The sequence below is a fragment of the Streptomyces meridianus genome, from assembly GCF_023703325.1.
GTDB lineage: Bacteria > Actinomycetota > Actinomycetes > Streptomycetales > Streptomycetaceae > Streptomyces > Streptomyces meridianus.
In genome coordinates this window covers 57,672-169,778 of sequence record NZ_JAMQGM010000001.1, presented here as the reverse complement: position 1 = coordinate 169,778, position 112,107 = coordinate 57,672, and the positions used below count along the sequence as shown (strand labels likewise).

Annotated in this window: 108 protein-coding genes and 4 tRNA genes (1 of these 112 cut by a window edge); 54 read left to right on the top strand and 58 right to left on the bottom strand. The window is 70.7% G+C overall.

Annotated elements, in window-relative coordinates; translation table 11 throughout:
• A protein-coding gene (locus M1E25_RS00750) for a VOC family protein (protein WP_251407732.1) crosses the window boundary here: on the bottom strand, positions 1-225 show its 5' portion. The gene continues 159 nt to the left of window position 1, outside the view; the window shows 225 of its 384 coding nt (coding positions 1-225); it begins with the start codon at positions 223-225; its stop codon lies beyond the left edge, outside the window.
• Between the two features lie 176 nt (positions 226-401).
• Complete coding sequence (locus tag M1E25_RS00745) at positions 402-1,001, bottom strand: histidine phosphatase family protein (RefSeq protein WP_251407729.1); 600 nt, start codon at positions 999-1,001, stop codon at positions 402-404.
• Positions 1,002-1,242: 241 nt separating this feature from the next.
• Here M1E25_RS00745 and M1E25_RS00740 point away from each other — a divergent pair, with 241 nt between their 5' ends.
• Genes M1E25_RS00740 through M1E25_RS00730 form a run of 3 tightly spaced genes read left to right on the top strand, consistent with a single transcriptional unit; the run spans position 1,243 to position 5,419 of the window.
• On the top strand, positions 1,243-2,481 hold the full coding sequence (locus M1E25_RS00740; protein WP_251407726.1) for a hypothetical protein: 1,239 nt from the start codon (positions 1,243-1,245) through the stop codon (positions 2,479-2,481).
• Complete coding sequence (locus M1E25_RS00735) at positions 2,472-4,046, top strand: hypothetical protein (protein WP_251407723.1); 1,575 nt, start codon at positions 2,472-2,474, stop codon at positions 4,044-4,046. Before M1E25_RS00740 ends, M1E25_RS00735 begins: the two co-directional genes overlap by 10 nt.
• Positions 4,047-4,063: 17 nt before the next feature.
• On the top strand, positions 4,064-5,419 hold the full coding sequence (locus tag M1E25_RS00730; RefSeq protein ID WP_251407720.1) for an AAA domain-containing protein: 1,356 nt from the start codon (positions 4,064-4,066) through the stop codon (positions 5,417-5,419).
• Positions 5,420-5,473: 54 nt separating this feature from the next.
• Here M1E25_RS00730 and M1E25_RS00725 read toward each other — a convergent pair whose 3' ends face one another.
• Entirely contained in the window at positions 5,474-6,280 is an 807-nt protein-coding gene (locus M1E25_RS00725) for an MBL fold metallo-hydrolase (protein ID WP_251407716.1), read from the bottom strand.
• A 315-nt stretch (positions 6,281-6,595) separates the two neighbouring features.
• Here M1E25_RS00725 and M1E25_RS00720 point away from each other — a divergent pair, with 315 nt between their 5' ends.
• From M1E25_RS00720 to M1E25_RS00710, 3 genes are all read left to right on the top strand, one after another.
• On the top strand, positions 6,596-6,964 hold the full coding sequence (locus M1E25_RS00720) for a DUF8844 domain-containing protein (RefSeq protein ID WP_251407713.1): 369 nt from the start codon (positions 6,596-6,598) through the stop codon (positions 6,962-6,964).
• A 188-nt stretch (positions 6,965-7,152) separates the two neighbouring features.
• Positions 7,153-7,875, top strand: a complete 723-nt coding sequence (locus tag M1E25_RS00715) for a bifunctional DNA primase/polymerase (RefSeq protein ID WP_251407710.1) — start codon at positions 7,153-7,155, stop codon at positions 7,873-7,875.
• A 60-nt stretch (positions 7,876-7,935) separates the two neighbouring features.
• Positions 7,936-8,009, top strand: a tRNA-Lys gene (locus M1E25_RS00710).
• A gap of 120 nt (positions 8,010-8,129) precedes the next feature.
• Here the strand turns inward: M1E25_RS00710 and M1E25_RS00705 are convergent.
• On the bottom strand, positions 8,130-9,371 hold the full coding sequence (locus M1E25_RS00705; protein WP_251407707.1) for a M6 family metalloprotease domain-containing protein: 1,242 nt from the start codon (positions 9,369-9,371) through the stop codon (positions 8,130-8,132).
• 346 nt (positions 9,372-9,717) lie between these two features.
• On the opposite strand from M1E25_RS00705, the gene M1E25_RS00700 reads away from it, so the two are divergent.
• A complete protein-coding gene (locus M1E25_RS00700; protein WP_251407704.1) occupies positions 9,718-11,556 on the top strand; it encodes a putative bifunctional diguanylate cyclase/phosphodiesterase in 1,839 nt (612 codons plus the stop codon).
• A gap of 43 nt (positions 11,557-11,599) precedes the next feature.
• Here the strand turns inward: M1E25_RS00700 and M1E25_RS00695 are convergent, their stop codons facing one another.
• A complete protein-coding gene (locus tag M1E25_RS00695; protein ID WP_505016597.1) occupies positions 11,600-12,331 on the bottom strand; it encodes a maleate cis-trans isomerase family protein in 732 nt (243 codons plus the stop codon).
• 101 nt (positions 12,332-12,432) lie between these two features.
• The gene (locus M1E25_RS00690) at positions 12,433-13,359 is read right to left on the bottom strand and encodes a maleate cis-trans isomerase family protein (RefSeq protein ID WP_251407698.1); all 927 of its coding nucleotides are present in this window, start codon (positions 13,357-13,359) and stop codon (positions 12,433-12,435) included.
• Between the two features lie 243 nt (positions 13,360-13,602).
• On the opposite strand from M1E25_RS00690, the gene M1E25_RS00685 reads away from it, so the two are divergent.
• Both M1E25_RS00685 and M1E25_RS00680 read left to right on the top strand, forming a co-directional pair.
• Positions 13,603-14,577 carry a D-2-hydroxyacid dehydrogenase gene (locus M1E25_RS00685; protein WP_251407695.1) on the top strand — a complete coding sequence of 325 codons (975 nt, stop codon included), beginning with the start codon at positions 13,603-13,605 and terminating at the stop codon, positions 14,575-14,577.
• Positions 14,578-14,689: 112 nt separating this feature from the next.
• Positions 14,690-16,093: an amidase gene (locus M1E25_RS00680; RefSeq protein ID WP_251407692.1), complete on the top strand. Its 1,404-nt coding sequence runs from the start codon at positions 14,690-14,692 to the stop codon at positions 16,091-16,093.
• Here the strand turns inward: M1E25_RS00680 and M1E25_RS00675 are convergent.
• Positions 16,071-16,574, bottom strand: coding sequence for a DUF3830 family protein (locus M1E25_RS00675; RefSeq protein ID WP_251407689.1), 504 nt, complete (start codon positions 16,572-16,574; stop codon positions 16,071-16,073). The genes M1E25_RS00680 and M1E25_RS00675 overlap by 23 nt on opposite strands.
• A gap of 144 nt (positions 16,575-16,718) precedes the next feature.
• Between M1E25_RS00675 and ehuB the strand changes: the two genes are divergently transcribed.
• From ehuB to M1E25_RS00635, 8 genes are all read left to right on the top strand, one after another.
• On the top strand, positions 16,719-17,597 hold the full coding sequence (gene ehuB, locus M1E25_RS00670; RefSeq protein WP_251407686.1) for an ectoine/hydroxyectoine ABC transporter substrate-binding protein EhuB: 879 nt from the start codon (positions 16,719-16,721) through the stop codon (positions 17,595-17,597).
• A complete protein-coding gene (ehuC, locus tag M1E25_RS00665; RefSeq protein WP_251407683.1) occupies positions 17,597-18,325 on the top strand; it encodes an ectoine/hydroxyectoine ABC transporter permease subunit EhuC in 729 nt (242 codons plus the stop codon). Before ehuB ends, ehuC begins: the two co-directional genes overlap by 1 nt.
• Before the next feature lie 32 nt (positions 18,326-18,357).
• The gene (gene ehuD, locus M1E25_RS00660; RefSeq protein ID WP_251408228.1) at positions 18,358-18,972 is read left to right on the top strand and encodes an ectoine/hydroxyectoine ABC transporter permease subunit EhuD; all 615 of its coding nucleotides are present in this window, start codon (positions 18,358-18,360) and stop codon (positions 18,970-18,972) included.
• Complete coding sequence (gene ehuA, locus M1E25_RS00655) at positions 18,962-19,768, top strand: ectoine/hydroxyectoine ABC transporter ATP-binding protein EhuA (protein WP_285830178.1); 807 nt, start codon at positions 18,962-18,964, stop codon at positions 19,766-19,768. The genes ehuD and ehuA overlap by 11 nt, the downstream gene beginning before the upstream one ends.
• A gap of 176 nt (positions 19,769-19,944) precedes the next feature.
• Positions 19,945-20,703, top strand: coding sequence for an IclR family transcriptional regulator (locus tag M1E25_RS00650; protein ID WP_251407680.1), 759 nt, complete (start codon positions 19,945-19,947; stop codon positions 20,701-20,703).
• 50 nt (positions 20,704-20,753) lie between these two features.
• A tRNA-Lys gene (locus M1E25_RS00645) sits at positions 20,754-20,827 on the top strand.
• Between the two features lie 92 nt (positions 20,828-20,919).
• A complete protein-coding gene (locus tag M1E25_RS00640) occupies positions 20,920-21,390 on the top strand; it encodes a hypothetical protein (protein ID WP_251407678.1) in 471 nt (156 codons plus the stop codon).
• A gap of 75 nt (positions 21,391-21,465) precedes the next feature.
• Positions 21,466-21,539: transfer RNA gene (locus M1E25_RS00635), tRNA-Lys, on the top strand.
• A 79-nt stretch (positions 21,540-21,618) separates the two neighbouring features.
• Here the strand turns inward: M1E25_RS00635 and M1E25_RS00630 are convergent.
• The 4 genes from M1E25_RS00630 to M1E25_RS00615 all read right to left on the bottom strand — a co-directional run bounded on the left by M1E25_RS00630 (position 21,619) and on the right by M1E25_RS00615 (position 25,008).
• Entirely contained in the window at positions 21,619-22,308 is a 690-nt protein-coding gene (locus M1E25_RS00630) for a class F sortase (RefSeq protein WP_251407676.1), read from the bottom strand.
• An 11-nt stretch (positions 22,309-22,319) separates the two neighbouring features.
• Positions 22,320-23,006: a hypothetical protein gene (locus tag M1E25_RS00625; protein ID WP_251407673.1), complete on the bottom strand. Its 687-nt coding sequence runs from the start codon at positions 23,004-23,006 to the stop codon at positions 22,320-22,322.
• 118 nt (positions 23,007-23,124) lie between these two features.
• Complete coding sequence (locus M1E25_RS00620) at positions 23,125-23,907, bottom strand: HAD-IIA family hydrolase (RefSeq protein ID WP_251407671.1); 783 nt, start codon at positions 23,905-23,907, stop codon at positions 23,125-23,127.
• A gap of 69 nt (positions 23,908-23,976) precedes the next feature.
• Positions 23,977-25,008 (bottom strand): peptidase, encoded by a 1,032-nt coding sequence (locus M1E25_RS00615; protein WP_251407668.1) that lies wholly within the window; start codon positions 25,006-25,008, stop codon positions 23,977-23,979.
• A 226-nt stretch (positions 25,009-25,234) separates the two neighbouring features.
• Here M1E25_RS00615 and M1E25_RS00610 point away from each other — a divergent pair, with 226 nt between their 5' ends.
• From M1E25_RS00610 to M1E25_RS00555, 12 genes are all read left to right on the top strand, one after another.
• Positions 25,235-26,344, top strand: a complete 1,110-nt coding sequence (locus M1E25_RS00610) for a Gfo/Idh/MocA family protein (protein WP_251407665.1) — start codon at positions 25,235-25,237, stop codon at positions 26,342-26,344.
• A 217-nt stretch (positions 26,345-26,561) separates the two neighbouring features.
• A complete protein-coding gene (locus M1E25_RS00605) occupies positions 26,562-27,035 on the top strand; it encodes a heme-degrading domain-containing protein (protein WP_251408221.1) in 474 nt (157 codons plus the stop codon).
• Positions 27,036-27,233: 198 nt separating this feature from the next.
• Positions 27,234-28,025 (top strand): ion channel, encoded by a 792-nt coding sequence (locus M1E25_RS00600; protein WP_251407662.1) that lies wholly within the window; start codon positions 27,234-27,236, stop codon positions 28,023-28,025.
• A 137-nt stretch (positions 28,026-28,162) separates the two neighbouring features.
• Complete coding sequence (locus M1E25_RS00595; protein WP_251408218.1) at positions 28,163-28,993, top strand: alpha/beta hydrolase; 831 nt, start codon at positions 28,163-28,165, stop codon at positions 28,991-28,993.
• Between the two features lie 22 nt (positions 28,994-29,015).
• Entirely contained in the window at positions 29,016-29,840 is an 825-nt protein-coding gene (locus M1E25_RS00590; RefSeq protein WP_251407659.1) for an alpha/beta fold hydrolase, read from the top strand.
• Positions 29,841-30,076: 236 nt separating this feature from the next.
• Positions 30,077-30,526 (top strand): VOC family protein, encoded by a 450-nt coding sequence (locus M1E25_RS00585; RefSeq protein ID WP_251407656.1) that lies wholly within the window; start codon positions 30,077-30,079, stop codon positions 30,524-30,526.
• 140 nt (positions 30,527-30,666) lie between these two features.
• Positions 30,667-31,062 (top strand): very short patch repair endonuclease, encoded by a 396-nt coding sequence (locus M1E25_RS00580; RefSeq protein WP_251408215.1) that lies wholly within the window; start codon positions 30,667-30,669, stop codon positions 31,060-31,062.
• Positions 31,063-31,171: 109 nt separating this feature from the next.
• Positions 31,172-32,704 (top strand): ATP-binding protein, encoded by a 1,533-nt coding sequence (locus M1E25_RS00575; protein WP_251407653.1) that lies wholly within the window; start codon positions 31,172-31,174, stop codon positions 32,702-32,704.
• Positions 32,694-33,683, top strand: a complete 990-nt coding sequence (locus tag M1E25_RS00570; RefSeq protein ID WP_251407650.1) for a PD-(D/E)XK motif protein — start codon at positions 32,694-32,696, stop codon at positions 33,681-33,683. The genes M1E25_RS00575 and M1E25_RS00570 overlap by 11 nt, the downstream gene beginning before the upstream one ends.
• A gap of 27 nt (positions 33,684-33,710) precedes the next feature.
• Positions 33,711-36,668 (top strand): Z1 domain-containing protein, encoded by a 2,958-nt coding sequence (locus M1E25_RS00565; RefSeq protein ID WP_251407648.1) that lies wholly within the window; start codon positions 33,711-33,713, stop codon positions 36,666-36,668.
• Between the two features lie 84 nt (positions 36,669-36,752).
• Positions 36,753-37,736 carry a DNA cytosine methyltransferase gene (locus M1E25_RS00560; protein WP_251407645.1) on the top strand — a complete coding sequence of 328 codons (984 nt, stop codon included), beginning with the start codon at positions 36,753-36,755 and terminating at the stop codon, positions 37,734-37,736.
• 36 nt (positions 37,737-37,772) lie between these two features.
• Positions 37,773-39,110, top strand: coding sequence for a DNA cytosine methyltransferase (locus M1E25_RS00555; RefSeq protein ID WP_251407642.1), 1,338 nt, complete (start codon positions 37,773-37,775; stop codon positions 39,108-39,110).
• Here M1E25_RS00555 and M1E25_RS00550 read toward each other — a convergent pair.
• The 4 genes from M1E25_RS00550 to M1E25_RS00535 form a co-directional block, all read right to left on the bottom strand.
• Positions 39,074-40,030 carry a DUF6339 family protein gene (locus M1E25_RS00550; RefSeq protein ID WP_251407639.1) on the bottom strand — a complete coding sequence of 319 codons (957 nt, stop codon included), beginning with the start codon at positions 40,028-40,030 and terminating at the stop codon, positions 39,074-39,076. The genes M1E25_RS00555 and M1E25_RS00550 overlap by 37 nt on opposite strands.
• Positions 40,027-41,004 (bottom strand): hypothetical protein, encoded by a 978-nt coding sequence (locus tag M1E25_RS00545; protein WP_251407636.1) that lies wholly within the window; start codon positions 41,002-41,004, stop codon positions 40,027-40,029. Before M1E25_RS00545 ends, M1E25_RS00550 begins: the two co-directional genes overlap by 4 nt.
• Complete coding sequence (locus tag M1E25_RS00540; protein WP_251407633.1) at positions 41,001-43,055, bottom strand: helix-turn-helix domain-containing protein; 2,055 nt, start codon at positions 43,053-43,055, stop codon at positions 41,001-41,003. The genes M1E25_RS00545 and M1E25_RS00540 overlap by 4 nt, the downstream gene beginning before the upstream one ends.
• A 210-nt stretch (positions 43,056-43,265) precedes the next feature.
• Positions 43,266-43,703 (bottom strand): ATP-binding protein, encoded by a 438-nt coding sequence (locus tag M1E25_RS00535; RefSeq protein ID WP_251407630.1) that lies wholly within the window; start codon positions 43,701-43,703, stop codon positions 43,266-43,268.
• Between the two features lie 196 nt (positions 43,704-43,899).
• Here M1E25_RS00535 and M1E25_RS00530 point away from each other — a divergent pair, with 196 nt between their 5' ends.
• Together M1E25_RS00530 and M1E25_RS00525 are read left to right on the top strand one after the other, a co-directional pair.
• Entirely contained in the window at positions 43,900-44,745 is an 846-nt protein-coding gene (locus M1E25_RS00530) for a helix-turn-helix domain-containing protein (RefSeq protein ID WP_251407627.1), read from the top strand.
• Complete coding sequence (locus M1E25_RS00525) at positions 44,745-44,948, top strand: DUF397 domain-containing protein (RefSeq protein ID WP_251407624.1); 204 nt, start codon at positions 44,745-44,747, stop codon at positions 44,946-44,948. Before M1E25_RS00530 ends, M1E25_RS00525 begins: the two co-directional genes overlap by 1 nt.
• A gap of 58 nt (positions 44,949-45,006) precedes the next feature.
• On the opposite strand, the gene M1E25_RS00520 is transcribed toward M1E25_RS00525, so the two are convergent.
• Together M1E25_RS00520 and M1E25_RS00515 are read right to left on the bottom strand one after the other, a co-directional pair.
• Positions 45,007-45,534, bottom strand: coding sequence for an SMI1/KNR4 family protein (locus M1E25_RS00520; RefSeq protein WP_251407621.1), 528 nt, complete (start codon positions 45,532-45,534; stop codon positions 45,007-45,009).
• A gap of 49 nt (positions 45,535-45,583) precedes the next feature.
• Positions 45,584-45,979, bottom strand: a complete 396-nt coding sequence (locus tag M1E25_RS00515; protein ID WP_251407618.1) for a nuclear transport factor 2 family protein — start codon at positions 45,977-45,979, stop codon at positions 45,584-45,586.
• A gap of 452 nt (positions 45,980-46,431) precedes the next feature.
• Between M1E25_RS00515 and M1E25_RS00510 the strand changes: the two genes are divergently transcribed.
• Positions 46,432-47,625, top strand: coding sequence for a translation initiation factor IF-2 (locus M1E25_RS00510; RefSeq protein ID WP_251407615.1), 1,194 nt, complete (start codon positions 46,432-46,434; stop codon positions 47,623-47,625).
• 4 nt (positions 47,626-47,629) lie between these two features.
• Here M1E25_RS00510 and M1E25_RS00505 read toward each other — a convergent pair whose 3' ends face one another.
• Positions 47,630-48,370, bottom strand: coding sequence for a class I SAM-dependent methyltransferase (locus M1E25_RS00505; RefSeq protein WP_251407612.1), 741 nt, complete (start codon positions 48,368-48,370; stop codon positions 47,630-47,632).
• 210 nt (positions 48,371-48,580) lie between these two features.
• On the opposite strand from M1E25_RS00505, the gene M1E25_RS00500 reads away from it, so the two are divergent.
• The 4 genes from M1E25_RS00500 to M1E25_RS00485 all read left to right on the top strand — a co-directional run bounded on the left by M1E25_RS00500 (position 48,581) and on the right by M1E25_RS00485 (position 51,056).
• A complete protein-coding gene (locus M1E25_RS00500) occupies positions 48,581-48,787 on the top strand; it encodes a hypothetical protein (RefSeq protein ID WP_251407609.1) in 207 nt (68 codons plus the stop codon).
• Positions 48,788-49,151: 364 nt separating this feature from the next.
• Positions 49,152-49,562, top strand: coding sequence for a hypothetical protein (locus M1E25_RS00495; protein WP_251407606.1), 411 nt, complete (start codon positions 49,152-49,154; stop codon positions 49,560-49,562).
• Positions 49,563-49,614: 52 nt separating this feature from the next.
• The gene (locus M1E25_RS00490) at positions 49,615-50,748 is read left to right on the top strand and encodes a WXG100 family type VII secretion target (RefSeq protein WP_251407603.1); all 1,134 of its coding nucleotides are present in this window, start codon (positions 49,615-49,617) and stop codon (positions 50,746-50,748) included.
• 20 nt (positions 50,749-50,768) lie between these two features.
• Positions 50,769-51,056: a hypothetical protein gene (locus tag M1E25_RS00485; RefSeq protein ID WP_251407600.1), complete on the top strand. Its 288-nt coding sequence runs from the start codon at positions 50,769-50,771 to the stop codon at positions 51,054-51,056.
• Positions 51,057-51,183: 127 nt separating this feature from the next.
• Here the strand turns inward: M1E25_RS00485 and M1E25_RS00480 are convergent, their stop codons facing one another.
• Complete coding sequence (locus tag M1E25_RS00480) at positions 51,184-52,491, bottom strand: DUF445 domain-containing protein (RefSeq protein WP_251408212.1); 1,308 nt, start codon at positions 52,489-52,491, stop codon at positions 51,184-51,186.
• A 318-nt stretch (positions 52,492-52,809) separates the two neighbouring features.
• Between M1E25_RS00480 and M1E25_RS00475 the strand changes: the two genes are divergently transcribed.
• Positions 52,810-54,138: an SGNH/GDSL hydrolase family protein gene (locus M1E25_RS00475; RefSeq protein WP_251407597.1), complete on the top strand. Its 1,329-nt coding sequence runs from the start codon at positions 52,810-52,812 to the stop codon at positions 54,136-54,138.
• Positions 54,139-54,338: 200 nt separating this feature from the next.
• Here the strand turns inward: M1E25_RS00475 and M1E25_RS00470 are convergent, their stop codons facing one another.
• The 3 genes from M1E25_RS00470 to M1E25_RS00460 are packed head-to-tail and all read right to left on the bottom strand — an operon-like array spanning position 54,339 to position 56,941.
• Positions 54,339-55,325, bottom strand: a complete 987-nt coding sequence (locus M1E25_RS00470) for an ABC transporter ATP-binding protein (RefSeq protein WP_251407594.1) — start codon at positions 55,323-55,325, stop codon at positions 54,339-54,341.
• Between the two features lie 4 nt (positions 55,326-55,329).
• The gene (locus M1E25_RS00465) at positions 55,330-56,094 is read right to left on the bottom strand and encodes an ABC transporter permease (protein ID WP_251408208.1); all 765 of its coding nucleotides are present in this window, start codon (positions 56,092-56,094) and stop codon (positions 55,330-55,332) included.
• Positions 56,095-56,140: 46 nt separating this feature from the next.
• Positions 56,141-56,941: an ABC transporter permease gene (locus tag M1E25_RS00460; RefSeq protein WP_251407591.1), complete on the bottom strand. Its 801-nt coding sequence runs from the start codon at positions 56,939-56,941 to the stop codon at positions 56,141-56,143.
• Between the two features lie 350 nt (positions 56,942-57,291).
• On the opposite strand from M1E25_RS00460, the gene M1E25_RS00455 reads away from it, so the two are divergent.
• Positions 57,292-59,604, top strand: coding sequence for a transglycosylase domain-containing protein (locus M1E25_RS00455; RefSeq protein WP_251407588.1), 2,313 nt, complete (start codon positions 57,292-57,294; stop codon positions 59,602-59,604).
• 8 nt (positions 59,605-59,612) lie between these two features.
• Here M1E25_RS00455 and M1E25_RS00450 read toward each other — a convergent pair whose 3' ends face one another.
• Together M1E25_RS00450 and M1E25_RS00445 are read right to left on the bottom strand one after the other, a co-directional pair.
• Complete coding sequence (locus M1E25_RS00450; RefSeq protein ID WP_051886695.1) at positions 59,613-59,915, bottom strand: GroES family chaperonin; 303 nt, start codon at positions 59,913-59,915, stop codon at positions 59,613-59,615.
• A 130-nt stretch (positions 59,916-60,045) separates the two neighbouring features.
• Positions 60,046-60,366, bottom strand: a complete 321-nt coding sequence (locus M1E25_RS00445; protein ID WP_251407585.1) for a DUF3618 domain-containing protein — start codon at positions 60,364-60,366, stop codon at positions 60,046-60,048.
• Between the two features lie 224 nt (positions 60,367-60,590).
• On the opposite strand from M1E25_RS00445, the gene bcp reads away from it, so the two are divergent.
• The 4 genes from bcp to M1E25_RS00425 all read left to right on the top strand — a co-directional run bounded on the left by bcp (position 60,591) and on the right by M1E25_RS00425 (position 63,656).
• Positions 60,591-61,058 carry a thioredoxin-dependent thiol peroxidase gene (bcp, locus tag M1E25_RS00440; protein ID WP_251407582.1) on the top strand — a complete coding sequence of 156 codons (468 nt, stop codon included), beginning with the start codon at positions 60,591-60,593 and terminating at the stop codon, positions 61,056-61,058.
• A gap of 186 nt (positions 61,059-61,244) precedes the next feature.
• Positions 61,245-62,771: a glycine betaine/L-proline transporter ProP gene (proP, locus tag M1E25_RS00435; RefSeq protein WP_251407579.1), complete on the top strand. Its 1,527-nt coding sequence runs from the start codon at positions 61,245-61,247 to the stop codon at positions 62,769-62,771.
• Positions 62,772-62,871: 100 nt separating this feature from the next.
• Complete coding sequence (locus M1E25_RS00430; protein WP_251407575.1) at positions 62,872-63,531, top strand: HNH endonuclease signature motif containing protein; 660 nt, start codon at positions 62,872-62,874, stop codon at positions 63,529-63,531.
• Positions 63,532-63,582: 51 nt separating this feature from the next.
• A tRNA-Leu gene (locus tag M1E25_RS00425) sits at positions 63,583-63,656 on the top strand.
• A gap of 54 nt (positions 63,657-63,710) precedes the next feature.
• Here M1E25_RS00425 and rdgB read toward each other — a convergent pair.
• The 4 genes from rdgB to M1E25_RS00405 all read right to left on the bottom strand — a co-directional run bounded on the left by rdgB (position 63,711) and on the right by M1E25_RS00405 (position 65,975).
• Positions 63,711-64,313 (bottom strand): RdgB/HAM1 family non-canonical purine NTP pyrophosphatase, encoded by a 603-nt coding sequence (gene rdgB / locus M1E25_RS00420; protein WP_251407572.1) that lies wholly within the window; start codon positions 64,311-64,313, stop codon positions 63,711-63,713.
• Between the two features lie 8 nt (positions 64,314-64,321).
• A complete protein-coding gene (locus tag M1E25_RS00415) occupies positions 64,322-64,711 on the bottom strand; it encodes a hypothetical protein (protein WP_251407569.1) in 390 nt (129 codons plus the stop codon).
• Positions 64,712-64,907: 196 nt separating this feature from the next.
• A complete protein-coding gene (gene rph / locus M1E25_RS00410) occupies positions 64,908-65,639 on the bottom strand; it encodes a ribonuclease PH (RefSeq protein ID WP_251407566.1) in 732 nt (243 codons plus the stop codon).
• A gap of 102 nt (positions 65,640-65,741) precedes the next feature.
• Positions 65,742-65,975, bottom strand: a complete 234-nt coding sequence (locus tag M1E25_RS00405; protein WP_251407563.1) for a PTS sugar transporter subunit IIB — start codon at positions 65,973-65,975, stop codon at positions 65,742-65,744.
• A gap of 314 nt (positions 65,976-66,289) precedes the next feature.
• Here M1E25_RS00405 and M1E25_RS00400 point away from each other — a divergent pair, with 314 nt between their 5' ends.
• Both M1E25_RS00400 and M1E25_RS00395 read left to right on the top strand, forming a co-directional pair.
• Positions 66,290-67,594 carry a PTS transporter subunit EIIC gene (locus M1E25_RS00400; RefSeq protein ID WP_251407560.1) on the top strand — a complete coding sequence of 435 codons (1,305 nt, stop codon included), beginning with the start codon at positions 66,290-66,292 and terminating at the stop codon, positions 67,592-67,594.
• Between the two features lie 193 nt (positions 67,595-67,787).
• Entirely contained in the window at positions 67,788-68,573 is a 786-nt protein-coding gene (locus M1E25_RS00395; protein ID WP_251407557.1) for a hypothetical protein, read from the top strand.
• 6 nt (positions 68,574-68,579) lie between these two features.
• On the opposite strand, the gene M1E25_RS00390 is transcribed toward M1E25_RS00395, so the two are convergent.
• The 9 genes from M1E25_RS00390 to clpS form a co-directional block, all read right to left on the bottom strand.
• Positions 68,580-69,332, bottom strand: coding sequence for an MBL fold metallo-hydrolase (locus tag M1E25_RS00390; RefSeq protein WP_251407554.1), 753 nt, complete (start codon positions 69,330-69,332; stop codon positions 68,580-68,582).
• A 244-nt stretch (positions 69,333-69,576) separates the two neighbouring features.
• Complete coding sequence (locus tag M1E25_RS00385) at positions 69,577-70,527, bottom strand: PLP-dependent cysteine synthase family protein (RefSeq protein WP_251407552.1); 951 nt, start codon at positions 70,525-70,527, stop codon at positions 69,577-69,579.
• Positions 70,527-70,832: a MoaD/ThiS family protein gene (locus M1E25_RS00380; protein WP_251407549.1), complete on the bottom strand. Its 306-nt coding sequence runs from the start codon at positions 70,830-70,832 to the stop codon at positions 70,527-70,529. Before M1E25_RS00380 ends, M1E25_RS00385 begins: the two co-directional genes overlap by 1 nt.
• Before the next feature lie 157 nt (positions 70,833-70,989).
• Positions 70,990-71,091, bottom strand: a complete 102-nt coding sequence (locus tag M1E25_RS25855; RefSeq protein ID WP_372500481.1) for a putative leader peptide — start codon at positions 71,089-71,091, stop codon at positions 70,990-70,992.
• An 86-nt stretch (positions 71,092-71,177) separates the two neighbouring features.
• On the bottom strand, positions 71,178-71,603 hold the full coding sequence (locus M1E25_RS00375; RefSeq protein ID WP_251407546.1) for a M67 family metallopeptidase: 426 nt from the start codon (positions 71,601-71,603) through the stop codon (positions 71,178-71,180).
• Positions 71,604-71,767: 164 nt separating this feature from the next.
• Positions 71,768-73,225 (bottom strand): amino acid permease, encoded by a 1,458-nt coding sequence (locus M1E25_RS00370; protein ID WP_251407544.1) that lies wholly within the window; start codon positions 73,223-73,225, stop codon positions 71,768-71,770.
• Between the two features lie 334 nt (positions 73,226-73,559).
• Positions 73,560-75,104 carry an alanine/glycine:cation symporter family protein gene (locus M1E25_RS00365; protein WP_251407542.1) on the bottom strand — a complete coding sequence of 515 codons (1,545 nt, stop codon included), beginning with the start codon at positions 75,102-75,104 and terminating at the stop codon, positions 73,560-73,562.
• A 306-nt stretch (positions 75,105-75,410) separates the two neighbouring features.
• Positions 75,411-75,998, bottom strand: coding sequence for a DUF2017 domain-containing protein (locus tag M1E25_RS00360; RefSeq protein ID WP_251407539.1), 588 nt, complete (start codon positions 75,996-75,998; stop codon positions 75,411-75,413).
• The gene (clpS, locus tag M1E25_RS00355) at positions 75,998-76,309 is read right to left on the bottom strand and encodes an ATP-dependent Clp protease adapter ClpS (protein ID WP_251407537.1); all 312 of its coding nucleotides are present in this window, start codon (positions 76,307-76,309) and stop codon (positions 75,998-76,000) included. Before clpS ends, M1E25_RS00360 begins: the two co-directional genes overlap by 1 nt.
• A gap of 79 nt (positions 76,310-76,388) precedes the next feature.
• Here clpS and M1E25_RS00350 point away from each other — a divergent pair, with 79 nt between their 5' ends.
• Entirely contained in the window at positions 76,389-77,717 is a 1,329-nt protein-coding gene (locus M1E25_RS00350) for a nicotinate phosphoribosyltransferase (RefSeq protein WP_251407534.1), read from the top strand.
• 158 nt (positions 77,718-77,875) lie between these two features.
• Positions 77,876-78,460, top strand: a complete 585-nt coding sequence (locus M1E25_RS00345) for an isochorismatase family protein (RefSeq protein WP_251407531.1) — start codon at positions 77,876-77,878, stop codon at positions 78,458-78,460.
• A gap of 49 nt (positions 78,461-78,509) precedes the next feature.
• Here the strand turns inward: M1E25_RS00345 and M1E25_RS00340 are convergent, their stop codons facing one another.
• Complete coding sequence (locus M1E25_RS00340; protein WP_251407528.1) at positions 78,510-78,827, bottom strand: hypothetical protein; 318 nt, start codon at positions 78,825-78,827, stop codon at positions 78,510-78,512.
• Between the two features lie 119 nt (positions 78,828-78,946).
• On the bottom strand, positions 78,947-81,316 hold the full coding sequence (locus M1E25_RS00335) for an immune inhibitor A domain-containing protein (RefSeq protein ID WP_285830177.1): 2,370 nt from the start codon (positions 81,314-81,316) through the stop codon (positions 78,947-78,949).
• Between the two features lie 411 nt (positions 81,317-81,727).
• On the opposite strand from M1E25_RS00335, the gene M1E25_RS00330 reads away from it, so the two are divergent.
• Positions 81,728-82,045, top strand: coding sequence for a hypothetical protein (locus M1E25_RS00330; RefSeq protein ID WP_251407522.1), 318 nt, complete (start codon positions 81,728-81,730; stop codon positions 82,043-82,045).
• A 34-nt stretch (positions 82,046-82,079) separates the two neighbouring features.
• Here the strand turns inward: M1E25_RS00330 and M1E25_RS00325 are convergent, their stop codons facing one another.
• From M1E25_RS00325 to M1E25_RS00305, 5 genes are all read right to left on the bottom strand, one after another.
• Entirely contained in the window at positions 82,080-82,745 is a 666-nt protein-coding gene (locus M1E25_RS00325) for an RDD family protein (RefSeq protein WP_251407520.1), read from the bottom strand.
• A 101-nt stretch (positions 82,746-82,846) separates the two neighbouring features.
• Entirely contained in the window at positions 82,847-84,100 is a 1,254-nt protein-coding gene (locus M1E25_RS00320; protein WP_372500480.1) for an acyltransferase family protein, read from the bottom strand.
• Positions 84,097-86,229, bottom strand: coding sequence for a bifunctional polysaccharide deacetylase/glycosyltransferase family 2 protein (locus M1E25_RS00315; protein WP_251408202.1), 2,133 nt, complete (start codon positions 86,227-86,229; stop codon positions 84,097-84,099). Before M1E25_RS00315 ends, M1E25_RS00320 begins: the two co-directional genes overlap by 4 nt.
• 38 nt (positions 86,230-86,267) lie before the next feature.
• On the bottom strand, positions 86,268-87,050 hold the full coding sequence (locus tag M1E25_RS00310) for a hypothetical protein (protein WP_251407515.1): 783 nt from the start codon (positions 87,048-87,050) through the stop codon (positions 86,268-86,270).
• Positions 87,051-87,493: 443 nt separating this feature from the next.
• The gene (locus M1E25_RS00305; protein ID WP_251407513.1) at positions 87,494-89,095 is read right to left on the bottom strand and encodes an RDD family protein; all 1,602 of its coding nucleotides are present in this window, start codon (positions 89,093-89,095) and stop codon (positions 87,494-87,496) included.
• A 311-nt stretch (positions 89,096-89,406) separates the two neighbouring features.
• Between M1E25_RS00305 and M1E25_RS00300 the strand changes: the two genes are divergently transcribed.
• Complete coding sequence (locus M1E25_RS00300; RefSeq protein ID WP_251407511.1) at positions 89,407-89,877, top strand: SsgA family sporulation/cell division regulator; 471 nt, start codon at positions 89,407-89,409, stop codon at positions 89,875-89,877.
• An 84-nt stretch (positions 89,878-89,961) separates the two neighbouring features.
• Here M1E25_RS00300 and M1E25_RS00295 read toward each other — a convergent pair whose 3' ends face one another.
• The 3 genes from M1E25_RS00295 to hppD all read right to left on the bottom strand — a co-directional run bounded on the left by M1E25_RS00295 (position 89,962) and on the right by hppD (position 93,778).
• Positions 89,962-91,329, bottom strand: coding sequence for an FAD-binding oxidoreductase (locus M1E25_RS00295; protein ID WP_251407509.1), 1,368 nt, complete (start codon positions 91,327-91,329; stop codon positions 89,962-89,964).
• Positions 91,330-91,376: 47 nt separating this feature from the next.
• A complete protein-coding gene (locus M1E25_RS00290) occupies positions 91,377-92,459 on the bottom strand; it encodes a phage baseplate protein (RefSeq protein WP_251407507.1) in 1,083 nt (360 codons plus the stop codon).
• Positions 92,460-92,635: 176 nt separating this feature from the next.
• Complete coding sequence (hppD, locus tag M1E25_RS00285; RefSeq protein WP_251407504.1) at positions 92,636-93,778, bottom strand: 4-hydroxyphenylpyruvate dioxygenase; 1,143 nt, start codon at positions 93,776-93,778, stop codon at positions 92,636-92,638.
• Between the two features lie 133 nt (positions 93,779-93,911).
• Between hppD and M1E25_RS00280 the strand changes: the two genes are divergently transcribed.
• From M1E25_RS00280 to M1E25_RS00260, 5 genes are read left to right on the top strand one after another with little or no spacing between them, the layout of a single operon-like run.
• Complete coding sequence (locus tag M1E25_RS00280; protein WP_251407501.1) at positions 93,912-94,385, top strand: Lrp/AsnC family transcriptional regulator; 474 nt, start codon at positions 93,912-93,914, stop codon at positions 94,383-94,385.
• 53 nt (positions 94,386-94,438) lie between these two features.
• On the top strand, positions 94,439-95,086 hold the full coding sequence (locus M1E25_RS00275) for an ABC transporter permease (RefSeq protein WP_251407498.1): 648 nt from the start codon (positions 94,439-94,441) through the stop codon (positions 95,084-95,086).
• A complete protein-coding gene (locus M1E25_RS00270) occupies positions 95,079-96,410 on the top strand; it encodes a betaine/proline/choline family ABC transporter ATP-binding protein (RefSeq protein WP_308290374.1) in 1,332 nt (443 codons plus the stop codon). The genes M1E25_RS00275 and M1E25_RS00270 overlap by 8 nt, the downstream gene beginning before the upstream one ends.
• Positions 96,407-97,231, top strand: a complete 825-nt coding sequence (locus tag M1E25_RS00265) for an ABC transporter permease (RefSeq protein WP_372500478.1) — start codon at positions 96,407-96,409, stop codon at positions 97,229-97,231. Before M1E25_RS00270 ends, M1E25_RS00265 begins: the two co-directional genes overlap by 4 nt.
• Positions 97,232-97,235: 4 nt before the next feature.
• Entirely contained in the window at positions 97,236-98,219 is a 984-nt protein-coding gene (locus tag M1E25_RS00260; protein ID WP_372500477.1) for a glycine betaine ABC transporter substrate-binding protein, read from the top strand.
• Between the two features lie 51 nt (positions 98,220-98,270).
• Here the strand turns inward: M1E25_RS00260 and M1E25_RS00255 are convergent, their stop codons facing one another.
• From M1E25_RS00255 to M1E25_RS00230, 6 genes are all read right to left on the bottom strand, one after another.
• Positions 98,271-99,110 (bottom strand): YlbL family protein, encoded by an 840-nt coding sequence (locus M1E25_RS00255; RefSeq protein WP_251407495.1) that lies wholly within the window; start codon positions 99,108-99,110, stop codon positions 98,271-98,273.
• 79 nt (positions 99,111-99,189) lie between these two features.
• Entirely contained in the window at positions 99,190-99,831 is a 642-nt protein-coding gene (locus M1E25_RS00250; protein WP_251407492.1) for an IclR family transcriptional regulator, read from the bottom strand.
• A gap of 247 nt (positions 99,832-100,078) precedes the next feature.
• Positions 100,079-101,866 carry a DEAD/DEAH box helicase gene (locus M1E25_RS00245; RefSeq protein ID WP_251407489.1) on the bottom strand — a complete coding sequence of 596 codons (1,788 nt, stop codon included), beginning with the start codon at positions 101,864-101,866 and terminating at the stop codon, positions 100,079-100,081.
• Between the two features lie 131 nt (positions 101,867-101,997).
• Entirely contained in the window at positions 101,998-102,366 is a 369-nt protein-coding gene (locus tag M1E25_RS00240; RefSeq protein WP_251407485.1) for a type II toxin-antitoxin system death-on-curing family toxin, read from the bottom strand.
• A complete protein-coding gene (locus M1E25_RS00235; RefSeq protein ID WP_251407482.1) occupies positions 102,366-102,563 on the bottom strand; it encodes an Arc family DNA-binding protein in 198 nt (65 codons plus the stop codon). Before M1E25_RS00235 ends, M1E25_RS00240 begins: the two co-directional genes overlap by 1 nt.
• A 42-nt stretch (positions 102,564-102,605) precedes the next feature.
• Positions 102,606-104,168: an MFS transporter gene (locus M1E25_RS00230; protein WP_251407479.1), complete on the bottom strand. Its 1,563-nt coding sequence runs from the start codon at positions 104,166-104,168 to the stop codon at positions 102,606-102,608.
• A 139-nt stretch (positions 104,169-104,307) separates the two neighbouring features.
• Between M1E25_RS00230 and M1E25_RS00225 the strand changes: the two genes are divergently transcribed.
• A complete protein-coding gene (locus M1E25_RS00225) occupies positions 104,308-105,177 on the top strand; it encodes an alpha/beta fold hydrolase (RefSeq protein ID WP_251407477.1) in 870 nt (289 codons plus the stop codon).
• A gap of 322 nt (positions 105,178-105,499) precedes the next feature.
• On the opposite strand, the gene M1E25_RS00220 is transcribed toward M1E25_RS00225, so the two are convergent.
• From M1E25_RS00220 to M1E25_RS00200, 5 genes are all read right to left on the bottom strand, one after another.
• A complete protein-coding gene (locus M1E25_RS00220; RefSeq protein WP_251407475.1) occupies positions 105,500-107,824 on the bottom strand; it encodes a xanthine dehydrogenase family protein molybdopterin-binding subunit in 2,325 nt (774 codons plus the stop codon).
• A complete protein-coding gene (locus M1E25_RS00215; RefSeq protein ID WP_251407473.1) occupies positions 107,821-109,635 on the bottom strand; it encodes a 2Fe-2S iron-sulfur cluster-binding protein in 1,815 nt (604 codons plus the stop codon). Before M1E25_RS00215 ends, M1E25_RS00220 begins: the two co-directional genes overlap by 4 nt.
• Positions 109,632-110,528, bottom strand: a complete 897-nt coding sequence (locus tag M1E25_RS00210) for an FAD binding domain-containing protein (RefSeq protein ID WP_251407471.1) — start codon at positions 110,526-110,528, stop codon at positions 109,632-109,634. Before M1E25_RS00210 ends, M1E25_RS00215 begins: the two co-directional genes overlap by 4 nt.
• Positions 110,529-110,951: 423 nt before the next feature.
• On the bottom strand, positions 110,952-111,251 hold the full coding sequence (locus M1E25_RS00205; protein WP_251407470.1) for a DUF3039 domain-containing protein: 300 nt from the start codon (positions 111,249-111,251) through the stop codon (positions 110,952-110,954).
• Positions 111,252-111,432: 181 nt separating this feature from the next.
• Positions 111,433-112,011 carry a YqgE/AlgH family protein gene (locus M1E25_RS00200; protein WP_251407468.1) on the bottom strand — a complete coding sequence of 193 codons (579 nt, stop codon included), beginning with the start codon at positions 112,009-112,011 and terminating at the stop codon, positions 111,433-111,435.
• Between the last annotated feature and the right edge of the window lie 96 nt (positions 112,012-112,107).

The window sequence follows — 112,107 nt, the reverse complement described above, 5'->3', positions numbered from 1 at the left end:
CGAGGTCTCAGGGCGCACACACAGATGGATCCGGTTCTTGATCGTCTTCGCCTCGGGCACCTGGTTGAAGTGCAGCACCGGACCCTCCGCCGGCAGCACCTGAGTCTCCGGGTCGCCCGGCCCGTCCTCCGGATGCAGCGGACAACCGGTCACGCCGCTCCAGAACCGGGCCAGCTCATAGGCATCCACACAGTCGATCGCCACGTTCTGCAATACCGAGACCATGCACGCGAGCCTTCCCGATCTCCACGCCGAACGCCACCGAGTTGCCCTCGTTCTTCGCGGACCCGGATCAGGCTCACCGGCAGTACTTTCGCCGCCGGCCTCGGTGGGGGTTACAAGCAGCTCCGTCCGCCCGGAGGGCGTGGCCGGCGGCCGGGCGGGACCTTCGCCAGCGTTGCCTAACGTGCCGTCAGATGACTGCTGTCGTTCCAGAAATCGATCGCGGGCATCCCGTAGGCCCAGCCCAGGACCGACAGCGAGGTGGGGCGCAGCCCGATCCGGGCCCCGAACGAGACGTCCTCACCCAGCCAACGGGCGCCGAGCGCCCGCAGGATGTGGCCGTGGGCGAAGACCAGGACGTCCCGGTCGGCGGAGCGGGCCCACTCCACGATCCGGTCGGCGCGGGCGGCGAGTCCCTCCAGGGGCTCCCCCTCGGGCACCCCGTCCCGCCAGATCACCCAGCCCGGTCGGTCGGCCCGGATCTCGTCGGAGGTGCGGCCCTCGTAGGCGCCGTAGTCCATCTCCCGGAGCGCGTCCCACGGTTCGGCGCGGTCGCCGAACCCGGCCAGTTCGCAGGTCTCGGCCGCCCGCACCAGGGGGCTGGTGCGGACCTCGGCGTCCTCGAGACCGTCGAAAGGCGGACGCTGCAGCCGTTCCCCGACGATCTTGGCGCCCCGGCGGCCCTCGTCCAGCAGCGGGATGTCGGTGAGGCCCGTGTGCCGTCCCGAGCGGGACCATTCCGTCTGCCCGTGGCGGACGATCAGGATGCGCGGAGCCATGGCGTGCCTTTCACCGGTCGGGCGTGAACCGGGCAGGTGATCGCTGCCCGTTCCATCATCGCCGATCGGTCCTGAGCCCACCTGCCCGGTGCCCTGCCCGACGGCAGCGGTCCGGCGCCCGGTCCCCACCGGTCGTGCGAGCGTTCCGGCGCCGCTCCGAGCGGGGCCACCGCCCGCCCCGCCCGGCCGGATCCGGCCGGGCGGACCCGCGTTGTCGGCGACGGATGCGAAACTTCGACCGATGAACGCATCCCTCGACAGCAGGACCCCGGCGCCCGCTCCGCAAGCGGCTCCGGAAGCGGCCCTGCCACGGCAGACGGAGGCGCTGCGGCTGCGGCTCGCAGAGCTGCGCGGCCCGGAGACGGCGCCGTACCCGCTCGACGCCCGAGCACTGGCCGCGCTGGCGGCGAACCCCGGCTGCCGTCGAAGAGCCCTGCTGGACGGCGCCGGAGTCGACAAGGCCGCGCTCGCCCGGGCCATCGGTTCCCCGGCCACCTTCGGCCAGTCGCAGTTCGCGTTCGTCCGGGGCAACGCCTTCGAGGCCCGGGTGGGCGCCGACGCAGGCGCCGAACTCGTGCGCCTGCTGGTCGAGACGCACCGGGACGTTGCCGCTCCCGGCCCGGAGGGGGTGTCCGTTCCCGATCTGACGGCGACCGGGCAGGCCGCCCGGGCGGCCCGTACCCGGTTGGCGCTGACGGAAGCGTTCACGGCGGACCGCTGGTCGCTGCTGTTCCACCCGATGGTCACGCTCGACGTGGCCGGGGCGCCCGCCCATCTGGAGCCCGACGTGGTCGCGGTCGGCCCCGACGGACACTGCACGGTGGTGGAGATCAAGTCCTTCCCGGTCGTGGACGGTTCGGCGGACGCGGCGAAGGTGGGCGCGGCCGCCCGCCAGGCGGCGGTGTACGCGCTGGCCCTGGGCCGTCTCGCAGAGCGGATCGACGGACCGGAGCCATCGCACAGGGGCGCTCCCCGCGGCACCGACCGCATCCGCCCCACGGCGCTGCTCGTCTGCCCCCGGGACTTCTCCAACCTGCCCACCGGCGAACCCGTCGACATCCGCAAGCAGCTGGCCGTCACCCGGCGGCAGCTGGCGCGGCTCACCCGGATCGAGGAGATCGCGGCCTCGCTGCCGGAGGGCACCACGTTCGACCTGCGCCCGGCGGCGGACGGCACTGCGACCCGTCCCGTGGACGAGCTGGTGCACGCCGTGGAGTCGGTCGGCGCGAGCTACTCCCCCGAGTGCCTGGCGGCCTGCGAGCTGGCCATCCACTGCCGGAGCCGGTCCCGCGGGAGCGGCGCAGTGGAGGCCCTGGGGCGCTCGGTCCGCGGCGAGCTCGGCGGGCTGACGACCGTCGAGTCCGTACTCCTGGCCGCCGCGGGAACCCAGGGCGACGAGACGGATCCGGCCGTCTCGTCGCTGCGCCGGGCGGCCGCGCTGCGGGCCGAGGCCCTGGCCGGGGAGACACCGTGTCACTGATGACGACCCTGGCCCGGATGGAGGCCGTGGCTGCGGGCCGCGCGCAGCCGGCCGCGACCGTCCGGCACCGGCACCTGTCCGCACGGCCGATGGCCCTCGTGCCGCTGACGACCGCGGGCGAGGCGGGCGCACCGCTGGGCGCGCTGGTCGGCACCGACCGGGACGCGCCGCGGCTGCTCGTCGTTCCCCAGCCGCGCGACCGTGATCTGCGCTTCGCGTTCCTCGCCGGGCTGGCCGACGCCGTGCTCCCGTACCTGGAGGGGTACGCCGACGGGGTCGAGACGGAGGAACGCAAGGAGACCGATCCGGAGACCGGGAAGAAGGTCCCGGTCGAGGTGGAACTCTGCGCCGACGCACCGCAGTTGCTGGTGCCGGGCGCGGGCGGCGTGGAGTTCGTGCGGCTGTTGGGACGGTCGATGCGGTTCCGGCGCACCGCCGAGCAGGACCCCCAGGCTCCCTACCCGGCACCGCCGCACGTCCCATTGCTGGGCCGCTGGCTGACGCACTGTGCGGAGCGGGCCCGGGTCCCCGGGTCCTCGATGCTGCTGTCCATGACCGATCTCCTCGCCCGGCACTGGGCGACGGGGCAGAGCGGGCTCGAGGACCAGCACCTGGGCGCGTTGCTGGCCTGGATCGACCCGCCCGTCGGTGAGTCGGGCGCGGATGCGGCGCTGCGCGTCGAACTGGAGCGCTTCCCGGACGCGGCGTCCTCCGGAGAGCAGGCCGGGCTGCTGCGGCATCCGCCCTCGGGCCCGGCCACCGATCCGGTGTTCGACAACAGGCTGCTCGCACCGGCGATGGCCCGGTTCGACGCAGCCCGGTCCGCCGTCGAGCGGCGGGATGCGGAGCGGCGCATCCGGGAGCTGGTCGCCTCCCAGCTGGAGCCGGCCTGGCAGTTGCTGTGGCGGGGCGTCGACCTGCTCCGGAAGCTGCCGGAGGGCGGGCATGTCGCGGATCGCTGGAAGCGGGACCGCTGGTCGTACACCGGGCACCGGGACCGGGTTCGGGCCGGGGAGCCGCCGCAGCCGAAGCGGGACGACGCCGTGACCGCGGCCCAGAAGCTGGCCTCGCGGGAGACGGCGCAGGCCCGGCTCGAGGCACAGGAGGCCCTGGACGATCCCCTGGTCATGGCCGCCCGACGGCTGGCCGGGGAGGCGTTCGCGGGCGAGGTCACCGAGGTGGTGATGGCCCGCTCGGAGGGCAGGCGGCCGATGCCGCGGCCGTTGGTGACGGTGCGCACCGACGACCGTCCGCACGTGAACGACGGCGTCCGGGTGTTCCGGGTGCTCGGCGACAAGGTGCAGTCCGCCGAGTTCGTGGCGTACGAGCCCGACGGGATCGTGCTGCGACTGACCGGCGGCATGGGGCAGGGCAAGGAGCCCAAGCCCGGGTCGGTTCCGGAGGAGGGCGACCGGCTGTGCTGGACGCTGTTCGAGCACGCTCCGCGCGGCGGGCCGGCGCTGCCCGATCCGGAGGCCACCCCGTGGACGCACGGCGGGCCCCCGCCGGAAGGCACCCTCGTGGCCGACGCACCCGATCCGCCGACCGACGAGGACCTGCTGTGAACCGGGGAGGGACGGCAGTGAACGGTTCGTTCGAGCCGGAGGACGCGGCGCTCGACCCGGGCACCGCTGCGGCCCGTGCCACCGAGGCGATCCTGCACAGCACGCTGCACGGGACGGAGCGGGGTGTCGTGGTCGACTCCCCTCCGGGCGCGGGCAAGTCGACGCTCGTGGTCCGCGCGGCGCGCGAACTGGCCGCGGCGGGGCGGCCGTTGATGGTCGTGGCGCAGACGAACGCGCAGGTGGACGATCTGGTGGACCGGCTGGCGACCGCGGATCCGGACCTTCCGGTGGGCCGTCTGCACAGCAGCGAGGCCAACCCGTACGACACAGTGCTGGACCGCCACCCGTCGGTGCGCACGTCGGCCAAGGCCGCCGATCTGGCCGGTCTCGACGTGGTGATCTCGACGGCTGCGAAGTGGGCGTACGTCTCGAACGTGGAGCCGTGGCAGCACGCGATCGTCGACGAGGCCTATCAGATGCGTTCGGATGCGCTGCTGGCCGTGGCCGGGTTGTTCGAGCGTGCCCTGTTCGTCGGCGATCCGGGCCAGCTGGACCCGTTCAGCGTGGTCGGTGCGGAGCAGTGGGCGGGGCTGAGCCACGATCCGTCGGCGAGTGCGGTCAGCACCCTGCTGGCCCACAACCCCGAGCTGCCCCAGCACCGGCTGCCGGTGTCGTGGCGGCTGCCCGCGTCGGCGGCTCCGCTGGTGTCGGACGCCTTCTACCCGTTCACGCCGTTCCGCAGCGGCACCGGTCCCGGGGACCGGCGGCTGGCCTTCGCCGTCGCGTCGGACGGCTCGGCCCCGGACCGGGTGCTGGACGAGGCCGCAGAGGCGGGCTGGGGGCTGCTGGAACTCCCGGCCCGGAACACTCCGCGTACGGATCCGGAGGCGGTGCGGGCGGTCGCCGCCGTGGTGCGCCGGCTGCTGGACCGGGGTACCACGGCGGCGAGCGAGCGGTCGGAGGAACCGGTTCCGGTGACGGCCGACCGGATCGCCGTGGGCACGGCCCACCGGGACCAGGCCGCGGCCGTGCGGACCGCCCTGGCGGAGCTCGGGGTGCCGGGGGTGGCCGTGGACACCGCCAACCGGCTCCAGGGCCGGGAGTTCGACGTCACCGTGGTGCTGCACCCGCTGTCGGGGCGACCCGACGCGTCGGCGTTCCATCTGGAGACGGGGCGGCTGTGCGTTCTGGCCTCCCGGCACCGGCACGCCTGCATCGTGGTCTGCCGCGCGGGCGTGGCGGAGCTGCTGGACGAGCACCCGTCGACGGAACCTGTGCAGCTGGGGGCGACGGTGAAGTTCCCGGACGGCTGGGAGGCGATGTTCTCCACCTGGGAGTTCTGGTCCCGGCACCGGGTGCCGTGGCAGCCGTAGGGAACGCCCCGGCCCCGCCCGCGTACGCGCAGGGCCGGGCTGCCGGGCGACGTCTCAGCCCCCGGCCGGCTCGAACCCGGCGAGCATCCGTTCGAGTGCCTGCTGGTCGGGGCCGATGAAGGGAGCGGTACCCGCTGCGGAGCCCAGCGTCCCCACCATGCGGCCGGTGATCCCGGGGGCCGGCGGCAGGTGCGAGGAGAGGACGAGGGGCGGTTCGCGGTCCCGCAGCTGTCCGAACGTCGCGAGATAGTGCCGTGTGTCCACGTTCTGCACCCACGGGCTGTCCACGGTCGCCCACAGCAGCTGGGCGGTGCGCAGCTCGTCGGCGCCGATCTCACGGACGTCGGGCGCTTCGGCGAGGCCGGCGCTGTCCATCGGCCCGCCGAAGCAGTCGGAGCTGAAGCACACCCCGGACAGGTCATCGAAGAAGCCGATGGTCGAGGGGTTGTCGTAGAGCGGCGGCCGGAAAGCCGTCAGCGTCCGGTCGCCGACGTCGAGCGACTGCCCGGGATTGAGCAGGTACAGCCGGTCCATCGGCAGGGGGCGCTCGCAGGACATGATCCCGACGGACAGGAAGGTGGTCACGACCCTGGCCTTCGGCGCAGCCTCCAGCAGGTCGAAGATCCCGCCGGTGTGGTCGCGGTCGGGGTGGGTGAGCCAGATCCATCGCACGTCGGCGGGGTCCAGTGCTTCGTCCAGGGTGCGGAGGAAGTCGCGGTCGGGCAGACCGAGTCCGGTGTCGACGACGACGGGCTGGGCAGCGTGCAGGACGAAGGCGTTGACGGGCAGGTGTCCGATGCCGGGCACCTCGAGACTGTCGCTGAGGACGGTCACGTCGGGTCGGATCTGATGAACGGGCATGACGCCTCCCGGGCCCCCCGGGTCGGGCAACCGTCCGCGGCCTCCCCTCCAGCGTGGTCCATGGCCGGGCGGGCTGCCACCGAGGGGGCCCGGCGGTCGCCGACGCGGCAGGTTCCCGGCGGCGGCTGCGGGTGCCGGCACCGGGCCGGCGGGCGTCTCCCCACGTGGGGTGGGCTTGCCAGACGCGGGACAATGGTTCCGGGGTACGGGCCGGGAGCGGACGCCGCCGGGTGGCCGCACATCCGCAGAACGTCGCGCCGGCTCCACCACGGCACGACCCGCACGACCGCACGAGATCAGCCGGGAGGCACGTACATGTCCGAGCCGCATTCGGCTCCCCGACCGCACGCGGGCGCAGGGCGGCGCATCAGGCCGGCGCAGTTGCTCTTCGAGCCGCCGACGGCCGTCGCGGATCCCGAGCACTTCTTCGACCTGGAGTCGATCGAGGATCCCCGCGAGCTGTTGAGCCGGGCCACGGAGCTGACGCTGGCCTTCCGGGCAGCTGCCGATCGTGCGACGGAGTTCCAGGCGGTCGCGGCCGCACAGCTGGCCGATCCGAAACGCTTCGACCGGCTTCCGGTGGCGGTCATCGCCGAACAGGCCGACTGGAGCGAGGACTACACGACGCGGATGATCGAGTTCGGTCGGGAACTGCTGCGGGACGGCGCCTCGCCCGCGGGCTGACGCCCGCCCGGATCGGCGCCGACCGGGGCGGTTGTGCCCGGGTAGGGCTCCGGTACATGCCGTGCGCGCCGGTACTCGATCATGCGTGCTTGGCATATTCGCGCGGAAGATACTCCTCATGACCGCCGCTGTCCCGGTTTCCGCCAATACCCGGCACTCGGCACCTCTCGCCCGGTACATGTCGTGTCATGAGCGATCGGCAACGCAATCCCGGATTTCTCGAACGGCACGCCCGGTTCGACCGGTTCGACGTCCTGAGCGTCCTCGACGGCGGGGCCGGGAACACCGCCACGCTGGTCACGCGGGCCGGAGCGGCATGGCTTGCCTCCGCGAGCAGTTGTCCGCAGAGCACGGCGGTCCTGTGGTCCGCGCATCCCGGCGAGCCGGCGGTTCTGCCCTGCGGCAGGGTGTTCGACGTGGTGAACGTGCCGGCCGTGTTCGGCCGCCGGATGCTGGACCGCCTCTGGGCCGAGGGCCCCGGGTCCGGCCCGGTGGCACTGCACCGCGGGCGGATGCTGCTGTTCGCGGCGCCGGGCACGGCACAGCGGCTGCCGTCGCTCCTGGAGTGGCTGGGGGATCCGCCGACGCGGCCGGGTGCGGGTCGGGGCCCGACGGGGGTCCCGCCGGTTCTGTGCCACGGCGCCGGGGACGCGGTCACCGTCCCCGCCACGCGGCCGTCCGCCCGGGACGGGGCCTCGGATCGCCCCATGGGGCCCGCGCCGTCGCCGCCCGGGGGCCGGATCCACCCCGAGCCGGCGCCGGCCTCGCGCTGGGTGGTGGCTCCCGACACCCGCCACCCCTGGCTGCCCGGGGCGGACGAGCTGTTGTGGGCCTGCCGGCGGGCGGCCCGGACATCCGCGGCGACGCGGGCTCCCGGGTCGCGGCGGGCGCGGCAGCCGGCGTGCGGCTGAGGGCCCGCCGACAGTGATTTTTGCTCCCCCGGACGCGGATGCTACTGTCTTCCACGTCAAGCGCCGTTAGCTCAGTTGGTTAGAGCAGCTGACTCTTAATCAGCGGGTCCGGGGTTCGAGTCCCTGACGGCGTACTCACGGTGAAACCGTTGACCAGGGCTTCTCTGCACAGCAGGGAAGCCCTTCGTCATGTCCGGAACTCCTGCGGCCAGGCCCTCGCCGGGGCCGGGGTGGCGGCGCCCGGCCGGGGCGGTTCACGGCCGGGTGACCCGGACCGTCCAGTGTCCGCTGGCGTCCGTCCCCACCACCTCGACCCCCACCCCGGTGTCGGGATCGGTCAGCTTCTCCCCCACGCCGAGCGGTGCGTCGGCGAGCGGCGGGTACACCGACTCGTCCCAGCATGCCTCGGTGCGGGGGTGCCCGTCGAGGACCTGGATGGGGCCGCCTCCGGAGGCGACGTCGCTGTTCACCCGGTAGACGAGAACGCCCTTGGTGCAGACGGAGGCGTCGTTCCCGTAGGCTCCGCGGGCCTCGACGGCGAGCGCCCCGGTCAGCCCGGTGCGGACGACGAGCAGCCGGGTCCCGCCGGTGGTGCCGGGCAGCACCGGCGCGGCGAGGGCGTCCAGCCGGTGAACGCTCGCCCCCCGCTCGCGGACGCAGCGGACCTGCCGCTGACCGAGCCAGCCCAGCTTCCACTTGTGCCAGCCGAACGGCTCCGGGGCCAGCCCGAACTGGCTGCCCATGAGGTCCCAGTCGCCGACGTAGGTGTCCCAGTCGCCCTTGCCGTCCGTCGGACGGTGGTAGAGGTCGGGGAGGTCGAAGACGTGGCCGGTCTCGTGGGCCAGGACGTTGTGGTCGGGCGGGTGCTGCTCGAAGACGGTGACGAGCCGACGGATGGCGGTCCCGTCGACGCGCAGCGGTTCGTTGAAGTTGACGACCTTGGTGGCATCGGAGTCGACGCCGGGCGCGTCGGGGTCGGCGACGAGGTAGACGACGTCGTACTTGCCGAAGTCGATCCAGCGGTCTGCGGCGGCCACGGCGTCGCGGAGGTACCGGGCGCGCTCGTCCGCGCCCCAGTCGCGCCGTATGCCGTAGGACGTCGAAGGGGAGGGCATCCCGACCCAGCGGCGCACCGGATGCGCCCGGAGGGTGAACTTCCCGTAGGAGGCGCGGGTGAAGAAGCGCGAGGTGACGGGGAAATGATCGGCGGCCAGTTCGCCCGGGTCCGCCATGGGCTGGGAATCGGGGAACGAGAGGAAGAGCATCGCGGCGTCGAGGGAGCGCACCGGCCGGGGGTAGGAGCCGTTCCAGGTGTCGAGGCCCTCGGAGTGGTGGGCGGAGGTGCGCGTCAGGGCGCAGGGCCCTCCGGCGGGCAGGGCGGACGCCGGGCCGGTGACGAGGGACGTGGCGATGACCGCCGTGAGGGCCGTCAGCACGGCCGCGGGCCTGCGGAGCCGCGGAAGCGCCGGCTCCTCGGGCCGTTGGGGACGCGGCACGGCGACCTCCCGGGGCGGAATCGGAACATCGCAACAACCTTGTGCGGGTTTATTGGAGTGTGTCCTGTTCCGGTGACCCACTCGGGTGACGAAGATCCTGCACAGTCGGTAACCGACACGCCGCAGCCGATCGAAACTGATCGACCTTCATGCAAGGCGGCCCAAATCTGCAAGGAAAGAGATCGAGGCGCTCACCCGAGGCCATGGGTCAGCGTCGGCTTACTGGATCGGGCCTCGCACGAACCTCTATGATCGGCACATTTCCAGCACGGATTCCCCACGGCGGCCCTACCGTCGCAGCCATTCCGCCCCACGGATCAGAACGAGTGCCCTGCAGGAGCGAGCGGTGAGCGCACACCCCGACGGACCGGGAAGCGTCGGCTCCACCCTGGAGCTGATCACCGAGAGTGACGGTGCGACCGGCCACCCGGCGCCGTCGCCGTCCGACTCGCCCGGTGCCGATCTCCGTGACACCCACGCGGCCTTCAACGCTTCCCGGCTCGCCATGGCCGTCATCGACCGCCGCGGGCTCGTCGTCACCGCCAACCGCGCACTCGGCTCCCTGCTCGGCACCGAACCGGAGAAGCTCATCTGCGAGCCGGCCTCGGAGCTCGTCGGCCTGGGCCACGACTGCCACACCCGGGACGCCTTCGGCGAAGTGCTCAAGGGCCGGGACGTTCCGCTGCGCTGCACCCGCCGGCTCTGCCACCCCGACGGACACTCGGTGTGGACGGAGATCACCGTCGCGCCCGTCCCCGTCCCCGGCGACCGCCGGCTGCTCCTGTCGGTGACCGACATCAGCGAACGCCGCAACCTGCAGTCCCGACTGAGACACCTCCAGATGCACGACCCGGTGACCCGGCTGCCCAACCGCACGCTCTTCTTCGAGCGTCTTGCCGCCGCCCTCGACACCGCCTCGGGCCGTGCCCCCGCATCGGCCGGTCCCCGACAGGACCGCCGGCGGGTCGGCCTGTGCTACCTCGATCTCGACGGCTTCAAAGCGGTCAACGACACCTTGGGGCACCGGATCGGCGACCGGCTGCTGGCCGCCGTCGCCCAGCGGCTGACCCACTGTGCGGAGCGGGTGGCCGGGTACCCCGACGCGCCGCCACTCGTGGCGCGGCTCGGCGGCGACGAGTTCGCGCTGCTGGTCGAGGACTCCGAGGGGACGGAACAGCTCTGCGAGCTGGCCGCGTCGGTGCTGGCGGTCCTTCAGCAGCCCTTCGATCTGGGCGGCCAGCGGCTCTCGGTATCGGCCAGCATCGGAGTGGTCGAGCGCCCGGCCGCCGGAACGAGCACGATGGCGCTGATGCAGGCCGCCGACACGACCCTGTACTGGGCGAAGGCCGACGGCAAGGGCCGGTGGGCGCTGTTCGACCCCGAGCGCAACGCGCACCGGGTGACCCGGCAGGCGCTGTCGAGCACGCTGCGCCCGGCGATCGACCGCGGGGAGTTCCTGCTCGAGTACCAGCCGCTCGTCGGACTGGACGACGGCACGGTGAGCGGCGTCGAGGCCCTGGTGCGGTGGCAGCACCCGGAGTTCGGAGTACTGGGGCCCAACCGGTTCATCGGCCTGGCCGAGGAGAACGGGGCGATCGTCCAGCTCGGCCGGTGGGTGCTGGAGACCGCGTGCCGCCAGGCCCGGCGCTGGCAGCTCGACCGCCCCGACGCCCCGATCACGGTGAGCGTGAACGTGGCCGTGCGCCAGGTCTGGGACTCCGATCTGGTGGCCGACGTCGCCGCGATCCTGGAGCGCACCGGGCTGCCGCCCGAGCTGCTCCAGCTCGAGCTGACCGAGTCGGCCGTCATGGGTTCCGCCGGCCGGCCGCTGCAGGCCCTGCAGTCACTGAGCGAGATGGGCGTCGGCATCGCCATCGACGACTTCGGTACCGGGTACTCGAACCTCGCCTACCTCAGCCGACTGCCCGTCTCGGTGCTGAAGCTCGACGGGTCGTTCGTCCGCGGATTCAGCTCCGCGGAACATCCCAACCCGGCCGACGAGATGATCGTCGAGGCTCTGGTCGAACTCGCCCACCGGCTGGGCCTGACCGTCACCGCCGAGTGCGTGGAGAGCGCGGAGCAGGCCACCCGGCTGCGGCGGATCGGCTGCGACACCGGCCAGGGCTGGTTCTACTCCCGGCCGGTGCCGCCCGAGCGGATCCCGGCGCTGCTCACCGGCGCCTGACGGCTGGTCCGCGGCCGGACGCCGGTGACCGCTCCCGGTCGGGTTACCGGACGGTCCCGCCGGTGAAGAGGGTGCCGAGGCGGGGGCACCGCACGGAGCGCTCGAGCAGCCGCAGGCCCTCCCAGGCCGTGACCTGGTTGGCGGTGAGCACCGGCTTGCCCAGCTCGGCCTCGAGTTCCTCGATGTGGGCGGCCGTGTGGAGCGCGGTGTCGGGGAGCAGGACGGCCTGGGCGTCGGGGTGGTCACCCGCGCGGGCCAGCTCCAGGACCTCCTCGCGGCCCCAGGTTCCGACCTCTGCCGCGGTGATGATGCCGCTGCCGCGCATCGCCACGACATCGGCGCCGGCGGCCTTGAGGAAGCCGCGGAAGAGCTCGGCGACGTCCTCGGGGTAGGTCGCCGCGATGGCGACGCGGTCGGCCCGGAGGGCCTGGACGGCATGGGCGAAGGCGAACGACGTGCTCGACGCGGGGATCCCGGCCGTGCTGCCCAGCTCGCGGACCTGCTCCCGGGCTCCGTCCCAGCCGAAGACGAAGCTGGCACTGGTGCAGGCCCAGACGACCGCCTGCGCACCCTGCTGCTTCACCTCGGCGACCTTGGCGGCCAGCCGGGCCGCGGACCCCATCTCCAGGAGCGCGTCCGCGCGGTGGGCGTCCTCCCCGATGTCGGTGTGCACCAGCGGCAGCCGGACGTCCGTCTCCAGCATCTTCTCGAGCCGGGGGTAGTCGTCCTCGGCGGAGTATCCCGGGTACAGGAACCCGACCGCCGTCCTCGCCATCGCCTCTGCCATGTCCACCTCGCTTTCCCGACCGTCTCCCAACGGCCTTGTGTGTCCTGTGATGTGACTTCCGGTCCGGCCGCCGGGCGGCGGCCGGAGGATCAGACGAGGCCCGGTCCGCCCGGCTCCTCGGGAAACGCGGGCAGGTCCCCCGCCTCCGCCGCCTCGATCTCGGGCGGTGCGGGCGGCCCCGCATAGGCGGCCTCCGGCTCACCGCGCAGGTCGCCGTACGCCTGCAGCGACGGCGCCGGCCCCAGTCCGGGGTCCTGCTTCATCGCGGCCGGGCCCCGACGGGCAACCGGGTCGAGCAGGGCCTGGTACGGGCCGACGGCCTGAATGCCGATCTCCCGGAGCGCGGCCCACATGGTGACCTGGTTGGCCGACAGCACCGGCATCCTCAGCTCCGCCTCGAGCTGGGGGATGACGTCGTAGGTCGGCAGGTTGGTGCAGCTGATGAACAGCGCGTCCGCCGCGCCCACCACGGCCTGCCGGGCCATGTCGACGACGTCGCGGTACGGCACCTTCCAGATGTGCCGGGTCAGCCCGAGATAGGCGCGCCCGGTGACGGTGACGCCGCCTTCGGCGAGGTAGTCCTCGAGGGCGGAGGTGACCGACAGCGTGTACGGCGTGACGAGCGCGATGCGCCGTGCACCGAGCTCCTCGAGCGCGGCGAGCAGCGCCCCCGACGTGGTCAGGCTCGGCGTCTCACCGGACTGTGCCATCGCTTCGCACATCGCGCGCTCGCCGGCGATACCGCCGACGAAGCTGCCGGAGGTGCAGGCGTACGCCGTGACGCCGGGCGACACTGCGGAGAGCGCTTGGACCGCCTCGCGCAGGGTCTCGTGCTCACTGACCATCCGGGCCAGGTCGAGGCTCACCTCGACCGGCACGAACGGTGTTCGGGTCAGGTGGAGTGACACCTCGTCCGGTACCCACCGCCACAGTTCACGGTCGAGCGCGAAGTCGAATGGTGCTACGACGCCCACGCCGCGCTGCGGCCGTGGGCCTCCCAGGAAGGAGACGTCCATGGGTTGCCCCTATGAGGAATAAGAGGGGTCGGCTGGCCGAGGGCAGCCGCAAGGAGGGAAGATCCGGTGAACACCGGGACGCCGGGACAGAACCTTTGAAGAAGTCCGTTGGCGGGCCCAGAGCGGGCCCGTGTTGACGACGGTAGTTTCACCTGCCTAGCGTGGTCAATCACACCTTGAGGCGAATTTTTTCTGGTGCACCGAGAGCCAAGCGAACCTACGTTTCGGAACGGTTTCCCGCCCATGTCGAAGAACACCCTTCTCGTCTTCGGAACCGACCCCGCACCTCGCCTCGACCGGATCTCCGGCAAGGCGAACCTGGTGTTCGCCGACGAGGAGACCCTGCCCGATCTGCTCCCCACGGCAGACGCACTGCTCGTCTGGGACTTCCTCTCGGACGCCGTCCGCAACGCCTGGCCGGGCTCCGGCCCGCGGCCCCGCTGGGTGCACACCGCGAGCGCCGGCGTCGACCGGCTGATGTGCCCGGAGCTCATCGCCTCCGACACCGTGGTGACCAACGCCCGGGGGGTTTTCGACCAGCCGATCGCCGAGTACGTCGCCGGGTTGGTGATCTCCTTGGCCAAGGACTTCCCCGGCAGTTGGGAGCTCCAGAGGCAGCGCCGCTGGCAGCACCGCGAGACCCGCCGCGTCGCCGGGACGCGCGCGGTGGTCGTCGGCTCCGGCCCGATCGGCCGGGCGGTCGCCCGCACCCTGGCCGCGCTCGGGGTGAAGGTCGACCTGGTCGGCCGTACGACTCGCGAGGGGGATCCCGAGTTCGGCCGGGTGCACGGCAGCTCGGCCCTGTGGGAGCCCGACGGCCTGCTCGGTGTCGCCGACTGGGTGGTCTGCGTCGCGCCGCTGACCGACGCCACCCGCGGCATGTTCGATGCCCGGGCGTTCGGCCGGATGAAGCCGGACGCGTACTTCATCAACGTCGGGCGCGGGCAGCTCGTGGTGCAGAAGGACCTCACCGACGCCCTCATCGACCGGGCCATCGCCGGCGCGGCCCTCGACGTCTTCGAGGAGGAGCCGCTGCCCGAGGAGAGCCCGGTGTGGGACGTCCCCAACCTGCTCGTCTCCCCGCACATGAGCGGCGACACCATCGGCTGGCGCGACGCGCTCGCCGAGCAGTTCATGGACAACTTCGAGCGCTGGGCGGCCGGGGAGCCGCTGCTCAACCTCGTCGACAAGCGCCTCGGGTACGTGCCCGTCGGCTGATCCACCCCGGCACCGGTGTTGCCCGGCGCCCGCCGGCACCGCACTCCCCGCCTCGTCGCCCCGGGTCCGCCCGGGTCTCCGCCCCTTGCAACCTGAGCTTTCGGAGGACTGGATGACGGACCTGAGCGATCTCACGGCGCACCGGCTGCTGGCGGGTTACGCCTCCGGGGACATCTCCCCGGTCGAGGCGACCCGCGCCGCGCTGGACCGCGCCGCCCGGATGGATCCGGGCATCAACGCCTTCGTCCGGGTGGATTCCGAGGCGGCGATCGCTCAGGCCGAGCAGTCGGAGGCCCGGTGGCAGCGGGGCGAGCCGCAGGGGCTGCTCGACGGTGTGCCCGTCACGGTCAAGGACATCCTGCTGCAGCGCGGTGGCCCCACCTACCGCGGCTCGTGGACGGTCCCCGACGACGGGCCGTGGGACGAGGACGCGCCGTCGGTGGCCCGGCTGCGCGAGCACGGGGCCGTCTTCCTGGGCAAGACGACGACACCGGAGTTCGGCTGGAAGGGCGTCACCGACAGCCCGCGGCACGGGGTGACGGGCAACCCGTACGACCCGCGGCTGACGGCCGGCGGTTCCAGCGGCGGCAGTTCGGCGGCGGTCGCCCTGGGTGCGGGCCCGCTGAGCCTGGGGACGGACGGCGGCGGCTCGGTGCGCATCCCGGCGTCGTTCTGCGGCATCTTCGCACTCAAGCCCACCTACGGGCGGGTTCCGCTCTACCCCGCGAGCGCTTTCGGCACCCTCGCGCACGTCGGCCCGATGACACGGGACGCCCGGGACGCGGCGCTGATGATGGACGTGATCAGCGGCGCGGATGCCCGCGACTGGTCCCAGCTCGGCCCGGTCGACGAGGGGTTCCGCAACGGCCTCGACAGCGGGGTGGCCGGGCTGCGCATCGCCTACTCCCCCGACTTCGGCGGCCGGGTCCCGGTCGATCCGGAGGTCGCCGGGGCCGTCCGGCGGGCGGTGGACCGGCTCGCCGACCTCGGCGCGCGGGTCGAGGAGGCCGACCCCGGGTTCGCGGACCCCGTCGAGGCGTTCCACGTGCTGTGGTTCAGCGGCTCGGCCCGCGTCACCCAGCACCTGGACGGCAAGCAGCGGGAGATGCTCGACCCGGGCCTGCGGGAGATCTGCGAGGAGGGCGCGCGCTGCAGCGCGCTGGACTACCTGGCGGCGGTGGACGTGCGGATGGCGCTCGGCAGGGCCATGGGGATCTTCCACGAGACGTACGACCTGCTGGTCACGCCCACCATGCCGATCACGGCCTTCGAGGCGGGCGTCGAGGTGCCGAAGGGTTCCGGCCACACCCGCTGGACGGGCTGGACGCCGTTCACCTACCCGTTCAACCTCACCCAGCAGCCCGCCGCCAGCGTGCCCTGCGGGCTCACCGGTGACGGGCTGCCGGTCGGGGTTCAGCTGGTGGGGGCGCGCCACGCGGACCGTACGGTGCTGCGCGCGGCGCATGCCCTCTACACCAGCGGGGCCGCCGAGATCACTCCACCCGGCGGAAGTTGAGCGTCTCGCCGATGGCTCCCGCCCGCCACAGGTCCTGGCAGGCGGCGGCCATCTCGTCCAGCCCCTCGACGATGGATCCCCAGACGATGCCCGGGACCCATCCCGCGTCGCCGTTGATGAGGAGGTTGTTGCGCTCGTAGAAGAGCGCGAGGTCGACGACCTGGGCCCGGCCCTGGTGCTTGGCCTCCGTCTCGTACCCGTAGGACTTGGTGGCCAGCTGGGTGTCGGTGAAGGAGAAGTAGCACAGGTCCCCGGGGATCGGGGTGATCGTCGGGTTCTCCAGGGGCGGCTCTTCGGGGGCGAACGTGGGGATCAGGGTGTAGATCTCGTTGCGCGCGTACTTGGCGTGGTAGACGTCGCCGCCGAGGGGCAGCGCGTTCCAGACCGCGTCGCAGGTGACGGGCGCTCGGTCGTCGAGGAGCTTTGCCTTACAGGTGACGCCGCGCTTGTCCAGCGAGACTTCGATGAATCGGTCTGCCATCGTAAGTCCTCTCGATCGGTTCCTTGATCGATTGTGCCCCCGGAGTCAAGGGCGCAACGGCCGGATAAACGTCCGAAAACGATCCGCATGTTCCCCCCACAGGCTGGGTAGACGCGCGCCCATGGCTCACCATAGGGGAACGACATGATCGAAAGAACTGTCGGCCGCCGCTCTCTGCTGACCGGAGCGGCTGCGCTCGGCGCGATGGGGATGATCGGCTGCAGCCGAGCGCCGGACGCCGGCGAAGTCGAGGGCGGGGATCTCCTCCGGCGACTGCGCGATCGCGGCACCGTCAAGGTGGGGATCGCCAGCGAGCCCCCCTTCGGATACATCGACAAGGACGGCACTGCGACCGGGGAGGCCCCCGAGATCGCCCGGGTGGTCTTCAAGCGGATGGGCATACCGGAGATCGAGGCCGTGCCCGTCGAGTTCGGCGCCCTCATCCCGGGCCTGAAGGCCCAGCAGTTCGACGTGGTCTCGGCCGGCATGTACATCCAGCCGGACCGCTGCGCCCAGGTGCTGTTCTCCGACCCCGACTACCTGATGCTCGACTCCTTCATCGTGCCGAAGGGCAACCCGAAGAAGATCAAGGGGTACAAGGACTTCGCCGACGGCAAGCTGAAGCTCGCCACCGGCACGGCCTACGCGGAGATCGACTACGCCGTGGCCGCCGGGGTCAAGCGCGGCGACATCCTCATCCTCCCCGACCAGGTGGCCGGCCTCGACGCCGTGACGCAGGGACGGGTCGACGCCTTTGCCGGCACCAACATCACCGTCAAGGGCGTCGTGAAGGGATCCAAGCGGGCCGAGGCGACCGAGGCGTTCCAGCCGGTGGTCGACGGAAAGCCGGCCTACGGCGCCGGCGGCTTCGCGTTCCGCCTCTCGGAGAAGAACCTCCGGGACGCGTTCAACAAGGAGCTGCACAAGCTCAAGGACAGCGGGGAGCTGCTGCGCATCGTCCGGCCCTTCGGTTTCACCGAGACGGAGATGACCGATCTGACCGCCAAGGAGCTCTGCGGCTGATGATGACATCGGAATTCTTCGAGAGCTGGTTCCTCCCCGGCATCTGGATCACCATCCAGGTCACGGTCTACAGCGCCGTTCTCGCGGCCGTGGTCTCGTTCACCGTCGGCACGCTGCGCACGTCGCAGTTCTGGATCGTGCGGTTCCTGGCCGGCATCTACTTCGAGATCTTCCGCGGCACGTCCGCCCTGGTCTTCATGTTCTGGATGGCCTTCGCCGTGCCGCTGCTCTTCGGGGTGCAGTTCCTGCCCATGGGCGCGGGCGTCCTGGCGCTGGGCCTCACCTACGGGGCGTACGGGTCCGAGATCGTCCGCGGCGCGCTGGCGGCGGTCGCGCCGGCCCAGCGCGAGGCGGGCATCGCGCTGAACTTCACGCGCATGCAGCGGCTGCGCCGCATCGAGCTGCCGCAGGCGTGGCCCGAGATGGTGCCGCCGTTCAACAACCTGCTGATCGAGCTGCTCAAGGGAACCGCGCTGGTGTCGGTGATCACCGTGGCCGACATGACCTTCTCGGGGAACCTGCTCCGGCTGGCGACCAACGCGAGCGCGCCGATCTACACGCTGCTGCTGGTCCTGTACTTCGTCCTGGCCTTCGTCCTGACGCGCGGCATGCGGGTGCTGGAGCGGCAGGCCAAGGCGGGCATCGGCCAGACGCCGCCCTCATCGGGTCTTTTCAGCGGACTCCGCAGCAAGTCCACTGACACTGCGGTCACCGGAGGTGTCAAGTGAACAGCTGGTCCTGGAGTGTCGTCCAAGAGTTCATGCCGCGGTTCTGGGACGGGGTGATCATCACCCTGGAGGCCCTGGCCCTGGGCACGCTCATCGCGTTCACGCTGGGCCTGTTCTGGGCTCTGGCGCAGCGCTCGTCCGTGAGGTGGATCCGGGTCCCGGTGGTGGCGTTCACGGAGTTCGTCCGGAACACCCCGCTGCTCGTCCAGCTCTTCTTCCTCTTCTACGTGGTCCCGGAGTGGGGCCCCTCGATGTCGGCGCTCACGACCGGCATCGTGGGCCTCGGCCTGCACTACTCGACCTACACGGCCGAGGTCTACCGGGCGGGCATCGACGGTGTCCCGGCCGGCCAGTGGGAGGCGGCGACGGCACTCAACCTGCCGCGGGTCCACACCTGGCGTGCGGTGATCCTGCCGCAGGCCATCCGCCGCGTCGTTCCGGCGCTGGGCAACTACGTCGTGGCCATGCTCAAGGACTCCCCGATGATCGCGGTCATCGGCGCCCTCGACATGCTCGGCGAAGCCCGGGCGTTCAGCAACGAGACCTTCACCAGTGAGGCACTGACCGTGGTCGGTGTCGCCTTCATCCTGATCGCCTACCCGGCTTCCCTTCTCATGCGATACCTGGAGCGTCGTCTTGTCCACTGACCAGAACCCGTCCGTCCCGGGCAGCAAGGACGGCACCGAGCTCATCCGGTTCGACCGCGTCACCAAGCGGTTCGGCTCCAACACCGTGCTGGACAACCTGGACTTCACGGTCGCCCCCGGCAAGCACGTCACACTGATCGGCCCCTCCGGCTCCGGCAAGACCACGATCCTGCGTCTGCTGATGACGCTGATCAGACCGGACGAGGGCACGATCAGGGTCGACGGGGACTGCCTCACGCACGAGGACAAGGGCGGCGTGCTGCACCCGGCCGGTGAGAAGCACATCCGCGAGGTGCGCAAGAAGATCGGCATGGTCTTCCAGCAGTTCAACCTCTTCCCCAACATGAAGGTGCTGCGGAACATCACCGAGGCGCCGGTCCACGTGCTGGGGATGAGCAAGGACGAGGCCGAGGAGCGGGCGCGCGAGCTGCTCGAGCTGGTCGGCCTGACCGAGCACATCGACAAGTACCCGACGCAGCTGTCCGGCGGTCAGCAGCAGCGGGTGGCGATCGCCCGGGCGCTGGCCATGCGCCCGCAGGTGCTGCTGCTCGACGAGGTGACCTCGGCGCTGGACCCGGAGCTGGTGGCCGGCGTGCTGGACGTGCTGCGTGACATTGCGCACTCGACCGACATCACCATGCTCTGCGTCACGCACGAGATGAACTTCGCGCGGGACATCTCGGACGACGTGCTGATGTTCGACCAGGGCAAGGTGATCGAGTCCGGTTCACCGGAAAAGATCTTCAACGACCCGGAGAACGAGCGTACGCGCGAGTTCCTGAGCGCCATCCTCTAGAGGAACCTGATCAGCAGCCCGACCAGTGCCGCTGACATATGCCAAGGCGACGCGTTCCTGCACACAGCAGCAGGAACGCGTCGCCGAAGCTGTTCAACGCCCCCTCCATTCCGGCGTCTTGACCGGTATCGTGTGGGAGAGGACAAACAAGCGGTCACACCTGCTAGGGGGACACCGTGGCGCAGCAGCCGGAGCCACCCGCGCCCTTCCACTCGGTCCAGCACGCCCTCCGCATCCTCGACACGGTCGTCAAGCACAACGCGGGCGTGACCGACACGGAGATCGCCCGCGACACCGGCCTGCCGACCACCCATCTGTCCCGCATGCTGCTGATGCTCCGCCGCGAGGGGTACGTCGAACAGCTCTCGGACGGTGCGTACGTCATCGGCGACTCGCTGCTGATGCTGGGGTCGGCCGGCGACCGCCGCCGCGCCCTCTCCGAGAAGCTCCAGTCGACGCTCGGCGAGCTGCGCGACACCGTCGGGGCGGCGGTCTACATCAGCCGCTACATCGACGGCGAGGTCAAAATCACCCAGTATGCGGACGGGCCGCGCGCGCCCAAGGTCAACGAGTGGGTCGACTTCCGTTCCGCCGCGCACGCCAGCGCCGTCGGCAAGTGCCTGCTCACCCAGCTCGACCACAACGGCCGGCGCGACCACCTGTCCCGGCACAAGATCGCCCGGCTGACCTCCCGGACGATCACGAACGAGAAGGTGCTGTTCACCAAGCTGGACAACCAGCCGCCCACGGTCCCGGTACTGGACCTGCAGGAGTACGCGGTGGGCACGGTCTGCGCGGCGGTCCCGATCACGGCCGGCCAGTCCGTCGGCTGCCTCGCGCTCTCACTGCCGCTCGAGCACGCGCACCGCCTGCGCCGGGCCGCCGACACCCTCAACCGCAGGGCCGCGCCGGTGCTGCTGTCGCTCACGATCTGACCCGGTCGGGAGCACCCTCCCGGACCAGGTAGTATTTTCTCCGCCAGCAGGCGCCGTTAGCTCAGTTGGTTAGAGCAGCTGACTCTTAATCAGCGGGTCCGGGGTTCGAGTCCCTGACGGCGCACCTGTCCAGGCCCCCTTCGTGATCACGGAGGGGGCCTGAGCTTTTCCCCGGAAGGGTTTTCGCGCCTTCGTGCACGCCGCTACGCTCCCCCCGTGGGGACGACCGACGGCTGCACCGACGGCACGGAGACCCGGGACGGGCTGCCGTTCGTCGACGAGCACACGGTCCTGGTCCCCGCGCCGCGGCCTCGGGTGTGGGCCGCACTGGAGAGCCCTCGCGTCACCTCCTTGCGCCTCACCGAGGGCGGCCTGCCGGCGAGGATGCTCGGGACGTCCCCGCCCGCCGGCTTCGAGGTGGCACAGAGCTCCCCGCCCGAGCGGCTGGCGCTGGCCGGCCGCCACCGCTTCTCCCGGTATCTGCTCGTCTTCGAGCTCGCGGACACGGGGGACGGCGGCACCCGGCTTGCCGCCCGGACCTTCGCGGCGTTCCCCGGTGCCCGCGGCCGCCTCTACCGCGTGCTGGTGATCGGCACCCGCATCCACGTGCTCGCCACGCGCCGCATCCTGCGGTCGGTCCGTCGTCTCAGCGTCGAGCCGACCGCTCCGGGGGACCCGGCCGCGTGATCACCCGGCCCCGGGCCCTCCCCCACCCGGTACGGAGCACTCCCCGAGGTCGGGTAGGATCTCTACTGTCAGCAGGCGCCGTTAGCTCAGTTGGTTAGAGCAGCTGACTCTTAATCAGCGGGTCCGGGGTTCGAGTCCCTGACGGCGTACGGACAGTCCGCCCCTTCGCAGCGCGAAGGGGCGGATTTCTTTTTCCCCGGCCGGCGGCTCACCCCGCGCTGCGGCCCGTCACCGCGCGGCTCCCGGCGATGCCGCCTCCACGGCGCCCGTCAGATAGGCCGAGACCACGACGTTCGCCTCGTACGTGTGCCGCTCCCGGTCGTACGCTCCCCCGCAGGTGATCAGACGCAGCTCGGCCCGTCCGCGTTTCCGCACCCCGTAGGCGCGGTCCGGGTCGAACCGCTTCCGCGGGACCACGTCGACGCTCTCCACGGTGAAGTTCGCCACCGAACCGTCGGAGCGTGACACCCGCACCTGGTCGCCGGCCGTCACACGGCGCAGGGCGTGGAAGACCGCCGGCTGCGACGAGGTGTCGACATGACCGACGAGGACGGCCGCCCCGGCCGAGCCCGGCGCGGCGCCGCCCTTGTACCAGCCGACCACGTCGGGGGTGGTGAAGGGCGGCGGGTCCACGGCCCCGTTGCCGTCGAGGCCGCGGGCGACAACGGGCGCGTGGACCCCCACGGACCGGATGTCGAGCCACTTCGGGGCGACCGCCGGCATCGGCTCCCGGGCCGGCACCAGCGGCTCCGCGGCCGGCCTGCCCTTCGCCGCCGCCCCGGCGGCGGGCGTGGCAACGCCCTGCCCTTCGCTGATCCCCCGCCCCCACAGGAACAGCCCGCTGAGCACGGCGAGCCAGGTCAGGAGGATCAGCAGCCGCCCGGCCCCGGTGCGGACCGGGCTGCGGTCCTCGTACACCTCCGGCGCCGTCAGTGGGAGGAGGCGCGGGAGCGGCGACGGCGTACCGCGGTGCCGCCGACGGCGACGGCCGCGCCGCCCGCCAGGGCCAGCCCGAAGGCGACCTCGGCGACGCCGGGCCCGTTCGGGTCGGCCTCCGCTGCGGTTCCGCCGCCACCGGCGCGCACGGGCGCGGTGGGCCGGATCTCCTCGGTGGACGCCGATGCCGACGCAGAGGCGGTGACGGTGAAGCTGCCCTCGGCGTTGCAGTCCCTGTGGTGGATCCGGTAAGTGCCGGGGGCGGTCGTGGAGCGGACGGTCGCCTCGGCGGACAGCACGTCGTCGCCGTCGTCCGAGGCCGCGACGTGAGCGTCGGCGACGAACGCCTCGGACGTGGCCACGCCCTTCTTCTCCGTACAGCCCTCGATCCGGATCACGACGTCCGCGCCGGCGGTGACCACGGCAGGGGTGACGATGATCGTCGCGGTGGCGGAGGCGGTGCTTCCGCTGGGGTCGGCCGTGACGGACGTGTCATCCGGTTCATCGGACTCGTCCAGGTCGGGCAGGGTTTCGGGTTCGGTTCCGGTGTCGAGACTCGTCGTGTCGTCGATGCCCGGGTCGTCGACCGCGTGGGCGGGCAGCACCACGGCGGTCAGCAGTGCGGTGGTGGCGGCTGCGACGGCGGCGGAACGGGTGATTCGTCCAGTGACAGAGCGCATCGTGAAACCTCCCGGTGTATCCGAGGTTCACGGCAGGCCCGTCCGTCCGCATCCGCTGCGTGGCCGCGCTACTCCATTCGGCGGTGGTTTCCCGTTCGACGGCGTATGCGTGGCCGGTTCAGATGCGTTCGACGAGGTCCGCGATGGAGTCGACGACCGTGGAGGGCCGGAACGGGTGCCGCTCGATCTCCTCGTTGCTGGCCGTCAGCCCCGTGAGCACCAGGAACGTCTCCATGCCCGCCTCGAGTCCGGCCAGCACGTCGGTGTCCATCCGGTCACCGATCATGGCGGACGTCTCCGAGTGAGCCCCGATGGCGTTGAGCCCGGCCCGCATCATCAGCGGGTTGGGCTTGCCGACGAAGTAGGGGTCCTGGCCGGTCGCCTTGGTGATCAGCGCGGCGACGGATCCGGTGGCGGGCAGCGCTCCCTCGGCGGAGGGGCCGGTCTCGTCCGGGTTGGTGGCGATGAACCGGGCTCCGCGGTTGATCAGGCGGATCGCCTTGGTGAGCGCCTCGAAGCTGTAGGTCCGGGTCTCGCCGAGCACGACGTAGTCCGGCTCGACGTCGGTGAGGACGTAGCCGATGTCGTGCAGGGCGGTCGTCAGGCCGGCTTCGCCGATGACGTAGGCGGTGCCGCCGGGCCGCTGGTCGTCGAGGAACTGCGCGGTGGCCAGGGCCGAGGTCCAGATGTTGCCGACGGGAACGTCCAGGCCCATCCGGGAGAGCCGGGCGTGGAGGTCGCGCGGGGTGTAGATGGAGTTGTTGGTCAGTACCAGGAACGGCTTGCCGGAGTCGCGGAGACGCTTGATGAAGGCGTCGGCGCCGGGGATCGGTATTCCTTCATGGATGAGGACGCCGTCCATGTCGGTCAGCCAGGACTCGATCGGCTTGCGTTCTGCCATGGCAGCTCTCCCTGTCGCCGGCCTGCGGTGATCCGTGGTGCGGTGGTCACCAGCGTATCGGTCGGCGATTCAGCGGCCGAGGCGGCGGCTGCGGCGCACCAGGAGGCCGCCGAGGCCGACGAGAGCGGCGGCGGTCGAGAGTCCGGCGGCGGCGGTGGCGGGGTTCGGTCCGGTCTCCGCGAGCTCGGGTGGACGGGAGGCGCGGGGTGGCGCGGCGGGGTCGGCCGTCCCGTCCTTCGACGGGCCGGTCCCGTCCGACGGCCGGCGGCTCTCGGCGGCGCCGCCGGTCCGGGGCGGCTGCGGTTCGCCGGTCCGGGACGCCCCGGGGTCGGCGCCGGGGCTCCGGGACGCTCCGGTGCGAGGTCCGGTCCCGGTCCTGGCGGGCGCGGGCTCGTCACCGGTTGCGGCCCCCGCCGACGGCTCGTCCGCGGGCTCGGCCCGCCCTCCCGTGCCGATCCGGAAGCTGTATCCGTTTGACCGGCCGACCCAGTCACCGTCGTCGTCACGGCGCTGCACGGCGGCCACCTTCAGCTCGACCCGGTTGTCGGCCGCGTCGGGGGCGAACCGCATCCGCACCCGCAGCGTCAGCGTGCGGCCGCGGCCCACGGCGAAGCCCTGCCGGTCGGCGGTGTCGAAGACGCCGACGGTCTCGTCGTGTTCGGTCCGCTCGAGCTCGACGGGATGCCAGCCGCGTCGGCCGGGGGCGGCGTACTCGAGGCGGACCTGTCCTGGCTTGAGCTTGCGCTCCCGGTCGACCAGGACCGCGACCGGGTGGATGCTGCGGCAGGCGGCCTTCGTGGTGTTGCGCAGGTCGAGCTTCCAGGTGTGCCCGCCGCCTCCGGGTTCGTAGTCCTTCGCTCCCGGGCGGACGCGGGTCTCGATCGGGAAGTCTTCGCTCTCGGGGTCCCCGCAGTACGGCTCGGGCGGCTGGTTCTCCGGGGGCCCTGCCGGATCGTCCGCCCCGGGACCGGCGATCGCCGTGTCCCCGGGTGCCGGATCGGGGGCCGGAGCCGCCGAGCCCGGCTGGGCACCGAGCGGGGCGATCACGGCCGCGGTCACGACGGCGACGGCACTGGCGGCGAGGGCGTTGCGCAGGCGCATGGGGGGACCTTCGTGGGGCCGGCGGGCAGGACGTCCACCGCACACCGGGGGACCCGGGTGCGATCACGGTGGGAACATGCCCGGCCACGCAACGTTCCCGACCGTGTCGCCGGGCGAACCACCCGACCGCACGACGGCTCTCGCCCGACCGGCCCAGCGGGTGTGCGGGGACCCCCTGCCCACCCCCGGCCGGGCGTCCCGGCGAACACGTTGCTGCAATGGAGCCATGACTGGCACAGGCAAGGGCACCCAGGACCACCCGTTCCGCGTCGGCCTCGTCGGGTACGGCACGGCGGGCTCGTTCTTCCACGCGCCGCTGATCGCGGCCGCCGAGGGGCTGCGGCTCGACACGATCGTCACGGGGAACGCCGAGCGGCGTGCCCACGCCCGCGCGGAGCACCCGGACGTCCGGTTCGCGGAGTCGGCCGACGAGCTGTGGGAGCACGGCGGCGACCTGGATCTGGTCGTCGTCGCCTCGCCGAACCGCACCCATGTCCCGGTGGCGCGGGCCGCGCTGGAGGCCGGGCTGCCGGTCGTCGTCGACAAGCCGATCGCGGCGACCGCGGCGCAGGCCCGGGAGTTGGGGACGCTGGCGGAGTCGCGCGGGCTGCTGCTGTCGGTGTTCCAGAACCGGCGCTGGGACAACGACTTCCGCACGCTGCGGGCCCTGCTCGACGACGGGGCGCTCGGCGAGGTCCAGCGGTTCGAGTCCCGGTTCGAGCGGTGGCGCCCGCGGCTGAAGGGCGGCTGGCGCGAGTCCGGCGACCCGGCGGAGGTCGGCGGGCTGCTCTACGACCTGGGAAGCCATGTCGTCGACCAGGCCCTGGTGCTGTTCGGCCCGGCGGTACGGGTGTACGCGGAGGCCGACGTCCGCCGGGAGGGTGCCGCGGCCGACGACGACACCTTCATCGCCGTCACCCATGCGAACGGCGTCCGTTCGCATCTGTGGATGAGCGCGACGACCGCCCAGCTCGGGCCCCGGTTCCGGGTGCTGGGCAGCACCGCGGGCTATGTGAAGTACGGGCTCGACCCGCAGGAGGCCGCGCTGCGCGAGGGCCTGCGGCCGGGCTCGGCGCCGGACTGGGGGGTCGAGGACGACTCGCTGTGGGGCCGGCTGGGTGCCGGCGAGTCGCCGCTGTCGGGCGGGGGCGAGCCCGTCCCGTCGCTGCCGGGCGACTATCCGGCGTACTACGCGGCGGTGGCCGCGGCGCTGCGCGACTCCACCCCGCCGCCGGTGTCGGCCTTCGAGGCGGCGGCGGCGCTGGACGTTCTGGAGGCGGCCCGGCGGTCGGCGAGCGATGGTGGAACCGTGACATTGACGTCCGGCTCCCGCTGAGTTCCCGAGGGGTCGCGCCGACGTCCGGCTCCCGGCGGCACCCGGTTCTCGAAAGGCGCACGGCATGAACGCTCCCGCAGACTCCACGGCTTCCGGCGCGACGGGCCCGTCGGGTGTTCCGGGCGCTCCGGCTCCGGGCGGCGTGCAGGCCGGTCCGGCCGGCCGGACCGAGCCCGGATACGTCGCCGCCCCGGGCTATCCCGCCGATCCGACCGAGCTGATCCGCGAGTTGGAGGCGCAGGAACGCCGCCTGGTGCTGCGCGGGTTCACCCATGACGACGCCTGGCACCTGGGTTCGCTCCTGGTGGAGCTGGCCCGGCTGCGCGAGGCACCGGTCGCCGTCGACATCCGGCGGGGGGTGCAGCAGCTGTTCCACTGTGCCCTGGAGCGGGCCACGGCGGACAACGACGTGTGGCTCGAGCGCAAGTGCCGGGTCGTGGAGCGGTACGCGGAGAGCTCGTTCCTGGTGGGGGCCCGGTTCCGCGCCAAGGGCACCACGTTCGAGGCGTCGTCCCGGCTGGACCCGGACCGGTATGCGGCGCACGGCGGGGCGTTCCCGATCAACGTCGCCGGGGTGGGCGTCGTCGGTGTGATCGCGGTCTCGGGGCTTCCGCAGGCGGACGACCACGCGCTGGTCGTCGAGGCGTTGGAACGCTTCATGCAGGGCGGCCGGAACGTCGTCGGGGCCTGAGCGCAGCCGGTCGGTGCAGTTGCACAGGACGCCGGCCGGGGGCCGAACCGGCCCGCCTCGCGGCCCATCCGCGACGGGCGCCGGGCCTCCGGGCCCGCCGCCCTCCGCCCGGCTCTTTCCGGCCCCTCACAGCCGCGCGGGGCGGAGGGGTAGTCTCACCGCCTGTGCCCGCAATGCCCGCTTCCGTTGGAGTCCCGCATGCCCCTGGTCGGTGAGTCGTTCGTCGCTCGCTGGGAGAAGCGCACTCTCCCCTGGATGACCGGCCTCGCACTGCTGTCCCTCGTCGTCTACGTGTCCTCGGCGGCGACTGAGAGTCCCCCGCTGCTGTGGTCCGTGATCGACTACGGGATCTGGGCGCTGTTCGCCGCGGACTTCGTTCTGCGGTTCTCCCTGGCCGAGAACCGGTGGACGTTCCTGAAGCGCAACCCTCTCGACGTCCTGGCGCTGCTGGTGCCGTCGATGCGGGTGCTCCGGGCCCTCACGATCATCGGGCGGCTGTCGGTGGTCGCCCGGCGCGGCAGGTCGGAACGGCTGCTGGCCTCGACGGGCATCGTCGTCGCCATGGCGATCCTGGCCCTGGCGGCTGCGGTGCTGCAGGCGGAGCGGAACGCTGCGGGCTCGACGATCACCAGCCTGCCCGACGCCTTGTGGTGGGCCATGACGACGACCACGACGGTCGGGTACGGGGACCTGGCGCCGGTCACCGCTGCCGGACGCCTCTACGGCTCGGTTCTGATGATCATCGGAATCGGCACCATGGGCACGGTCACCGCGGCGCTGGCCTCGCGTCTGGTGGTCCCGCCACGGGCCGGCGCCGTGCCGGACGCGGCAGAGCCGGCGGTCCTGCCCCGCCAGGCTGACGGGCAGGCGGTGTCCGGCGCCCGGGAGGCTCTGGACGGGCTGCACCGGCTGGGCGAGCTGCACGCGGCCGGGGTCCTCACCGAGAGCGAGTTCACGGCGAAGAAGCGGGAACTTCTCTCCCGCATCTGATAGCCCCGACGCGAAGCGCCCCTTTCCCGGCCGGGTATTCGGCCCGGTCCCTCGGGCCTCCGCCGGATGCCTCATGATCACTGGGCGCTCCGACGGTGGCGACAGTTGCGGGGCGCACCTAGCGTCGAACTATGACCATGTCGCACGACGAGGAGCAGGTCGAGAAGGCCAATGCCTCGGGCCTGACACCTGTCGTCTTCGTCCACGGGCTCTGGCTGCTGCCCAGCAGCTGGGACCGGTGGGCCGCGCTCTTCGAGGAGCGGGGTTACGCGGCGCTCTCTCCGGGCTGGCCCGACGATCCGGCCGACGTGGCCGAGGCGAACGCGCACCCGGAGGTCTTCGCCGGCAAGACCGTGGGGCAGGTCGCGGACCACTTCAGCGGTGTCGTCAGCGGGCTGGAACGCAAACCCGTGATCGTCGGGCATTCCTACGGCGGCCTGCTGGCGCAGATCCTGGCGGGCCGCGGTCTGGCGGTGGTGACGGTGGCCATCGGTCCGGCCCCGTTCCGCGGCGTGTTGCCGCTGCCCGTCTCGGCGCTTCGCTCGTCGCAGCCGGTGCTCAGCAATCCGGCCAACCGGAACCGGGCGGTCCCGCTGACGTACGAGCAGTTCCGGTACGCCTTCGCCAACGCCCTGAGTGCGCCGGAGGCCGAGGAGCTGTTCGCGACCTACGCCGTGCCGGCGCCCGGAGCACCGCTCTTCCAGACGGCGACGGCCAATCTGAACCCCTGGACGGAAGTGAGGGTCGACAGCAAGAACCCCGACCGCGGGCCGCTGTTGATCATTTCCGGCGAGAAGGACAACACCGTTCCCTGGTCGATCGCCAACGCCTCCTACCGCAGGCAGCGGCGCAACAGGGCGGTCACCGAGATCATCGAGATACCCAACCGCGGGCACGCCCTCACGATCGACAGCGGATGGCGGGAGGTCGCCGAGACCGCCCTGTCGTTCACCGGCCGCTTCGTGTGATCCGCAGAAAGGGAAAGATCCCATGGGCACCGTCAACGCCGCCGACGGCATCACGGAGATCTACTACAAGGACTGGGGCACCGGGCAGCCGGTGGTGTTCAGCCACGGCTGGCCGCTCAACGCCGACGCGTGGGATCAGCAGCTCGTCCTGGTGGCCGAGAACGGCTTCCGCGCGGTCGCGCACGACCGACGCGGCCACGGCCGGTCCGACCAGCCCTGGGGCGGGCACGACATGGACACCTACGCCGACGATCTCGCCGAGCTGATGGACACGCTGAACCTGCGGGACACGATCCTGGTGGGGCACTCCACGGGTGGCGGGGAGGTCGCCCGGTACATCGGCCGGCACGGCAGTTCGCGGGTGGCGAAGGTCGTCCTGCTGGGCGCGGTCCCCCCGCTGATGCTCAGGACGGACGACAATCCGGACGGCACCCCGATCGAGGAGTTCGACGCCATCCGGGCCGGGGTCCGGGCGGACCGCTCGCAGTTCTACCAGGACCTGACCGCGCCGTTCTACGGCGCCGACCGGCCGGACCCCGACGTCTCGGAGGGCGCGCGCGACGCGTTCTGGCTGATGAGCATGCAGGTCGGGCTGAAGGCCGCGCTGGACTGCATCAAGGCGTTCTCGGAGACGGACTTCACCGAGGACCTCAAGCGGTTCGACGTCCCCACGCTCGTCGCGCACGGCGACGACGACCAGATCGTCCCGATCAAGGCCGCGGCGCTGCAGTCGGTGAAGCTCATCAAGGACCCGACGCTGAAGGTGTATCCGGGCGCCCCGCACGGCCTGACCGGCGGGTACCAGGAAGCCTTCAACGCGGACCTGATGGAGTTCATCCGGAGCTGAGACCGGGGTGGTGACGGGAGCCGGGGCCGGAGCGCGGGCCGGCCGGGGAGGCCGGGGAGGCCGGGCGTTCGCCCTTCGTCCCGGATGCGGTCACCGTACGCCGGGGCGCCGGGAGTTCACCGGGTCCGCGAAACGGGGGGCACGGGGCGGGCAGCCGCACCCGGCGATTGTCCGTCGCAGGTGGTTTCCTTGGGTCGGTCGCGGGACGCAGGTCCCGCCGAATCCCGGAGGCACGGATGGCTGTGACGTGGAAGCTCGTCGTCGACTGCGCTGACCCGATCCGGCTCGCCGGGTTCTGGGCGCAGGCGCTCGGCTACGTGCTCGAGGACCACAGCGCCCTCATCGACCGCCTCCTCGGCGCGGGCGCGATCGGCGAGGACGACTGGGTGCTCGTCAACGGGCACAAGGCGTTGCGCCACGCGGCGGCGGTCCGCCACCCCGACGATCCGTTCGAGGAGGCCACCGGGACCGGCCTCGGCAGGCGGCTGCTCTTCCTGACCGTCCCGGAACCCAAGCAGGGCAAGAACCGGCTGCACATCGACCTCCACTTCGGCCCCGAGAACCGGGACGCCGAGGTGGAGCACCTGAAGGGGCTCGGCGCGACGGTGCTGAACACGGTGGACGAGCACGGCAGCCGCCACGTCACCATGGCCGACCCGGAGGGCAACGAGTTCGACGTGCAGTGAGGGGGCCGGGGCCGGCTCACATCTCGGCCACATTGCAACGCCCTGCCGCCATCCCGGTGAAGGGCCGGCGCGACGGCACCACCGCGGACCACAATATAAGTGTGCCCACCATTCCTTCGTCACCGTCGGTGTCGGCCCGTATGAGTCGGCAGGTCAGCCGGGACACCTCCCCCGAGCTGGCCGTACGACGCCTGCTGCACGCGTCCGGGCAGCGCTACCGGCTCCACAGACCCGTACCGGGCCACCCCCGACGGACGATCGACATCGCCTTCCCCGGGCTCAAGATCGCTGTCTTCCTGGACGGGTGCTTCTGGCACGGCTGCCCGGAGCATGCCACCCAACCCAAGGCCAATGCGCAGTGGTGGCGCGTGAAGCTGGACCGCAACATCGCGCGGGACGCCGAGACCTCCAAGAGCCTGACCGAGGCGGGCTGGACCGTTCTCCGCTTCTGGGAGCACGAGGATCCGGCAGATGTGGCAGCCCGCATCGCCGAGGTGACCCGTGAACGACGCAGCTCCGCTCCCTCAAGACACTGACGTAGTAGCCGACTTGTGACACGAGTCGGTCGTTCGAGCCCTGCATTGCTGTCACCATTGATACAGAAAATCTTCACACGATGGTCTCACTCTGACTCCGAGGCAGCGCATGAACGACTGGCAGTTCGACGTCCCTACTGTCGGCAGCAAGCAACTACCGCCGGATGCCCGTTACATGGAGGCGCTGACCAGCCAGGGCTACGGCTTCGAGGTGGCAATCGCGGACCTCGTCGACAACTCGATCGACGCGGGCGCCAAGGACGTGGTGATCCATTTCCTCCGGGACGGGGATCGCCTCGTTTCGCTCCTCGTGGTGGATGACGGTCGGGGCATGGACGAGCAGGCCCTCGATGTCGCCATGACCATCGGCGGGCGGCGCGACTACGCCCCCGAGGCACTGGGCATGTTCGGCACAGGGCTGAAGTCCGCTTCTCTCTCGCACGCCGATGCCGTAACCGTGGTGAGCAAGACCAGGCGCTCCCGTGCGGTGGGCCGCCGCTGGCTCATGGAGCACGCCAGGACGGGGTTCCAGTGCGACATCGTCGATGCCGGCTATGCCCAGGAGCTGATCGACCGATACGCCCAGCGCCCCATCGTCTGGCAGGGAACGGTCGTCCGTTGGGACGGCGTCAAGAACTTCCCGAACCATGGCGGAGGCGGACAGACCGACCGCTACCTGCAACGGACGATCAACAAGCTCGGCCTGCATCTCGGCCTTTACCTGCACCGTTTCCTGGCGAGCTCCAATTTCAACATCACGATTGCCGTGGAGGACGTCCGGACGGGCAGTGTCTACCTGGACTTCGGGGTTGAACCACTCGATCCCTTCGGCTATCCCGTCACCGGCAACGCGGACTACCCGCGCCTCTTCACCGCCTCCTTGGCCGATGCCGGCGAGATCGCCCTTGACGCACACATCTGGCCTGCGAAGTCCAACGTCGACGAGTACAAGGCCGTGGGCTCGGTGATCGACCGGCAGGGCTTCTATTTCTACCGCAATGACCGGCTGGTACAGGCCGGCGGCTGGAACAACTTCAGGCAGCCCGAGCAGCACCTCTCGCTGGCTCGTGTGGCAGTGGACCTGCCCAGTGTGGCCAACAGCGTCTTCCGACTCACCGTGAAGAAGTCGGGGGTGGAGGCCTCACCTGAGTTCGCCACGGCCTTGGAGAAGGCGAACGACACCACGGGCAGGCCGTTCACGGACTACCTGACCGCGGCGGACACGGTGTACCGGGACGCCCGTAAGCGATCGGGCACCACGCGGAAGCCCGTCATAGGGCCAGGTAAGGGCATCGCGCCCGAAGTCCGCCAGGTGATCGAGGAGGAACTGCCCCTCATCCCGCTCGAAAACCCGATCACTGTCCGCTGGCAGAAGCTGGACACGGACGTCTTCTTCGAACTGGACCGCGAAGAGCGCACGATCGTTCTCAACCAGCACTACCGGGCAGCCATTCTCGGTGGTAGACGAGGCGGTTTCAATGACGCCCCCATGCTCAAGACCTTGATGTACCTCCTGCTGCACAAAGTGTTCGAGTCCGACTACGCCGGGCCCCGCGAGAAGGACAACCTGCAGTTGTGGCAGTCGATCCTAGTTGCCGCCGCACGCAGCGAGCTGGACAGGGTGGCAGAGCATGACCAGTGAACCCTCGGAACAGCTGTACGCCTCATGGGAAAAGGTGAAGCCCTTCATCGAGGCGCGACGCAGCGCCACGCTCCTCCTGAACGGAGCACGGTCTCCGCGTGTCGACTACTGCGTCACGGACGACGGCAGCATCGCTCTGGAGCTCGAACTCGCTTCCCGGCAGCGAGTTCCCTCCTCACCGATCCCCCTGGTCCGGACCGAAGAGATCTTCCGCAACGGCTTACGCATGGCCCGTCTGCGCCTCACCCAGCAAGGTCTCCTGCGGGACTTCCACGACATGCTGAACGCCGTTGCCGATCGAGTCATCGTTCACCGGCGTACGCCCGACCAAGCGTTCAACGAAACAGTTCGGGCCTGGCGAGCCCTGCTGGAGAAGCCACGGCAGTTGAGCACGGAGAAACGCATCGGCGTCATCGGTGAGTTGATGCTGCTCGCCGTGGTGGCGGAAACAACGGGATGGCCCTCTGCCGTCGATTCGTGGAAGGGCCCGGCGGGCGAGGAGCACGACTTCGGACTACCCGGATACGACGTCGAGGTGAAGACAACGTCGTCCGAGCAGCGGCACCACGAGATCCAGGGCCTCGGCCAACTCACACCATCACCCGGTCGTCCCCTCTGGTTGGTCTCGGTCCAACTCACCCGTGGCGGAACGCACGGCAGAACCCTCGCCGAGCGAATCGAGGAGATCCGCAGACGCCTGTCCGAGGAATCGCCTGTGCATCTGGACCGATTCGACGGTCGTCTCGCGGCCGTCGGCTGGTCAGTCGATCAGCCCGACGGCGAGCGCTGGTCGCTGCGATCGGCCGCGCTGGCCCTGCCGGTGGACGACCGCCTGCCACGGCTCGACGACGGACTGTTCGAGTCGCTCCCCACGGATCACCGTACGCGGATCGATCACATCACCTACCGGATCGACCTCACCGGACTCATGCCCGGCTCATCGCTTCCCACCGAACTGGCAACTCTCCAGCAGCTCTGACAACCCCGCTCTCGAACCGAGGACTGGATGACAACCGAAGACACGACCTCCCTCTCGGACCTTCTTGATGTACACGATGCCGTGCTGGCCGGCATGCAGAAGACCGGCCCGCAGCCGATGGCTCCGGCCCTTGGCTTCTATGCCGGAAGCCTCGGTCGCGAGGCCACCGATCTGTCGCAGTTGGCCTTCCGCCAGGCCCTGACGAACGCCCCTGCCGACCACCCGCTGCTCTGGCTGTGGCGGAAGCAGCTCACCGAGTGGGATTTCCGAACCGGCGCCGACTGGTCGGCCACAGAGCCACGAACAGACGAGCGCAGGGCTGCCGTCCACGAGAAGCTGGGTTTCGATGCAGCGACTCGCGAGGTGATCGACACCCTGATCCCCGTCCAGAAGTTGTCGGGATCAGTGGTCATCAGTCGCGAGTTCACTCCCTGGCGGACCCTGCAATCACAGCAAGGACGTGACTGGTACTGGCCCAAGTACGCAGGCCTGCTGGCATCCAAGGGCTGGAGCGCAGAGGCTGTGGCGAAGCTCGACAATGCAGCAGAGCGCGTCGTCGAGCGGTTGGCCGACCCCACGGCAGAGCGCCCCTACCAATCCCGCGGCCTGGTCGTCGGATACGTGCAATCAGGCAAGACCGCCAATTTCACCGGCGTGATAGCCAAGGCGATCGACGCAGGTTACCGACTCGTGATCGTCCTAGGCGGAACGCTCAACCTTCTGCGAGCACAGACGCAGCGCCGACTCGACATGGAACTCGCCGGTCGCGAGAACATCCTGCGCAGTGCCAGTGAGGTCGACTCGGACTATGCGACGGATGCCGACTGGAACCAGGACAAGTTCCTGCGTCACGGTGGACTTCCCTCTCAGCTCGGCGCTTTCGACATCATCCGGCTGACCACGCGCGAAAACGACTACAAGCCGCTGGCTCAGGGCATCGGTGCCTTGGAGATCGAAAAGCGGGAGCAGACCAGCCCTCTGTACGACCCCCTCAACCTGCACCACAGCGCTGCTCGACTGATGGTGGTGAAGAAGAACAAGACTGTGCTCGGCAAGCTGGTCAAGGACCTCAAGAAGATCGGATCGCTGCTCAACGAGATCCCGGTCCTGATCATCGACGACGAGTCCGACGAGGCCTCGGTCAACACCGCGAACCCCAACAAGCCGGATGCCGAACGTACGGCCATCAACGGGAAGATCTCCGAACTCCTGAAGCTGATGCCGCGGTCACAGTACGTCGGCTACACGGCAACCCCGTTCGCCAATGTCTTCGTCGATCCGAGTGACACCGAGGACATCTTCCCGCGAGACTTCATCATCTCGCTTGACCGCCCGATCGGGTACATGGGCATCCAGGAGTTCCACGACATCGACTCGGACATTCCGCCTGAGGATCGCACGTTCGCCAACTCGCAGGCACGGGCGCATGTTCGCGACGTACGAGCTTCTGAGGACGAGGACGACGCCTCTCTGCGAGAGGCCGTTGACATGTTCGTGCTCACGGCCGCCATGAAGATCTACCGCGAGTTCGCAGGAGCCGAACCTCTGGGGGCGGGCCACTTTCGCCATCACACGATGCTCGTCCACGAATCGCGTCTCACCGCGGACCACCGAGAACTCGCGAATTGCCTGCTGCGTCTCTGGTATGACGGCGGCTTCACCGGCCCCGATGGGCACCAGCGACTGCGCAAACTCTTCGACGCCGATGTGGCCCCTGTTTCGGCTGCGCGCGCCGAGGGCTTCGCAGTGCCGGCGTCGTTCGAGGAGCTGGCTCCGCACATCGGCGCGGCTTGGATGCGGATCGGAGGCAACGAGAGCCCGATCATTGTCGTCAATGGTGACAAGGACATCGAACGCGGCGAAGCCGACTTCGACCAGCGCGGAATCTGGAAAATCCTTGTAGGTGGACAGAAACTCTCCCGCGGCTACACCGTGGAGGGCCTCACGGTGACCTACTACCGTCGCAGCGCGGGCAACTCCTCCACCTTGATGCAGATGGGCCGTTGGTTCGGCTTCCGCAAGGGATACCAGGATCTCGTGCGCCTCTACATCGGCCGCGAGGAGTCGACCGGCAAGAGAGAGGTCGACCTCTACGAAGCCTTCGAGGCCATCTGCCGCGACGAGGAACTCTTCCGAGAGGAACTGCGGCAGTACTCGGTGATGGTCGACGGCAAGCCCCAGGTCACTCCGGCACAGGTCCCACCGCTCGTCTCGCAGCACCTCCCCTGGCTGAAGCCCACAAGCCCGAACAAGATGTACAACGCCCGTCTTGTCGAGGTCCGCTCGGCGGGCCGGTGGATCGAACCGACTGCTTATCCGAAGACGGCGACCGCGCTGCGCCAAAACACCCAGACGTGGATACCGGTCCTGGAGAGTCTGTCCGAGGACACTGTCGAGTTCTCGCAGACGGACGAGAACGGAATGCTCCGGACGTTCCGGGCCTTCGCCGGTCTACTGCCCTCGGAGGAGCTGCTGCCCCTGCTGCGTTCCCTGAAGTGGAAGGGCGAGCAGTTCGCCCCGCACCTGGCGTTCATCGAGTCGATCGTCAAGGAAACCGCTCAGGCGGAGGACTGGTTGATCCTGGCACCCCAGCACGCTGGTCCGGGCAAGCGGGCGTCCTTCGGCCCCTCGGGGCGCACACTCTCCTGGTTCGACCGTGCACGACGTCGGGACCCGCTGTTCGGCGCGATCAGCGAACCGAAGCACCGCGCGGCCCCACTGCGCGTCGCGGGAGCGCTTCCCTCCTGCGAGGACCCCGTCACCGAACGGTTCGTATCCGAACGCCGCGGCGTCATCTCGTTGTACCCGGTGGTCGAACCTGATCAGCACGCGAGCGTGCAGGCCGGCGGCGTACTCGACCCGAGCAACACGGTCATGGCGTTCTCGTTCGTCGCCCCGGCTGCGGCGGAGCGCCCGGATCACCGTCTGGTCCGTTTCACCACCGTCGACTCGTCCCGCGAGGAAGCTCCCATCATCTCTTGCTGACCAGCCGGTTCCGTCTCCGCCGGGGGCCCGACGGGGACGGAACCGGAGCACCGGCTCAATCCCCGACCGCTCGGAGAAAAACCATTGATCGATCAGCAACGACTCACGTCACTCGAAATTTGCGCGGGGGCGGGTGGCCAGGCCCTCGGCCTCGAATGCGCGGGGTTTGATCCGGTGGCGCTGGTGGAGATCGATCGCCATGCCTGCGGAACGCTGCGCGCCAATCGCCCCCGGTGGAACGTCCTGGAAACGGACCTCCTGGCTTTCGATCCGCACGACCACCCGTACGTCCACGACGTGGACCTTTTCGCGGCGGGACTCCCGCGGGTCCGCTCGAACGCCTCGGTGGCCCGTGTCGATGGCGACCACGAACTCGCGCTCCTGAAGGCGACGATCTGGCTCGTCCACGGTGTCCGGCCTCGGGCCGTGCTGATCGAAAACGTCCCCGAGTTGGCCACGGCGGAGCCCTACGCGGAGATCCGGCACTTCGTCCAGGAGGAGCTGGAACACCTCGGATACCGGCTGTTCTGGCGGGTGTTGAACGCGTCCGACTTCGGCGTGCCGCAGGACAGGCGACAAGGGGTGCTCGTGGCCCTGGCGGAGGAAGTAGCCAAGGGGCTCGATTGGCCTGCCCCGCACCGCGAGCCTCCTCCCACCGTGGGCGAGGCGTTGATGCCGTCGATGGGCAGCGGCGGATGGCCTCATGCGGCTGCCTGGGCAGCGCGCGCCGGCCGGATCGCACCCGCCATTGTCGGTGGGTCCAAGAACCGTGGAGGGGCCGACCTGGGGCCGAGCGGGACCAAGAAGTCCTGGGCCCGGCTCGGCGTGAACGGCATCAGCATCGGAGACACCGTTCCCGACCCCGATTTCCCCTGGTTACCGCAGGGAGATCCGAAGCTGTTGCCGAAGCTCACGGTGGAACAGGTGGCGATCATCCAAGGCATGCCCGCAGACTGGGAGTTGGTGGGTGGCAAGACCTCTCGCTATCGTCAACTCGGACATGCGTGTCCGCCCCCGGTGGCGACAGCACTCGGGCATCGATTGGCGGCGGCACTCAGCCCCCGGTGACTCCGCGGGGTCTCAAGTGATCTAGGATCCGCTACCATGACCCGCTCTGTCCCCGGACCTCCCCTATCGGCGCCGATCAAGGTGATCGACCTCTTTGCCGGGTGCGGAGGTCTGACCGAGGGGTTCCTGAGGATCGGCGTAGACGGCAAAGCCCTCCCGGAGGGATCCCAAGAACCTTCTGCATTCCAGCCTGTCGCAGCCGTCGAACTGGATCCGGCAGCAGCACTGACCTATGCCGAGAACTTCGGCAGCAGGGCCGGCGGAACCGACCATGTCTACGTGGGCGACATCACCCAGTGGGCGGACACGGACATCCAGTCCGCTGACGTGATCCTCGGAGGTCCGCCCTGCCAGGGGTTCTCGGGACTCAACAAGACACGGTCTGGCGATGCCAGGAACGAGCTGTGGCGCCAGTACTTCAAGGTCGTCGAAAAGGCGAAACCTCAAATCTTCATTATCGAGAACGTCGACCGCTTCCGCACATCCGATGAATTCGAGGCGCTCAGACTCGCATTCAAGGAGGAGGGGTACACGATCAAACCCGCCATTCTGAATGCGGCGGATTACGGCGTTCCTCAGGCCCGCAAACGCACCATTGTCATCGGGACGCGCGAGGGATGTAAGCCCGTCGAGCACCCGGATCCCGGCCATGAAGCCAAGAACCCGGCTGCGATGCGTGCGAGCATGCGCGACGGCACCCTCTGCGACGCGCTCGCCGAGGGCGAGGCCAAGACCAAGAAGACCAAGCTCCCGTGGAGGACGCTCCGAGAGTGCCTGGTCGACGTTCCGCACGAGGTCAACGGCACCGAGCTTCCCGACCTTGACGCCGACGGAAACCCAGCCACCGTCCGCATCTCACGCCGAACCGACGAGTCCGGATTCCTGACGAGCCAGCGCATCGATTTCCTCAGGACCCGAATCCCGGGACCGTTCACGACCGAGCAGCTCCACATCGGACGGACTCCGACGGCCCTTTCCCTCGCGCGATACGCCGCCATCAAGGAGGGGCAGAACCGTCATGCCCTGGCGCACTCGATCGGGGTCGACGGCAAGAGTCTCTCCACGCCGAACTGGATCAGCCACCGATCCGGTTCGGGTGACGTGATGGGGCGTCTCTACTGGGACAGGCCGTCCGTCACGATTCGAACCGAGTTCTTCAAGCCGGAGAAGGGGCGGTACCTGCACCCCGTCGCGAACCGCCCGATCACGCACCTCGAGGCCGCTCTGATCCAGGGGTTCCCGAGGGACTTCCGGTGGTGCGGCAGCAAGACGCAGATCGCTCGACAGATCGGCAACGCCGTCCCGGTCGGCCTGTCCATGGCCCTGGCTGAGGTCGTCTACCGGGCGCTGCGGGGTTCCGAGGACTCTGCGTAGGCCTTGTGCAGGCTGACCCCCTGTGCCGGAACGCCGGGGGAAGGCGAATCTGCTCGGCCGCGCACGGGGGCCTTCTCGAAGAGGCCGGCGAAGCATCCCGTCATCGTGTCGACCGAGGCCTCCGGGATACGACCGTCCTTGGGGCCGTCGGGCAGCGCCTTCCACGGTGCCGGCGGCGCAGTCTCGGCATCGCGAATCCACTCCCGAACCCCCTCCTGCTCGGGGAGTTCGTCGGGGGCAAGCACGTCGTACAGCAGAGTGGTCCCTGCCGTGTTGATCGCCTTCGCGAGGGCGTTCACCTCCCGCCCGGTCCGTATTGTGCCCTGGTCCAGCAGCCGCACCACCGCACGTGCCGAGGGCCGGTGATCGATCAGGTCGAGGCGCATCACGGTGTTGAGAACGTCCTGGTTCCTGCACGCTGTCACTGCCGGACGGTAGTCGTCCCCGTCACGGAAGAGTTCGGCCGCCCACCAGAGGCGGGCGAAGGCCTGGGTGTAGTGCGGACCGGTGAACCTGCCCGTGGCGACCATTGCCGGCTCTCCCGACGAACCTGCACCGCCGAGGTGCCTCCAGACCACGTAATCGGGCGCGACGACCATGGCCACGTAGATCCACAGCTCGGGATCCGACGCCTCTGCCCTGGTCATCCGCAGAGTGGCATGCAGCCGTGGGGCGAGCCATGCGTCCGCGGCGGCCCTGGAGCCCTCCGGGAACCGGCTCATCGCCTCGTCCACGAGCTCGCACAGGGCATAAGCGCTCCATCGTGCGCTCGGCTCGCCCATCGGTGATGCCGCCCGCAGCAAGGCGATGCGGGGCGGTGCCTCCTGGCCGGAGAGCACGCTCCGGGTGAGGTACTTGAGGGCGACTGTCTCCGGCAACAAGGCCAGTAGATCCGATCGGTCGACCGTGTGCCGATTCACGCCCTTGCCTCCTTGGAGCGGTCCAGCGAGCGGATGGCCGTGCTCAGGCTTCTCGACACCTTGGCCCTGCGGGATGCCGCGTACTGGATCCGCGACTGCAGTTCGTGCCAACCACCCCCGTTGGCCCGACTGCTGTGTGCCTCGAACAATGCGTCCGCAGGCGGCAGTTCGGGGTGTACGTCGGGCAGCATGATCCGCAGGACCGATTCACGCCAGCCTCCGGGCCACTGAGGCGTTCCGTCGTCGTCGAGTTCGAGTTCGCTGATCGCGGAGTGGAACATGGCCGTCCACGCTTCTGCAGCTATCTGAGCAGCGATACTCCCGCGCAGTGCCTTCTCCGAGACGCTGCCGCCGGATCCAAGCAGTTCCTTCAGTCCTTCGAAGCCGAGATTCAGATGCACCGTCGGCACGTCCCCACCGCTGGTCTCGACGAGCCAGGGCAGTTCCTTGAAACGACTGAGCCAGGGGACATCGGCATCGCCGAAGTCGACCTCGTTGATCTCGAGCGTCCTCTGTCGGAGGGGCGTCCGCGCCGTGAGATCGACGATCCACGGGTTCTCGTCCGTCCCGACGATCCGGCCCGGGACATCGCCGATCGTTGCGGTGACGAACAGGTCCAGATCGGCACGGACCCGGTGCAGGTCCCGCTCCACGGTGATGGAGCCGGCCCAGGAGCCATCGGAGGCTCTGCGCAACGGTCGCAACGTCCGGCTGTTGGTGACACCCTCCGTGAGGACGGCGACGCATTCCACTTTCTGCCAGGGCCCTGTCGACAGCTCCCTCTGGGGGAGGCGCGCCCGAAGCTCCAGCCGTGCCTCTCGCCAGTCGCTCCGCTCGTTCAGGTGCAGGGCGACGACGCGTTCCTGCCGCGAAATCATGTCGAGCAATTGCGGTCGCCCGTCGAGAGCGGCGCCGACGACCTCCAGTTCGACGGAACCGGCAAGGGTCGGGTAGGGACGAACAGACGTTGTCACGCGGACTCCCTCGCCTTCTGCAAATCGACCACGAGACTCGCCATCGCCGCGTTCACGGGGTGCGCGGTGACGTCCGTGACGCCGGTGAAGGACGCACTCCGCGCTCCCGGGGAGAACATCAACAGGCCGTTCTCCACCCGGCAGTTCTCACCGGCGGCGAGCCGTGCCCACGGCACGCGCGGCCTTCCTCCGGAGCGAACGTCGAACTTCGCCACGGCTTCGAGCGTCCAGGCGTCCTCGCGGGCAGGCAGCTTCACCTCGGCCTGGACCTGCCAGGCCCCGCTGTCGTCGACCGATGCGCTCACGTGCCGGATCGAGGGGTGCGCGTTCACCCTGCGCGACGTATTCGCCACGTCGAGCCGCAGCAGATCGCGCAGCACGTCCGGCCCCCCGTCGCGCTTGGCCTTGCGCCGGCCGATGATCCCCCGCACGGCGGCGTCCATGTCCCTGCGGAACTCGGTGATCCTGCTCAGCGCGCCCCTGGCGTACGTCGCCGCCAGTTCCTCGGTCTTGTTCCAGTCGTTGTGCTCGGGGGGCTCCGCCGCACGGAGGAAGGCTTCCGCGAGGCCTGTGGCGCGTGTTTCCCGCCCCGTGGCGCGTCCGGCGAGAAGCACGGCCTGGAAGGGGTCCGTGCCCAACGGCAGGTCCCGCACGGCTCTCTCCATGACCGTCATCCGGTTCCCGCGCATGCAGACCAGGCGATTGCTCGACTCGTCCTTGTCGTCGGCCGGCGTGACGAGGAGGACGGCTTCGTGTTCCGCGCCGCCCTCGGTACGCGGTTCCGTGCCGAGTCGGGGAACTCGCAGAGTCACGTGCGCGAGAGCGACCTGGTGTGCCGCGGTGAGCTGGTCGACGGTATCTCCGTCGAGATAGGCGCGCAAAGCCCTGGCGCAAGCGGGCTGTTCGACGTGCGGGTCCACGCGCTCCTCGTCCGTCACGAAGATCCCGTTGCGCATGGTGACGACCGATGCCTCCAGCAGCGGAGTCCTGTCACGACCGGAGGTCATGGCCGCCCAGAAGTTCTGCCCGAGGGTGGACACGAGCTTGCGGTGCATGTCCTGGAGGTTTCCGGTGTCGCCTGCCGCGTCGTGTGCCCCGACGATCAGGAAGGACGTGCCCGGTTCCGAGGTGTCGCGCTCGAGGTGGAGCGCCTCGGCGGTCGCCTCGTCCGCCCACCACGAGCGCGCGATGCCTTCGCGCTCGGGATCCCCCGTCCCCAGCCACGCGGGTCCGGCGAACTCGTCCTCGGCGAGGACGTGCCAGGGCAGTTCGAGCCGGCCGACGAGCCGTCGCTCCGTCCGTCCCTCGTGGGGTTCGGAGAGGGTGCTGTTGATCAGCACGAGACCGAATCGACTGGTTGCCCAGAGCGTCGCCTTGCCGAGTCCGTAGGAGCCACCGGCCTGGTTGCTGCTCTTGTTGCTGTTGAGCTGATCCCGGACGACCGCCGCGAACTTGCTGTCGCCGTAGTCGCCACCGATGAGGCCGGTGGCGTTGAAGTCGTCCACCCGCAGCAACAACAGGCTGCCGATCTCACGCAGTTCGCGGAGCGCTTCGGCGAGAACCCGTCCCACCTTCTGCTTCTGCTCGGCCGCCACTCGATAGTGCGGTTCGAGGTCGTCCCAACCGAGGTCTCGGAGAAAGAAGTTCAGGTGGTCACCGGTGAGTTCATGCAGGGTGTATCGCACGCGCACCGGGCGAGCGGAGTCCAGACGCTCGTCGAGGCTGTTCTGCGTGGCTTCTCGGGCCAGGACGGACACGTCGGCGTCGAAAGCGAAGGCCGCTGCGTTGCCGAACTCCCGTCCCCCATCGGCATGAGCCGGCCGGTGGTACCAGGAGACCGGAGAGGCGAGCGGGGTCGGTTCGCCGCCCAAGAGATTCGCGACCGCTCTCTTCATGGCATCCCGTGGCTCCGATCTGCCGCCGATCCATGCCGAGACCGCCGCCGGTGTCACATCGAGTCGCTTCGCCAACTCGGCCGTCGAAATGCCCTGTTGTCGCAGCCTTTGCTCGAGCCACGAGCCGTAGCCCTCGGCTCCGACCTCGTTGTCCACCGATCCTCCTCACACGGCGACGCCACCCCCGGACCGATGGCTGCCCACGATGCGCGCCGCGGTTATCCGTCCGTCCCGCTCAAAGGACCATGGTCGCATCGAGAAGCCGCATACGTGATCGGATCAACCGATCTTGCAGGTCGGCAATCAGACGAGTCGGCCGCGCCCTGGCCACGAACCGAGCGAAGCCGTCGCCGCTCAGGACAGGCGTCACGGGACCGGCTGAGGGGTCCCACCCAGGCCGGCATGTCCCAGCTCACACCACGTCACCTTGCCGCGCCCGGTGAGGATCACGCCCCAGCATTGCGCCACCGCGTCGACCAGGCGCACCCCACGACCGCCCTCGGCTTCCGGCCCCGCCATGAGCAGCGTGGGGAGTGCGCGGGCATCGGGGTCGTGGACGTCGATGCGCAAACGCCCACCGGACAACGACAGCGCCAGCGTGGCGGGGGTCCCGGGACCGACATGGGTGACAACGTTCGCGACCAACTCGCTCACGCAGAGTTCGGCTGCTTCGACAAGCTGCGGAACACCCCAGGTGAGGAGTTGCTTCCGCACCAGTTGTCGAAGGCTCGCGAGTTGGGCCGACTCCGCAAGGAATTCCAGCTGCCACCTGCTTGGCGTGACCTCGAGTTGTCCCGATCCCATAGACACACCCCTCCTTCGGAGTCACCATCAGTGAGCAATTCAACTCACAGCGTTGCAGTGAGAGTGTCAGAATGGAACTCTCATCGAGGGGCGACGGAAGCACTACCCCGGTGCGCGCGCCCCCGGCGCACGCTGTGTGGCACTGCCACGTCCTGCCGTGCAGACTCATGGCGATCGACTCTGAGAGGCCTCGACCATGGCAGTGGGACCAACAACTCGTAGACGGCAACTGGGTGCCGATCTCCGTCGGCTTCGTGAGCTCAAGGGGCTCACTCTGGAGGAAGCCGGCGCGGCTGTGGGGATTTCGAAAGCCACACTGAGCCGCTACGAGACCAAAGAAGGGGCTGTGAAGTGGCCGGCCGTCGATGCCCTTTGCCGGGAGTACGAGGCGTCCGACGAAGAGCGCCTGGCGCTGGTCGAACTGGCCAAGGGCGCCAAGATCCAAGGATGGTGGCGCTCACTCGCCGACCCTGTCCCGGAATCCATGAACCTGATGCTGACCCTCGAGGACGAAGTCGTTCGTGAGGACCATTACGCGAGCATGTACGTGCCGGGGCTCCTCCAGACCCGCGCCTACGCCGAGGCCGTCCACCGGGCATCGGAAATGCGGTGCACCGAGCAAGAGGTGCGGCACATGGTCGACATCCGGATGAAGCGCCAGGAACTGCTGCGCAGAACGGAACCGCCGCACATCTGGGCGGTCATCGACGAGGCAGTGATCCGGCGCCTGGTCGGCGGCCGCGAGACGATGCGCGAGCAGCTGAAACATCTCGCGGACATGGCGGAGAGCCCTCAAGTGACCTTGCAGGTGCTGCCGTTCTCGACCGGCGCTCATGCTGCGGCAGTGGGAAGCTTCGTGATCCTGGGCGGGCCGGCGCCCGAGCTGGACGTCGTCTACGTGGACGTGCTCGGTGGCGGCCTGTTCATGGAGAAGCCTCAGGAACTCGAACGCTATAAGTTGGCGTTCGAGTACTTGCGTGCACAGGCGCTGGACATCTCGGCGTCGGCGGCGGAAATCGATCGGATCAGCAAGGAGCTGTGATGGACGAACGACAGTGCACCGATGTGGCCTGGTTCAAGTCGTCATACAGCGGCGGCAGTGGCACAGAGTGCGTGGAGGCCGCCTTCACGCGTTCGGGCACATCCGTTCGCGACTCAAAAGACCCTGATGGCCCTGTGCTGGCGTTCTCACGCGAGGAGTGGCGACACTTCCTAAGCGCTGTGTGCTCAGCGCAACTGCGCTGAACGACCATCCCCCATAGCGGCTTGCACGACCACCACGAGTTCACTGACCCCCCGGCACTCACCGGCAGAGGGCGTCCACGTCGTCGGAGTAGGTTGCGAATTCGGCCTGGGCCTCGGTGACGATCTCCCGGGCGGGGCGGCGGGCGGTGGTCGCGTGCCGCTGCGCGAGGTCGGCCAGGGCGGCGTCGGGGCGCGGCTCGCGCTCCCAGTCCAACGCGGCCTCCCGGGGGCCGAAGCCGTCGGCCAGCACCCACACGAAGTCGGAGAGGTTCCCCGCCACGATCCCGACCTCGCCCTCCGAGCCCATGAACACCACGGGCTGGGCATCCAGCGGCTGCCCTGGGCGCACGCACCACAGGGCCGCGAGACCGCCGGCGCCGTCCTGCCCGAAGATCCGGTAGGCATCCCCGCCGAGCTCACGGTTGCCGGTCCACAGGCACAGCCAGTCGGTGGTCTCCTCCGCCGAGTCGAAGGCCCGGTACGGCTCGAAGTCGACGCCCTCGCCGTCGTCGTAGTCGAATTCGACCTGTGCGACGGCGGCCAGGGCGGGCGGGAAACGGCGGTCGTGGCTGATCGTCTCGTTCATGCGCGCACGCTAACCGCCGTCACCGACAGGCCCCCGGGTGCGGGACCCTTCACGCAGTTCCCGGCGGGACGGGGGTGGCGTGGTGGTAGTAGACCCGCCAGCCGGTACCGTCATCGCCCTTGCGCCACAGGGAACTTCGGCGGGCGCGCGCGCCGCCGACCACGGTCTCGTACGTCAGGTGGACGAGTCCCGGCGCCAGTTGGACGCCCGTCATGCGCGACACCTCGATGCGTGGTCCGGTGTGACGACTGGTCTCGAACGCGGGGAGTTCCGCGAGCATCTCCTCACGCTTCCACCGCCGGCCGGACTTCCCGACCTCCACGAAGTCCGGGTCCAGCAGCTGCTCGGCAGCCGATCTCGATGCCCTCACCGCGGGATCATGCAGGCGCAGTTCGCCCGCGATCGCCACCTGCACGTCGTCCGTCGCGTCCGTTTCGCTGCTCATGCCGTCATTCTCGCCCGGCGCGTCAACCGCTTTCCCGTCTCCGGGGAGCAGCACAACGGCCCTTTCGGAGGCGTGAGTTCCGCGAAACGGTGCGTCGACATCGAGCTTTCGACCAGGCAACGCACCACGCATCTCCTCACCCCCTTTGGCCGTTAATGTCCCATCTGCCGACATGGGGCCGACCGACTCCCGGGTCCACCGGATCCCGCAAGGTCACGACCGGGTCCGGCCCGGCCAGGACCCGGTGGACCACGCCGCTTTCCAAGAACCTGGTGAAGAACTCTCTCCCCCTCCCTCCCCTCCAACCTGTTGCTCGTTCGGGTGAGTTCGAGAGGAATGCGCGATTCTGGGTGTACGGTCGGCGGCACCACAACCCCCATACGCAATGCGGCCCCCGGCAGGGATGGCAGTCCCGGCCGAGGGCCTGACCGATCAGGAAGAGTGCACTTCCGATGGCTGTTCCGCAGGGTAGCGCGCCCGCGCGCCCCCGGGCCGGTTCTCCGGCCCCCTCGACCGCCCCCGCCGCCCGCTCCGGCGTCATCCGCGTCCGCTCCCGGCACACCGGGCACTTCACCGTCCTCGCCAACCGCCTGGCCCGTCGCGCCGGAAGCGCGGTCACGATCGGCGTCGCCGCGTACGTCTTCTCGCTCCCCGACGGCGCCCCCATCAGCATCAAGGCCCTCTGCTCCCACTTCGACGAGGGCGAAGTCCTCATCGGCCGCGCCCTGCGCGAACTGGAGGCCGACGGCTGGATCGAGCGCCGCGTGGAACGCACCTCCGGCGGACGCATCCGCACCCGCACCTTCGTCTACGACGATCCGGGCGCGGGACGCGTCGGCGACGCACCCGCGCGCCCGGCCGTCGCACAAGCCGCCGTCGCACCAGCTGCCGTCCCGCTACCCGCCGCCGTCACGCGTCACGCCGTCGCATTGCCCGCCACCGGACCGACCGCCGCAGCACCGCATGAGGCGACACCCTCCGCCGCAGACCGCCCCGCACGGGCCACCACCGGCTGTCCGGAGCCCGCCTGCCCGGCAACCACCGGCCGTCCGGACTCCGTCCGCCCCGCGCCCGCCGATTCGGCGACGCAGACCGCCGACTCCCCTGCTGTGCCCGCTCCCCCGCCGCCGACGACGGAACACCCGCGGGCCACCGGACACTGCGCGCCGCCTCCCCCGGCGGATCTCCCGGCCGACGACGCGGAACCGGGCCCGCCCCCGGCCCCCGAGCACGTCCCGCCCCCAGAGCCCGTCCCACCCCCGGCGGACGGCGTGGTGCCCGACCCCCGCCCCGTGTCCGTGCTGCGCTCGCTGCGCACCCGGGACGCCCGGCTGACGCTCACCGAGCAGGAGATCCGCCACCTCGCGCCCGCCGTCGGACGCTGGCTCGCCCTCGGCGCCGGGTCCACCGACATCGCCGAAGCCCTCTCGACCGGGCTGCCCGCCCACTTCGACCGCCGTCCGGCCCGGCTGCTGGCCTACCGGCTGGCCGCCTGGCAGCCGCCCGTCCCGCACACGTCCCCACCGGCCGCGGCTGCCGTCCCGCTCCGGACGTGCGAGGGCTGCGACCGCGCGTTCCGCTCACCGCACCCCGGTCGCTGCCGGGACTGCCGCAGCAGTGCCGACGACGCCCGTCACGCGGCCTGACGCGCTACGCCCGACGGGCGATGGTGACGATCTCGCGGCTGGCGGCGGTGAGCGGCCCGCTATGCCAGTCGCCGTAGCGGGCCTCGACCGCGAACCCCGCCTCGGTCAGGAACGCGTCGAGCGCCGGAACGTCCAGGAAGCGCAGGGAGGTCCGGTCGACGCGGAGCACGGCGCCACCGGCCTCGGCGGTCGTCTCGGTGAAGGTGACCACGTCCCCGGTGACGTCCTCGACCTCGTGCCACACCCGCAGCGCACGGCCGCCCGCAGCAACGACGTCGGTGGCGTTGGAAGGATTCCAGTCCTCCCAGGCCCGCGCCTGCGGGTGCCGGGTCTCGAACGCGAAGCGCCCTTCCGGGCCGAGCGCGGCGCGGACGGCCGCGAGCGAGGCTCGCAGGTCTTCGTCGGTGACGAGGCACTGGAAGGCGTGGCTGACCATCGTGGCGAGGTCGAACTCGGCGTCCCAGCAGGCATCGGCCGCGGTGCCCTCGACCCACTCGACGTCCGTGCGCCGCCGGGCCCTGGCCAGCGCGGCACGATCCGGGTCCAGGCCCACCAGGCGCCCGGTGTGGCGGCGTTCACGCGCACGGTGCAGCATCGCACCGGTGCCGCAGCCGAGGTCCAGGACCGAGCCGGCGGCCGTCACCAGCTCGTCGTAGAAGGCGTCGCTGGGGAACCGGCCCGGATCCCACGGGTTCAGCAAGTCGTACAGCGCGGCGGCGTCGGCATCGGTGAACTCGGCGGGCATCGCGCCAGTATCCGGCACCGGATCAACCGATCGCTCAGTACCAGGGTCGGGGTGCTCTCCGCAGGCAACGGACGCAGTCCCGGCCACCGTTGTCGCATGCGGGTCCGCAACTCCGCGGCGAAATGAACGGGCATGCCCGCTGTCAGAGCGGATCCTTCCTCACGTCGAGCGGGCCGAACGGGTTTCCCGGGCCGTGGAGCCTGTGCCCCGTTGACATTCACCGAGGGCACCACGGAGGCGTACCGGTCGGCCATTCCGGCCACGAACCCCCGGCGCTCGGGTGCCTCGCTGCTGATGTCGAGTGGATACCAGGCGTCCGTGCCGCCGCTGGTGACGTTCGCCTCGACACCGAAGGAGCAGTCCTTACCGGCGGTGAAGAAGTACAGGTCGAAGGCCCGGGCGTCCAGTGGCACGTGAGACGGCACATCTCCCGCTGGTGGCATGCGACGTGTGGACGACCGCGCCGGGGCCGTGAGGGTCGAGAGCAGAGATTGTCCGCCCGCCTGAACAGGGAGGCCCGGCTTCTCCATCATGTCCGCTGTCCGACGACAAGGCCGGTCATTTCGTCGACCATCGCCCCCGGGACGGTCGGCGTACCGACCGTCCCGGAGCACTCCCGGGCCGCGCCGTCACAGGTGGCGGCGTCCCGGGGGTCCGTACAACGGCTTCCGCCCATCCGCCGAGCGGCACGATCGCTGTGCGCGATGCGGACGCGCCCACCCGCGTGCGATAGGTTCGTGTCGCTCGAGACGCACACGCCGCCGACCCCGACGAGGTAATCGTGGACGCCTCTTTCCGTTCCCCCGAACCGGTCGACGAGTCCGAGTTCCTGGAGATGACGCAGCAGGACCCCGTGCAGGCCAGGGTTCTCCAGAAGTCCCTGAACCACCTCGCATCGGGCCTCGCGGGCGACACGCTCAAGGAGATGGCGCAGGACGTCCTCGCCGGGCGCATCTCGCTGCGGGACGCGGCGCAGGTGTCCGCTTACGCCGAGCAGGCCGTCGAGCATTCCGCCCCACTCGCCGAGAAGTGGGCCTCGATGTCCGACGCCGAGCGCGAGGAACTCGCCGAGCAGGGCCAGCAGCAACTCAATCTGGAGCAGCGGGAGTTGGACGAGGAGCGGCGCGCGCGGGCGGCGGAACGTCCGACCGGGAGGCAGCGGCACGACGGTCGCGGCTGGTCCGCTTACTGAGCGACTGCCCCCGGCCGGCCGCCGGGGGTGAAGCAGATCGGACAGGGGGATCATGGACTTCCGTGTGGATCCGGAAGCCATCGAGGGCTTCTCGAAGTTGGTGGGTCGCGCCGCGGACCACAGCGCGCAGGCCGTGGCGTACACGAGCTCGAACACGCAGATCGACAAGGTTGCGGGCGGGGAGCTGTGGGACCTCGTCGCGGGTGACCACGACTCGTACGTGAGCGAGGCCAAGAAGGCGCTGGGGAAGATCCAACGCGTTCTGGAGTCCTCGAAGCGGGAACTGGCCGGCTCGGCCAGGTACTACCGCGAGACGGACCGTGACGAGGCGGCGAGGATGGACACCACCTATCCCGGCTCCAAGGCGCCGCCGGACGCCTCCAAGGGCGATCCGGGGGACTTCACCGACGCCGCCGACGCGGCGGAGAAGCTGAAGAAGCCGGATGGCGACAGCAGCAACGCCTTCGTCAAGTACGGCTCCGGGCACGCCGACGAGTACAGGATGAGCCCGGTGCAGAAGACGCTCGGCAGCGCGCTCGACCTCGGCAGCCCGTCCGCGATGGCAGTCGAGGCGTCCAAGCTCCTCTTCGACTTCGACCCGTTCGCCGAGGCGACGAACTGGGTGTTCGGGGACTGGAACGGCTACAACGACTGCGCGGACGCCTGGGGCAATCTCGCAGCCTTCTGCGACGCGCTGGCCGCCAACACACGCAAGGGCAATCGGCACGTGGGGCTCACGTGGAACGGCAACGCCGCAGACGCCGCCACCGTGTACTTCGACGAGTTCTGCACCAAGCTGGGCAAGATCCAGGAGACATTCGAGTCGCTGCGCGACTGCTACACGCAGGCCGCGCAGATGGCGTTCCAGTTCGCCGAGTTCCTCAAGTCGTTCCTCGTGATGTTCTGCGACCTGCTGGTCATCTGGCTGGTCAACCTGCTCGCGGCGCAGGCGGTCAACGCGATCCCGGTCGGCGGGCAGGTCGCGTCGGCGGCGATGTTCGCGCTCGCCGCGATGCAGGCGATCCGGCTCATGGAGATGTGGGCCGAGGCGGCCCGGGCGTTCGACGCCGTGGCCACGGCGCTGAGCGCGCTCGGCGTGGTGATGTCGACGGCAATCAACGGGTTCTCCGCGGCGGACGGTTTTCCCGAGGTGGGCACCGGTGGCTACGACCACCGGGCGGTGTAACGGAGAGGCAGGTCACCACCATGGCGTTCCTTCAAGGCGGCTCGGGCGGGTACGAGTTGTTCCTCTCGCGGTGCCGGGACCTGAGCGTGGCCTCGGTCGCGGCCGGCTGGGCCCTCATGGTCTTCGCCATCTCGGAGGACGGCTGGCGCTACGCCCTCCTCCTGCTCGTCGTCCTCCCGCCGATCGCCGCCTACCTCGCAATCCGGGGCAAGCGGGAGATCCACACCGGGAAGGCAGTCGCGGGGTTCCTCATCGCGCTCGCCTCCATCCCGCTGAGCCTGTGGCTCGCCACCCTGGAAAGCGCCTGATGGAGCGTCGCCCGCCTCCGGGAGATTCGCGGATGCCAGTGCGTGCTCGGCCCGCCCAGCAGTTGGCCGCGAGAGCAAGGCAGGGAGGCGGCCTCGTAACGGACCGCTCGGACGATTTGCGGCCCGCTCACGCCCCGAAGGCGTGCGCCACCGTGTAGATGAGCAGGCCCGCGAGCGCGCCCACCACCGTGCCGTTGATGCGGATGAACTGCAGGTCGCGCCCGATGTTCGCCTCGATCTTGCGGGAGGTCTGCTCGGCGTCCCAGCCCGCCACGGTGTCCGTGATCAGCGCGGTGATCTCGTCCCGGTACGAGGTGACGACGTGGACGGCGGCCTCCTCCAGCCAGCCGTCGATCTTCCCGCGCAGCCGCTCGTCCCGCACCAGCCGGGCGCCCAGCGACAGCAGACCCGCGCGGGTCCGCAGGCGCAGCTCGCTGCGCTCGTCGTCCGCGGCGGCCACCACCATGGCGCGGACCGCGTCCCAGGCGGAGGCGATGAGCTCCTGCACCTCCTCACGCTCAAGGATGTCGCCCTTGAGCCGCTCGACACGTGCCCGGGTGTCCGGATCCGTCCGCAGATCGCGGGCGAAGTCGGCAAGGAACCGGTCCACGGCGTCCCGCGCGGGATGCTGCGGCATGTCCCGCATCTCGGTGACGAAACGCACAATCTCCTTGTAGACCCGCTCCCCGACCCGCCGGTCCACGAACCGGGGCGTCCATCCGGGAGCGCCGCCCTCGACGGCCGCGAGCACCGCGTCACGGTGCAGATCCAGCCATTCACGCGCCCGGACGATGACGAGGTCCACGACCTTGCGATGCGCCCCGTCGTCCACGATCCGGCCGAGCAGCTTGCCGATGCCCGGGGCGATCTCCTGGGCGTTGGCCCGGCGGGTGATGGCCTCGCCGACGACCGCCTGCACGTCGGCGTCGCGCAGCACCGTCAACGCGCCCCTGAGAACGGTCGAGATCTCCGACGTCACCCGGTCGGCGTTGGCCGGCTGCTCCAACCAGGTACCGAGCCTGCGGCTCACCCCAACGGCCCGCAGCCGGGTCCGCACCACATGAGAGGAGAGAAAATTCTCACCCACGAAATCGCCCAGCGTTCTGCCCAGAGTGTCCTTCTTCGTCGGAATGATGGCCGTGTGCGGGATGGGGAGGCCCAGCGGCCGGGTGAACAGCGCCGTGACCGCGAACCAGTCGGCCAGCGCACCCACCATGCCCGCCTCGGCGGCCGCCGCCACATAGCCCGCCCACGCGCCCGCTCCCGAGCTGCGCGCCCACTCCGCCAGGCCGTACACCAGCGCGACGAACAGCAGCAGACCGGTCGCGATGACCTTCATCTGCCGCACCCCGCGACGCTTCTCCTCGTCGGCAGGACTGTCGCTGAAAGCACCCGGGGCCGTGCCGGATGCCGGGGGTTCCGGACGGGTATCCATCACCTCATCGGCCTGCTCCCTGTTCGTCCGTTCCATGCACTCCACCCGATCGACCCGTTCCCGCCGTGGCATTGTGCACAATGCCTCATGCCTGGAACGATCCACGCGATACCAGCGTCTGACTCTCCGGAAGCAAACGCAGGCCGGTGCCGGTGCCCGAACGCAACGTGGCGAAGAGCACCCACCCGCGGCCTCAGGACTTCCCCGATCATGGGATCATGATGAATCCGTCGGACGCGCCACCGTTGCCGCCGACCTGATGCCGCACCCGACCGATACGGAGCTTCGGGCTCCCCTGTCCGAGGAGACGCACCCGCCATGGCCGAGCGCCCTGCCAGCCTCTCGGGTAAGAACAGCGCCCTGCTCGCCGCCCTCGCCACGGCCGTGGTCCTCGGCTCAACCGGGATCTACGTCGGCTTCAGCGGCAGTGACGACACTCTCGCCGCAGCCTCGAACAAGACCCGCCACTCCGCCTCGGCGGCCTCCGCCGGCAACTGGGTGGGCACCTGGTCCACCTCCCCGGCCGGCCCCGAACCGCTCACGGAGCGCGGATACCCCGGAATGTCGATCCGTAACGTGGTTCACGCCAGCATCGGCGGATCCAGTGTCCGGGTCAGGCTCTCCAACCTCTTCGGGCGCGAGCCGCTGACCATCGACCACGCCTCGATCGCCCTCGCATCGGCCCCCAACCTGCCCACCGCAGCCGAGAACTCACTGCGCCGGCTGACCTTCTCGGGCAACACCTCGGTCACGATTCCCGCGGGACAGTCCGTCTCCAGCGACCCGGCCCGGCTCGACGTCCCGGCCGCCGCGGACCTCCTCGTCACCACCTACGCGCCCAGCCCGTCCGGCCCGGTCACCTACCACCCGCACGCCCGCCAGACCTCCTACATGGCGCACGGCGACAAGACCCAGGACCCCAACGGCACCGCCTACCGCCAGCAGAGCCCCTTCTGGCGCTACGTCACCGGCGTGGACGTCCTCACCGACGAGGCCAACGGCTCCGTCGTCGTCCTCGGAGACTCCATCACGGACGGCATCACCTCCACGGCCGGCGCCAACCGCCGCTTCCCGGACTACCTCGCCGACCGGCTGCGCACCGAGCAGGGCGCCCCGCGCTACGGCGTCCTCAACGAGGGCATCAGCGGCAACCGCGTCCTCGCCGACGGCGGCCTGGGCGTGCCTCCGGGCAACCCCAGCGCCCTCAACCGCTTCGAACGCGACGCCCTCGGACGCACCGGCGTCAAGGCCATCGTCATCGAACTCGGCGTCAACGACATCCTGCGCGCCCCGCACCGGACCGACCCCACCGAGATCACCGACGGCCTCCGCAAGCTGGTGCGGCGCGCCCACGCGCACGGACTGCGCGTCGTGGGCGGCACACTCATGCCGTTCCACGGGCACCGCGGCTACACCGCGCGCCTCAACTGGGTGCGCGAGCAGGTCAACGCGGAGATACGGTCCGGACGCGTGTTCGACGACGTCGTCGACTTCGACCGGGCGCTGCGCGACCCCGCCAACCCCCGGCGACTGCTCGCCAAGTACGACTCCGGCGACCACCTTCACCCCAGCGACGCCGGCTACCAGGCCATGGCCCGGGCACTGAACCTGTCCCACCTCAAGGGATCAGCGCCCGCCGCCCTCTGAGCCCGGGCGCCACGCTCCCGAGCGCCGGGGCCCGCCGGTCCTGCCCCGGACCGGCCCCGGCCCCGCCCCGGAAGACCGGACGGGCCACGACCAAAAAGGACACGGCACGGCCGCGCACGCCCCAGGCTCCGCGGCCGTGCCCCGCAACCGCAGTCCGCCCGGGCCCGCCCGCTGCCCGGCCCCCTCACGGCACGACTCCCTCAAGGGACGGCGCTGCGCCGTCCCTCTCCGGATTCCAGCATCCGCGCGATGACGTCCTCGATCGCCGGCTCCCGCAGCGACAGGTCCACCAGCGGATACCGGTCCGCCACCGCCGAGACGATCGGGGCGGCACTCGCCGCCGCCGGGAACGCCAGCCACTGCCGCGGACCGTCCACCCTCACCGTCCGCGCCCCCGGTACCCCCGCGATCGGCGGCAACTCCCGCTCCAGATCGACCACCAGGGTGCGCTCGCTCTCCCCCACCGCGTGGAGACCGTCCAACCCGCCGTCGTACACGAGCCGACCGTGGTCGATCACCATCACCCGGCGGCACAGCTGCTCGATGTCCGTCAGGTCGTGCGTCGTCAGCACCACCGTCGTGCCCTGCTCACTGTTCACCTCGCGCAGGAACCGGCGGACCCTGGCCTTGCTCACCACGTCCAGACCGATCGTCGGCTCGTCCAGGTAGAGGACTTCCGGATCGTGCAGCAACGCCGCGGCGATGTCGCCGCGCATCCGCTGGCCCAGCGACAGCTGTCGCACCGGAACACCCAACAGGGCCCCCAGGTCCAGGAGTTCGACACAGCGCTCCAGATTCGCCCGGTAACGGGCCTCCGGGATCCCGTAGATCCGGCGGACCAGTGCGTAACTGTCGCGCAGCGGCAGGTCCCACCACAGCGTGGTCCGCTGGCCGAACACCACCCCGATCCGGCGCGCCAGCCGCGTCCGCTCCCGGGACGGGTCGATGCCCGCGACCCGCAGCCTGCCGCCACTCGGCGTCAGAATCCCCGTCAGCATCTTGATGGTGGTCGACTTGCCCGCGCCGTTGGGGCCGATGTAACCGACCATCTCCCCGCGCGGCACCGCGAACGAGATCCCGTCGACCGCGCGCACCGTGCACCGCTCCCGGCGCAGCCGGCGGCCCGACCTCCGCCGCACCTCGAACACCTTCTCCACACCGTCGAGTTCGATGAACGCTTCCGTCACGACCTCAGCTCCCCGTGCTCCGGTACGACCGCAATCCCGCCCGCCATGCCAGCCCCGCCAGGAAGCAGCACCCCACTGCCACCACCGGGCCCGCGAAATCCAGCCAACCCGGCAACCCCAGTGGATCCTGCCGGTCCAGGATCCGCAGCGCCGGGAGCCAGTTGACGAAGGCCAGCGGCACGATGAACGTCACCCCACGCACCAGGTCCTTCGCGAAGATCGTCGGCGGGTACTGCAGCATCGTGTTGCCGCCGTAGGTGAACGAGTTCTGCACCTCCGCCGCGTCCTGCGCCAGGAACTGGAACCCGGCCCCCGCCACCATCAGCGCACCGAAGATCGCCGCCCCGCTGAGCACCGTGACGGGCAGCAGCAGCGCCTTCACCGGCGTCCACGCCACCTCCAGCGACGACAGCGCCCACACCAGCACCAGCAGCGCCTGGCTCACCCGGCCCAGCCGGCGCAGCGCGAACCGGTCCGCCGCGACCTGGGCGATGACCGGAACCGGACGCACCAGCAGCGTGTCGAGTGTCCCGTCGCGCACCCGCCTGCCCAGTCTGCTCGCCGAGCCCATGGTCAGATCGGCGAGCCCCAACGAAGCGCTCGCCGTGCCGTACAGCAGCGCCACCTCGGCGACGGCGAACCCGCCCAGCACGTCCGTGTGCCAGAACATGATCATGATGGCGACGAAGTCGAGCCCCGTCACCAGGAAATTCCCCAGCACCGTCAACGCGAAGGACGTCCGGTAGGCCATCGTCGAACGGATCCACATCCCGACGATCAGGACGTACGCCCGCAGCCCCTGCACCACCGGGCTCTCAACCACCCTGGACCACCACCTTCCGGGTCGCCAGCCCCTGCAGCAGCCGACCCGCCGCCAGCAGGACCAGCGCCCAGCAGCCCTGGAACGCGAACGAACCCGCCAGCCCCGCACCCGAGTTCACGCCCAGCAGCACGTCCACCGGAACCTGCAGCATCGCCGACCACGGAAGCATCCGCGCCACATCACCGAACGCCCCGGGAAACACCGTCAGCGGCAGCAGCGATCCGGAGAAGAACAGACAGAGCAGGCCGCTGACCATGTCGACACCTGCACCGTCCAGCAGCCAGAACGACGTCAGCGCCACCAGATACCGCACCGCGAAACCCACCAGCAGCCCCAGCAGCACCGACGCCAGGAACGCCAGCCACACCAACGGCGAGGACGGCAGCGCCAGATCGAAGCACAGCGCCCCCACCGCCAGCGGCACCAGCCCGCGCCCCAGCAGCTGGAACGCCGCCCGGCCCAGATCGCTCGCCAGCCACCACAGCTGCAGATCCGCCGGCCGGTACAGGTCGATGGCGATGTCACCGGTGCGGATCCGCTCCTGCAACTCCTGCTGGAAGCCGCCGCCCAGCAGCGCGGCCGCGGCGAGCATCGCCTGGCTCGTCCAGACGAAGGTGAGCGCCTGCGCCTGGTCGTAGCCGCCCAGATGCGGCCGGATGCTCCACAGCGCGATGAACGTGTACGCGAGGATGAACCCGAACACGGTGTTGGTGAACACACCCGCCGCAGTCGCCACCCGGTACGTCGCATAGCGCCGGAAACTGCTGGCCGCGACGGCCCCGTACAGTCGCATGCCCGCTCCCTCCCGGCGCGCCACCGCCCCTGTGCACCGACCGGCGCCAAAGGTCAAGACCTTAGACCCGGAGGCCACCCCCTGCCACCGGATTACCGCACGACGGGCGAGTCGCGTGGCAGATCGCGGTCGTCACCCGAAGGGGTGGCCGGAAAACAACGTTAGTGCCGAGGGAATGCGGCCGAAGGCGCGCGCCACCCCTGTCCCGCGGAACGGATGATGCGAAAGTTCCCTGCGAGGCAGTTCCCCGGCCGCCGTCCCTGCCCGGCCCGGGCACAGTGCACCGACCGCCCGAAACCACCGTCTTCCGCCGTACAACCTTCGGCGGCAGCCGAGGAGTCACCACCGGTATGAGCGAGGAACCGCAGCACGACGGCAACCTCCCCGGTCCGCAGCACGGACCGCCGCCCGCGGACGACGACGCGACACGTCCCCGGCCGGCGCTGCCGGCGGACGACGACACCGCGCCTCCCCGGCCTGCCCGCAGACACCGGTTCCTGCCCGGCCGCAGGACCGTCCTCGGCACCGTCCTGGGCTTCCTCCTGCTGATCGTCGGCTTCCTCGTCGCCGGATACCTCTACGTCGACATCCCCCCGGCCAACGCGGCCGCCGTCAAACAGAGCAACATCTACCTGTACGCCGACGGCTCCCGCATCGCCCGGGACGGAGCCGTCGACCGCGAGATCATCGCGCTCTCCGACATCCCGAGCACCGCCCAGCACGCCGCCCTGTCCGCCGAGGACCGCGACTTCTACACCGAGTCCGCGATCGACCCGCAGGCCATGCTGCGCGGCGCCTGGAACACCGTCACCGGCAAGGGCCGGCAGTCCGGCTCGACCATCACCCAGCAGTACGTCAAGAACTACTACCTGGGCCAGGAACAGACCCTCACCCGCAAGGTGAAGGAGTTCTTCATCGCGATCAAGCTCGACCGCGAGGAGACCAAGGAACACATCCTCGCCGGCTATCTGAACACCAGCTACTACGGGCGCAACGCGCACGGCATCCAGGCAGCCGCCCACGCCTACTACAGCAAGAACGCCAAGGACCTCACCGTCGCCGAGGGCGCCTACCTCGCGGCGCTGCTCAACGCCCCCAGCGCGTACGACGTCACCACGCACCCCGAGAACCGGCGCCGGGTCGTCGACCGCTGGAACTACGTCCTCGACGGCATGGTCGAGGAGGGCTGGCTCGACCGGAGCGAACGCAGCCGGATGCGTTTCCCCGAACCCGGCGCCGTCAAGCCCCCGGCCGGACTGTCCGGCCAGCGCGGCTACATCGTCGAGGCCGCCAAGGAGTACCTCGTCCAGAACGGCATCATCGACGAGGACACCCTGCGCGCCGGCGGATACCGCATCACCACCACCCTGGACCGCAGCAAGCAGCAGGCCTTCGCCGACGCCGTCGACGACCAGCTCATGTCCAAGCTCAGCGACAGCCGCAAGGTCGACCGGTTCGTGCGGGCCGGAGGAGCCTCCATCGACCCCGCCACCGGCCGGGTCGTCGCCCTCTACGGCGGGATCGACTACACCCAGCAGTTCGTCAACAACGCCACCCGCCGCGACTACCAGGTCGGCTCCACCTTCAAACCGTTCGTGTTCACCTCGGCGGTCGAGAACTCCTCCACCACCCTCGACGGCCGGCCCATCACCCCGGACACCCTCTACGACGGCAGCAACAAGCGCATGGTGCAGGGCCGGAACGGGCCCACCGGCTACTCCCCCGCCAACGAGGACGACACCGACTACGGCGAGATCACCGTCGCCCAGGCCACCAACAAGTCCGTCAACGCCGTCTACGCCCAGATGGCCCAGGACGTGGGGCCCGGCAAGGTGAAGCGGACCGCGATCGACCTCGGGATCTCGTCCAGCACCCCGGACTTCACCCCGAACCCCTCCATCGCGCTGGGCGTCACCACCGCCAGCGTCCTCGACATGACCGACGCCTACGCCACGCTCGCCGCCCACGGCAGGCACGGCACCCACGTCCTCGTCGACAAGGTCACGAAGAACGGGGAGCCAGTCGACCTCCCGGAGCGCACCCCCGGCAAGCAGGTCGTGACCCGGGAGGCCGCCGACACGACCACGTCCATCCTGCAGAGCGTCGTCGAGGAGGGCACCGGCTCCGCCGCCCGCTCGGCCGGGCGTCCCGTGGCCGGCAAGACCGGGACCGCCGAGGAGGACAAGGCCGCCTGGTTCGCGGGGTACACCCCCGACCTGGCGACGGTCGTCGCGGTCATGGGCCAGGACTCGAAGACCGGGCGACAGGAACCCCTCTACGGCGCCACCGGGCTCGCCCGCATCAACGGTGGCGGCTACCCTGCCCGGATCTGGGGCCAGTACACGGCGGAGGCGCTGCGGGGCACGCCCGCGAAATCCTTCGACCTCGAACTCGCCCGGAACGCCCGGCAGACCCAGGAACCCAGCACCGGGCCGCCCAGCGAACCCGCGCCGTCGCCGACCTGGCAGGAGCCGTCCGAACCGCCGCCGCCCACCTTCACCGTGCCGCCGCCGGAACCGCCCACCGACATCCCCACCGAACCGACGGACATTCCCACCACACCGACCGACGAGCCGGGGCCGACGTACTCGACCCTGGGGCCCTACCGGGAGCGGGGCTACTTCACCCACGGCTACGACAGTGGTTACGGCTACGGCTACTGAGCCACGCGCTACAGGTACAGGCCCGTCGAGTCCTCGGCCCCCTCGAGCCGCTCCGCCGCCACCGCGTGCAGGTCGCGCTCGCGCATCAGGACGTAGGCGACGCCCCGCACCTCGACCTCGGCCCGGTCCTCCGGGTCGTACAGCACCCGGTCCCCCGGCTCGACCGTCCGCACGTTCTGCCCCACCGCGACGACCTCGGCCCAGGCCAGCCGGCGGCCGACGGCGGCCGTCGCGGGGATGACGATGCCCCCGCTCGAGCGGCGCTCGCCCTCCGGGATGTCGGTGCGCACCAGCACCCGGTCGTGCAGCATCCGGATGGGCAGCTTGTCGTGCGTCGTGTGCTTGCTCACGGCACGACACCGTACCCGTCCGGTCCCGGGGGGCGGACCACGGGGCGGATCCCCGACAGGTCACAGCCCCGCGGGGGACCGGCGGGACGCGTCAACAGCGACGGCGGCGCACCGAAACCGCCAGCAGTCCCACCACGGCGACCGTCACCAGCGCCACCGGCACGATCCGCTCCATACGCGGCGAGCCGTCCTCGGACACCAGCCGGCCGCGCACGTTCGACACCGAGCGGTTCACCGCCACGTAGGCCCGGCCCGCGGTGTTGTCCACGGCCGCGGCGGCCTTCGCCTTCGCGTCGCCCACGATGGTCTTCGGGTGCACGCGCACCGCGATCTCGTCGAGCGTGACGGCGAGCTCCTTGCGCCTCTGGGCGATGTCCGCCTCGATCTGCGCCGGGGTCCTGGCATCCGACACCGCGCTGCCTCCATCGTCATGTGGTCCCCGCGCCTGAGCCGGGGAGGTCCGTCCTGGACAGTGTGTCAGCTCACCGGGGGCCGCGCGCCACGGCGCCCCCTCCACCACAGCTAACCTCTCCGGTGTACGACACACCGCACGACACCCGTACGACACGGGCCCGGGCCGGGGGGTGCACCACCCGCGCGGCCGTACCCCGGGCCGACCGACACCGACGGAGAACCATGAGCGAGCGACTCCAGCCGGGCGACACCGCCCCTGCCTTCACCCTGCCCGACGCGGACGGCAACGACGTCTCGCTCGCCGACCACGCCGGCCGCAAGGTCATCGTCTACTTCTATCCGGCGGCCCTCACCCCCGGCTGCACGAAGCAGGCCTGCGACTTCACCGACAACCTGGAGCTGCTCGCCGGCGCGGGCTACGACGTGATCGGCGTCTCCCCCGACAAGCCCGAGAAGCTCGCCCGGTTCCGCGAGAAGGAGAACCTCTCGGTCACGCTGGTCGGCGACCCGGAGAAGAAGATCCTCGAGGCCTACGGCGCCTTCGGCGAGAAGAAGCTCTACGGCAAGACCGTCACCGGCGTGATCCGCTCGACGGTCGTCGTCGACGAGGACGGCAAGGTCGAGCGGGCGCTCTACAACGTCAAGGCCACGGGGCACGTCGCCAAGCTGATCAAGGACCTGGCGGTCTGAACTCTCCCTCGTGCCCCTCGGGACCGTGCCCGGGGGGCACGAGAGCACGGAGGCGCGGCCGCGGGCTCCGGCCGGATCCGCCCCTCCGATGTGCGGAATGTCTCGTTCCGCCCGGCTCCCCGTTTGAATCGCTGCATCCTGCACAGAAGTTCTTCTTGCATCACCTGCGATCGAGAGGAACCGCCCATGACGGCGACGAACGCGGAGGCCGCACACGACCCGGAGGCAGCCAAGCGGCACCCGGCCCTGTTCCGGACCCTCAGGCGACGGCGCAACCCACGCCTGCGCCGCAGCGACATCACCGTCACCGACGAGCGCACCGTCAAACGCGCCGTGAAGGCCGCCGCGCTCGGCAACGCGATGGAATGGTTCGACTTCGGGATCTACAGCTACCTCGCCGTCACCATCGGCAAGGTCTTCTTCCCCGGCGGAGACGACACCACCCAGCTCCTGTCGTCCTTCGCGACGTTCGCCGTCGCCTTCCTCGTCCGCCCGCTCGGCGGCCTCTTCTTCGGCCCCCTCGGCGACCGGCTCGGACGCAAGAAGATCCTCGCGCTCACCATGATGCTGATGGCCGCGGGCACCCTCTGCGTCGGACTCATTCCCGGCTACGCGAGCATCGGCCTGTGGGCCCCCGGGCTGCTCATCCTCTGCCGCCTGGTCCAGGGCTTCTCCACCGGCGGCGAGTACGGCGGCGCCTCCACGTTCATCGCCGAGTACGCCCCGGACCGCAAGCGCGGCTACTTCGGCAGCTTCCTCGAGTTCGGCACCCTCGCCGGCTACGTCGGTGCCTCCGGCCTCGTCGCGGTACTCAACGCCTGGCTCGGCAGTGACGCCATGACCGAATGGGGCTGGCGAATCCCCTTCCTCGTCGCCGGGCCCCTCGGTCTCATCGGCCTCTACCTGCGGCTGCGGCTGGACGAGACCCCGGCCTTCCAGAAGCTCGAGGCCGACAAGGCCCCCGCCGGAAGCCCCGGCACCCCGGCCGAGAACACGGGCGACGCCGCCCACCTCTCGGAGAACGCACCGCAGAAGGACGTCCGCCGGATCTTCGCCGAACAGTGGCCGAAGCTGATCCTGTGCATCGCCCTCGTCGGCGCGTACAACATCACCGACTACATGCTGCTGTCGTACATGCCGACGTACCTCACCGACCAGCTCCACTACGACGACAACCACGGGCTGCTCATCCTCATCGGCACGATGGTCGTCCTCATGGCCGTCATCAGCTTCGTCGGGCGGCTGAGCGACCGGCGCGGGCGCAAGCCGCTCCTCATGGCCGGCATGCTCGGCTTCGTCGTCCTCTCCCTCCCCGCCTTCCTGCTGGTACGGCAGGGCAGCCTGCTCGCGGTGATCTGCGGGATGGGCATGCTCGGGCTGTCACTGGTCTGCCTGCTGGGCACCATGTCCGCCGCCCTGCCGGCGCTCTTCCCGACCGACGTCCGCTACGGCTCCCTGTCGATCGGCTACAACATCTCCGCATCCGTCTTCGGTGGCACCACGCCCCTGGTCATCACGGCACTGATCAGCACGACCGGGACCGATCTGGTCCCCGCGTACTACGCGATGGGGGCGGCGCTGATCGGCGTCGTCGCGGTGGCCTGCATGAAGGAAACGGCGCAGCAGCCGCTGGACGGATCCCCGCCGTCCGTCGGCACCAAGGAGGAGGCCGTGGAGCTGGTCCAGGCTCAGGCTCCGGCACCGACGTTCTGACAGCGCCGCCACGACGCCCGGCGTGACCGTCCGTCGATTCCCTCGTTGATGAGTTCGAGCGTGCGACGCACGACCGAACGCGTACAACGGGGGAATCGTCATGGCGGCCAAGTACACCCGTCCGCTCCTCAGCGAAATGGCAGCCCGATCGACCAGCCTGAGCGACATGATCCGACGGCTCGGCCGGGACCCGCGCTCCGGGAGCCTGTCCTACCTGCGCAGGAAACTCACCGAATTCGGTATCGACACCTCCCATTTCGAGAAGCGCCACATGGTCTACAGCAAGGAGTTGTTGGAGGAAGCGGTGGCGGCTTCCACGAGCGTCGCGGGTGTGCTCCGGTATCTCGGCCTTCGACAAGCCGGAGGAACGCAAGCCCATGTCGGCCGGAAGATCAAGGCGTACGGGATCGACACCACTCACTTCTGCCCGTATGTGAGGCCGCCCTCGGCCAGGAAGCGGGAACCCCACGAAGTGCTGGTGCACCTGCCGGAGACCAGCCGCCGCACGCCCGGCATTCGTCTGCGGCGCGCCCTGACCGAATGCGGCGTGCCGGAAGTCTGCGCGGAGTGCGGAACAGGTCCCTGCTGGATGGGACGTCCCATGACCCTCGAGGTCGACCACATCAACGGGGACTGGCTGGACAACCGCCTGGACAACCTCCGGCTGTTGTGCCCCAACTGCCATGCGACGACCCAGACGTACTGCGGACGCAACAAGCGCCGCTCCACGCCTTCAGGGCGCGATCGGCACCGGGAATGAAGTCAAGGGGTGGAGCCTGGCGGGGGGAACTTACGCAGTAATGTGGGCCGCGGGACCGTAGCCCAACGGCAGGAGGCAACGGCTTTAGGTGCCGTACAGTGTCGGTTCGAATCCGATCGGTCCCACGGTCACGGCGCGGAACCGCTCAAGGGTTCCGCGCCGGTAGTGTCCCGCCCAACTCAGCCCAGGAGCTCCCGGACGATCGGCGCCAGGGCGCGGAAGGCCTTGCCGCGGTGGCTGATCGCGTTCTTCTCGCCCGCCGTCAGCTCGGCACAGGTGCGGGTCTCCCCCTCCGGCTGGAGGATCGGGTCGTAGCCGAACCCGCCCTCGCCCTCGGGCGCATGACGCAGGGACCCCATGAGGCGCCCCTCGACCACGCGTTCCGTACCGTCCGGCAGGGCCAGCGCGGCGGCGCACGCGAAGTGCGCGCCGCGGTGGAGTGCGTCCACGTCGGCGAGCTGGGCGAGCAGGAGTTCCAGGTTCGCCCGGTCGTCCCCGTGCCGACCGGACCAGCGGGCCGAGAAGATGCCCGGCGCCCCGCCCAGGACGTCCACGCAGAGGCCCGAGTCGTCTGCCACGGCAGGGAGGCCGGTGGCCTTGGCCAAAGCGTGTGCCTTCAGCAGAGCGTTCTCCGCGAAGGTGACGCCGGTCTCCTTGACGTCCGGGACTTCGGGATACGCATCGGCTCCGACGAGCTCCACGTCGAGTCCGGCGCCCGCCAGGATGGCGCGGAGTTCGGTGACCTTGTTGGCATTGCGGGTGGCGAGGATCAGACGCTGCATGCCCTCGATTATCCCGGAGTGCAGATGTTGGTGATCTCGGAGGCCGAGTTCTCGACGGGAGTCAGGTCGGGGTTCTCGCCCTTGCTGAGGGACTCCCGGACGTTCTGCACACCGGTGTTCATGTCGCCGACCGCCTTCTTGAGGTCGGCGTCGCCCGTGCTGTCGCCGAGCTCGTCGAGGTTCTTGTCGATCCGGTCGAGCGCCTGCTGGGCCTCGGCCGGGTTCTCCTGGGCACCCGAGACGGCCTGCTGGAGCTGGTCGACGTTGTCGGCGATGGTCGCGGCGGTCCGGGCGCAGTCCAGCGCGGTGCTGATCGCGCTGCAGCCGACGGCGGCGGGCAGGATCAGCGCAGCGGCGGCGAGTGCGGCTATGCCGGTGGAACGGCGGCGTACGGGCATGGTGAGGTCCTGTCCCCGAGGTTCGGTGCGGGGTCGCGGAAGTCCCGCGAACCCATACCTTCAAGAACGCGTAAAGTCCCCGATCGGTTTCCGGGAATCGGAAGATCTCGCGGCCCCGTCCGGACGACGGCACGGACGGGGCTGCGGAACGGGCCGCGGAGCGAGGACCGGACGGGCCCGGGGCGAGCCCGCGGGGTCAGAGTTCGGCCGCCAGGGCGGTGCGCTGGGCGGCGTCGAGTTCCCCGCAGCCGCGGACGGCCAGGTCGAGGAGGCCGTTGAGCTCGTCGCGGGTGAAGGGCTGGCCTTCGGCGGTGCCCTGGACCTCGATGAAACGTCCGTCGCCGGTGCAGACGACGTTCATGTCGGTCTCGGCGCGCACGTCTTCCTCGTAGCAGAGGTCGAGGAGGGGGACGCCGTCGACGATGCCGACACTGACGGCGCCGACCGTGCCGGTGAGCGGCTGCCGGTTCGCCTTCACGAGCTTGTGACTGCGGGCCCACTCGACGGCGTCGGCGAGGGCTACGTAGGCACCGGTGATGGCGGCGGTGCGGGTGCCGCCGTCGGCCTGGAGGACATCGCAGTCGAGGACGATCGTGTTCTCGCCGAGTGCCTTGAAGTCGATGACGGCGCGCAGCGAGCGCCCGATGAGCCGGGAGATCTCGTGGGTCCGGCCGCCGATCTTGCCCCGTACGGATTCGCGGTCGCCGCGGGTGTTGGTGGAGCGCGGGAGCATGGAGTACTCGGCGGTGACCCAGCCCTCGCCGCTGCCCTTGCGCCAGCGCGGTACGCCTTCGGTGACGCTGGCGGTGCAGAAGACCTTGGTGTCGCCGAAGGAGACGAGGACGGAGCCCTCGGCGTGCTTGCTCCACCCGCGTTCGATGGTGACGGGGCGCAGCTGTTCGGGGGTTCGGCCGTCGATACGAGACATGGGACGAGCCTATCGGCTGGCAGCGGGGGTTCCCGTCGCGCACCGGCCGGCGGCGGCCGGCAGCCCCTGTTGTTCAACTTCCGCTTTATGAAAGGGAGTTGGTCACATCATGTCTTCGATGTCGGCGGCGACGGGGTCGGCGTCGGTCCCGATGACGACCTGGACGGCGTTGCCCATCTTGACGACGCCGTGGGCGCCGGCGGCCTTGAGGGCCGCCTCGTCGACGCGGGAGGGATCGACGACCTCGGTGCGGAGCCGGGTGATGCAGCCTTCGACTTCCTCGATGTTGTCCAGTCCGCCCAGTCCGGCGACGATCTTCTCAGCCTTGGTGGCCATGTCCCACTCCTGCTTTTCGGCGGTTCGGCGTACGTCGCCGATGGATTCATCACGCTAATGCACGGTGGAACGGCCTTCCCGGGCGCGTCCGCCATTCGGTGGCCCGGTTTCCTGCCGGTGGCCGGGGCGGTGCGAGCGGGGCCGAGCGACTTGGCCGCGTTCGCTCCGAACGCCCGGGGACCGGCTCCTGAGGGTTCTGCCGCGGGCAGGCGCGTGCTAGAAACGGGAGGTCTATACCTGTGGGCCCGGGTCGCGACGGGAGGGCCGCCCGCCCGCCCGGTCCGTCCGGCCCGCGCGATCCAGAAGGAAGCCCCATGAGTACGACCACCGCGAGCGAAGCGGCGCCCGCCAAGAAGCGCGGCGCCGGCCTCTTCCAGGGCCTGCAGAAGGTCGGCCGCAGCCTGCAGTTGCCGATCGCCGTTCTGCCCGCCGCAGGCATCCTGCTCCGCCTCGGGCAGCCGGACGTCTTCGGCGACGAGGGTCTCGGCTGGGCCAACGTGGCGAAGGTCTTCGCGGGTGCCGGGAGCGCCCTGCTGGATTCGTCCCTGGCGCTGCCGCTGCTGTTCTGCATCGGTGTCGCGATCGGCTTCGCGAAGAAGGCGGACGGTTCGACGGCGCTGGCGGCCGTCGCCGGGTTCCTCGTCTACTACTCGGTGATCCACCAGTTCCCGGTTCCCGGGCCGGAGGGCGCGACCTTCGTCCAGACCAGCTTTCTGAGCGGGGCCTGGCAGAAGGGCACCGAGGTCACCCCCGCGGCCTACCAGAACCCGGGCGTGCTGGGCGGCATCGTGATGGGTCTGCTGACTGCGGTGCTGTGGCAGCGCTTCCACCGGACGCGGCTCGTGGACTGGCTGGGCTTCTTCAACGGCCGCCGGCTGGTGCCGATCGTCATGGCGTTCGTCGGCACCGCGATGGGCGTGCTCGTCGTCCTGGGCTGGGAGCCGCTCGGGGAGGCCATCACCGCGTTCGGCACCTGGATGACGGGTCTGGGTTCGGCCGGTGCCGGACTGTTCGGTCTGATCAACCGGGCGCTGATCCCGATCGGCATGCACCAGTTCGTGAACACCGTCTCGTGGTTCCAGCTGGGTGACTTCACCAACGCCGCGGGCCAGGTCGTGCACGGCGACCTGAACCGGTTCTTCGCGGGCGACCCGAGTGCCGGCCAGTACATGTCGGGCTTCTTCCCGATCATGATGTTCGGTCTTCCGGCCGCCGCGCTGGCCATCGCGCACAGTGCCCGGCCCGAGCGCCGCAAGGCCGTGCTCGGCATGATGGTCTCGCTGGCCCTGACCTCGTTCGTCACTGGTGTCACCGAGCCGATCGAGTTCTCGTTCCTGTTCATCGCCCCGTTGCTGTACGCGATCCACGCGGTCCTGACGGCGATCTCGATGGCTCTGACGTGGGCGCTCGGCGTACACGCCGGATTCACGTTCTCCGCCGGGGCGATCGACTACGTCCTGAACTGGAACCTGGCCACCAAGCCGTGGCTGATCATCCCGATCGGACTGGTCTTCGCCGTCGTCTACTACACCGTCTTCCGTTTCGCGATCACGAAGTTCGACCTGGCCACGCCGGGCCGCGAGCCGGAGGAGGAGGTCGAGGACGCCACCAAGGCGTAGACCGCGCCGTCGCAGCCCCCGCCCCGGGACGTCACCGAACGCCGGGGCCGGGGGCTGCGGCGTTCGGAGCCGACGGTCGTGGCCCTTCCGGCGTCACCCGGCCGTGGGGCCGCGCCGTGCCGCCGGTTCCCGTGTCGGCTGGCGGCGCCACGGGGCTCTTCGTAGCGTTTCGGCGAGGAGAGGCGGGACGCCCGTGACCACGTTGGCGCTGAGCTGGTTCGACCGCAAGATCATGCTGCCCGGCAGGCTCCCGCTGTTCGTCTTCCTCTGTTCGTTCATCTTCGCGTTCGCCGTCATCCGTTTCAGCGTGCGGATGATCCGGGCCCAGGTGCGCTGGTGGCCGGGCAATGTGAAGCCGGGCGGACTGCACATCCACCACATGGTGTTCGGCATGGTGTTCATGCTGGTCAGCGGCGTCTGGCTGATCGCCGTGCGGGAGCCGTCGGTCGAGGCCGAGGCCACTCTTGCCGGGATCTTCGGGGTGGGGGCGGCGCTCGTGCTGGACGAGTTCGCGCTGATCCTTCACCTGCGGGACGTCTACTGGGAGGAAGCGGGGCGCACTTCCGTGGACGCGGTGTTCGTGGCCGTCGCGCTGGTCGGGCTGCTGCTCCTGGGGTTCCGGCCCATCGGGGTGATCGACTGGTCGGACTACAGCAGGGATCCGACGGTCGGCAATGCGCTGCTGCTGGTGGCGTACGCGGTGGTGGAACTCGGCCTGGCGCTGGTGACCCTGCTCAAGGGCAAGGTGTGGACGGGCCTGGTGGGGCTGTTCGTGCTGCCGCTGCTGCTGGTCGGGGCGATCCGGCTGAGCCGTCCGAACGCGCCCTGGGCGCGTTGGCGGTACGGGAACCGCCCCAAGCGGCTGGCCCGGGCGACGCGGCGCGAGGAGAAGTGGCGGACCCCGGTGATCACCGCGAAGATCAGGGTCCAGGAGTTCCTGTCGGGCAGGCACGACCTGCCCGACAGGCGCGGACGGTGAGTGCGGTCAGATCTCGTACACGGCGCGCGGGCGGGCGAGTTCGACCGGCCCGTCGAAGACCTCGCGCGCGTCCCGCAGGTTCGCCTCCGGGTCGGTCCACGGCGGAACGTGGGTCAGCACGAGGCGTTTCGCCCCGGCCCGGCGTGCCTGCTCTCCGGCCTCCCGGCCGTTGAGGTGGACGCCGGGGACGTCCTCCCTGCCGTGGATGAACGACGCCTCGCACAGGAACAGGTCTGCCCCGGTCGCGAGGCCGGCCAGCTCGTCGCAGACACCGGAGTCACCGGAGTAGACGAACGTGCGTCCGCCGTGCTCGATGCGGAAGCCGTATGCCTCGACGGGGTGGACCACGCGGTCGGTGACCACCGAGAAGGGGCCGATCTCGAAGCTGCCGGGCTTCAGGGTGCGGAAGTCGAAGACCTCGCTCATGGAGTGCTCGGAGGGCGTGTCCGCGTAGGCCGTCGTCAGCCGTTGCTCGGTTCCCTCCGGGCCGTGGACCGGGATGGCGGCGGCCCGGCCGCCCTCGAAGCGGTAGTAGCGGGCGACGAAGTACCCGCACATGTCGATGCAGTGGTCCGCGTGGAGGTGGCTCAGGATGATGGCGTCGAGGTCGTAGAGACCGATGTGGCGCTGCAGCTCGCCGAGGGCGCCGTTGCCCATGTCGAGAAGCAGCCGGAAGCCGTCGGCTTCGACGAGGTAGCTCGAGCATGCCGAGTCCGCGGACGGAAACGACCCCGAGCAGCCGACGACGGTGAGTTTCATGAAACAGAAACCTCCGTGGACTGGAGTTACCCGGCCACGGTCAGTGCGCTGTGGCGGCCGGATTACGGTCCGTCGAGCGTAAGGCGCGAGACCGCCGGTCGCTCCTCCAGTCGCTGTTGGTGTGGGGGAACTCACCCAAGGGATCACCGGTACGGGTGGGGATCCGCGGTCCTCGGTGGCGGTGCAGATCCGCGGTCCCCCGCGGCCCCGGTCCGGGGCCGCGTGCTGGGGTTTCCGGGGGCGGTCAGGCCCAGAGCTGGCCCTGCAGGGCCTCGACGGCGGCCTCGGTGGTCTCGGCGGTGTAGATACCGGTCGAGAGGTACTTCCATCCGCCGTCGGCGACGACGAAGACGATGTCCGCGCTCTCCCCGGCCTTCACCGCCTTGCGGCCGACGCCGATCGCGGCGTGCAGAGCGGCGCCGGTGGAGACGCCCGCGAAGATGCCTTCCTGCTGGAGGAGTTCGCGGGTGCGGGTGACCGCGTCGACCGAACCGACGGAGAACCGGGTGGTCAGGACGGACTCCTCGTACAGCTCCGGCACAAAGCCCTCGTCGAGGTTGCGCAGACCGTAGACCAGGTCGTCGTAGCGCGGCTCAGCCGCGACGATCCTGACGTCCGGGACGCGTTCGCGCAGGTAGCGGCCGACGCCCATGAGAGTGCCGGTGGTGCCCAGGCCGGCGACGAAGTGGGTGATCGAGGGCAGGTCGGCGAGGATCTCCGGCCCGGTGGTGGCGTAGTGGGCGCCCGCGTTGTCCGGATTTCCGTACTGGTACAGCATCACCCAGTCGGGGTGGTCGGCGGACAGCTCCTTGGCCACGCGAACGGCGGTGTTGGAGCCGCCGGCCGCCGGTGAGGAGATGATCTCGGCGCCCCACATCGTGAGCAGCTCGCGCCGCTCCGAGGAGGTGTTCTCCGGCATGACGCACACGATGCGGTAGCCCTTGAGACGGGCAGCCATGGCCAGCGAGATGCCGGTGTTGCCGGAGGTGGGCTCGAGGATGGTGCAGCCGGGCGTCAACCGCCCGTCCTTCTCGGCCTGTTCGATCATGTGGAGCGCGGGGCGGTCCTTGACCGACCCGGTCGGGTTGCGGTCCTCCAGCTTCGCCCAGATGCGCACGTCCTCGGACGGCGAGAGGTGGGGCAGCCGTACGAGCGGCGTGTTGCCGACCGCGGCCAGGGGGCTGTCGTACCGCATCAACGCCGCCCGGTGATGCCCATGGCCGTACCGGAGCCCCCGGCGACGGCCGGGAGGATCGTGACGCTGTCACCGTCGGCGAGCTCGGTGGAGATGCCGTCGAGGAAGCGGACGTCCTCGTCGTTCAGGTAGACGTTCACGAAGCGGCGCAGCTTGCCGTCCTCGACGAGGCGCTCCCGGACCCCGGCGTGGCGGGACTCGAGGTCGGCGAAGAGCTCGTCGAGGGTCGCGCCGTTGCCTTCGACGGTCTTCTCGCCGTCGGTGTACGTGCGGAGGATGGTCGGGATGCGGACCTCGATGGCCATCGTGCGGTCTCCTGTCGGGTGGTGTGTGGGGCGTCGGGGCGGTGGGCGCAGGGCGCCCCGCCGCCGACAGCGGGTCGGGAGTGTGGTGGCGCACCGGGCCTCGCGGCTCGCGGCGACGCGCCAGATGCGGACGCGCACCCGGTGACGGGCGGGTCGGTCAGTTCGGACACATGGCGCTGGCGAGGCGGCACAGATCGACGTGCAGCCGCGCCACGAGCAGCATGCCCGGCGTCGTCTCGCTCACGTCGTGGTCAACCATGGGGTCATCGTATCGATTCCCTGTCCGCGCCCCGGGATTCCGTCCCAGCATGCGGACAAGTTGTGGGACGGGGGCGCCGGCGGGTCTCAGTAGGCGCTGACGATCTCGACCTTCTCCTCGGTGATCTCGCCGGCCACGATGCGGAAGGAGCGGAACTGCCCGGGCCCCTCGTCGGGGCCGCACTCGGCGGTGGAGACGAGGACGTAGTGCGCGCCGGGCTCGTTGGCGTACGTGACGTCCGTGCGGGAGGGGTACGCCTCGGTCGCGGTGTGCGAGTGGTAGATCACGACCGGCTCCTCGTCCCGGTCGTCCATCTCCCGGTAGAGCTTCAGCAGGTCGGTGGAGTCGAACTCGTAGAACGTCGGCGAGCGGGCGGCGTTGAGCATCGGCACGAACCGCTCGGGGCGGTCGGTGCCGGCGGGCCCCGCGATGACGCCGCAGGCCTCGTCGGGGTGGTCGGCGCGGGCGTGCGCGACGATCCGGTCGTGCAGCTCCTGGGTGATGGTCAGCATGTGTTTCAGCATAAGAGGCGGTCCGGTGACCTCCGGTGCGGGCCGTCGGATGCCCGGGCCGGCCGCGACGGCAGCCGCCGGGCGGCGGCAACCCGACGGGCGCGCAGAAGGGGGAGGGCCTCCGGAAAGTGTCCGGAGGCCCTCCGCGCCGCGGGGAGAGCCGGTCACTTGCCGGCGTACTCCGGGGTGCGCTCCGCCCGCTGGGCGATCTGCGGATTGCGGCTCTTGAGAACCATCCATCCGATGACCAGGAACACGGCCCAGACCGCACCGACGTACAGCGAGACACGGGCGTCCGGGTCCGACGCGATCATGCCGGTGACGAACACCAGGAACACGAGGGCCACCCAGCTGAGCGCCGCGCCGCCCGGCGCCGGGAAGGACGAGGCCGGGAGCCGGCCCGCCTTGACCGCACGGCGGTACAGGATGTGGCTGATGACGATCATCATCCAGGTCCAGACGCCGGCCGCGGTCGCCACCGAGGTGACGTACGCGAACGCCTTCTCCGGAACGACGTAGTTGAGGACCACGCCGATGCCCATCAGGGCGACGGAGAGAGTGATGCCGAACGCCGGGGTCCTGCGGGCGTTGAGCTTGCCGAAGACCTTCGGGGCCTCCTGGTTGGCGGCGAGGTCGCGCAGCATCCGGCCGGTGGAGTACATGCCGGAGTTGCAGGAGGACAGCGCCGCGGTCAGCACGACGAAGTTGACAATGCCGGCCGCGAGCGGAATGCCGATCTGCTCGAACGCCTTGACGAAGGGGCTCTCGCCGGCCGAGAAGTCGGTCCACTTGACCACGGCGAGCAGCACGGTGAGGGAACCGACGTAGAAGATGATGATGCGCCACGGCAGCGTGTTGATCGCCTTGGGCAGGGTCTTCTCGGGGTTCTCCGACTCGCCCGCGGTGACGCCGACGAGCTCGACGGCGAGGTAGGCGAACATGACGCCCTGGAGAGTCATGAGGCTGGAGCCGATGCCGTTCGGGAAGATCCCGTGGTGCGACCAGAGGTTGGAGACGGAGGCGGTGTCACCGGCCTGCGAGAAGCCGAGGGTGAGCACGCCTAGACCGATCACGATCATGCCGATGATGGCGGTGACCTTGATCATCGAGAACCAGAACTCGACCTCACCGAAGATCTTCACCGAGATCAGGTTGACGCCGAAGAGCACCACCAGGAAGACCAGGGCGCTGACCCACTGCGGGATCTCCGGGAACCAGAAGTGAATGTAGATGGCCGCGGCCGTCAGCTCGGCCATGCCCGTGACGACCCACATCAGCCAGTACGTCCAGCCCGTGGCGTAACCGAAGAACGGGCCGAGGAACTCGCGGGCGTACTCCGCGAACGATCCGGAGACGGGACGGTAGAGGAGCAGCTCGCCGAGCGCTCTCATGATGAAGAAGATGACGACGCCGGCGAGGGCGTACATCATGATGATGCTCGGGCCCGCGGCGGCGATGTTCGCGCCGGCTCCCATGAAGAGGCCGACGCCGATGGCGCCGCCGATGGCGATCATCTGGACTTGGCGACTGCCCAGTCCCCGCTCGTAGCCCTCTTCGCCCGTGGCGCCTGCGGGCCCACGGTCGTGGTCGTCGTTGTGCTGCGTGACCTGCGTTGAGGTCATGTTGCTGCGCCTTTCTCCATGCCCGTCCGGCCGTGTGGCGCGGATCGGGTCCCGACCCCCCGGAATACCTATGGAGTTGCATGCCGACGGTCCGCCGGCTCAGCACTCTGCCGGGACATGGGTGGCGCTCCGGCAGGCGTCGTGGATGTCTATCACGGGGAAAGCGGCGACCAGGGCAGCGGAATGTGGGCGACACCACAGGAAGAAGTGGACACGAAACGCAAAGCGCCCCCAATGACTTGGGGGCGTTTTGCCTGATCGTTATTCGGTTTTGAGCGTCCGTTGAGCGAACACTTGATGAACGGTTACGGACCGCGGAACCCGTCCCGGCGGCTCAGCCGGAGGACGCGCCGACGGTCACGCTCTTGCCGTCCTCGCCGTCGTCCTCCGTTCCGCTGCCCCCCTTGCGGAGGTGGGCCAGGAAGGAGGCGAGCTCCCGCTTGACGACCGGCGCCATCAGGTACAGGCCGACGATGTTGATGACTGCGGCGAGGAAGAGGACCGCGTCCGCCATGCTCATCAGCGAACCGAGGGTGAGCAGCGAGCCCATGGCGACGATGGTGCAGAAGAGGAGCTTGTAGATGTTCTCGCTGGTGCGGCTGCGGCCGAAGAGGTAGGTCCACGCCTTCAGGCCGTAGTAGCTCCAGGTGATGATCGTCGAGAAGGCGAAGAGCAGCACCGCGACGGTGAGGACGTAGGGGAACCACGGCAGAGCGGTGGCGAAGGCGTCCGAGGTGAGCGTGACGCCGTCCTCGGGCGGAGAGCCGGCGGCGGCCGCCTCGCGGGCCTTGTCCCAGCTCGGAGTCGACGCGATGACGATGGTCAGCGCCGTCATGGTGCAGATGATGACGGTGTCGACGAACGGCTCGAGCAGCGCGACCAGGCCCTCGGTGACCGGGTGGCGGGTCTTGACCGCCGAGTGGGCGATCGGGGCCGAGCCGATGCCGGCCTCGTTCGAGAAGGCCGCCCGCTGGAAGCCGATGATCAGCACGCCGACGGCACCACCGGCGACACCCTTCGGGCTGAAGGCGCCGTCGATGATCTCGCCGATCGCGTTCGGCAGCTCGGTCACGTTGACCAGGATGACGACGGCGCAGGCGACGACGTAGATGCCGGCCATCGCGGGGACGAGCCTGCTCGTGACGCTGGCGATGGAGCGGATGCCGCCGATGAGCACCAGAGCGGTCAGTGCGGCGAGCAGGACGCCGAAGAGCACGGCGCCGGCCGAGTTGCCGAAAATGCCCTCGTCCCCTCCGGTCACGGCCTTCAGCTGGGAGAAGCTCTGGTTGGCCTGGAAGAGGTTTCCGCCGAAGAAGGTGAAGAAGAGCATGGAGACGGCGATGCCGGTTGCCAGCACCTTCCCGAGGCCCGCCAGACCTCGCTCGGCGAGGCCCTTGCGCAGGTAGTGCATGGGCCCGCCGGAGACGGTGCCGTCCTCGTGGACGTCGCGGTACTTCACGCCCAGGGTGCACTCGACGAACTTGGTCGCCATGCCGAGCAGACCGGCAACGATCATCCAGAACGTGGCGCCCGGGCCACCGATGGTGACCGCCACGGCGACACCGGCGATGTTGCCGAGGCCGACGGTTCCGGAGACCGCGGCGGTGAGCGCCTGGAAGTGGCTCACCTCGCCCGGGTCGTCGGGGTTCTCGTGCTTTCCACGAACCAGGTCGACGGCGAGCTTGGCATGCCTGACCTGAACGAATCCGAAGTAGAGGGAGAAGATGGCGCCGGCGACGACCAGCCAGCCGACGATCAACGGGAAACTCGCCCCGAAGACGCTGACTTCGTAGAACACCCAGGTGCTGAGGAAATCGGCGACGGGATTGAAGACACCGTTGACGGCATCCTCGATCGTCGTGGTGATGGAACTGGCCATGAAGAAACCTCGGATAGTGGGGTGCATGGCGGAGCCGCGGGACGCTGCGGATGTAGGGCCCACGGCAGACCTCGGTAAAGCTTCGGTCCGCGGATGGCGATGGTTTCGCCAAATGGATTGCCCGTTCCTATCACGGAGAGCGAGCAGTGACGTGTGACGTACATCACCGCGAGCAGCCGACGCTTCGGCGATAGGCGGAGGAAAGTGGAGAAAACGGTCACACAAATCCGAATGCCGGATACATGCATCCCGCTGTACGGAATCAGGCGGTCACGCAGAGCTGCCGCCGCCGAGGTGGCCGCCGGGTCAGGAGACGAGCGTCTCGACCAGCGACTCCTGGAGCCCCCCGAGCCAGAGGTAGGCCATCACCATGGGCTTGCGCGGATCGGAGTCCGGCAGCCGGTAGAGCCGCGCGTTGTCGTCGTCATCCGCGACCTCAAGCCGGCTGCCGATGGTCAGCCGGAGGTCGTTGAGGGTGCCGAGCCAGCGGTGCGACCCCTCCCGATCCAGCCGCAGCTCGGCGCTGCCGCCGTGCAGGGTCAGGGCGTCGAGGGACCGGACCACGGCCAGGGCGTCGTCGCGCTTGCGGGTCCGCAGGTCGTTCTCGGTGTAGCGCCGGAATTCGGCGGAGTGTGCGCGGTTCTCGTCGTCGTCCTTCACGTCCGGGCCCCCGTAGGCGTCGGGGAACAGACGGGCGAGGGCCGGGTCGGACGGGGGCTCGCTGGGCCCCTCGGCGAACAGCGCGTCGAGCGGGTCGCCGCCGTCGGCCGGCTCCTCACCGGGGCCGACGAGTTCGAGGAGCTGGACGGTCAGGCTGCGGAGAATGGAGATCTCGACCTCGTCCAGCTCGAGGGCCGCGCCGCCCTCGGGGGCGGACTCGAAGACGGCGGCCATCAGCGGTCCTGCTGGAGGGTCGCCCACAGGCCGTAGCCGTGCATGGCCTGAACGTCGCGCTCCATCTCCTCGCGGCTGCCGCTGGAGACGACCGCGCGGCCCTTGTGGTGCACATCGAGCATCAGACTGTGGGCCTTGTCCTTGGAGTAGCCGAAGTACGCCTGGAACACGTAGGTGACGTAACTCATCAGATTGACGGGGTCGTTGTGCACCAGCGTCACCCATGGCACGTCGGGCTCGGGGACGGCCGCGACCTCCTCGGTCGCCTCGGTCCGCTCGGTCTCCATGGGTGCGACGCTCACGGGTCCCATGCTGCCACCCACGGGGTGCCATCGCATAAACGCCCCATCGAAATCGTCAGAGTGACGATTATCGGGTAGCCTGACTGCCATGAACCCTGCGGACCTCGGGCTGCCGGTGGACGTGCCGTCGACCGCGCTCTTCACCGACCAGTACGAACTCACCATGCTCCAAGCGGCCCTGCGCGCCGGCACCGCCGATCGCCGGTCGGTCTTCGAGGTCTTCACCCGGAGACTCCCCGAGGGACGCCGGTTCGGGGTCGTCGCCGGAACCGGGCGGGTGCTGGACGCCGTGGAGAACTTCCGCTTCGAGCCCGCCGTCCTGGAGTTCCTGCGCGAGCAGCGCGTCGTCGACGAACCGACGCTCGAGTGGCTGGCGGACTACCGCTTCCGCGGCAACATCTTCGGCTACCCGGAGGGCGAGGTCTACTTCCCGGGATCGCCGATCCTGCGCGTGGAGGGCACCTTCGCGGAAGCCGTGCTGCTCGAGACGGTCGTCCTGTCGGTGCTCAACCACGACTCCGCCGTGGCCGCCGCGGCCTCCCGGATGGCGCTGGCAGCGGGCGGCCGGCCGCTGATCGAGATGGGCGCGCGGCGGACCCACGAGCTGGCCGCGGTGGCCTCCTCCCGCGCAGCCTACGTCGGCGGTTTCTCCTCGACCTCGGACCTCGCCGCGGGCTTCCGCTACGGCATCCCGACCGTCGGCACCAGCGCCCACGCCTTCACCCTGCTCCACGACACCGAGCACGACGCCTTCACCGCACAGGTCGACTCGCTCGGCCGCGGCACGACACTGCTCGTGGACACCTACGACGTCACCGAGGCAGTGCGGCTGGCGGTCGAGGTCGCGGGGCCGGAGCTGGGCGCCGTCCGCATCGACTCCGGGGACCTGCTGCTCGTCGCCCACCGGGTGCGCCAGCAGCTGGACGCGCTCGGCGCGCACCGCACCCGGATCGTGGTGACCAGCGACCTCGACGAGTACGCCATCGCCTCCCTCGCCGCCGCCCCGGTCGACGCCTACGGCGTGGGCACGCAGCTGGTCACCGGCAGTGGCCATCCGACCTGCTCGATGGTCTACAAGCTGGTTGCCCGGGCCGGCTCGGCCGCGCCGGACGCCCCGCTCGAGCCGGTGGCCAAGAAGTCGTTGGGCGCGAAGACCTCCGTCGGCGGCCGGAAGTGGGCGGCCCGGCGGCGCGGCGCGGACGGAGTGGCGACCGCCGAGGTCGTCGGCTCCGGGGAGATACCGGCCGAACTCGGGGAGCGGCAGCTGATCGTCCCCCTCGTCACGAAGGGGGAGATCGTGGGCCGCGAAAGCCTGGAGGCGGTGCGCGAGCGCCACGTCGCGGCCCGCGCCGGCCTGCCGATGTCCGCCATGCAGCTCTCGCGGGGCGAGCCGGTCCTGCCCACGGAGTACCTCTGACGCACGGCGCCCCCACACGCCACGAACACCCGGCGCCACGGACACACAGCGCCACGACGATCAGCGCAGCCAACACTGCCGGAGGCACCCTGCCGCCGGCGGCCCGCGGACCCTACGCTCGGGCAGCGGGCGCACCATTCCGCATCGAAGGGGATGTCATGCACCGGGCACTCGTCGTCGTCGACGTCCAGAACGACTTCTGCGAGGGCGGCAGCCTCGCCGTCACCGGCGGGGCCCGGGTGGCCGCCGCGATCACGGATCTGATCGGCCGGTCGGCGCCGGTCTACCGCCACGTCGTGGCGACCCGCGACCATCACATCGAGCCGGGGGACCACTTCTCCGAGCGCCCCGACTTCCGGGACTCCTGGCCGCCGCACTGTGTGGCCGGCACCGCGGGCAGCGCGTTCCACCCGGGCTTCGCGCCGGCCGTCGCCTCCGGAGTGGTCGACGCGGTCTTCGACAAGGGTGGGTACACGGCCGCCTACAGCGGTTTCGAGGGCGCCGACCCGGACGGCACTCTGCTCGCCGTCTGGCTGCGCGCCCGCACGGTGACCGAGGTGGACGTCGTGGGCCTCGCCGCCGACTACTGCGTGCGGGCGACCGCCCTGGACGCGGTGCGCGAGGGCTTCACCACCCGGGTGCTGCTCGGCCTGACGGCCGGGGTGGGCGAGCTCACCACCCGGAAGGCGCTGGACGATCTGCGGGAGGCCGGGGTCGAGCTGACCGGCGAACCGGCCCGCTGATCGCTCGCCGGACCGGGATGGGCCCCGCACCGGCCGGTCAGGAGGAAGATCACGCCGCGGCGGGCCGGAGCAGGGCCCCGATGGGGTGCCAGAACTCCGTCGTCCCGCCCGGAGCGGACCGCCAGACCAGCCCGTCGGGGTGGTGCAGCACGGCGCTGATTTCGTCGGGTGTCGGCGGATGCAGATTGCCGCGCAGGTACACGGACCTCAGCCCGAGGTTCCGCAGCCGGGTCAGCGCCCGCTGCCGGTTGGCCGCGTGCACCAGCACCCGGGCCCGTCCCGACGGCTCCGCGGACCGCGGGTGCGGCACTGACACGGCGACGACGACGCCGCCTGCCGGAAGTCTGGTGAATCCGCCACCGGACATGCTTCCACTCCCCCGTAAGACCGTGTGTCAACAAGAAGGTTCCGAGGGCATCTAAACGTGAATCGGCCGCCGCCCGCTAGGGGCGACGGCCGATCATGCCCTGACCTGCGGTTTTTCTACTACCGTCGAGCCGGTTCGACCTTCACGACCATCAGGGAGCCGTCCTCGGCCTCCTTGACGATCTTGATCCGGGTGTTGGTGTCAGGAACCTTCACACCACCGGTCGGGTTGGATTCGTTCCAGTACACACCCTTGTGGTCGTCGAAGACCGATACGCCCTTCTTCGACGCCACCTTGGCCGCCACGCCCGCCTTGTGCAGCGTGAAGCCGTCGGTGCGGTACAGGCTGAACGGCGAGTCGTACGCCTGGATGCGGTTGCGCATCAGGCTGCCGTCGGCCCACTTCTCCGGAGTGGCGTGGGCGTCGACCGGAAGGATCAGGCCCTCGCCCGGGTGCATCCCGACGTTGTTGTCCAGCTGCGAGGTGTCCCACAGCCACAGCGCGAGACCGTTCTGGTACGGGAAGTGCTCGACCCAGTCCGGCTTCGTGTTCGAGAAGCCGAAGTTGTACGGGCCGACCTCGAGGGTCTTGTCGTACGACACGTACTGGCGGTTCTCGGCGATGTAGTACTGCGGGTAGTTGTCGGTGAACGACTCTCCGATGCGCGAGAAGCCGTCCGTCGTCCAGCCGTTGTCGTCACCCTCGGCGTCGTCGGTGAACACCGGCTGACCGTCGGCCTTCAGCGAGATCGCGTCCGCGGCGAAGCCCTTCTGGGCCACACCACCGTCGGTCTGGTAGCGGAACCGCAGGTCGAACTTCTGGCCCGCGTAGGCGTCCAGCGGGTAGACGAGGTCCTTGTACGACCCGGAGGTCCCGTGCAGCGCCGGCACGTCGGCACCGTCCCGCGGGATGGCCTGACCGTTCGCGGTCCCGTCCAGCTGCGTCCAGTTGGCGCCGCCGTCGGTCGACACCTCGGTGTAGAGGTAGTCGTAGTTCTCCTCGATGTCCCACCAGCCCTTGAGCTCGAGGGACGCCGCGGACTTGCCCGTCAGGTCGACGGAACGGGTGAGGGTGTTCTTCAGGTCGTCGCCCGCCCCGCTCCACCACTGCTTCGAGCCCTCGGCGGGCTTGACGACCGTGGTGGTCACCGGCTTCTCGGGCAGCTCGACGACGAGGGCCTGCTTGTTGTCGGTGTTGTACTCCGCAACACCCAGCTTGTGCATCGACTTGGTCGCGGCCTTGGCCGTGCCGTAGTTGAGCCAGCCGAGCTGCAGCTTGTCCCAGGCCGTCATGTCGCCCGGCATGTCGCCGATCGACTCCTTGCCCTCGCCGAGCCAGGAACCGGAGGACATCAGCGACCAGAAGGCGACGGACGACTCGCCACGGCCCGTGGTGTCGTACAGGTCCGGCAGCCCCAGGTCGTGTCCGTACTCGTGGGCGAAGACGCCGAGCCCGCCGTTCTCCGGCTGGATGGTGTAGTCGCCGACCCAGATGCCGGACTTGCCGATCTCGGTGCCGCCGGCCTTGTTGTCGGCGGGGCCGGTCTTGCCGGCACTCGTGCCGTACGCGTACCAGCGGTGGGCCCAGATCGCGTCCTCGCCCTGCACGCCGCCGCCGGCCGACTCGTCCTCGCCCGCGTGGACGATCTGGAAGTGGTCGATGTAGCCGTCGGCCTCGTTGAAGTTGCCGTCACCGTCGAAGTCGTAGCGGTCCCACTGGTCGTACTGGGCCAGCTCCGCCTTGATCTGCTCCGGGGTCCTGCCGGCCGCTTCCTGGTCGGCCTCCCACTGGTTGACACCGTCGCGCACGGCGTCCCAGACGCTCGCGCAGGTGCTGTCGCCGCAGTAGTTGGAGCCGTAACGGGCCTCGTTCCACTCGACCTTGACCCAGTCGGAGACGGTTCCGTCCACCGAGTAGCGGCCCGAGGACTGCTTCTCGTAGTACTTCTTCAGGGACTGCTTGCCCTTCTCGTCCGAGAAGTACAGGTCCTGGTAGTGCTCCTTGTTGTAGTCCTCCTGCCAGGCCGTGCTGTTGTCCTTCGAGCGGTCCGGCTCGGCGATGCTGTTGTGCATCGGTCCGGGCTCGCCGCCGAACTTCTTCACCGCCGGCTCGGGTCCGTCGCCGTCCGGGTCGTACATGGTCGTGTCGTCGACCTTGTCGCCGAAGTCGACCAGGATGGTGAAGATCTTGTCCGTCTTCTCCCGGGCGAGTTCCACGTACTTGTTCTTGTCGAGCTTGACGACCTTCGAGCTGCCACGCTGCTCAGCCTTGGCGTCGCCGCTGAGCACCTGCGTGAGGGCTTCCTGGCGCGCGGCCTTCTGCTGCTTGCTGAAGGGGCCTTCGAGGTCGTGCTCGATGTGCTGTGCGGACGCCGGATCACGGCGGTCCACTCCGTCCCCCGGGCGGTTGTCGGCGGCCGCCGCACCTGCGGTGAGGGCTGCTGCCCCTATGGCGGCGATCGTCGTGGCCAGGGCCGCGGATCTGATCATTCTCCGTCGGCTTTTCACTTGGCGCTTTCCTCCTGAGTCCTGCCCAGTGGTGCTTTCTCCCTGGGGCATTGGACCGGAGAAGTGGCAGAAAAAACAGATCTTGACTTGAACACGCCACCCAAGTAGGTTGATCGGCCTTGGTGTTGCCTCTTTAGGCATGCAACCGACACGTCGGTCGGACATGCACACACCGCCGCCGAAAAGCCCTTTGACTCCGTGCGCCCCTTGTGCAACGGCACCCCTGCGGGCCGATGCTTGACCGAAGATGTGCTCGGGCAGACAGGTCCGTAGAAGTCATCGGGCGGCAGGGCACCGCGCCGTCCCAGGGCCTGTGAGCAGCGGCTCCTCAGCCGCCGGATCGCGGGACCGCGACTCGACATCAGCGACCACGTCCCGAGGACGGAATCCGTCATGCCGCGTCCGACCGCCGCACAGCTCGCCTACGGAACAGCCACCGTCGTGCTCTCGACGCTGGCCATGCTGCTGCTCTCCGCCCCCGGTTCGGCCACCGCGCTCACGATCGTGGCGTGCGCTGGGCTCGGCCTGGGCCTGCTGGTCGCCCTGACCGTCCCGGCGCCGAAGGCCACGGTCGTCCGGCAGCCCCGGCAGACCTCGGCCGTCCGGCACCGGCGGCCCGGCACCGAACCCCTCGCCCCGGGCGGCGGCGAGCTGTCCGCAGCCACGGCCCGGACGGCCGTCCACGCCGTCGCCGGCTCGCGACGGCGCTGACGCGGCCCCGGCCGCCCGCCGGCCGCCGCAGCGCTCACAACGCTTCGACCACAACGGTCTTGGCCACCTTGTCGTGGATGCACTGGCGGTACGGCTTGTCCCAGGTGCAGTTCAGGACGTTCACCAGCCAGAAGACGAAGCCGCAGCACGGGACGATCTGCGGCAGCGAATAGACCGCTGCGCGGTACCAACCCGGCCGGCCGGCCGGGACCGCGCCGTTGTCGAGCATGGCCACCCGGATCTTCATGAGCTTCTTGCCCACCGTCTGGCCCGAGTTGCTCAGCATGATGCCCTCGTACACGAAGTACGCAAGCAGCACGACCAGTTGGACGACCCCCGACCGGCCGGTGTCGTTGGGGTCGGCGAAGTCCCAGCCGCCGACGATGAACGTCATGATCGCGCCGACCGGGATGCCGATGAGCAGGGCGTCGATGATCCGGGCGACGAGCCGCCGGCCCCGGTTGGCCAGCGGCGGCATGCCCTCGAGCGGGTCGGGGCCGTAGGGCTCGCCGTAGGGGCCACCGGGGTAGGGGCCGTCCGGACCGCCGTACGCACCCTCGCCGGGCGGGGGCGGAGCACCCCCCTCGGGCGCCGCCCCGCCCGGTGACGGGCCGGCGCCCTCCGGCTCCGGCGGTCGCTTCCGGAACGGATCGCCGTCCGGCGGCTCACCCGGTCCGGGTTGCGGCTGATCGCTGCTCATGCCGGTAGTCGATCGTGGCCGGACACGGACCGCAGCCCGGCGGGAGCCGTTCGGGGGACCGCCTTCGGGCGCCGCCCGCCGGCGCAGCGATCCCCCGCGCGTCAACCGCGGGCCGGCCCGGACACGCGTTCCGTGCCCCGCCCTTGCGGGCCGGGCACCCGGTGCCATCCGGGTCGGGGGTGCCCGCCGCCGCGTCCGTTGGGCCACAGACGGGGACGACGTCCGGCCGCCACGTCCTCCACCCAGCCGACGGCCGGCACGATCAACGCGAGGAGCGGCCAGGTCAGCAGGAACATCAGAACGGAGGACGAGCTCTCCAGCAGGTGCGCGTACGCCGGTGACGCGCCCGGCACGTCCCACAGCTGATCGAGCAGCGGCACGGTGGCGAGCAGTGCGGCTTCGTGCCACAGATAGATCGTCATCGCACGGTTTCCCGCGAGCGTGACCGGCTTGTCGAAGCGCCGCAGCGGGCCCGGGAGTTCCCGCCAGGACGGGGAGAAGTGCAGCAGCAGCGCGCAGAACCCGAAGGACCACAGGCCCTGGGCGGGCGGGATGTCGTTGAGGTCCCATCCGTCCTCGCCGCGGTGCCCGGAGGCCCACCAGAGCGCGAGTCCCATCAGTACGGGTGCCACGGACGGGACGAGGTACCTCGGCAGCCGCCGCAGCAACCCGTCCGCGTGGCAGAAGCCGAGGATCCAGCAGGAACCGTGGACGGCGAAGTCGGTCACGGCCTCGCCCGTCTCACCGGGGATCTCCACGAGCCCGGTGCCCAGGAGAGCGGTGAGCGCGAGCGGTGCGCACAGAACGGCCCGGGGTGCCCGGCGGAACATCCTCAGCAGCATCGGCGAGAGCAGAACGAACCAGAGGTAGGCCCGCAGGTACCACAGCGGACCCGCGGCCTGCTCCGCCCACGTGGTCTCGAGCAGACCGCCGGCCCCGCCGAAGTGTTCCGGGAAGAGGGGGCTGCCCACGGGCACCACCCAGCACGCGACCCTCAGCCACCACCAGAACGGTGCATCACGGTCCGGATGCCACCCGCGCGAGAAGAGGATGCCGAGCACCACCACGCCGTACAGCCACAACGGCAGCAGCAGTCTCCGGAACCGTCTGAGGATCACCCCGACCGCGGGACGCCTCAGCGAACGGGCCATCAGCGAGCCCGCCAGCGCGAACATCACCCCCATGGACGGGAACACCAGCGTCAGCCACGCCCAGCCGAAGGCGTGGTAGGCGACGACGCGGACGAGTGCGAGGGCACGCAGCAGGTCGAGACAGCGGTCGCGGCCCCCCGCCTGTGCGTCCGTGATCGGCCGGGACGGGGTGCCGCGGGCCCCTGCCGTGTCGGTGAAGGTCACGCCGGCTGCCTCGCTTCCAGGTCTCCGGAGGTCTCGAGCGTGCCGGGGACCCCGGTGCCGGTGCCGATCGCGCCGGCGACCGTTCCGGTGCGGCGGAGCTTCTGCCAGCGCAGCCGTCCGCCGGACAGGGCAGTGATCCACGACTGCAGCAGGACGACGTACATCAGCTGCCGGTAGAGGATCTGCTGCAACGGGAGGGCGAGGAGCGGCGCCATCCGCTCGCCGTCCAGCCGGAACGCGTAACCGGCGCAGAGCGCTTGGACGGCGAGCATTCCCAGCCAGGCCACAGCGGTCCTGCCCGCCGGCCCGAAGACGAGACCGTAGACGAGGAACAGGTCGATGAGCGGCGACAGCAGCGGGGCCACCACCGTGAACAGGGCCACGAGCGGGAGCCCGACGCGCCCGAACCGGCCGGAGGGCCCGGTCTCGATCAGCGCGCGGCGGTGTTTCCAGAGGGCCTGCATGGTGCCGTAGCTCCAGCGGTAGCGCTGGGACCACAGCTGCCGGACGGTCTCGGGAGCCTCGGTCCAGGCCCGGGCCCGCTCGGCGTAGACCACACGCCGGCCGTCCCGGTGCAGGGCCATGGTGACGTCGGTGTCCTCGGCGAGGGTGTCGTCGCTCATCCCGCCCACCCGTTCCAGTGCCTCCCGCCGGAAGGCGCCGACAGCGCCCGGGACGGTGGGCATGCAGCCGAGGAGGTCGTACATCCTGCGGTCGAGGTTGAAGCCCATCACGTACTCGATGTGCTGCCAGGACCCGATGAGCGTGCCGCGGTTGCCGACCTTGGCGTTGCCGGCGACCGCGCCCACGGCCGGGTCGCTGAACGGCTGGACCAGTTCGCGCACGGTCGACTCCTCGAAGACCGTGTCGCCGTCCATCATCACGACGATGTCGTGGGAGGCGTGCGCGATTCCGAGGTTGAGGGCCGCCGCCTTGCCGGCGTTGGCCTGGCGCAGCACCCGGACACGTGGCAGGGCGAGTCGCTCCACGATGTCGGCCGTGCCGTCCGTCGAGCCGTCGTCGACGACGACGATCTCGACGGGATGGTCGCTCGCGGTCAGGGAGCGGACGGTGCCGGCGATGCACTCGGCCTCGTTGTAGGCCGGAACCAGGACCGTCACCGGCTCGGTCACCGGCTCGTGGGCGCGGCCCCGCACCCGCCGGATGTGCCGGCGGGACAACAGCAGCATCAGGGCGAAGCGGGCGAGGACCAGCACCCCGACCAGGGCCAGCGCGAGGGCCAGGACTGTCGTCACGTGTTCGGACAGGCCGACCGCGGCGACGAACACGAGCCCTTTCCACAGCTCGGGACCGGTGACCTCGGTGTGCGCGCTGGGCGCATCGAGGGCGCGGGTGAGTGTGGTGAACCGGTATCCCTGCTGCTGGAGCCGGGGCAGCAGAACGTCCAGCGCCGCGACGGTCTGTGACCGGTCGCCGCCGGAGTCGTGCATGAGGACCACAGCGCCGTCCCCCGGCCGTTTCGGCAGGGCCCTGCGCACGATCTCGCCGGTGCCGGGGCGGGCCCAGTCCTCGCTGTCGGTGTCGAGGAAGACCGAGACGTAGCCCCGCTCGCCGACATGCCGGGTGACCGGCCAGGACGCGTTGTCCAGGGCGTCCGGGGTCGCGGAGTAGGGCGGACGGAACAGCGAGGTGCGGACGCCTGCCGCACCGGCGAGCGCGAGTTGGGTCTGCGCCAGTTCCCGGTCGATGCGGGCGTCCGACTGGTAGGAGAGGTCCGGGTGGTTGAAGGTGTGCAGGCCGACCTCGTGGCCCTCGGCGACCATGCGCCGGACCAGGTCCGGGTGACGGGCGGTCATGGCACCGGTGACGAAGAAGACGGCGTGTGCGCTGTGCTCCTTCAGCTTGTCCAGGATCCGGGGTGTCCAGTCCGGGTCCGGGCCGTCGTCGAAGGTGAGGACGACGGTCCGGTCGGGGATCTCGTGACCGACCGGCCGGCCGTGGCGGATGTCGAGAACCGGACCGGCCTCCAGGACCTCCTTCGGCACCCGGTCGGTGGGAGCCGGTGGCCGCACCCGGTGGTCGGCGAGGATCTCGCTGTGCACGTAGCCGTGCAGGACCAGCATGGCGAGCAGTACGCAGAGGACCAGTGGGGGCAGCAGACGGCGCATCCGCAGCCGGCTGCTCCGGCGGCCACGGTGACGCGGGGTCACCGGCCCTCCTCGCCCGGGGCGGTTCGGGTGGCCGACGGGGACGGCGCCGGTGCCGAGGTGGGTGTCGACGACGGTTCCGGTGTCGCTGAGGGGCGTCCGGTCGCACCGGCTGAGGCTCCGGGGGCCGGGACGGGCGTGCCGTGGGCGGCGTCACGGGGGCCGGGCCAGGAGCGTCCGGTGGTGGACGGGGTGGGGGCGGGTGTCTTCCGGCCCGGGGTCCGCCGGGCCGGCTTGCCGGGCTCGTCCCGGGCGACCGGACGGGCTCCGTCGCCGTGGTGCACGGCACGGCCGTGTCGCTCGGCGTCGGCACGTCCGGGGGCCGGGGCCGATCCGGGCCGGCTCCGGGTCGCGTTCCGTCCGCCGGCGTCGGACGGCGTGCCGGCCCGGCTGCCCGCCGGTTCCTCGTCCCGGCCCGGGATGAGGAGCCAGGGGGCGTCGGCGTGGCCCCCGGCGAGCGAGACGCCGAGGACGGTCGCGTAGCAGGCACATGCCGATCCGAGGAACCATCCCAGCGTCCGCAGCCTGCGGCTGCGCCGGCCGCTGTTGTCCGCGAAGACCGGCCCGCCCGGTTCCGGCGAGGGGCCGCCGGCGGGGGCGGGGCCTTGCCCGGAGCGCGGCTCGGGGTCGCCCGCGGCCCACGGCCACGGGGTGCACGACGGCTCGTCCTGTCCCGTCCGAACCACTGTGCCCGGGTCCGGCACGGTCAGGGCTGCGGTTGCGGGTGTGTGCGGGCCGTCCGCCGGCGCCGGGCGTCGCGGGGTGTCCAGTGATGTACGCACGTTTCTCCATGTGACCTGACGGATCGGTGCGGGCGGGAACGTTTCCGCACGTCGGGTGCGGCGCGGCCCCGGTGGAGCACCTATCGCCCCATCACACCGAGAAGTCACGGAAAGTAGCGCAGAATCTCCACAGGTGACCCGGCATTCCCGTCATGCCATCACTTTGATGCACATTCATGACGTATCGCCTTCAGCAACCGAGAAAGTGTGCTCATCGGCCTGCTGGTAGCCCGGCGCGCTCACCATGCACCCCGCGCGCGCTGTCGCCGCCCGCATCACCGACCCGCTCCCGGCACCGGCCGGGACCCAGCCTCCGGCCACGGCAACCGCCACGTCCGTACCACCGGCAGGAAGCTGCCCGCCGGCGGCCGCAGGACCCTGCCGTGCGCGGCCCGTTCGCGGATGCGGGCCGCCGGCGGGCGGGCCGGCCGAGGGCGTCGTACTCAGTTCCCGGCCACGAACGTCCGCGCGGCCTTGTCGTGCCAGCACTGGCGCCAGGGCCGGTCCACCAGGCACCACAGGACGTTGACCAGACCCACGCCGAGCAGACCGAGGACGCCGTACACGAGCCAGCGTCGCAGCGCGGCGCCGAACGTCGGGCTCTCGTTCACCTCGATGGCCAGCACACGCACCCCGCACAGCCGCTTGCCGGGGCTGCTCCCCCACTTGACCGTCGGCAGCACTTCGAGGAGCAGCCCGGCCAGCAGGAACACGCCGAGGACGATGCCGAGCAGCGGAGTCGTCGTGCCGTCCAGCAGCCAGACCGTCACGGTGCGGCCGCTCTGCTTCGCCGCCTCGATCCGGTTGCCGATGTGGTCCACGGCCTGGGTGCCGAGCGGAACCGCGACCGCGCCGACCACCGCGCCGAGCAGCACGGTGTCCACCAGACGGGCGGCAAGCCGGCGCCCCAGGGCCGCGGGCCGGGCCGACGCCTGCTCCTGGGCCGCCCGGAGGAAGGGGTCACTGACCGGAGGCCGCCAGGGCACGACGCCCTCGGGCGGCGCCCCCGGTGCCGGGCCGGCGCCGGATGCGGGGAGGTGGCCCTGCCGGGTCCAGGCGGGCTGCCCGGCCGCCGGAGCGGACGGCGGCGCGGCCTGCGGGTAGCCGTATCCCTGCTGGTGTCCGGGCGCGCCCTGCGGCTGCTGGTGCGGGGCCGGACCGCCGGGCTGCTGCTGCTGCTGCGGGATACCCGGCTGCTGCGCGGGCGGGCCCTGTTGCCCCGCCGGGCCGCCCTGCGGTGCCGCACCGGCTGACTGCTTCGCGCCGGGCAGCCGGATCGCCATCGTGCCGTCGGCGGGTGCCGGGGATCCGGACTGCGGATAGCCGTACCCGGAACCGGAACCGGACGGGCCGGCGGCCTCCCCGCCCTCGGCCGGCGGGCGCTGGGCCCGGATGGCCATCGTTCCGTCGTCCCCGGCGGAACCCTGCCGCGCTGCCGGGACGTTCCCCGCCCCGCTGCCGGACCGGTCGGCGGGAGGCATCCGGATGGCCATGGTCCCGCCGTGCTCCACCGTGCCGCCGGGCTGCGACCCGGCCTCGGGGGCTCCCTGCTCGGGCTCGTCGTCCCGGCGTCCGGCGGCGTCGTCGGACGCCGGAGGCAGCCCCCACGAGACGCGGCGCTCGGCCTCGCCGCCGAAACCGCTCTGCAGGCCGGCGTCCACGTTCCAGGCGGCGGCCGACTCCGGCCGGCCGCCGTGCAGGCGCTGCGGGTCGTCCCAGTCGATCGGCTCCTGCCGGACGCCGACCTCGCCGCGCCGGCGCACCTCGGGCAGCGCCGCCCCGTCGTCGTCCCGGACGGACTGCTGCTCCGGGACGGGGTCCTCGTCGAAGAACATCGGGCCGGTCTGCTCCGCCGGGGAGGCCACGGCCGGTGCGCTTCCGGCCGGCGGCGAGGGCATGTCCTCACCGTCGCGCGGCGCGGGCCGGCTGGTTCCGGGCACCCAGGATGCGCCGTTCCAGTACCGGATGTAGCCGGGAATGGACGGGTCGGGGTAGTACCCGGCGCCGGGGCTGGCGTCGTCGGATCCTGAGGTGGGCGCGCTCATTGTCCGTGTTCCCGTATCTGCTCGGCCGTGCTGCTGCGGTGTTTTCGGGGCATGCGCAGTGTGCCGCACACACCCGATGCGGTGAACGCCGCCCCGCTCGCGCGTACGTCCGGCGGACGCGGCGCGGGTCCACATCTACCAGACGAGGCCGGGCCTCCGGGCCGGTCCTGGGGTACGCCCCACTTTTCGGGCACGGATGCAAAACAATCGAAGAGCCTGTGCGAAACCACGCCATGAAGCGCGTGCGGGCGGCTCCCATCAGATGTGGCCCGTTCCGGGCCTGCCGCACCGAGGAGAGGACAGCGGACATCATGCACACTGCCGTCGAGCGCGAGCTCGAGATCGATCTGGTGCTGTCACCGGAGGACAGCATCCCGGTGCCTGCCCGGTTCTCCTACCGGTCGGACGACCCGTACGCCGTGGACATCACGTTCCACGTCGGATCGCAGGCCCCCGTCCGCTGGACCTTCTCGCGCGAGCTGCTGATGGAGGGAGTGTTCCGGCCCTCGGGGCACGGGGACGTCCGGATCTGGCCCGCGCAGGCCGACGCCCGCAGCATCCTGTGCATCGCCCTCACCTCGCCCGACGGAAACGCGCTGCTGGAGGCCCCGACCGCGGGCGTCACGGACTGGCTGGACCGGACGCTTCAGGTGGTGCCGCGTGGTTCCGAGTGGGACGAACTCGGCCTGGACGAGGCCCTCGACGGACTGCTGGCGCCCGCCGCCCGCGAGGACGCCCGGCCGCTCGAGACCGACCCGTCGGACGAGAACCCGGACGGTTGACCGTGAGCCCCGTCCGCGACTCCGGCCGGCCTCCTCGTCGCAGTGCCGGGCACAGGGACCGGCGACGGGTGCGGCCCGGCCCGTTCAGAACAGCTTGCCGGGATTGAGCAGATCGAGCGGGTCGAACGTCTTCTTGATGCCGCGCTGCAACTCCAGTCCGACCGGGCCGATCTCCCGGGCCAGCCACTCCTTCTTCAGAATGCCCACGCCGTGCTCGCCCGTGATGGTGCCGCCCAGTTCGAGGCCCAGCGCCATGATCTCGTCGAAGGAGATCCGCGCCCGCCGGGCCTCGTCGGCGTCGCCCGGGTCGAAGCAGACGACGGGATGGGTGTTGCCGTCGCCCGCGTGAGCGCAGACACCGATGGTCAGGTCGTGCCGCTCCGCGATGGCGGCGGTGCCGTCGATCATCTCGGCGAGCCGGGAACGCGGTACGCAGACATCGTCGATCATGGTCGCCGAGCGGACCTTCTCCAGGGCGACCAGCGCCAGCCGCCGGGCCTGCAGCAGGAGTTCGGACTCCGCGGTGTCCTCTGCCGGCACCACCTCCGTCGCCCCCGCTGCCTTGCACACGGCGGTGACCGCGGCCAGGTCCTCCGCCGGGTCCGGGGTGTCGAACGCCGCGAGCAGCAGCGCCTCGGTGGATTCCGGCAGCCCCATGTTGGCCATCGTGTTGACGGCGCGCAGGGTGGTGCGGTCCATCAGCTCCAGGAGGGACGGGGCGTGACCGCGGGCCATGATCTCGCAGATGGCCTCGCAGGCGGCCGCAGCCGACGGGAACTCGGCGGCCAGGGCGAGTTGTTCGCGCGGTGCGGGCTTCAGCGCCAGCGTCGCCTTCACCACGATGCCGAGGCTTCCCTCGGAGCCGACGAACAGCCGGGTCATGTCGTACCCGGCGACGCCCTTGGCCGTACGCCGGCCCGTGCTCAGCAGCCGTCCGTCGGCGAGGACGACATCGAGGCCGAGGACGTACTCTGCGGTGACGCCGTACTTGACGCAGCACAGGCCGCCCGAGCCGGTACCGATGTTGCCGCCGATGGTGCACTGTTCCCAACTGCTGGGGTCCGGCGGGTAGTACAGGCCCTGCTCGGCCACGGCCCGGGACAGCACCGCGTTGACGACGCCCGGTTCGACGACGGCGATCCGCTCCACGGGGTTGATCTCGAGGATCCGGTCCATCCGCACGAAGGACAGGACGATGCAGCCGTCGGTGGCGTTCGCCGCGCCGGACAGGCCGGTACGGGCCCCCTGGGGAACGACCGGCACCCGCAGGGCCGTGGCGGTGCGCATGACGTGCTGGACCTGCTCCACGGTCCGGGGCATCACGACGACCGCCGGAGCCCCGGCCTCGCAGAAACCGGCCATGTCGTTCGCATAGGTGGCGGTGACATCCGGGTCGGTCAGTATCGCTTCGTCCGGCAGGGCCTCGTGCAGTGAGGCGATGAGCTGGTCCATGCCATCAGCCTGGCATCCGACGGCTCCGCTGGGAAGATCGGACACCTTCAGCTCTGCTGCTGATACACGGCGAAGGCGCGGGCGCCCACCGGACCGGAGGCGAAGCCCAGGCACAGCCGAGGTCCGCCGGAGCGCAGCACGGCGAGCCCCTCCGGGGCCATGGGTCCGGCGGCGTAGGAGGTCTCACGCCGGGTCTCGGCGACCACGCGACCGGTGCGCAGGTCCAGGCACGTCAGGCAGGTGGTCGGGCCCGTGGCGGTCCGCCGTGCGGGGACCGTGGCCGGGCCGAGCACCTGGTACGCGTAGTCGCCGTACAGCGCCATGCCCTGGAACCTCAGATCCGGTCCGGGGTCCGGCTGGGCGAAGTCGGCCAGCGGGTCGAAGAGTTCGGCGACGAATCCGTCCAGGTCGTAGAGGGCGTAGCGGTGCTCGCCGTTCCTGCGGTAGCGGAGCAGAAGACGGCGTCCCGCCAGGTCGACGGCCACGGAGTTGCCCGTGGAGCCCGGCTTCGCCCGGTAGCAGTCGAGGCCGGGGGCGTCGCCGTGCAGGACCCGGCCCGGGGCGTAGGCGAAGCGGGCGACCGCGCGGCCGTGGCCGGAAGCGGGGCCTGCGTCGCACTCGGTGTAGAGGACGGTGCCGCCGTCCGCGCGCTCCTCGATGCCCATGGCGCTGCCGTGGCCGAAGCCCTTGAGGTACATGTGGTCCAGGAGTACGCCGTCCATGGTGAGGCGGTTGAGACAGAGGTCGCCGCTCCGCAGCCGTGCGGCATGGGGGCGGGTGCGGGTCTCGGCGGGGAGGCGGACGCCGCCCGGGACCACCTGGAGCGCGTAGAGGTGCTGGTGCGTCTCGTCGAACGCGAACGACTGCATGACGGTCGGGTGGCGCAGGGTGCAGTCCGTGAGCCAGGGAACGTGCGGGCCGTCCAGGCCGAACCGTTCGTCGGTGATTCCCCCGGCGCCCCGGGGGGAGCGGGTTCGGTGGGGCGGACGGTTCGCCCGGGGCGTGCGCCCGGCTGCCTGCGCGGCGGCCGTGCCGGGGGCGTTGCCGAGGAGGGCGGCTGCGGCCGTCCCTCCGGCGAGTGCGAGCAGCGCCCTGCGGCCGGGTCGTCCGGGTCCTCCCTGGTCGCTCATGTGCGCCCTCCCTCCACTGGTCGGTAGAGGGACATGGGAGCCCGCGGAGGCCGGCCTGCGCCGGACGCGGGGCGGTGTCGCGGGAAGTTCATCCGGACGGGGTGCGGCCCCCGGCGGTGCCTTTCGTGCGAAAGGACCGCCGGGGGCCGCGGGCGGGCTTCACGGGCCCGGTGCCGTCAGAGGTTGCCGCGCTTGGCCTGTTCGCGCTCGATGGCCTCGAAGAGGGCCTTGAAGTTGCCCTTGCCGAAGCCCATGGAGCCGTGACGCTCGATCATCTCGAAGAAGACGGTCGGCCGGTCCTGGACCGGCTTGGTGAAGATCTGCAGGAGGTAGCCGTCCTCGTCGCGGTCGGCCAGGATCTTCAGCTCGCGCAGCTCGTCGATCGGCACCCGGGTGTCGCCGACCCACTCGCCGAGCGTGTCGTAGTACGAGTCGGGGACGTTGAGGAACTGGACGCCGGCGGCGCGCATCGCGCGGACGGTGGCGACGATGTCGTTGGTGGCGAGCGCGATGTGCTGCACGCCCGGACCACCGTAGAACTCCAGGTACTCGTCGATCTGCGACTTCTTCTTCGCGATCGCGGGCTCGTTGATCGGGAACTTGACCTTCTTGGTGCCGTCGGCGACGACCTTCGACATCAGGGCGGAGTACTCGGTGGCGATGTCGTCGCCGACGAACTCCTTCATGTTGGTGAAGCCCATGACGTCGTTGTAGAAGCCGACCCAGTCGTTCATCTTCCCGAGCTCGACGTTGCCGACGCAGTGGTCGATGGCCTGGAAGCGGCGCGGGCCGGGCTCGACGATCGGGTCGGCGGCGGCGAATCCGGGCAGGTACGGGCCGTCGTAGCCGGTGCGCTCGACGAGCGTGTGCCGGGTCCGGCCGTAGGTCGCGATGGCGGCGAGGACGACGGTGCCGTTCTCGTCCTTCGACTCGTGCGGCTCCTCGAGTCCGGTGGCGCCGTGCTCGACCGCGTGGGCGTAGGCGGCGCGGGCGTCGGGCACCTCGATGGCGAGGTCGACAACGCCGTCACCGTGTTCGGCGACGTGCGCGGCGAGGAACCGTCCGTGGTCGGTCGCGGGCTTGATGACCGAGGTGAACACGAACCGGGCACCGCCGGACTCGAGGACGTAACTCGCGGTCTCACGGCACCCGTTCTCGGGGCCGCGGTAGGCGACGAGCTTCATGCCGAAGGCCGTGGAGTAGTAGTGGGCGGCCTGCTTGGCGTTCCCGACGGCGAAGACGACGGCGTCCATTCCCTTCACCGGGAAGGGGTCCGCCTGCTGCGCGGTTCCGGGCGTGTGATCCATGGTCTCAGTCATGCCTTCAGGCTCTCGCCGGTTCACAAGGTGCGCAATAGTTGCCGTTCTCACTGGACAATCTGCTGCATGCATCGCCGATCCGACCGGTATATCTGTACAGGATGACCACTCAAGATCACGGGAGGTGCAGCACATGGGAATCGACGCACTCGACGGACGGCTTCTCGAATTGCTGGCGGCGGAACCGCGCATCGGGGTGCTCGAGGCATCACGCCGTCTGGGCGTCGCGCGCGGCACGGTGCAGGCCCGGCTGGACCGGCTGCAGAACAAAGGAGTCATTCGCGGATTCGGCCCGGAGGTGGACCCTGCGGCGCTCGGATACCCAGTTTCAGCATTTGCAACCCTAGAAATCAAACAGGGTCAGGGAAAAGACGTCCGGGAGCATTTGCGCAGCGTTCCTGAGGTACTGGAACTTCACACAACCACAGGTCACGGGGATATGCTCTGCCGACTGGTCGCACGTTCGAACGCAGATCTCCAGCGCGTGATCGACCGGGTCGTGGGCTTTGATGGGATCGTGCGGGCCTCGACCGCCATCGTGATGGAAAATCCGGTCCCGCTCAGAATTGTTCCGCTGGTCCGTCAGGCGGCGAAGGACAACTCCTGAGAGGGCGGCGAAGGAGCAGCGATCAAAAGGGAACAACGGCCGGGAGGCAGTCCGTGAACTTCTGGGAGTACCTCGGGAGTCGCTACCAGCAGGTCCTGGTGGACACCTACCAGCATGCCAGCGTGGTCTTCCAGTGCATGGTGATCGCGACCGTGCTGGGCGTGGCGATCGGGGTCCTGACCTACCGCAGGCAGTGGGCGGGGAACCTGGCCATCACCACCACAGCCTCCATCCTCACCATCCCCTCGCTCGCCCTGATCGGCCTGCTGATCCCGCTGGTCGGACTCGGTGTGGCCCCCACGGTGCTCGCCCTGGTCCTCTACGGCCTGCTCCCCGTCGTCCGCAACGCGGTGGTCGGGCTGCGCGGCGTCGACCCGGCGCTCGTCGATGCGGCCAAGGGAATCGGGATGTCCCGCACGGCACGGCTGTTCAAGGTCGAACTGCCGCTCGCCTGGCCGCCGATCCTGACCGGGATCCGGGTGGCCACCCAGATGCTGATGGGCATCGCCGCCATCGCCGCGTTCGCCTCCGGACCCGGCCTGGGCAACCTCATCTTCCGCGGGATCTCCAGCCTCGGCAGCGCCAACGCACTCAACCAGGTACTGGCCGGAACGCTGGGCATCGTGATCCTCGCGCTGCTGTTCGACGCCGCCTACGTCCTCATCGGACGGCTGACCATTTCGAGAGGTATCCGTGCCTGACCACGACCAGCCGGGAACAGCCGAGTCCCGGCCCACCGAGACGGGCCCGTCCGGGGCCACGGAGGCGCCGCACGGCGACGCGGCGGCCACTTCCGTCACCGGTGCGACCATCCGGCTCGAGAACCTGACCAAGCACTACCCCGGCGCCCCGCTGCCGGCCGTCGACGGCGTCACCATGGACATCAACGCCGGCGAACTCGTGGTCCTCGTCGGGCCCTCGGGCTGCGGCAAGAGCACCTGTCTGCGGATGATCAACCGGTTGATCGAGCCGACTTCCGGCCGGATCAGCATCGACGGCGAGGACGTCACCGACATCGACCCCGTGGGCCTGCGGCGGAAGATCGGATACGCGATCCAGGCGTCCGGCCTCTTCCCCCACATGACGGTGGCCGAGAACATAGCCCAGGTGCCCCGAATGGTCGGCTGGTCGAAGAAGAAGGTGAAGAACCGGGTCGAGGAGATGCTCGACCTGGTCGGCCTGGACCCGCGCGAGTTCCACAGCCGTTACCCGCGCCAACTGTCCGGCGGACAGCAGCAGCGCGTGGGCGTGGCCCGGGCACTGGCAGCCGACCCGCCGGTGCTGCTGATGGACGAGCCGTTCGGAGCGGTGGACCCCATCACCCGCGATCACCTCCAGGACGAGCTGATCCGGCTCCAGCGCGAGTTGCACAAGACAATCGTCTTCGTCACCCACGACTTCGACGAGGCGATCAAGCTCGGCGACCGCATCGCCGTGCTCCGCGAGCAGTCCCACATCGCCCAGTTCGACACCCCCGAGGCGATTCTCACCAACCCCGCCGACGACTTCGTGTCCGGCTTCGTCGGGGCCGGGGCGGCACTCAAACGACTCAACCTGACCCGCGTGCGGGACGTCGAGATCGCCGACTTCGACACGGTCCGCGTGGACGACCCGCTGCAGGACATCTTCGACAAGCTGCGGTCGGGCGACGCCAACGAGCTGCTGCTCCTGGACCAGCAGAACCGGCCCTACAAGTGGCTGCGCCGGGGCGACCTGAGCCGGGTGAAGGGCTCGCTGGCCCGGGCCGGCACCCTCATCCACGACCACGTCACCCGCGACGCCACGCTGCGGGACGCGCTCGAGGCGGTCCTGACCGACAGCAGCGGACGAGTGGCCGTCACCGGACGGCGCGGCGAGTACATCGGCGTCGTGGACATGGAGACCCTGCTGAACTCCGTGCACGAAATGCTCGAGGCCGACCGGCTGGCGGCCATGGAGCACCGTCACTCCCTGGAGGCGGACCGCGCACGCCGCACCAGGGCGGCTCAGGAGGGGACCTTCACGACCTCGGGTGAGGCGTCGTGAGCGGAACCGAGACCCCCCGGACCGACCGGGGCGACGAGAGCACCGACGACGAGATCGAGCGGGGCCCGGTGGCCCACTCGAAGCCGCCGCGCAGGCTCACCTGGCAGAAACTGGTGACGGTCCCGGCCATCCTGGTCGCCATCCTGCTCCTGCTGTGGCTGTACGCCGGCAACGTCACGCTGGACTCGATCGCGCGGAACGCCCTCACGGCAAGCCTGGTGCAGACCGCGCTGTGGCAGCAGATCAAGCTGGTCGCCATCTCGACCTTCTTCGTCCTGATCATCGCGATCCCGCTGGGCATCGCCCTGACCCGCAGGGCGTTCCGCTGGGCCTCGCCCCCGGTGATGGCCCTGGCGAACATCGGCCAGGCCACCCCCGCGCTCGGCCTGCTGGCCCTGCTCGTGATCTGGCTGGGCATCGGGCAGAAGGCCGCGCTGATCGGCATCATCATCTACGCCGTACTGCCAGTGCTCAGCAACACCGTCGCCGGGCTGAAGGCGATCGACCCGACTCTGCTCGACGCGGCACGGGGGATCGGCATGTCACGCAGTGGAACCCTGACCAGGGTCGAACTCCCGCTGGCCGTCCCGCTGATCCTGGCGGGTGTGCGGACCGCGCTCGTCCTCAACGTGGGCACGGCGACCCTGGCCACGTTCGGCGGCGGCGGCGGACTGGGCGACCTCATCGCGGCCGGCATCAGGGTCCAGCGCACCCCGGTGCTCGTCGTGGGCGCCGTGCTGACGGTGGCCCTGGCGCTGCTGGTGGACTGGCTGGCCTCGCTCGTCGAGGTGTGGCTGCGGCCTCGTGGACTGGAGGACTGAAGGCGTGCGCAGGCGATTTTCGTACACGGGCCGGGCGGCCTGGGCGCTGGTGGCCGCGGTGGGCCTGGCGGGCTGCGGGCTGGCCAGCGGAAGCCCCGTCGCGGACGACGTCGAGCCGGGGTCGATCGGACGCGGGCAGCCGCTGAAGGGCGCCGACCTGACCGTCACCTCCAAGGAGTTCACCGAGCAGATCATCCTCGGCCAGATCATGGCCCTGGCGTTCAAGGCAGCGGGCGCCGAGGTGCTGGACCGGACGGCCATCCAGGGCTCGATCGGCACCCGGGAGGCCGTCAAGTCCGGTGCCGCGGACGCGAACTACGAGTACACCGGCACCGCGTGGATCACCTATCTCGGGCACACCAAGCCCATCGCGGACCCGTACAAGCAGTGGGTCGCGGTGCGCGACGAGGACCGCGGCAAGGGCCTGACCTGGCTGCCCCCCGCGCCCATGGACAACACCTACGCGTTCGCGGCCAACCAGGCCAACGCCAAGAAGTACCGGCTCGAGACCCTCTCCGACGTGGCGGCCCTGTCGAAGAAGGACCCCGATGCCGTCACCCTGTGCCTGGACGGCGAGTTCGCCGTGCGCGAGGACGGTCTGCCGGGCCTGGAGAAGAAGTACGGGTTCTCGATCCCGTCGCAGAACCTCAAGAAGATGGACAGCGGCATCGTCTACAACGAGGTCACGAGCGGCAGGTCCTGCACCCTCGGTGAGGTGTTCACCACCGACGGCCGCATCCCCGAGCTCAACCTGAAGGTGCTCGAGGACGACAAGAAGTTCTTCCCCAACTACAACGCCGCGCCGGTGATCAACTCGAAGACGTTCCGGAAGTACCCGGTCATCGCGAAGATCCTGGACCCGATCACGAAGAAGCTGACGACCCCGGTCGCCCAGCAGCTCAACGCCAAAGTCGACGTGGACGGCGAGGACCCGCACGAGGTCGCCAAGGACTGGATGGTCAAGGAAGGGTTCATCAGGGAGGGCTGACTCGCCGGCCGTCGCGGTGCGGGCCCCGCCGGGCCCGTACCGCGGCCGGGTTCAGCAGCCGCGCACCGGACGACCTTCCTCCAGCGCCCGCAGGTCCGCGACCGCCCGCCCGAGCGTGGTGAGCGGTACCAGCCGCAGGCCCGCGGGCCGTTCGGCCTTCGCGTCACCGCACTCCTTGCGCGGCACGAGGAAGACGGTCGCCCCGTCGCGCCGGGCGGCCCGGGTCTTGAGCGACACCCCGCCGACCGGGCCGACCCTTCCGTCCGGGGAGATCGTCCCGGTGCCGGCGATCTTCCGCCCGCCGGTCAGGTCGCCCCCGCTGCCGTCACCGTCCAGCTTGTCCACGATGCCGAGGGCGAACATCAGCCCGGCACTCGGCCCGCCCACGTCGGCCAGGCGCAGCGTCACCCGCACGTCCTTCGGGGACTTGTGGAGGTAGCGCAGCGCGGCCTCGGTCGCGGCGTCCTGCGACTGACGCATCTGCTCGGTGTTGTACCGCTGGATCTCCTTGGTGGAGTCACCGGTGGGGTAGACCGAGTCGCGCGGCAGCACCGCGCGGTCCGTGGCGAACCAGCCGTCGACGACGTTCGCGAGATCGACGGACGCATCGGGGCCGGTCGCGGCGATCGTCGTCATCCGCAGCTGGCCGGTCGTCCGGCGGCTCTTCTCCCCGGAGATCGTGATGACCGGCTCGCCCCGGTCCGAGCCGAGCACGTTCACGGTGGTGCCGGGCTCGGCGATGGTGAACGGCAGGGGCGCGAACGCGGCAACGCCGAACAGCGCCAGTACCGGTACGGCGCAGAGGAGAAGGGGCCGGGCGATCCTCGGACGGAACCTTCCGCCGGAGGTCGGAGCGGAGTCGCCGGCGGGCGGTGCGGAGTCGGCAGGCATGAAGGCGAATGTAGTCGACCGGCGGGCCGAGGCGTGTCCGGGTCCTCCGGGCTCCCGCCGCGGCCGGCCGGGAGACGGCTCAGCGCAGGGCGCCGGCCACCTGCTGGGCGGCCTCCACCACGCGCGGCCCCACCCGGTCGGGAATGGTGTCCGCCAGCAGGACGACTCCCACGCTGCCCTCCACCCCGGTCACCCCCAACAGCGGCGCCGCCGCCCCGCTGGCCCCGGCCTCCAACTCGCCGTGACTGAGGGCGAATCCAGGGTCCGTGCCGCCGTTCCTGCGGGCGGCCAGGATCGCCCGTCCTGCGGCGCCCCGGTCCAGCGGGTGCCGGAACCCGGCCCGGTAGGCGACGTGGTAATCGGTCCAGGTCGGCTCCACCACGGCCACGGCCAGCGCCTCGGTGCCGTCGACCAGGGTGAGGTGGGCCGTGGCTCCGAGGTCCTCGGCCAGGGAGCGCAGCACCGGCAGGGCGGCCTCCCGTACCAGCGGGTGCACCTGGCGGCCCAGCCGGAGCACACCGAGCCCCACCCGGGCCCGGCCGCCGATGTCACGGCGCACCAGGGCGTGCTGCTCCAGGGTGGCCAGCAGCCGGTAGACGACGGTCCGGTTGACCCCGAGCCGGTGGGACAGCTCGGTCACGGTCAGCCCGTGGTCGGTATCGGCCAGCAGCTTGAGCACTCTCAGGCCACGATCCAGCGTTTGAGACGTCTCCGCGGTCACGACGCCCCCTCCTCATCGAGTGACGGCGGTGACTCCCGTGTGGTGCGGTACCGGTCCCAGCGGCAACGCGTGGAGAGGCCGCCGGTTGTCGCACGGCACCGGCTGAACTCCGCCGCGGACCGCAACGGAGCTCTTCAAGAAGCCGCACGCTAGCGAGGCGCACCGGTCAGCGGAAGAGCGCGTCCAGAATCCGGGCAAGGTGGTGATGTTTTGTCCCGGTCCCGCGCTGCACCGCGGTCCTGCGTCTTCACCGCATGCGGGTGGCCCACTCCCGGACCTTCTTGATCCGCTCCCTGATCTGCCCCGCGGTCGCCTCCGCGCTCGGCGGTCCGCCGCACACCCGCCGCAGTTCGGTGTGGATCACGCCGTGCGGCTTGCCGCTCTGGTGGACGTAGGCGCCCACCAGGGTGTTCAGCTGCTTGCGCAGCTCCAGCAGCTCCTTGTGCGTGACCACCGGGCGGCGCTCGGCGGGCATCTCGAGCAGGTCCGCCTCCTCGGCGGGTTTCTTCCGGCTGTGCGAGATCTGCCGGGACTGCCGCTTCTGGAGCAGCAGTTGGACCTGGTCGGGTTCGAGCAGTCCGGGGATGCCGAGGTAGTCCTGCTCCTCCTCGCTCCCGGGGTGCGCCTGCATGCCGAACTCGGCGCCGTCGTAGAGCACCCGGTCGAAGACCGCGTCGGACTCCAGCGCCTCGAAGGGCAGCATGTCGTCCTCGCCGGTTTCCTCGTCCTGCTGTTTCTCGGCCTCCGCGAGTTCCTTCTCGGACTCGGCGTACGGGTCCTCCTCGCCGTCCTTCTTCGGCTTGTCGAGGACGTGGTCGCGCTCGACCTCCATCTCATTGGCGAAGCCGAGCAGCGAGGGGATCGTCGGCAGGAACACCGACGCGGTCTCGCCGCGCCGCCGGGACCGCACGAAACGGCCCACCGCCTGGGCGAAGAACAGGGGCGTGGAGATGGTCGTGGCGTAGACGCCGACCGCCAGCCGGGGCACGTCCACGCCCTCGGAGACCATGCGGACCGCGACCATCCAGCGGTCCTCGGAGTGGCTGAAGTCGTCGATCCGCTGGGACGCCCCGGAGTCGTCGGAGAGCACGACGGTCGGACCGGTTCCGGTGATCTCGCGAATGAGCTTGGCGTAGGCACGAGCCGAGTCCTGGTCACTGGCGATGACCAGCCCGCCCGCGTCGGGGATGCCCTTGCGGACCTCGGTGAGCCGCTGGTCGGCGGCCCGCAGGACGTTCGGCATCCACTCGCCGCGCGGGTCCAGGGCAGTGCGCCAGGCCTGCGAGACGGCGTCCTTGGTCATGGGCTCGCCCAGCCGCGCGGCGATCTCGTCGCCGGCCTTGGTCCGCCAGCGCATGTTGCCGCTGTAGGACAGGAAGATCACCGGGCGGACGACGCCGTCACCGAGGGCGTGCCCGTAGCCGTAGGTGTAGTCGGCCGAGGAACGGCGGATGCCGTCCTGGCCCTCCTCGTAGGCCACGAACGGGATCGGATTGGTGTCCGAGCGGAACGGCGTACCGGTCAACGCCAGCCGCCGGGTGGCCGGTTCGAACGCCTCGAGGCACGCCTCGCCCCACGAACGGGAGTCACCGGCGTGGTGGATCTCGTCGAGGATGACCAGGGTCTTGCGCTGCTCGCACCGGTTGCGGTGCAGCATCGGCCGGACGCCGACACCCGCGTAGGTCACGGCGACACCGTGGTACTCACGGCTGAGCGGACCGGCGGAGTACTCGGGATCGAGCTTGATCCCGACCCGGGCGGCGGCCTCCGCCCACTGCTTCTTCAGGTGCTCGGTGGGCGCGACGACCGTCACCTGCTGCACCACGTGGTGGTGCAGCATCCAGGAGGCCAGCGTCAGGGCGAAGGTGGTCTTGCCCGCGCCGGGGGTCGCGACCGCGAGGAAGTCGCGCGGCTGCTTCTCGATGTACAGGTCCATCGCGCCCTGCTGCCAGGCGCGCAGCTTGTTGGCCGTGCCCCAGGGGGCGCGGCCGGGGAAGGCGGGCGAGAGGTGGTGGTTCGAGGTGGTGGTAGACACGGTCTCCGTCGGGGCCGGTTCGGGATCGGCAACCGCGCCAGCCTATCGGTGGCCCGGGAGTGGTCCGGACGGACCGTCCGGACCACTCCCGGGGTGCGGCTCATGTCACATCAGAGTTCCGCCCAGGCGGCTCACACGGCGAACCGCGGCAGCGTTTCCGCAATCTTGCTCAGGTCGAGATGCCCCTGGCAGACCCCCAGCACGAACGCCTCGGCCTCGTCCACGTCGAACTCGGCTTGCAGGGGATGCCCGTTGAGGTGCAGGAATACCCAGGTCGCGAGCCAGGCAATGCGCTTGTTGCCGTCAACGAGCGCGTGGTTGCGGGCCAGCGACTCCATCAGCGCGGCGGCCTTCTGCCACACGTCCGGATACGCCTCCTGTCCGAACACGGTCGCGCGCGGTCGCGCCAAGGCGGACTCGATGAGTCCGTAATCGCGCACCTCGGGGGTTCCGAGCCGCTCCGCCAGATCGAGCAGTTCGGTCAAGTCCAGGTAGTACATCAGGCGAGCCGCCGATTCAGCTCTGCGCTCACGCCGAGGACATGCGCGGCCGCCTCGTCGAACCTACGGGAACGTTCGTTTATGGCGGCGACGACCGCGTCGTGAGCGAAGGACTGCATGCTCCGCCCCTCTTCCTCGGCGCGCTCGCGCAGGGCGTCGAGTTCCTCGTCCGTGAATCGCACATTCAATCCAGCCATGCAGTGATGGTACCGCGTGGTACCAACTGCCGCGCCACCTTTTCAGCCCGCCCCCGGCCGGGCGTGCAGCCTCGTCGCGACGAAGGCGCCGAACAGCGCGACCACCGCCGCCGGGACGAACACGGCGAGGAACGCGGCCGGCGCGATGTGCACGCCGCCCGTGGCCCCGTGGACCGCGCCGCCCGGGACCCCGCCGCCCAGCGCGGCGAAGGCCGCCCCGCACACACCCAGCAGCGCGATCCCGGCGAGACTGTCCGAGACCTGGAGCGCCGCCGAGTTGCTGCCCGCCTCCTCGGGCCGCGACAGCTTCAGCAGCAGCACGGCGGTCGACGAGATCACCGCGCCCATGCCCAGGCAGCCCAGGCACCAGGCCACCGCCACGCACCAGACCGGCACCGCGGGGATCAGCACCGCGGGAGCCGTGGCGATGGACGCCGCGACCAGCAGCATCCCGAAGCGGACCAGGCGTTCGCGGTGCGCCTGCGCCGCCGTACGGCTCTGGATGTACGAGCCGACGGCCCAGGTCGCTCCCCCGCCCGCCAGCGACAGGCCCGCCATGGTCACCGACATGCCCCGCTCGGTAACCAGCATCAGCGGCATGAAGCTCTCCGCCAGCACGAACGAGCCGGCGGCCACGCCGCGCAGCAGGATCACCGACGGCAGGCCCCGGGCGGCCCGGTAGGTTCCCTTCGGCAGCAGCCGCAGCGCGGACGGCACCAGCAGGACCGCACCCGCCGCACCGAGCAGCAGGGACAGCGGCCGCAGGTCCTGCCCGGCGTACTGCAGCAGCCCGGCGCCGACCGACGCGGCCAGTGCCAGCACGATCCGGTTCCGCGCCCCAGCACCTCGCTTCTCCTCGTCCGGGCCGGCGGCCGGCCCGGACGCGATACGGCGGATCGCAGGCAGCGCGATGAGCAGCGGCGGAACCACCAGAACCGGAATGGCGAGGAACACCCAGCGCCAGCCGAACTGTTCGGTGACGCTGCCCGCCGCGACCGGCCCCACCACCGACGGCACCACCCAGGACGCGGCGAACGCGGCCATGATCGTGGGCCGCAGCCGCTCCGGGTAGGCGCGCCCCACGACGACGTACAGCGCGACGATCACCAGTCCGCCGCCCAGCCCCTGGACGGCCCGCCCGGCCACGAACATCCACATCGAACCCGCCGCTCCGGCCAGGCCCAGACCTGCCGCGAACGCGGCGATGCCGGCCGCGAGGGAGGCGAGCGGCCCCGACCGGTCGCTCCACTGCCCGGCGGCGACCATGCCGAACAGACTCGTGGTGAAGAACGCCGAGAAGGCGAAGGCGTAGAGCGGGACGCCGTGCAGCTCGCGGGCGGCCACCGGCATGGCCGTGCCGACGGCCATGGCCTCGAAGGCGATGAGCACGACCACGGAGATGATGCCGATGCTCAGGGCGCGGTAGGGGCGGCTCATGACCCCCTCGAGCGTCTCCGCGGCCGTCGCCTGCTCCGGTCCGGTGGGAAGCAGGGCGGGGTCGACGACGGTACGCCCGGCCGGCTCCCCGTCGTGCTCGCCTGCACCGCCGGCAGCACTGCGGGCGGGGCCCTCCGCGACGGCGTCCCGTGGTTCAGCTGCGGTCATCCCGACAGATTACGGGGCACCACCGACAAGCGCCGCTGACTTTCGGACCGTCCCGGCTCGGTCCCCGGCCCTGGTCCCGGAGGCCGCTGCCGGACGCCCCGGCAGGACTTCCGGCACTCCCCCGGGGCAGGCTGGACACATGCCCGTGCACCACTCGTACGACGACGCCGAGCTCGCCTACCACGTCCTGCCCGCCCGCGACGGCTCGGGGACACCGCCCCTGATCTGCCTGGCCGGCGGCCCCGGCCGCGACGCCGCCTACCTCGGCGATCTCGGCGGGCTCGACGCACACCGCCCGCTCGTCCTCCCGGACGCCCGCGGCACCGGAGACTCACCCGGCCCCGAGGACCCCGACGGCTACGCGTTCCCCTCCCTCTCCGAGGACCTGGAGGCGCTGCGTGACCACCTGGGCCTGGAGCGTTTCGCGCTGCTCGCCCACGACGCCGCCGCCGCGACCGCCCAGACCTACGCCGCCACCCATCCGGACCGGCTGACGCATCTGGTGCTGCTGTGCCCCGGCTCCCGGCTCCAGGGGGAACTGCCCGACGACGCCCCGGAGATCTTCGCGTCCCGCCGGGACGAGCCGTGGTGGGCCGACGCCTCCGACGCCGTCCGCCGGCTGACCGAGGTGTCCGATCCGGAGGAGGCGCGCGCACTGCTGCTGCGCGCCGCCCCGCTCGCCTACGGACGCTGGGAGCAGCCCCAGCGGGAGCACGCGGCCGCCGAGGCCGGGCAGCTGCACCCGGTGGCCCGCGCCGGCTTCTGGCAGGGCCTGGACGAACCCGGACGGCGCGCGGTACTGGAGCGGCTGGCCGAGGTGAACGGTCCGGTGCTCGTGGTCACCGGCGGCCGGGACGCGGTGAACGGGGTGCGCGCCGGCGAGGCCGTCGCGGAGTCCTTCCCCGACGCCCGGCTGCACACCCTGGACGAGGCGGGTCACTATCCGTGGGTGGACGTGCCGGGCCGACTGCGGGAACTGGTCGAGGAGTTCCTGACCACGCCGCGCTGAGGCCCCGGCGTCCCCGACGGCTCGGCCGGGACTTCCGCAAGCCGGCAGGCGCCGGACTGCGCCGTTCGGCTACAGCCTCACGGACTCCGTTGGCGGGCTTGGCTCCCGGGTACTCCGGCCCCGGTCGCCCCGGTCCGGGGCCTCGTCGAAGAAGAGGTGATGAACGTGCTGTCGATCATCGTGAACGCCGTGACCGACCTGCTCGGCGTGATCTTCAGCTGACCGGCTGCCCACCCGTGCCGGCGACCGGCACGGACGAAAGCCGCGGACCCTCCCCCGGTCACCCGTCCGGGGGAGGTCCCGCGGTGCGCGGCCGACGGGTTCAGTGGGAGGGCGGTACGGCGACGGCCGCCTGCGGACGGATCGGCAGTCGGCTCACCGGGCGTCCGGTGGCGGCCCGTACCGCCGCCGCGACGGCTGCGGGCGAGGTGACCACCGGCACCGCGCTGGCGGGCTTCGCCCCGAACGGGGCGACGACGTCGCGTTCCTCGATCAGCTTCACGATGCGGATGTCGGGGGCGTCCAGTGCGGTCGGCAGCGCGTACCCGGTGAGGTCCGGGCGCCGCACGACGCCGCGCGAGGTGCGCAGGTTCTCGGTGAGGGCGGCGCCGACCCCCTGGGTCACGCCCGCCTCGATCCGCGCGGCGAGCTGGCGGGGGTTCAGCACCCGGCCCACGTCCTGCGCCACGGCCATCTCGACGACGCGCACCGAGCCGAGCTCGATGTCCACGTCGACCACCGCCCGCACCGCCGCGAAGGCGAGGCCCACGAACGCGTCGCCCTGACCGGAGTCGTCCAACGGCTCGGTCGGGTGCGGCCGGCACTGGGCGGTGGCCCAGAGCTCCTTGCCCTCGAGCTCCTCGGCGACGGTCGTGCTGAGCACCCCGTCGTACGAGGTGATCTTTCCGTCGGCGATGGTCAGCAGCTCCGTCGACATCCCGAACTTCTGCGCCAGCGGCTGGAGCAGCTGGGTGCGGACCATCTTCGCGGCCCGCTCGACGGCGCCGCCGGACACCCAGGTGTGCCGGCCGTGCGCGGCGGGCCCGGCGGGCGGCTGGTCGGTGTCGACGGGCGCGACGCGGACCTCCTCCACGCCCAGGACCTCCTGGACGATCTGACGGGCCAGCGTGCTGAATCCCTGCCCGGTCTCCACCGCCGCGCAGATGACGGTCGCCCGGTTGCCGCTGACCTTCACGGTCGCGGTCGAGACCTCGTCCGCGCCCTCCGCGCCGAGCATGTGCACCATGCCGAGGGCGTAGCCCACACCCCGGCGGACCGCCCCCGGCTCGCCCGCGCCCTCCGGGCCGCCGGGCAGCAGCCACTCGTCGGCCGGCGCCTCCTTCGGCAGCGAGGGCAGTTCGGTGTCCCGTACGGCGGCGAGGAGTTCCGCGACCGGCGCCGGGCAGGTCACGGTCTGCCCGGTGGGCAGCAGGTCCCCGGTGGCCAGCACGTTGCGCATCCGCAACTCGACCGGGTCCAGGCCGAGTCTGGCGGCCAGCTTGTCCATCTGGCCCTCGTGCGCGGCGCACACCTGCATCGCGCCCTCACCCCGGACGTGCCCGGAGGGCGGGTTGTTGGTGCGGACCGCCCAGCCCTCGACGAACGCGTGCGGTACGACGTACGGGCCGACCGCGAACGACACGGCGGCGGCGAGCGATTCGGCGGAGTAGTCGGCGTAGGCGCCCACGTCCAGCAGGATCTGCGCCTCCACCTTCATCAACCGGCCGTCGGAGTCGGCGTGATGGCGGTAGCGCAGCAGCGTGGGATGCCGGTGGCCGTGGCCGAGGAAGGACTCCTCGCGGGTCGCGGCCAGCTTCACCGGGCAGCCGGTGCGCAGGGCCAGTATCCCGAGGGGCAGTTGCATGCCCACGTCCTCGCGGTCGCCCATGGCCCCGGGCACGCCGGTGACCACGACCTTGACCCGGTCGGGTTCGAGCCCGAGGCAGGCGGCGGCCAGGTCGCGGTCCGAGTGCGGGTCGGTGGAGGCGGTGTAGATCTCGACGCCGCCGTCGGGGCGAGGAACGGCCAGGCCCGCCTCGGCGCCGATGGGCGCCGGGTCCTGCCGTCCGATGCGGTAGACGCCCTCGACGATCACCTCGCCGACGACGTCGGGGTCGCCGTACCTGAGCGGAATGTGACGGATCAGATTGCCGTCCGAGTGCAGGGGTTCCGCGTCGAAGGCCGTCTCGGGGTCGGTGACGGGGTCCAGGACCTCGTACTCGACGGCGATGGCCGCCGCGGCGAGGCGAGCGGTGTCCGGGTGGTCGGCGGCGACCGCGGCGATCGGCTCCCCGTGGTGGCGCACCACGTCCTTGGCGAACACGGGACGGTCGGCGACCCGCCGGCCGTGGTTGGGGTCCCCGGGCACGTCGTCGTGGGTGATCACGGCGTGCACCCCGGGCATCTCGGTGGCCTGCGAGGTGTCGAGGGAGACGATGCGGGCGTGCGGATGCGGCGAGCGCAGGACGGCCGCCCAGAGCAGCCCCTCGGCCCAGAGGTCGGCGGCGTACGGGAACGTGCCCTCGGTCTTGGCCCGGACGTCGGACTGCGGGAGGGACGAGCCGAGGCCGTGCGGCGCCGGCTCGCCGGGGGGCCGGTGCCCCTGGGCGGCGGGCGCGGCAGTGGCCGCCTCGGAGCCGGTGGTCACGCGGGGCCTCCCGTCGGGTGGTTGATCGTGCCGGACGGTCCCGCCTGGTGCGGGATGCGTACTGTCCCGGGCCCGGGTTCGTCACCGGAGCCGTCCCCGGCGCGCTCCTCGTCCTCCTGCTCGGCGCGGGCGGCGCGCTCGGCGGCGACCTCGCGGACGGCCGCCAGGACTCCGCTGTAGCCCGAGCAGCGGCAGAGGTTGCCGCTGATGGCCTGCCGGGTCTCGAGTTCGGTCGGTGCGTGGTTGCCCTCGAGCAGATCGTGGACGGTCATCGCCAGGCCCGGCACGCAGAAACCGCACTGGACGGCACCGTGGGCGGCGAGGGCGCGCTGCACGTCGGAGCCCGCGCCGTCGCCCAGCCCTTCGACGGTGCGGACCTCGGAGGCCGCGGTGGTGGCCGCCGGCACCAGGCAGGAGGCGACGAGGCGGCCGTCGACCAGCACCGAGCAGGCGCCGCACTCGCCCTGGGAGCAACCGTCCTTGGCGCCCGCGAGGCCGAGGCGTTCCCGCAGGACGTACAGCAGGGACTCGCCGATCCAGGCGCCGGTGACGGGACGCTCGGTGCCGTTCACCTTCAGCACGTAGGAGGCGTGCGGGTGTTCGCTGAGGGCTTCGGCCGCGTCGCGGTCCGCGGGATCGGCCTGCGGGGCCGGGACGGGGAAGGCCGTCTCCTCCGCGGAGGTATCGGGACCGCCCGGGTCGCCGGCACGGTCGGGGTCGTTCGCGCCGGCGAGGTCGTCGGGACCCCCCGCGGGGTCGTCCGGGCCCCCCGGCACCTCAGCGGCGGGTCCGGCCAGGTCCACGGCCGCTCCCGGGGCCTCGTCGGCACCGCTAGGAGCCGGGTCGGCGTCGGCGTGCCGCCCGTCGTGGTCCCCGGAGGGGGCGGCCTCCTGCGGGACGGCTGCGGCCTCGGGGATGCCGGGGCCTTCGTCGTAGGGCTGCTGCTGCTCCGGGCCGGGCCGGTCGTCCTGCGGGACGGCCCCGGGCCCGTCGTCCCGGTCCCCCGCGTCCCCGGGCTGCTCCGGGGTGCCGCCGCCGTACTCGTCGCCCGACTGTCCGGCGTATCCGTGCTGCCCGTTGGGGTCGGCCTGCGTCCCGTCGTGGGGGGCGCCGTAACCGGCGGCGGGGGCGGACCAGCCGTTCCCGGACCCGTTCCACCGGAGATCGGGGGACGGGCCGTCCCCGGCGCCGTAGTCCCCGCTGTAATCGCCGCCGCCGGCCTGACCGGTGTAGTCGGCACCGCTGCCGTCGGAGTCGTGCTGCCAGTGCGCGCCGGGCGCCGGTTCCACGGTGTGCTGCTCGTTCCACTCGCCGGCCGCTGCACCGGGGGTCCAGTGCTGCCGGCCCGGGTGGGGCGCTTCGCCGTACGGGGCGTGGCCGCCGACCGGGTACTCACCGGACTCGTCGGGCACGTCGGCACCCGCGGGCGGGACCGTCCACTGCGCGGACGGGTCGGGATCCTGCCAGTGTCCGCTGCCGTCGGGGGCCTGGGCGCCGTACTGCGACCACTGCCCGCCCGCGTCGGGGGCGCCGCCCTCCGTGGCGAACGGCATCGTCCACTGGCCCTCGGCGGACTGCTCCGCGGACGCTGCCTGTTCATGGGACTGCTGGTGCGCCTGCGCTATGGGAGGCGGGACGTAGCCGTGGCCGGGTGCCGCCAGCGGGTCGGCGCCCTGCGGCACGGACGTGAAGTCGAGGAGGTTGTCCGGGAGTTGCACGAAGGCCGTGGCATCGCCCTCGTACTCGCCGCCCTGCGGCAGCGGTTCCCAGCCGCCGTGCCCCTCGTGCGGCTGCTGCTGTTCGGAACTCATGCGAGCGCCCTCCCCAGTGCGCGGCGGGCCAGTGCGGCAACGGTACGCCGTACGTGCACCACGGCCGGCGAAAGGGGCGGCGGCTCGGTGCCGTCCTCGGCGGGCAGCGGGTCGGGGATGCACGCGGCGGCCACATAGTCGCCGAACGCCGTGCACACCTCGGGGGCCAGGCCGCGGGCGCCGTCCCAGTCGATGAGCCCCGCGACCCAGTGCTCGGCCTCGAGCGGGCGCAGAGGCATCGGGGCGACCGCGCCGACGGCGCAGCGCACCCCGCGCCGGGCCGGGTCGAGCACCAGGGCCACGGAAGCGATGGCGCGGCCGGGCCCGGTCCGGCCGGTGGCCTTGAGGAAGACCTGCGGGGCGTGCAGCAGGGGCACCCGGATGAAGCCGACGATCTCGCCCGGCTGCAGCATGTCCATCCCGGCGAGCAGATGACCGACCGGTGTCTCCCGGCGGCCTCCGTCCGGGCCGGCGATCACCACGTTGGCCTCGAGGGCGGCGAGGACGGGCAGGGCGTCGCCGGTGGGCGCGGCACTGACGATGTTGCCGCCGAGCGTGCCGGCGTTGCGGACCTGCGGCGGGCCCGCGGCACGCGCCGCGGCGGCGAGCCCCGGGATCAGGGCGGCGAAGTCGGGGCGGCCCATCCGGGCGTGCGTGAGACCGGCACCGAGCAGGGCGTGCCCGTCCTGGTACTGCCAGCCCCGGATCTCCCGGATCCGGTTGAGTCCGACCAGTGCGGCGGGGCGCAACAGCCCGGAGTTGACCGCGGACATGAGGTCGGTTCCGCCTGCGACGGGCACAGCGGCCGGCATGGCGGTCAGCGCCGCCACGGCCTCGTCGAGCGAGACCGGCAACGTCACCGTCCGCCCCGCCTGCGGTGCGTGCGTGGTCAACCCAGCTGCCCCTTCCCGGATGTCCCGCCTGTTCCGCCGTACGGTACGTGCTCACAGCCCGGACGTGGCAACTCTGGCACATCTTCGGGGCCCGGTGACGCGAGGGTTCGCGAAGGGGGGTTTCGTCCCTGATCCCGGCAGTGTTCCGGCTTCCGGAGCCTGTCACCCATGAGCGTGGAATGCCGTCCTTCAGGGAACCTTGCGCGCCGTGCGGCCGCGAGCCCCCACGTTCCCAGGGGGGCCCGTCACGCGTGGTCCGCTTGCCCGCGGCTCACACGATCGGGGGCGGAACCTCGATCGGACGTCCGACACGGCGGCGGCGGTGCACCGCGCCCGGATACCGCGAGGGGCTGTGCCCGGCCTCCCCGTGCGGGGAGGCCGGGCACAGCCCCTGCAGGCGGTCGGTCGGGCCCGGCCGCGGTGCTACTGCTTGCCGCCGCCCTTGCCGTCGCCGCCCTTGCCCTGGTCACCGCCGGGGCCGATGGTCTCGAAGATCTCCTTGCACATCGGGCAGACCGGGTACTTCTTCGGGTCGCGCCCGGGGACCCAGACCTTGCCGCAGAGGGCCACGACCGGCGATCCGGAGAGCGCGCTCTCCATGATCTTGTCCTTCTGTACGTAATGGGCGTAGCGCTCGTGGTCGCCGTCGCCGTTCGACACCTGCGGCGTCGGCTCCACGAGGGTGCCGGTCCCTGCCCCGCGCTCGGGCTCAAGAGTGCTCATGGATGCCAAGGGTACTCACGCGCGGCCCGGGCGGGGCTCCGAGCCCCGGGTCCGTCCGGGTTCCCGGCGCCCGGGCGCAGAGCGGCCGGCTCCCGGGAGCCGGCCGTTCGGCAGACGGTCTGCTGGGCGTGTTGTGAAAGTAGCGTCGTCCGCCCCTGGGGCGGGGCTTTCACAACACGCCCTAATTGAGCAGCGGATCGTCCGGATAGGTCGCGACCATGGCGAGTTCGTTGCGCTGACGCCGCAGTACGGCCCTCCACAGCCGGGACGGGTCGGGCGACGAGACGTCCCCGGGTTCCGAGTCGACCACGTACCAGGCGCCCTCGACCAGCTCGCCCTCCAGCTGGCCCGGCCCCCACCCCGCGTACCCGGCGAAGATCCGCAGCGAGCCGAGCTCGGCGGCCAGCAGCTCCGGCGGGGCCTCCAGATCGACCAGGCCGATCGCGCCGTGGACCCGGCGCCAGCCGAGCGGTCCGTCCTCCGGCTGCTCCCCGTTGTCCCCCGGCACCACGGCCACGCCGAGCGCCGAGTCGAGCGACACCGGCCCGCCCTGGAAGACCACTCCCGGCTCACCGGCCAGCCCGGCCCAGGGCTCGAGGATGTCGTGCACCTCGACCGGCGTCGGGCGGTTCAGGACGACGCCGAGCGACCCCTCCTCGTCATGGTCGAGGAGCAGCACCACGGCGCGGTCGAAATTGGGGTCGGCCAGCGCCGGTGTCGCCACCAGCAGCCGCCCTGTGAGGGAGGACACCTCGGTCATGACCCCATGATCCCGCACCGCGGCCGTTCCGGGGGAGTCGGCGCCACGGCCTGCGGAAGAGCACCGCGGGGGCGTACGGCGGCAGCGGCGGCGCAC

What these genes read in the sequence shown, in the direction of transcription:
- M1E25_RS00745 (WP_251407729.1), bottom strand. Translation starts at nt 1,001, where the DNA reads ATGGCTCCGCGCATCCTGATCGTCCGCCACGGGCAGACGGAATGGTCC.
- M1E25_RS00740 (WP_251407726.1), top strand. Translation starts at nt 1,243, where the DNA reads ATGAACGCATCCCTCGACAGCAGGACCCCGGCGCCCGCTCCGCAAGCG.
- M1E25_RS00725 (WP_251407716.1), bottom strand. Translation starts at nt 6,280, where the DNA reads ATGCCCGTTCATCAGATCCGACCCGACGTGACCGTCCTCAGCGACAGT.
- M1E25_RS00720 (WP_251407713.1), top strand. Translation starts at nt 6,596, where the DNA reads ATGTCCGAGCCGCATTCGGCTCCCCGACCGCACGCGGGCGCAGGGCGG.
- M1E25_RS00715 (WP_251407710.1), top strand. Translation starts at nt 7,153, where the DNA reads ATGAGCGATCGGCAACGCAATCCCGGATTTCTCGAACGGCACGCCCGG.
- M1E25_RS00695 (WP_505016597.1), bottom strand. Translation starts at nt 12,331, where the DNA reads ATGGCGAGGACGGCGGTCGGGTTCCTGTACCCGGGATACTCCGCCGAG.
- M1E25_RS00690 (WP_251407698.1), bottom strand. Translation starts at nt 13,359, where the DNA reads ATGGACGTCTCCTTCCTGGGAGGCCCACGGCCGCAGCGCGGCGTGGGC.
- M1E25_RS00685 (WP_251407695.1), top strand. Translation starts at nt 13,603, where the DNA reads ATGTCGAAGAACACCCTTCTCGTCTTCGGAACCGACCCCGCACCTCGC.
- M1E25_RS00680 (WP_251407692.1), top strand. Translation starts at nt 14,690, where the DNA reads ATGACGGACCTGAGCGATCTCACGGCGCACCGGCTGCTGGCGGGTTAC.
- M1E25_RS00675 (WP_251407689.1), bottom strand. Translation starts at nt 16,574, where the DNA reads ATGGCAGACCGATTCATCGAAGTCTCGCTGGACAAGCGCGGCGTCACC.
- ehuB (WP_251407686.1), top strand. Translation starts at nt 16,719, where the DNA reads ATGATCGAAAGAACTGTCGGCCGCCGCTCTCTGCTGACCGGAGCGGCT.
- ehuC (WP_251407683.1), top strand. Translation starts at nt 17,597, where the DNA reads ATGATGACATCGGAATTCTTCGAGAGCTGGTTCCTCCCCGGCATCTGG.
- ehuD (WP_251408228.1), top strand. Translation starts at nt 18,358, where the DNA reads ATGCCGCGGTTCTGGGACGGGGTGATCATCACCCTGGAGGCCCTGGCC.
- M1E25_RS00625 (WP_251407673.1), bottom strand. Translation starts at nt 23,006, where the DNA reads ATGCGCTCTGTCACTGGACGAATCACCCGTTCCGCCGCCGTCGCAGCC.
- M1E25_RS00620 (WP_251407671.1), bottom strand. Translation starts at nt 23,907, where the DNA reads ATGGCAGAACGCAAGCCGATCGAGTCCTGGCTGACCGACATGGACGGC.
- M1E25_RS00615 (WP_251407668.1), bottom strand. Translation starts at nt 25,008, where the DNA reads ATGCGCCTGCGCAACGCCCTCGCCGCCAGTGCCGTCGCCGTCGTGACC.
- M1E25_RS00610 (WP_251407665.1), top strand. Translation starts at nt 25,235, where the DNA reads ATGACTGGCACAGGCAAGGGCACCCAGGACCACCCGTTCCGCGTCGGC.
- M1E25_RS00600 (WP_251407662.1), top strand. Translation starts at nt 27,234, where the DNA reads ATGCCCCTGGTCGGTGAGTCGTTCGTCGCTCGCTGGGAGAAGCGCACT.
- M1E25_RS00595 (WP_251408218.1), top strand. Translation starts at nt 28,163, where the DNA reads ATGTCGCACGACGAGGAGCAGGTCGAGAAGGCCAATGCCTCGGGCCTG.
- M1E25_RS00590 (WP_251407659.1), top strand. Translation starts at nt 29,016, where the DNA reads ATGGGCACCGTCAACGCCGCCGACGGCATCACGGAGATCTACTACAAG.
- M1E25_RS00585 (WP_251407656.1), top strand. Translation starts at nt 30,077, where the DNA reads ATGGCTGTGACGTGGAAGCTCGTCGTCGACTGCGCTGACCCGATCCGG.
- M1E25_RS00580 (WP_251408215.1), top strand. Translation starts at nt 30,667, where the DNA reads ATGAGTCGGCAGGTCAGCCGGGACACCTCCCCCGAGCTGGCCGTACGA.
- M1E25_RS00575 (WP_251407653.1), top strand. Translation starts at nt 31,172, where the DNA reads ATGAACGACTGGCAGTTCGACGTCCCTACTGTCGGCAGCAAGCAACTA.
- M1E25_RS00570 (WP_251407650.1), top strand. Translation starts at nt 32,694, where the DNA reads ATGACCAGTGAACCCTCGGAACAGCTGTACGCCTCATGGGAAAAGGTG.
- M1E25_RS00565 (WP_251407648.1), top strand. Translation starts at nt 33,711, where the DNA reads ATGACAACCGAAGACACGACCTCCCTCTCGGACCTTCTTGATGTACAC.
- M1E25_RS00555 (WP_251407642.1), top strand. Translation starts at nt 37,773, where the DNA reads ATGACCCGCTCTGTCCCCGGACCTCCCCTATCGGCGCCGATCAAGGTG.
- M1E25_RS00535 (WP_251407630.1), bottom strand. Translation starts at nt 43,703, where the DNA reads ATGGGATCGGGACAACTCGAGGTCACGCCAAGCAGGTGGCAGCTGGAA.
- M1E25_RS00530 (WP_251407627.1), top strand. Translation starts at nt 43,900, where the DNA reads ATGGCAGTGGGACCAACAACTCGTAGACGGCAACTGGGTGCCGATCTC.
- M1E25_RS00525 (WP_251407624.1), top strand. Translation starts at nt 44,745, where the DNA reads ATGGACGAACGACAGTGCACCGATGTGGCCTGGTTCAAGTCGTCATAC.
- M1E25_RS00520 (WP_251407621.1), bottom strand. Translation starts at nt 45,534, where the DNA reads ATGAACGAGACGATCAGCCACGACCGCCGTTTCCCGCCCGCCCTGGCC.
- M1E25_RS00515 (WP_251407618.1), bottom strand. Translation starts at nt 45,979, where the DNA reads ATGAGCAGCGAAACGGACGCGACGGACGACGTGCAGGTGGCGATCGCG.
- M1E25_RS00510 (WP_251407615.1), top strand. Translation starts at nt 46,432, where the DNA reads ATGGCTGTTCCGCAGGGTAGCGCGCCCGCGCGCCCCCGGGCCGGTTCT.
- M1E25_RS00505 (WP_251407612.1), bottom strand. Translation starts at nt 48,370, where the DNA reads ATGCCCGCCGAGTTCACCGATGCCGACGCCGCCGCGCTGTACGACTTG.
- M1E25_RS00490 (WP_251407603.1), top strand. Translation starts at nt 49,615, where the DNA reads ATGGACTTCCGTGTGGATCCGGAAGCCATCGAGGGCTTCTCGAAGTTG.
- M1E25_RS00485 (WP_251407600.1), top strand. Translation starts at nt 50,769, where the DNA reads ATGGCGTTCCTTCAAGGCGGCTCGGGCGGGTACGAGTTGTTCCTCTCG.
- M1E25_RS00480 (WP_251408212.1), bottom strand. Translation starts at nt 52,491, where the DNA reads ATGGATACCCGTCCGGAACCCCCGGCATCCGGCACGGCCCCGGGTGCT.
- M1E25_RS00475 (WP_251407597.1), top strand. Translation starts at nt 52,810, where the DNA reads ATGGCCGAGCGCCCTGCCAGCCTCTCGGGTAAGAACAGCGCCCTGCTC.
- M1E25_RS00465 (WP_251408208.1), bottom strand. Translation starts at nt 56,094, where the DNA reads ATGTGGATCCGTTCGACGATGGCCTACCGGACGTCCTTCGCGTTGACG.
- M1E25_RS00460 (WP_251407591.1), bottom strand. Translation starts at nt 56,941, where the DNA reads ATGCGACTGTACGGGGCCGTCGCGGCCAGCAGTTTCCGGCGCTATGCG.
- M1E25_RS00455 (WP_251407588.1), top strand. Translation starts at nt 57,292, where the DNA reads ATGAGCGAGGAACCGCAGCACGACGGCAACCTCCCCGGTCCGCAGCAC.
- M1E25_RS00450 (WP_051886695.1), bottom strand. Translation starts at nt 59,915, where the DNA reads ATGCTGCACGACCGGGTGCTGGTGCGCACCGACATCCCGGAGGGCGAG.
- bcp (WP_251407582.1), top strand. Translation starts at nt 60,591, where the DNA reads ATGAGCGAGCGACTCCAGCCGGGCGACACCGCCCCTGCCTTCACCCTG.
- proP (WP_251407579.1), top strand. Translation starts at nt 61,245, where the DNA reads ATGACGGCGACGAACGCGGAGGCCGCACACGACCCGGAGGCAGCCAAG.
- M1E25_RS00430 (WP_251407575.1), top strand. Translation starts at nt 62,872, where the DNA reads ATGGCGGCCAAGTACACCCGTCCGCTCCTCAGCGAAATGGCAGCCCGA.
- rdgB (WP_251407572.1), bottom strand. Translation starts at nt 64,313, where the DNA reads ATGCAGCGTCTGATCCTCGCCACCCGCAATGCCAACAAGGTCACCGAA.
- M1E25_RS00415 (WP_251407569.1), bottom strand. Translation starts at nt 64,711, where the DNA reads ATGCCCGTACGCCGCCGTTCCACCGGCATAGCCGCACTCGCCGCCGCT.
- rph (WP_251407566.1), bottom strand. Translation starts at nt 65,639, where the DNA reads ATGTCTCGTATCGACGGCCGAACCCCCGAACAGCTGCGCCCCGTCACC.
- M1E25_RS00405 (WP_251407563.1), bottom strand. Translation starts at nt 65,975, where the DNA reads ATGGCCACCAAGGCTGAGAAGATCGTCGCCGGACTGGGCGGACTGGAC.
- M1E25_RS00400 (WP_251407560.1), top strand. Translation starts at nt 66,290, where the DNA reads ATGAGTACGACCACCGCGAGCGAAGCGGCGCCCGCCAAGAAGCGCGGC.
- M1E25_RS00390 (WP_251407554.1), bottom strand. Translation starts at nt 69,332, where the DNA reads ATGAAACTCACCGTCGTCGGCTGCTCGGGGTCGTTTCCGTCCGCGGAC.
- M1E25_RS00385 (WP_251407552.1), bottom strand. Translation starts at nt 70,527, where the DNA reads ATGCGGTACGACAGCCCCCTGGCCGCGGTCGGCAACACGCCGCTCGTA.
- M1E25_RS00380 (WP_251407549.1), bottom strand. Translation starts at nt 70,832, where the DNA reads ATGGCCATCGAGGTCCGCATCCCGACCATCCTCCGCACGTACACCGAC.
- M1E25_RS25855 (WP_372500481.1), bottom strand. Translation starts at nt 71,091, where the DNA reads ATGGTTGACCACGACGTGAGCGAGACGACGCCGGGCATGCTGCTCGTG.
- M1E25_RS00375 (WP_251407546.1), bottom strand. Translation starts at nt 71,603, where the DNA reads ATGCTGACCATCACCCAGGAGCTGCACGACCGGATCGTCGCGCACGCC.
- M1E25_RS00370 (WP_251407544.1), bottom strand. Translation starts at nt 73,225, where the DNA reads ATGACCTCAACGCAGGTCACGCAGCACAACGACGACCACGACCGTGGG.
- M1E25_RS00365 (WP_251407542.1), bottom strand. Translation starts at nt 75,104, where the DNA reads ATGGCCAGTTCCATCACCACGACGATCGAGGATGCCGTCAACGGTGTC.
- M1E25_RS00360 (WP_251407539.1), bottom strand. Translation starts at nt 75,998, where the DNA reads ATGGCCGCCGTCTTCGAGTCCGCCCCCGAGGGCGGCGCGGCCCTCGAG.
- clpS (WP_251407537.1), bottom strand. Translation starts at nt 76,309, where the DNA reads ATGGGACCCGTGAGCGTCGCACCCATGGAGACCGAGCGGACCGAGGCG.
- M1E25_RS00350 (WP_251407534.1), top strand. Translation starts at nt 76,389, where the DNA reads ATGAACCCTGCGGACCTCGGGCTGCCGGTGGACGTGCCGTCGACCGCG.
- M1E25_RS00345 (WP_251407531.1), top strand. Translation starts at nt 77,876, where the DNA reads ATGCACCGGGCACTCGTCGTCGTCGACGTCCAGAACGACTTCTGCGAG.
- M1E25_RS00340 (WP_251407528.1), bottom strand. Translation starts at nt 78,827, where the DNA reads ATGTCCGGTGGCGGATTCACCAGACTTCCGGCAGGCGGCGTCGTCGTC.
- M1E25_RS00335 (WP_285830177.1), bottom strand. Translation starts at nt 81,316, where the DNA reads ATGATCAGATCCGCGGCCCTGGCCACGACGATCGCCGCCATAGGGGCA.
- M1E25_RS00330 (WP_251407522.1), top strand. Translation starts at nt 81,728, where the DNA reads ATGCCGCGTCCGACCGCCGCACAGCTCGCCTACGGAACAGCCACCGTC.
- M1E25_RS00325 (WP_251407520.1), bottom strand. Translation starts at nt 82,745, where the DNA reads ATGAGCAGCGATCAGCCGCAACCCGGACCGGGTGAGCCGCCGGACGGC.
- M1E25_RS00315 (WP_251408202.1), bottom strand. Translation starts at nt 86,229, where the DNA reads ATGCGCCGTCTGCTGCCCCCACTGGTCCTCTGCGTACTGCTCGCCATG.
- M1E25_RS00305 (WP_251407513.1), bottom strand. Translation starts at nt 89,095, where the DNA reads ATGAGCGCGCCCACCTCAGGATCCGACGACGCCAGCCCCGGCGCCGGG.
- M1E25_RS00300 (WP_251407511.1), top strand. Translation starts at nt 89,407, where the DNA reads ATGCACACTGCCGTCGAGCGCGAGCTCGAGATCGATCTGGTGCTGTCA.
- M1E25_RS00295 (WP_251407509.1), bottom strand. Translation starts at nt 91,329, where the DNA reads ATGGACCAGCTCATCGCCTCACTGCACGAGGCCCTGCCGGACGAAGCG.
- M1E25_RS00290 (WP_251407507.1), bottom strand. Translation starts at nt 92,459, where the DNA reads ATGAGCGACCAGGGAGGACCCGGACGACCCGGCCGCAGGGCGCTGCTC.
- hppD (WP_251407504.1), bottom strand. Translation starts at nt 93,778, where the DNA reads ATGACTGAGACCATGGATCACACGCCCGGAACCGCGCAGCAGGCGGAC.
- M1E25_RS00280 (WP_251407501.1), top strand. Translation starts at nt 93,912, where the DNA reads ATGGGAATCGACGCACTCGACGGACGGCTTCTCGAATTGCTGGCGGCG.
- M1E25_RS00255 (WP_251407495.1), bottom strand. Translation starts at nt 99,110, where the DNA reads ATGCCTGCCGACTCCGCACCGCCCGCCGGCGACTCCGCTCCGACCTCC.
- M1E25_RS00240 (WP_251407485.1), bottom strand. Translation starts at nt 102,366, where the DNA reads ATGTACTACCTGGACTTGACCGAACTGCTCGATCTGGCGGAGCGGCTC.
- M1E25_RS00235 (WP_251407482.1), bottom strand. Translation starts at nt 102,563, where the DNA reads ATGGCTGGATTGAATGTGCGATTCACGGACGAGGAACTCGACGCCCTG.
- M1E25_RS00230 (WP_251407479.1), bottom strand. Translation starts at nt 104,168, where the DNA reads ATGACCGCAGCTGAACCACGGGACGCCGTCGCGGAGGGCCCCGCCCGC.
- M1E25_RS00225 (WP_251407477.1), top strand. Translation starts at nt 104,308, where the DNA reads ATGCCCGTGCACCACTCGTACGACGACGCCGAGCTCGCCTACCACGTC.
- M1E25_RS00215 (WP_251407473.1), bottom strand. Translation starts at nt 109,635, where the DNA reads ATGAGTTCCGAACAGCAGCAGCCGCACGAGGGGCACGGCGGCTGGGAA.
- M1E25_RS00205 (WP_251407470.1), bottom strand. Translation starts at nt 111,251, where the DNA reads ATGAGCACTCTTGAGCCCGAGCGCGGGGCAGGGACCGGCACCCTCGTG.
- M1E25_RS00200 (WP_251407468.1), bottom strand. Translation starts at nt 112,011, where the DNA reads ATGACCGAGGTGTCCTCCCTCACAGGGCGGCTGCTGGTGGCGACACCG.